Raw genomic sequence first — 111710 nt, forward strand, 5'->3', positions numbered from 1 at the left:
GCGCTCGCGCTCCGCGACGCGCCCGGCCGCATCGTTGCCACGACCACGGCGCTGACGGTGCTCTCGCGCCTCGAGCGCAAGGGGCTCGTCTCCCGCTCCCGCGACATGCGACCGCACCGCTACCGAGCCCTCCTCAGCCGCGAGGAGCACACCGCCGAGCTCATGCACGAGGTGCTCGACCGTGCGTCCGACCGCGACGCCGCGCTCGCCCGATTCGTGAGCACCGCGAGCGAGCGCGAAGCGGCCACGCTCCGGCGCCTGCTCGACGACCTCTCCAGGCGTTGAGCCTGCTCGCCGTCTCGGCGGTGCTCGGCGCCCTCGCGTTCGCGCTCGCATGGCCAGTGCCGGTGGCGCTCTCGCGCGCCTCCTGGCCGGCTCGCGCACCGGCCGCCGCGCTCGCCCTGTGGCAGGCGATCGCGTTGGCGGGCGGCCTGTCGATGATCGGATGCCTGCTCGCGTTCGGATCGGCTCCGGCGGGGTCTCTCCCGGCCGCCCTGGGCGCGCTCGCACCCCACGGATTCGCGGGGCCGATCCCGCCCGGCTTCGGCGTCGCGCAGATTGCGGCGCTCACCCTCGCGGTGGCAGTGGCGCTCCTCCTCACGCTCAACCTCGCGCTCACCGCGGTTCGCGCCGAACGCGAGCGGCGCCGGCAGCACCAGCTCGTGGACCTGCTCAGCGACCCCATGCCGGGCGAGCCGCGCACCCGCGTGCTCGCCCATCCGGTCCCCCTGGCCTACTGCGTGCCGGGCATCCGCACCGCCACGGTGCTCACACACGGGCTCATCGAGGCGCTGCAGCCCGACGAGCTCGCGGCCGTCATCACCCACGAGCGCACCCACCTCGACCAACTGCACCACCTCGTGCGGCTCGCCTTCCGCGCCTGGCACAGCGCCATCCCGTGGTTCCCCATCGCGAACCGCGCCGAGCGCGCCGTCGTCAGCCTCACCGAGATGCTCGCCGACGACGGCGCCCGCCGGGCGGTCGGCACCGACGCGCTGCGGCGCGCGCTCGAGCGGGTCGGCGACGCCGGCGAGGCGGGGGCGTATCCCGACGCCGCCGCGGGCGCGAGCCCCGACGCCGCGATGCTCGCCGCACGCCTGCATCGGATCCCTCCGGGCGAGCAGAGCGAGGGTGCTTCGCCCGAGGGCCGCAGCGCTCGTGCGGCCGTGATCGCGGCATCCTTCGCGCTCGTGGCCGTGCCGGCAGCGGGAATGGCCGTGATCCTCGGAATCCTCCCCTAGAGTGACGCGGCGGCGCCGGGCCGTCGATACGCTCGAACCGTGAACGAGCTCCTCGACTGGATCCTCGACACGGTGCAGTCCGTGGATCCGGTCGCGCGTACGCTGCTCGCCGGTCTCGGCATCATGCTCGAGACCTCAGTGCTGGTCGGCCTCGTCGTTCCGGGCGACACGATCGTGCTCGTCGCCTCGACCGCGGTGGACGGTGTCGGCCAGTACCTCGGGCTCACCTTCGCGGTGATCGCAGGCGCCCTCGCGGGCGAGAGCATCGGGTTCGCGCTGGGCCGGTGGTTCGGCCCGCACATCCATCGCTCTCGGCTCGGCCGGAGGATCGGCGAGGAGAACTGGGCGAAGGCCCAACGCTACCTCGACCGGCGCGGCGGCCCCGCCGTCTTCATCTCGCGGTTCCTCCCCGTGCTGCACTCCCTCATCCCGCTCACGGTGGGTATGAGCACCATGCGGTACCGGAGGTTCATGGCGTGGACGGTGCCCGCCTGCGCGATCTGGGCCTTCACGTACGTGACCGCGGGGTGGCTGGCGGCCGGGAGCTACCGCGAGCTGAGTCGCGAACTGCACTGGGCGGGGTACCTGTTCGTCGCGGTCATCGCCCTGTTCCTGCTCGTGGTGTGGGGCGCGAAGAAGCTGATCGTGCGCGCGGAGGCCAAGCACATGGCCGCAGCGGCGGCCCCCGACCCGGCGTCGGAGGAGGCCGATCTGCTCGACGCCGTCGGCTCCGTGCCGATCGGCATGGACTTCGACGAAGAGGGGCCGGATGCCGAAGCATCCGACCCCCCCGACCGCGACCGGAACCGCTAGTTTCCGACAGAATCGCGAGACCCGACCGGAACCGCTGCGACCAGCGACCGGAACCGCTAGAACAGCGACTTCTCGGCCAGCCAGTCGCTCGCGATCTGCTCGGCCGACTCCTGCTCGTCGACGCTCAACGCGTTGAGTGCGACGAGGTCTTCGGCGGTGAGCGCGGCGCTCACGGTGTTGATGATCTCGGCGATCTCGTCGGTGACCTTCTCACTCACCACGGGCACGACGTTCGACGCCAGGAAGAGCCCCTCGGGGTCCTCCAGCGTGACGAGATCGCTGGAGGCGATCGCCGGGTTCGCGCTGTAGATGTTCACGAGCTGCACCTGACCGTCTTCCAACGCCTTCAGGGTGAGCGGACCGCCGCTGTCTTCGATGGGCGTGAACGCCACGTCGACCCCGTACACCTCTTTCAGGCCCTCGGGACCATAGGGTCGTGTGGCCAGCTCGGAGTTTCCGCCGAGGGTGAGCGGCGTCGTCACGTTCTCGAGATCGGCGAGGCTGGTGACCCCGTTCTCCTCGGAGAACGTCTTCGTCACGTTGTACGAGTCCTGGTCGGTCGCCGGCGACTGGTCGAGCACGCGGAGCCCCTCGGGCAGCGACGTCTCGAGTTCGGCGTAGACGTCGTCGCTCGTCGTGGCCGTCGTGTCGGGCACGTAGTACTGGAGGAGATTGCCCGTGTACTCGGGGAAGACGTCGATCGCGCCGCTCTCGATGTCGGGGATGTACACCTCGCGCTGGCCGATGCGGAAGTCCCGCTCGACCGTGTAGCCGTTCTCCTCGAGTGCCTGCGCGTACAGCTCGGCGATGATCTCGTTGGAGTAGTAGTCCTGCGAGCCGACGACGATCGTCTCCGACGAGCCGCCGCCGTTCGTGGATCCGCCATTGAGCGGATCGCCCGACGAGCACCCTGCCAGGGCCACTGTCGCCCCGACCGCGACCGCTGCGAGCGCAACGAGCCGGCCCTTTCCTGCTGTGATCATTCCTGGTTCCCTTCGGTGATGGGTCGCCCCATGGCCGCTCGGGGCCGGGCCGGCCCTGAGCGGAGTTCGGTGGACTGCGTGGCCCGCACCCCGGCGGGCACGACGATGCGCTGGGTGAGCGCGAAGCCTCCGTCGACGACGAGCGCGAGGATGATCACGAGGATGGAGCCGCCGAGCATCTCGGCGTAGTCGCGGGTCTTGAGGCCCTCGAAGATGAACCGGCCGAGGCCGAAGTCGGCGACGTACGCGGCGAGCGTTGCGGTGGCGATGATCTGGAGCGTCGCCGAGCGGATGCCGCCGACCACGATCGGCATGGCGAGCGGCAGCTCCACCTTGCCGACGATCTGGTCTTCGCGCATGCCCATCGCCCGTGCCGCGTCGATCGTGCGGCGGTCGACCGACTCCAGTCCCGCGTACGCGCCGGCGAGCAGCGGGGGGATCGCGAGGATGACGAGGGCGATGATCGGCGCCTGCAGGCCGATGCCGAGCCAGAGGGCGAACAGGGTGAGCGCACCGAGCGTCGGCAGCGCCCGAAGTCCGCCCGACACCATCACGGCGGGATCCTTGCCCCGGCCGCTGTGCCCGACCAGGACGCCAATCGGGAGCGCGATGAGCGAGGCGATCACGAGCACGATCGCCGAGATCAGCAGGTGCTGGCCGATGCGCTCGGGGATGCTGCCGACACCGCTCCAATTCGCGGGGTCCAGGATCCAGGCGATGGCGTCGAGGAAGAGGTTCATGCGACATCCGCCTGCTTCACGAGCGTGGTGGACTGCGCCCGGCTGGTGGCGACGTTCGGGCGCGACCACGGCATGAGCAGGCGCCCGATGAGCACCGCCGCCCAGTCGAGCGCGAGCGCGAGGGCGATCGTCGCCACGATTCCGGTGATGATCTCGGCCTGGATGTTGCGCTGGAAGCCGTCGGTGAACAGGCTGCCGAGGCTCGGTACGCCGATCACGGCGCCGACCGTGACGAGGCTCACGGTGCTCACGATCACGACGCGGAGCCCGGCGATGAGCACAGGACCTGCGAGCGGCAGTTCGACCCCCCAGAAGCGACCCGTGACCGAGTAGCCCACTGCCGTCGCCGACTGGCGCACGTCGGGCTCGACCGAGTCGAACGCGTCGGCCGCGGTGCGGACGAGGACGGCCACGCCGTAGAGCGTGAGCGCGATGACGAGGTTGAGCGGGGACCGGAGGCTCAATCCGGTGATCGGAGGCAGCGCGATGAACAGCGCGAGCGACGGGACCGCGTACAGCAGCGCGCAGAGCGAGAGCAGGACGCCTCGCGACCACCGATACCGGTGGGCGAGCCATCCGATGGGAACCGACACCACGAAGCTCAGTATGATCGCGGGCACCGACAATGCCAGGTGCACGAGCATGAGCTCGCCGACGAGGTCGAGGTTCGACCAGAGCCAGTTCATGAGGCCAGGACCCCCGCCGGCCTCCCGTCGGCGTCGACCACGAGGCTCCTGCCGTCGACCTCGGTGACGTGCAGCGCGCGCTTGCCGCGGTCCGCCCCGACGAAGTCCGCGACGAACGCGTCAGCCGGATGCGCGAGGATCTCCGCGGGCGATGCCGCCTGCGAGATCCTGCCGCCCTGCTGCATGATGACGACCTGATCGCCGAGCAGGAACGCCTCGTCGATGTCGTGCGTCACGAACACGACCGTCTTCCCCAGCTCGCCCTGCAGCCGGAGGAGTTCCTGCTGGAGCTCCGACCGCACGATCGGGTCGACCGCGCCGAACGGCTCGTCCATCAGCAGGATGTTCGGGTCGACGGCGAGCCCGCGTGCGACGCCGACGCGCTGCTGCTGGCCGCCCGAGAGCTGGCTCGGGTACCGGTCGGCGAGCGACCGATCGAGGCCGACGGTGTCGAGCAGCTCGAGGGCACGGTCGTACGCAGCGCGCTTGCTCGTGCCGCGCAGCAACGGCACGGTGGCCACGTTGTCGATGACCTTGCGGTGCGGCAGCAGCCCCGAGTTCTGCATGACGTAGCCGATGCCGCGGCGCAGCTGCACGGGATCGCGCGTCGCGACATCCGTGCCGTCGATGAGCACCTGTCCGCCGGTCGGATCGACCATGCGGTTGATCATGCGCAGCAGGGTCGTCTTGCCGGAGCCGGACGAGCCGACGAGGACCGTCGTCTTGTGCGGCTGCATCACGATGTCGACGTCCTCGACGGCGACGGTGCCATCGGGGAACTGCTTGGTGACGCGGCGGAACTCGATCATGGGCTGCCTCAATCCCCGTCTCGGGTGGTCACCCGGAACAACGAGTTCCAGCCAAACACCATTCCCGTCGCGAGGCAACGCGGCGCGACGCTCGGCATGCCGCCGGGAACGCCGGACCTCAGGCGGCGGACGAGGCGGCGCGAGCCTCGCCGAGGTGCTCGGCGAGGTAGTCGTGCACGAGACGCTTCGCCTCGGCGAGGTACCGCTCGTCGCCCGCCGGCTCCCGCTCGAACGCACGGCTGATGAGCGCGTCGCCGAGCTCGAGGGCCACGCCGAGCCGGAAGCGCAGTTCGGCGGCGGCGTCGCCGTCGGAGTCGAGGTCGAACTCGGCCTCGATCAGCATCGCCATGCGGTGGGCGAACTCGGGCTCGCCGTCGCCGTCGGCGGTCTCGCGCCGGCCGGCGTGCACCACGGTGAAGCCGGGCTCGTCGCGGTAGAGGGCGGTGCACGCGTCGAGCGCGACATCGACGACGTCCCACCAGGTGCGGAGCTCCGTGCGCTCCATGTCGTCGGCGACGCGTTCGCGGAAGCGACGGATCGAACGCTCCCGGAGGGCGTGCAGCACCGCGACGCGGTCGGGGAAGTATCGGTACACCGTGCCGATCGACGCGCCGGCGCGCTCGGCCACCATCTGGGTCGTCAGGCGCTGGAAGCCGGTCTCGTCGACGATCTCGGCGGCAGCGTCGAGCAGCGCGTCGAGCCGCTGGGTGCTGCGCCGCTGCGTCGGCTCCGTGCGGACCGAGCGCCTCCGGCTTGGATCGGCCCCTAGGATCAGGTCGACATTCGGCACGGAACCTCCCTCACTTTGCGCGCTCCACTCTACCGGGACGTCAGCCGCCGCCCGACCACTGCAGGCGGCGCGTTTTCCGACCGGGCACAGGCCCATGCCAGACTGAGTGGATGCCGGCGAGTCCCCCCACCCCGGCCGGATCACGGGAGCGCCAGGTCCGGCATCGCGCCGCGCGCCTCGAGGACTGGATCCACGACGTGCGCGAGCGCTGGGCGCGTCGGCGCGGGCACGCGCCGACGGTCGTGCCGTACACGGGCTACGGATCCACGGAGTGGGTGCGCGTGCTCTGCCGCGTGCTCCTCAGCCGGCCGATCGCAGCCGATGAGCCGTCCAAGCGCCGTCGCAAGCGCCGGGAGCAGGGCATCCGCGGATGGCGGAGCTTCACGAGCGTGCCGGTGGGCGACGTTCCCGTGGTCATCGAAGTGGGCGGTGAGCGCATCGAGGTGCTCGCCGATCGCGGCGGCGTCGTCGATACCCGGGTCCCCGTGGCGCTCTCCCCGGGCTGGCACCGGGCGACCCTGCAGACCGAGGGCTCCGAGGCCGTGGAGGCCCCCGTCTGGATCGTGGGGCCCGACGTCGACTTCGGAATCATCTCCGACGTCGACGACACCGTGATGGTCACCGCACTCCCCCGCCCCCTCGTCGCCTTCTGGAACACGTTCGTCCTCGACGAGCACGCCCGCATCCCGACCCCGGGCATGGCGGTGCTCTTCGAGCGTCTCGTGCGCACGCATCCGGGCTCCCCGGTGATCTACCTCTCCACGGGTGCGTGGAATGTCGCCCCGACGCTCACGCGCTTCCTCTCGCGCAACCTCTACCCATCCGGCCCGCTGCTCCTGACGGACTGGGGTCCGACCCACGACCGGTTGTTCCGCAGCGGTCGTGCGCACAAGGAGGAGAACCTCCGGCGGCTCGCGGACGAGTTCCCCGGCGTACGATGGCTCCTCATCGGCGACGACGGGCAGCACGACGAGGAGCTCTACGCGCGGTTCGCGGCCGAGCATCCCGACCGTGTCGCCGCCGTCGCGATCCGCCGCCTCTCCACGGGTGAGGCCGTGCTCGCGGGCGGCCGCACGAAGGCCGAGCAGCACGGCGCCGAGGTGCCGTGGGTCTCGGCGAGCGACGGGTCCACCCTCGCCGACCAGCTTTCCGACATCGGCCTGCTGTAGGCCCATCGCCGGCCCGCGATCTGGTGGTCGGCCCGGAGGGTCAGGACGCCGCGGTCACCGCTGCGGTGCGCTCGGCGCGCGACCGCCGGATCCGGGCGAGGCCGCGGTTGACCTGCCGCGCCCACAGCGGCCCGCGGTAGATGAACGCCGTGTACCCCTGCACGAGCGTCGCGCCCGCGTCGAGGCGGTCCTGCACGTCGGCAGCCGTCTCGACACCGCCCACCGAGATCACGCACTGCTCGGCCGGGACATTCGCCCTCACCAGGCGCAGGACCTCGAGCGAGCGGGCCGCGAGCGGCGCACCCGAGAGACCGCCGGGGCCGACCCGCTCGATGACGGATGCCGGTGCGCTGAGTCCCTCGCGGGAGATCGTGGTGTTCGTGGCGATGATCCCGTCGAGTCCGAGCCGGGTGACGAGCTCGCAGATGCGCACGACCTCCTCGTCGGCGAGGTCGGGTGCGATCTTCACGAGCAGCGGCGCCCTGCCCGCTGCGGCGCGCACCGCCTCGAGGAGCGGCGCGAGGGCGTCGAGCTCCTGCAGGCCGCGCAGGCCAGGAGTGTTCGGCGAACTCACGTTCACCACGAGGTAGTCGGCGTAGGGGGCGAGCACGCGTGCGCTCCGCTCGTAGTCGGGGACGGCGTCCTCGACGGGCGTCACCCTGCTCTTGCCGATGTTCACGCCGAGCACCGGCCGGTGCGTGCGACGTGCGAGCCGTGAGAGGCGCCCGACCGCGGCATCCGCCCCGCCGTTGTTGAACCCCATGCGGTTCACGAGCGCACGGTCGCCGAGGAGGCGGAAGAGGCGCGGCCGCTCGTTGCCGGGCTGGGCGACCGACGTGATCGTACCCACCTCCACGTGACCGAACCCGAGCTGGCCCAGCCCGCGCACGGCGAGGGCGTCCTTGTCGAACCCCGCGGCCAGGCCGAAGGGCGAGGGGAACGTGCGGCCGAGTGCCTGCACCTCGAGCGACCGGTCGGGCCGCGTGAAGCGCTCCACGAGACGCCCCACGCCCAGGGTCGGCAGGGCCCGGATGACCCGGAAGGCGAGGTGATGGGCGTCCTCGGGGTCCATGCGGGACAGGACGAGGGAGAAGAGAAGTCGATACATGCCGGGACTCAGGCTATCGGAGCCGCGTCGGCCACCTCACTCGACGGGGCGTGCGGGCAGGCGGCCGTGCTCCGCGCGGAGCTGGCCGATGGCCGACTCGAAGTCGTCGAGTGATTCGAACGCCTGGTACACGCTCGCGAAGCGGAGGTACGCCACCTCGTCGAGCTCGCGGAGCGGCGGCAGGATCGCGAGTCCGATGTCGTTGGCCTCGATCTGCGAAGCGCCCGTCGAGCGGATCGTCTCCTCGACCTTCTGCGCGAGCACCGCGAGGTCGGTGTCGGTGACCGGGCGGCCCTGGCACGCCTTCTTCACGCCGGCGACGACCTTCTCGCGGCTGAAGGGCTCGATGACCCCGCTGCGCTTGATGACCGCGAGGCTCGCGGTCTCGGTGGTGGAGAACCGCCGGCCGCATTCGGGGCACTGCCGGCGGCGTCGGATGGCGAGTCCGTCATCGCTCGTGCGCGAGTCGATGACACGGGAGTCCGGGTAACGGCAGAACGGGCAGTGCATGGTGCTCCCAGCCTAGCGGGGCCGGATCGCCGCCCGGCCGCGTTCGCCGTGGGCGCGCCGGGACGTGGGCGACGGGTGCCGGGCGCGGCCTCAGTCGTCGAAGCGCGCCGACACGGCCTCGCCGTGCGCCGGGAGGTCCTCCTCGGCCGACAACGCCGCGATCACGGGTGCGACCTCTCGGAGGGCGGCCTCGCCGTAGCGCACGACCTGCTGCGGCCGCAGGAACGTCGCCGCCGAGAGGCCGGCGGCCGACCGCGCCTGGCCGCCGGTGGGCAGCACGTGGTTGGAGCCGGCCGCGTAGTCGCCGAGGCTCACGGGCGAGTACGGTCCGACGAAGATCGCCCCGGCATTCTCGATGCGCGCGAGCACCGCGTCGGTGTCGCGCACCTGGATCTCGAGGTGCTCGGGCCCGAACGCGTTCGAGAAGTCCGCCGCCTGCCACAGGTCGTCGACGAGCACCACGGCCGACTGGGCGCCCTCGACGGCCGTGCGCACGCGCGCCGAGTGCTTCGTCGCCGCGACCCGCGCCTCGAGTCGCTCCCGCACCCGGTCGGCGAGGTCGACCGAGTCGGTGACGAGCACCGCTGCCGCGAGCTCGTCGTGCTCGGCCTGGCTCACGAGGTCGGCGGCCACGAGATCGGCGTCGGCCGAGCCGTCGGCGATCACGAGGATGTCGGTGGGGCCGGCCTCGGCGTCGATTCCGGTGACGCCCTGCACGAGTCGCTTCGCCGCCGCGACGTAGACGTTGCCCGGCCCGGTCACGCGCTGCACCGGCTCGAGCCCCAGGTCGGGCACGCCGTACGCGAAGGCGCCGATCGCTCCGGCGCCGCCCATCGCGTACACCTCGGTGATGCCGAGCAGGGCCGCGGCGGCGGCGATCGTGGGATGGATGCGCCCGCCGAACGCAGCCTGGGCCGGCGACGCGAGCGCGATGGAGCGCACGCCCGCGACCTGCGCGGGCACCACGTTCATGACGACGCTCGACGGGTAGACCGCCTTGCCGCCGGGCACGTACAGGCCCACCCTGCCCACGGGCTGCCAGCGCTGCTCGACGATCGCACCGTCGCCGAGCACGGTGCGCTCGGGCGCGGGCACCTGCGCCGCGCTCGCGGCGCGGACCCGTGAGATCGTCGACTCCAGCGCTGCACGGACGTCGGGAGCGAGTGCGCCGACCGCCGCCTCGAGCTCCGCAGCGGGCACTCGCACGGTCGCCGGCCGCACGCCGTCGAAGCGCTCCGCCTGGTCGACGAGTGCCGACGCCCCATGCTCGCGCACGTCGTCGATGAGCGCCTGGGCCGCGTCGAGCGCCGCGGTGACATCCGTCGCGGCACGCGGGACGAGGGCGAGCAGCTCGCTCGCCGATGGACGGGTTCCGCGCAGGTCGATGGTTCGCAGCATGGCCCGACCAGCCTACCCAGCCGGGCGGACCCCGATCGATGCGGGCGTCACACGAGGCAGTTCGGGCCGAGCAGGCTCTTCAGCTCGCCGTAGAGGTCGGCCGTGACCTGCACCGGGTACGGCAACTCGAACACGCGAGCAGTGCGCCCCTTCACGAGCCGCAGCCGCACCTCGGTCTCGCCGCGGTGCCGGATGAGCACGTCGCCGAGTGCCGCGATCGTGTCGGTCGTGGCGCGCACGTCGGGCAGCGAGATGATCACCGGCCCTGTCTCGTCGCCCTGCCCGAGCTCCGGTGAGAAGACGCTGTAGGCGTGCAGGTTCATGCCGTCGTCGCGCATGCTCACGCGGCCGCGGACGACGACGATCGAGTCGCCCTTCAGCCCCGGCGCGAACTCCTGGTACGCCTTGCCCATGAACATCACGGTGATCTCGCCCGAGAAGTCCTCGACCTGGATCATGCCGTACTGGTTGCCGCTCTGCCGCGCCACGCGGTGCTGCACGCTCGTGACGAGGCCGGCGATGGTGACGGTCTCGCCGTCCTGCGTGGCATCCGACGATACCAGCTCGGTGATCGTGGTCGACGCGTGCTTCGCGAGCGGCACCTCGAGCCCGGCGAGCGGATGGTCGGAGACGTAGAGCCCCAGCATCTCGCGCTCGAACGCGAGCTTGTCGCGCTTGGCCCACTCGGGCCGGTCGGGCACCAGGGACGGCGCCGCAGCCTTCTCGTGCTCCTCGAAGAGGCTGTCGAAGTCGAAGCCGACGTCGCCGACCTCCTCGGCGCGCTTCTCCTTCACGGCCGACTCCACCGCGCCCTCGTGGATCTCGACGAGCGCACGCCGCGTGTGCCCGAGCGAGTCGAACGCACCCGCCTTCACGAGCGACTCGATCGTGCGCTTGTTCGCGACCTGGATCGGCGACTTCTTCAGGAAGTCGTGGAACGACTCGAACCGCCCGTGCTGCTCGCGCGCGGCGCGGATCGCGTCGACCACGTTGAAGCCCACGTTGCGCACCGCGCCGAGCCCGAAGCGGATGTCGTCGCCGACGGCCGCGAAGTACCCGATCGACTCGTTCACGTCGGGCGGCAGCACCTTGATGCCCATGCGCCGGCACTCGTTGAGGTACAGCGCGAGCTTGTCGCGCGCGTCGCCGACGCTCGTGAGGAGGGCCGCCATGTACTCAGCGGGGAAGTGCGCCTTCAGGTACGCCGTCCAGTAGCTGAGCACGCCGTAGGCCGCCGAGTGCGCCTTGTTGAACGCGTAGTCGGAGAATGGCAGCAGGATGTCCCACAGCGTCTTGATCGCGGCATCCGAGTAGCCGTTGGCCTTCATGCCCGCCGAGAAGCCCGCGTGCTGCTTGTCGAGCTCGGACTTCTTCTTCTTGCCCATCGCACGCCGCAGGATGTCGGCCTGCCCTAGCGAGAACCCGGCGACGCGCTGCGCGATCGCCATGACCTGCTCCTGGTAGATGATGAGGCCGTAGCTCGCGTCGAGGATGTCCTTCAGCGGCTCCTCGAGCTCGGGGTGGATGGGCGTGATCGGCTGCAGGCCGTTCTTGCGCAGCGCGTAGTTGATATGCGAGTTCGCGCCCATCGGCCCCGGACGGTACAGCGCGATGACGGCCGAGATGTCCTCGAAGTTGTCGGGTTTCATCTGCCGCAGCAGCGAGCGCATGGGGCCGCCGTCGAGCTGGAACACGCCGAGCGTGTCGCCCTTGCCGAGCAGCTCGTACGCGCCCGCGTCGTCGAGCGCGAGGTCTTCGAGCACCGGACGGAATCCGCGGTTCGCCTCGATGTTGTCGAGGGCGTCGTCGACGATGGTGAGGTTGCGCAGCCCCAGGAAGTCCATCTTGATGAGCCCGAGCGATTCGCACGCCGGGTAGTCGAACTGCGTGACGACCTGGCCGTCCTGCTCCCGCTTCATGATCGGGATGATGTCGATGAGCGGGTCGCTCGACATGATCACGCCCGCGGCGTGCACGCCCCATTGTCGCTTCAGGTTCTCGAGCCCGAGCGCGGTCTCGAAGACCGTCTTCGCCTCGGCATCCGTCTCGATGAGCGCGCGGATGTCGCCCGCCTCCTTGTAGCGGGGATGGTCCTTGTCGAGGATGCCCGACAGCGGGATGTCCTTGCCCATGATCGCGGGCGGCATCGCCTTCGTGAGCTTCTCGCCCATCCCGAACGGGAACCCGAGCACGCGGGACGAGTCCTTGAGGGCCTGCTTCGCCTTGATCGTGCCGTAGGTCACGATCTGCGCGACGCGCTCGTCGCCGTACTTCTCGGTGACGTACCTGATGACCTCACCGCGACGGCGCTCGTCGAAGTCCACGTCGAAGTCGGGCATGGACACGCGATCCGGGTTCAGGAAGCGCTCGAAGATGAGGCCGTGCCGCAGGGGGTCGAGGTCGGTGATGCGCATCGCGTACGCGGCCATCGAGCCCGCACCGGAGCCACGGCCGGGGCCCACGCGGATGCCGTGGTTCTTCGACCAGTTGATGAAGTCGGCAACCACCAGGAAGTAGCCGGGAAACCCCATCTGGCTGATCACGCCGACCTCGTAGTCGGCCTGCCGGCGCACGTCGTCGGGGATACCGTTGGGGTACCGCACATGCAGGCCGCGCTCGACCTCCTTGACGAACCAGCTCTCCTCGCTCTCGCCGTCTGGAACAGGGAACCGCGGCATGAAGTTCGCGCTCGTGTTGAACTGCACGTTCGCGCGCTCGGCGATGAGGAGCGTGTTGTCGCAGGCCTCGGGGTGGTCGCGGAAGACGTGCCGCATCTCCGCGGCGGACTTCAGGTAGAACTCGTCGGCGTCGAACTTGAACCGGTTGGGATCGTCGAGCGTCGAGCCCGACTGCACGCAGAGGAGCGCCGCGTGGCTCTTCGCGTCGTGCGCGTGCGTGTAGTGCAGGTCGTTGGTCGCCACGAGCGGCAGGTCGAGCTGCTTCGCGAGGCGCAGGAGGTCGTCCATGATGCGGCGCTCGATGCCGAGCCCGTGGTCCATGATCTCGGCGAAGTAGTTCTGCTTGCCGAAGATGTCCCGGTAGTCGGATGCCGCCTTCACGGCCTCGTCGTACTGGCCCAACCGCAGGCGGGTCTGCACCTCGCCCGACGCGCAGCCCGTGGTGGCGATGAGCCCGGCGGAGTACGTCCGCAGGAGCTCGCGGTCCATGCGCGGCTTGAAGTAGTAGCCCTCGATCGAGGCGAGGCTCGAGAGCCGGAACAGGTTGTGCATGCCCTCGGTCGTCTCCGACAGAAGGGTCATGTGCGTGTACGCACCCGACCCGGACACATCGTCCTCGCCGCCGCTGCCCCAGCGCACTCGGGTGCGATCGCCGCGGGGCGTTCCGGGCGTGATGTACGCCTCGGTGCCGATGATCGGCTTGATGCCCGCGTCGGTGGCCTGCTTCCAGAAGTCGTAGGCGCCGAAGACGTTGCCGTGGTCGGTGACCGCCACCGCGGGCATGCCCTCGCCCTGCGCCGCCTTGATCAGCTCGCCGATCCGGGCGGCGCCGTCGAGCATCGAGTACTCGCTGTGCACGTGCAGGTGGACGAAGGAATCGGCGGCCACGGGGCTCCTCATCGGGGGTGCTGCGAGGTGGGTTCTCGGGGGTCTTCAAAGTCTATGGCGACCCGGCGACGACCCGGCCGGTCGACGTCGCGTGTCCTGACGTCAGTCGCCGCGGAGCACGTCGAGCGCGTGCGCGAGGTCGGCCGGGTACTCCGACTCGAACGTCGTCCACCTCCCGGTGCCCGGATGCGTCAGCGAGAGTTCCTTGGCGTGCAGCCACTGACGGGTCAGGCCCAGCCGTGCCGAGAGTGTCGGGTCGGCGCCGTACATGGCGTCGCCCGCGCACGGATGCCGCTGGGCGGCCATGTGCACGCGGATCTGGTGCGTGCGCCCCGTCTCGAGGTGAACGTCGAGGAGTGAGGCGTACGGGAACGCCTCGATCGTCTCGTAGTGCGTCACCGCGTGCTTGCCGGAGGCGGTCACCGCGAACTTCCATTCCGAGCGCGGATGCCTCCCGACCGGCGCGTCGATCGTGCCGGCGAGCGGGTCGGGATGCCCCTGCACCACCGTGTGGTAGATCTTCTCGACCTCGCGGTCGTGGAACTGGCGCTTCAGCTCGGTGTAGGCGCGCTCCGACTTCGCGACGACCATGAGCCCGCTCGTGCCCGCGTCCAGACGGTGCACGACGCCCTGGCGCTCGGGCGCTCCCGACGTGGAGATGCGGAAGCCCGCCGCCGCGAGTGCGCCGACCACGGTCGGGCCGTCCCAGCCGAGCGAAGGATGTGCGGCGACACCCGCCGGCTTGTCGACGACCACGACGTCGTCGTCGTCGTGCACGATCCCGAGCCCGGGCACCGCGACCGGCACGACCTCGAGCGTGCGCGGCGGCTCCCAGCTCACCTCGAGCCAGCCGCCGGCGCGGAGCCGGTCGGACTTGTCGACGGATGCCCCGTCGAGCACGGCTCCCCCGGCCGCTGCGATCTCGGCTGCCTGGGTGCGCGAGAAGCCGAGGAGCTTCGCGAGCCCCTGGTCGACGCGCACCCCGTCGAGCCCGTCGGGCACGGGGAACGAGCGGTGCTCCATGCTCAGGACTCGGCGGCCAGCTGCGAGCCGGCCAGCGGAGTGCGTCCGTCGCCCGCGGGAGCCGCGTCGGGACCGTCGTTCGCGGCCGTCTCGGGCGCTTCGGCATCGGTGGCCGGCGGGGCGTCGGCCGCGGCATCCGTGCGCTTCGACTCGCGCGTGCCGTCGAGTCCCACGCCTCGGATCGTCAGGATCATGAAGAGCACCATGCTCGAGACGATGGCGATGTCGGCGACGTTGTAGATCGCGGGGATGAGCCACGGCGTCGAGATGAAGTCGATCACGTGGCCGAGCCCGAAGCTCGGCTCCCGGAAGAGCCGGTCGGTCAGGTTTCCGAGGACGCCGCCGAGGAGGAGTCCGAACACCAGCGCCCACGCGATCGAGCGGATGCGCCGGGCGAACCACACGATGAAGGTGATCACGCCTGCGGCGAGGATCGTGAAGATCCATGTCATGCCGCTCGCGAGGGAGAAGGCGGCGCCGGGGTTCCGCACGAACTGCCATTGCAGCACGGTGCCGAGCGCCGGGACGACCTCCCCTTCGGTGAAGTTCGTGATGACGAGGTACTTGCTCAGCTGGTCGATGCCGTACACCACGAGGGCGGCGGCGACCAGGATGAGGAGTGCTGCAGCGGTGCCGACCTTCGCGGCGCGCTCAGCCGCCAAAGCCCTGGAAGGTCGGGGCGGGCGCCTGCTCGCCCGGGGCGCCGGCGCTCACGGGCGAGAAGCCCTGGTTGCCCGAGACCTGCACGGGCGTGGCCGTGTCGAGCTCGCGGAGCTGGCCCTCGATGTAGCTCTTCAGCTTGAGGCGGTAGTCGCGCTCGAACACGCGGAGCTCGTCGACGCGCTTCTCGAGTGCGAGGCGCTCCTGGTCGAGCACGCTCATCTGGGCGCGCTGCTTCGCCTCGGCCTCGGCGACGACGCGCGCGGCCGTGGCGTGACCCTCGGCGATCAGCGCGTCGCGCTTCTCGATGCCTTCGCGCACGTGCTCCTCGTGGAGGCGACGCGCGAGCTGCAGGAGGTTCGTCGTGGAGGTCTGCTCGTCGAGGTCGGACTGCGGGGCGGCGGGCGCCTGCATCGGCACGGCCACGGTGGGCGGCGGCGAGGCGGGCTCCGCGTAGACCGCGGCAGGGGCCGGCGCAGCGGCCGCGCCCTTCGCGGCGCCCGCGGCACGGGCCTCGGCCGCGGCCAGGCGCTGGCGCAGCTCGTCGTTCTCCTGGTTCAGCCGGCGCAGTTCGACGACGACCTCGTCGAGGAAGTCGTCGACCTCGTCCTGGTCGTAGCCCTCCCGGAACTTCGTCGCTTGGAAGCGCTTGTTGACCACATCTTCCGGAGTTAGCGCCATGGCTTCCCACCCTCAAATCTGTCGAACTGTTCGAACACGTTCTGCTAACGGTAGCAAAGACCTCCACGGGGGCGCAGTGCCGAACGTCACGGCATGCCACCCTCGCAGGAGATCGTCAGCCGGAAGCCGCGGCTGCGGCCGCCAGCCAGGACACCACGGTCATCAGGATGATGACGAGCAGCATCGCCAGGCTCCACCCCAGGTCGAGTGCGACTTGGCCGATGCGTATCGGCGGCACGAGCCGCCGGAAGAAGCGCACGGGCGGATCCGTCACGCTGTAGACCGTCTCCACGACCACGAGCCACCCGCCGCGGGGACGCCAGGTGCGGTTGAACGTGCGTACCAGGTCGAGCACGAACCGCCCCCACATCACGAAGAAGTAGATGAGGAGCAGCGTGTACAGGATGTTCCAGATGACGGACAGCGCGCCCACGGCGGCTACGCGTGCGTGAAGAACGACGCGTCGACGTCGCCCTCGGCCTCGCCGGCCTCACCCGAGACCACGACGTGCGCGGGCGAGAGCAGGAAGACCTTGCTCGTGACACGCTCGATCTTGCCGTAGAGGCCCTGCGAGAGGCCGCTCGCGAAGTCGATGAGGCGGCGGGCGTCGCCGTCGGACATCTGGGAGAGGTTGATGATGACGGGAACTCCCTCGCGGAAGGACTCGGCGATCACCTGGGCGTCACGGTACTGACGCGGGTGCACAGTGAGGATCTCGTTCATCTCCGCCTGCGGGGGGGTCGGTTGGACATGGTGCCTGCGCAGCGGCGTGACGGCCGCTCCGGTCTTGGGGGCGGGTGCCGCCGCGTGCACGATGGGTGCAACGGGCGCCGGTGCCTGGGGTGCCTCGTGCTCGAACTCCTCATCGGCGAGTCCGAGGTACACCATGGTCTTCTTGAGCGGGTTCGACATCGCTGCCTCCGTCTTCGTTCCGTCTCCTCGAGGCTAACCGGCCTCCGGCCGATTCCCGGTGATTGCGGTGCCGATCCGGAGGTGTGTCGCGCCCTCCAGAATAGCCTCCCGAAAATCGTGCGACATCCCCATGGACAACGCCGTCGCATCGGGTGCGATGCGCTGCACGCGCTCGGACAGCAGCCGCACGCGGGCGAACGCCGGCCGGGCGGGTTCGTCGAGCGGCGCGACCGCCATGAGCCCGCGAAGTTGCAGCCCGGGCGTGGCGAGCACGTGCTCCACGAGCGGTTCGAGGCCGTCGGGGGCGACGCCGCCCCGTGCCGGGTGATCGGTGAGGTTCACCTGCACGAAGCAGTCGACGGATGCCTCGTCGGAGCGCAGCGCCTCGACGAGCGACCCTCGGTCGACCGAGTGGATCGCCGCTGCGTAGGCGCGCACCTGCCGGGCCTTCCTGCTCTGCAGCTGCCCGACGAAGTGCCACCGCAGGCCGAGCCCCGCGAGCGCCGCGGCCTTCGCCTGCGCCTCCTGGTGCCGGTTCTCGCCGACGTCCCGCACGCCGAGGGCGGCGAGCTCAGCCACGAGCGCGGTCGGCTGGAACTTGGTCACGACGATCGTCGTGATCTCGCGCGGGTGCCGGCCGGCGTCGCGCGCGGCATCCGCGATGCTGCCCTGCACCGAGGCGAGCCGGTCGGCGAGGGTGCTCATGCGTGCCCCCCATCGACCGGCGTGCTCGGCATCACTTCAGGAAGTCGGGGATGTCGAGGTCGTCGCCCTCGTCGTCGAACGCAGGGTCGGACACGATCTGGTCGGCAGCCGCGCTCGGCGCCTCACCCCAGTTCGCGGTCTCCACGAGCTCGTCGATGTCGATCTCTCCGACGACGTCGGCGGTCCGGCCGCCGATCGCCGCGCCCCCGATCGCCGCTCCCCCGACCGCGGCGCCCACGGCCGCGGGCGCGAAGTTCGTGCGCCGCGCCTCCACCGGCCTCGAGTTCGGCTCTCCGCCGTCGAATCCTGCCGCGATGACGGTGACGCGCACCTCGTCGCCGAGCGTGTCGTCGATGACGGCACCGAAGATGATGTTCGCCTCGGGATGCACGGCCTCCTGCACGAGGCGGGCGGCGTCGTTGATCTCGAAGATCCCGAGGTTCGACCCGCCCTGGATCGAGAGGAGCACCCCATGGGCGCCGTCGATCGACGCCTCGAGCAGCGGACTCGCCACGGCGAGCTCCGCCGCCTTGATCGCGCGGTCGGCGCCCCGAGAGGAGCCGATTCCCATGAGGGCGGAACCGGCGCCCTGCATGACCGACTTCACGTCCGCGAAGTCGAGGTTGATGAGGCCGGGCGTCGTGATGAGGTCGGTGATGCCCTGCACACCGGCGAGCAGCACCTGGTCGGCCGTCGCGAACGCCTCCAGCATCGAGATGCCCCGATCGCTGATCTCCAGGAGCCGGTCGTTCGGCACGACGATGAGGGTGTCGACCTCCTCCTTGAGTCGTGCCACGCCCTGTTCGGCCTGCGTCTGGCGTCGCTTGCCCTCGAAGCCGAAGGGCTTCGTGACGACGCCGATCGTCAGCGCGCCGATCGACTTCGCGATGCGGGCGACGACGGGGGCTCCGCCGGTGCCCGTGCCGCCGCCCTCGCCCGCGGTGACGAACACCATGTCGGCGCCCGCGAGCGCCTCCTCGATCTCCTCGGCGTGGTCCTCGGACGCACGCCGTCCGACCTCTGGGTCGGCTCCGGCGCCGAGGCCCCGCGTGAGATCGCGGCCGACGTCGAGCTTGACGTCGGCGTCGCTCATGAGCAGGGCCTGCGCGTCGGTGTTGATCGCGATGAATTCGACTCCGCGCAGGCCGAGCTCGATCATGCGGTTGACGGCGTTGACACCGCCGCCGCCGATGCCGACGACCTTGATGACGGCGAGGTAGTTCTGGTTAGTCGACATGTCCGGCCCTCCGTGCGAACTCTGAACCCTGAACCTCTAGTCGAAGGTTAAAGTTTTGCTGAGTATGCAATTCCTGTCTCGAAGGTAGGTGCCTCCCGCCCGCCCCGCCGAAAGGCGCGCCCGCGTGTCGCGAACCGCCCGGAACTCGGGACCGGTGCTGCCCGATCGGTCGGGACGTCACTGCGTCACGGGGCTCGTCGGAGCCGAGACGTCGTACAGCGCCACCGTGTCCGGCGGCGCCGCGCGCATGAGCGCCGCGAGCACGGTGGCCTTCAGCGCCGAGTCCTCGCCGCTGCCCCACACCACGCTCGCGCCGCCCTCGAGCTCTAGCCGCACGTCGTCGGCGGTCGCCGCCGTCGCCCTCGTGAGCTGCGCACGCACGTCCGCCGGAAGGCTGCGCACGACCGCGGCAACCGCTCGGAAGCCCTCTCCGGCCACGCCCCCGTCGACCTCGATGAGCGGCTGCCCCGCCGGTCGCTCGCCCGGCCGCTCGATCACGACGCCCGCCGCGTCCACGAGCTCGAGTCCGGACACCCTGTCGATCACGCCGACCGGCGTCCGCTCCACGATGCGGATGACCAGGGTGCCCGGCGGGATCGTCTCGGTCGCGTAGGTCTCGATCAGGGGGAACCGCGCGAGCGCCGCATGCACGTCGCCCGCGTCGATGAGCGGCAGCGGCGTGCCGATCACGTCGGCGAACGCCGCCTGCACGTCGGCGGCGGGGATGCGCTGGGTGCCTTCGACCCGCACCTCGCGCAACGCCATGAGGGGCGAGTAGGCGCCGATCCCGATCACCGCGACGAGCGCGACGAGCGTTCCGACGACCACCGCCCACGTGATCCGCCGACGGCGTGAACGCCTCGTGAACCGGCGCACCTCCTGGCGTTCGTAGCGACGTCGCTCCCGGGCCGCCACCGCCAGGGCGCGCCTCGCGGCGCGCTCGTCGCCAGGCGGCCCCGGCAGTTCTCCGTCGCCGGCTTCGACGGATGCCGGCCCGGGCAGCGCGTCGGTCGGGTCGGTCCTGGCCGCCCCAGCCGTTGCCGCGCGGGCACCTTCCGCCTGCGCTCGCGGCTCGCGGGCCGTGAGGACGGGGATCGGCTCAGTCGAGACGCGATCGGGGTCCGTGCCGCGACGCGACGCCGCGTCCACAGCCGGCTCGCCCGCCGGTGCGCGATCGGTCGCCCGCCGCGAGGGAGGCCGATCGAAGCCCTGCGGCCGCTTCACGCCCGGCGCGCCCTCATCCGCGCTCCCGCTCGAGCGAGCCGAGCAGTTGCGGCACGATGCGGTACACGTCGCCGCAGCCGAGCGTGATCACGAAGTCGCCGTCGCGGGCGATGCGGGCCGTGTGGTCGGCGGCCTGCTGCCAGTCGGGAACGAACGCGACGCGCGACGGATCCTCGAACCGCTCGCTGACGAGCGCGCCCGTGACGCCCGGCTCGGGATCCTCGCGCGCCCCGTACACGTCGAGCACGACCGTCTCGTCGGCGTAGCGCTCTAGCACCTCGGCGAACTCCTTCGCGAACAGGCGCGTGCGACTGTACAGGTGCGGCTGGTGCACGGCGATGATGCGACCGGACCCGACCACCGTGCGCGCCGCCGACAGGGCGGCGGCGACCTCGGTGGGGTGGTGCGCGTAGTCGTCGTACACGCTCACGCCGCCGACGGTGCCGTGCAGCTCGAAGCGGCGTCCGGTGCCGGCGAATCGCGAGATGCCGGCCAGCGCGGCCGCCGGGTCGAACCCGAGGCCCACGAGCACGGCGAACGCGCCGGCGGCGTTGATCGCGTTGTGCCGGCCCGGGATCCGCAACGTGGCGGCGTACTCCGAGCCCTCGTACGAGATCGCGAACGACACGGGGCCGTCGGTCACGATGGAGTGCACCCGCACCGCGGCATCCGGCGCCTCGCCGAACGTGACCACCCGCCCGTTCGAGAGCCGGCCGGCGACTCGCGTGGCACCCGGGTCGTCGGACGAGATCACGACGAGCTCGCGCGCACGGTCGGCGAAGTCGACGAACGCCTGCTCGAAGGCATCGAGCGACCCGTAGTGGTCGAGGTGGTCGGGGTCGACATTGGTGATCAGCGCGACGGAGGTGTCGTAGAGCAGGAACGAGCCGTCGGACTCGTCGGCCTCGACGACGAAGAGCTCGCCCTCGCCGGATGCCGCGCTCACGCCGAGTTCCTCGATGACGCCGCCGTTCACGAAGCTCGGGTCCTCGCCGAGCTCGAGGAGGCCGGTGATGATCATGCCCGTCGAGGTGGTCTTGCCGTGCGCGCCGGCGACCGACACGAGGCGCTGCCCCGCGATGAGCCAGGCGAGCGCCTGCGAGCGGTGCAGCACAGGGAGGCCGCGCTCGAGCGCGAGCCGGTACTCGGGGTTGTCCTGCCAGAGCGCGCCGGTCACCACGACCGCGTCGGCGTCGGCCAGGTTCGCGGCGTCGTGGCCGATCGCGATCTCCGCGCCGAGGTCGCGCAGCGCCGTGATGTTGGCGGAGTCGCGCACGTCCGATCCCGTGACGCGGTGCCCTGCGCCGAGGAACAGGCGTGCGATGCCGCTCATGCCGGAGCCGCCGATGCCGACGAAGTGCACGGCGCCGAGCTCGGCGGGGATCTGGGCGGTCAGGTCGGGCTTGATGGTCACGTGGGGCGGTTCTTCCTCGGTGCGGTGGATGCGGTCGGGTCGGCGTGCCTCGGATGCCGCGGCATCCGCTCACTCCACGTTACGCGTCTCGGGCGGTGTCTCCGGCACCCCCGCCGAGCGCCGCGTCCACGAGGGCGATCATGCGATCGGTGCCGTCGCGGTGTCCGACGGATGCCGCGGCCCCCGCCATCCGGGCGACGCGGTCGCGGTCGCCGAGCAGCGGCACGAGTTCGCGCTCGACCCACTCGGGCACGAAGTCGGCGTCGTCGACCAGGATGCCGCCCCCCGCCGCCACGACGTCGGCGGCGTTGAATCGCTGCTCGCCGTTGCCGACGGGGTACGGCACGTAGACCGCGGGGATGCCGAGCGCCGAGAGCTCGCTCACCGTTGCGGCGCCCGCACGGGAGACGGCGGCATCGGCGACGGCCAGCGCGAGGTCCATGCGGTCCGCGTACTCGACCATGCGGTAGTCGGGCATGCCGGGGTCGACGACGTCCGATGCGGCTCCGGTGACGTGCAGCACCTGCCACCCGGCGTCCGTGATCGCCGGCGCGCTCTCGACCACCGTCCGATTGATGCGGCGGGCGCCGAGCGACCCGCCCGTGGCGAGGAGCACCGGACGGGCCGGGTCGAGCTCGAAGAAGTGCGCCGCCTCGCTGCGGAGCGCGGCACGATCGAGCGTCTCGATCTCGCGGCGGAGCGGCATGCCGACCACCTCTGCGTGCGGCAGGGGCGTGCCGCCGAACGCCACTCCGACGCCGGCTGCCCGCCGGGCACCGAGGCGATTCGCGAGGCCGGGCTTCGCGTTGGCCTCGTGGATCACGACGGGCACGCCGGCACGCCGGGCGGCGAGGTAGGCGGGCGTCGAGACGTAGCCTCCGAATCCCACCACGACGTCGACGCCGCGCTCGTCGATGATCGCCCTGACGTCGTCGATCGACTTCCGGAATCGGGAAGGGAACGTCACCGCCGCCCGGTTCGGCCTGCGCGGGAACGGCACCTTCGCGATCGTGAGGAGCTCGTAGCCGCGCGCGGGCACGAGCCGCGCCTCGAGGCCCTCCGCGGTGCCGAGCACGAGCACCTCGTCGCCGGGCCGACGTTCGCGGAGCCGATCGGCGACGGCGAGCAGGGGGTTCACGTGGCCGGCCGTCCCGCCGCCGGCCAGCAGGTAGACCGTCATCGCGCCGGCCGCCCGGCGGACCGCGCGGCGCGGGCCTCGGCGCGGGCTGCGGCGCGCGTGGCGGCCTCGGGGTCGCGCGCGACCGAGAGCACCACCCCGATCGCGAACAGGGTCGTGAGCAGGGCGGTGCCGCCCGCCGAGACGAGGGGCAACGGGACGCCGAGGACAGGGAACACTCCGAGCACGACACCGATATTGACACACGCCTGACCGACGACCCACACGAGCACCGCCGCCGTGACCGCCTTCGCGAACGGCGTGCGCGCCGCGCGCAGCACGCGGGCGAACGCGACCGCGAGCACCACGAAGAGCCCGATCACGACGACCGCGCCGATCATGCCGAGCTCCTCGCCGATGATGGCGAAGATGAAGTCGTTGTCGGCAGCGGGCAGCCACGACCACTTCGCCGTGGAATTGCCGAGGCCGACGCCGAAGACACCGCCGTTCGCCAGCGCGAAGCGGCCGTGCTGGATCTGCCAGCAGTCCTCGTTGTCGAACTGCGTGCAGTTCTCCTGGAGGAACGCGGTGATCCGCCGCATCCGGCTGTCGCTCGACACTGCGACGATGACGAAGACGGCGCTCCCGAGGAGCACGGGCGGCAGCAGCAGCCGAAACCGGACGCCGATGAGGAACAGCGCGCCGAGGAGCATCGCGCCCATGATCATGACCGTGCCGAGGTCGCCCCCGATGAGCACGAGGGCGATGGCGCCGCCGCCGACCAGGAGGATCGGCAGGATGCCGCGCGAGAAGTCGCCCAGCAGCGCCTGCTTCTTCGTGACGATGAGCCCGAGCCAGATCACGAGCGCGACCTTGATGAGCTCCGACGGCTGGAACTGCACCGACCCGATGGCGAGCCAGTTCGTGTTGCCGCCGACCGTGATGCCGAGCGGAGTCGCCACGACGAGGAGCTGGAGCACGCATGAGACGATCAGGAGCGGCCATGCGATCGTCATCCACACCCGCTCGGGCATACGGCTCGCGATGAGCATGATCGGCACGCCGAACAACGCGTACAGGCCCTGCCGCGTCGCCTGCACGAAGAAGCCGCCGTCCTCGAGGTTGGACTCCACCGACGATGACGAGAGCACCATCACGAGCCCGAAGACCACGAGGAACAGGGTCGTGCCGAGGAGCAGGAGGTAGTCCTTCGACTCGACGCGGAAGACGCGGCCGAGCCGGATGCGGGCGGCGGAGACGCCCGCCGCCTCAGCCTTCGCCGGTCGGGTCGAGCGGGGCGGAGTCGCCATCCGCCTCACCTCCCAGCCTCGCTCTGACCGCCTCGTGGAATCGCCGGCCCCGATCGGCGTAGTCGGCGAACTGGTCCATCGACGCCGCCGCCGGCGCGAGGAGCACGGTGTCCCCCGGCTCGGCCACGGTTGCAGCCAGCGCGACCGCCTCGGGCATCACCGTCTCAGTGTCCTCGGTGACGACCTCGAAGAGAGGCAGCTCAGGCGCGTGTCGCCTGAACGCCGCGACGAGCGCTGCGCGGTCGACCCCGATCACGATCGCCGCCCGCAGCCGGCCGACGTGCGCGGCGACGAGCGCGTCGGCGTCGACGCCCTTCAAGAGCCCGCCGACGATCCAGACGACCTTCCCGAACGCGCGGAGGGAGGCCTCGGCCGCGTGCGGATTCGTCGCCTTCGAGTCGTCGATCCAGCGGATGCCGCCTGACACCGCCACGGTCTCGATCCGGTGCGCGTCGAGCCGGAAGTCCCCGAGGGCGTCGTGGATGACACCCACCGGCACGCCGTACGACCGCACGAGCGCGGACGCCGCGAGGATGTTCTGCACGATGTGCGGCGCGGCGAGTCCCCGCGGCTCGAGCTCGGCCAGGGTGATGATCTCGAGGGCGGCGGTGCGGCGCTCCTCCAGGAACGCGCGATCGCAGAGGATGCCCTCGACGACGCCGAGGTCGCTCGGGCCGGGCACGTCGAGTCCGAACCCGATGGCGCGGGCCCCCTCCTCCACCTCGGCGTCCTCGACCATGTGCATGGTCGCCTCGTCGGCGCGGTTGTAGACGCACGCGACCCTGGTGTTCGCGTAGACCGTGGCCTTCGCCGCCCGGTACGCCTCGGGCGAACCGTGCCAGTCGAGGTGGTCGTCGGCGACGTTGAGCGTGACGCTCGCCCACGGGTGCAGTGCTCCTGGGCCCGTCTTCGGCAGGTGGTGCAGCTGGTAGCTCGAGAGCTCGACGACGAGCACGTCGAATCCGCCGGGGTCGCGCACGGCATCGAGCACCGGCACGCCGATGTTGCCGCATGGCGCCGCGCGCAGCCCGTTCGCCGCGAGGAACGTCGCCGCGAGTTGTACGGTCGTGGTCTTGCCGTTCGTGCCGGTCACGAGGATCCACTCGGCTGCGTTCACCTTGTCGCGCACGCGCCAGGCGAGCTCGATGTCGCCCCACACGGCGACGCCCTTGGCGCCGGCCCACTCGAGCACCGGGTGGTCGGGGTGGAAGCCTGGTGAGGCGACCACGAGCTCGGGCGCGAACCCGGCGAGCTCGTCGGGCACCGCGTCGAGCGGATGCCGCACCAGTCGTGCCCCGATCACCTCGAGGATGCGGGCGCGGTCGTCGTCGACTTCGGGCGCCAGCACCAGCACGTCGGCGCCGAGCTCGGTCAGCGTATCGGCGACGGCGAAGCCCGTGACGCCGAGGCCGAGCACTGCGACGCGGAGGCCGCGCCAGTCGGCGTGCCAGCTCGTGAGCGTCTCGAGGCGCGCGACGATGCCCGAGGCATCCGGATCGGTCAACTCTGCAGCCATTCGAAGTAGAAGCTCCCGACGCCCGCGGCGACGAACAGGCCGGCGATGATCCAGAACCGCACCACGATCGTGACCTCGGCCCAGCCCTTCAACTCGAAGTGGTGGTGGATCGGGCTCATCAGGAAGATGCGCTTGCCTCGGGTGAGCTTGAAGTACGCCCGCTGCACGATGACGGAGCCCGTCTCGATCACGAACAGGCCGCCGATGAGCAGCAGGAGCAGCTCGGTGTGGCTCACGATCGCGAGCGCGGCCAGCGCCCCGCCGAGCGCGAGCGACCCGGTGTCCCCCATGTAGATGTGCGCGGGGTTGGTGTTCCACCACAGGAACCCGATGAGGCCGCCGACGATCGCGGTCGCCACGATCGCGATGTCGAGGGGGTCGCGCACGTCATAGCACCGATACGTGTCGCTCGGGTTCAGGTTGTCGCTGAAGCACGACTGGTTGAACTGCCAGAAGCCGATGATCACGAACGAGCCGATCGCGAGGATCGAGGCGCCGCCGGCCAGGCCGTCGAGCCCGTCGGTGACGTTCACGCCGTTCGACGCGGCAGCCGTGAGCAGGCAGATCCAGATGACGTAGAGGATGACCCCGACGACCGTGCCGAACACCATGAAGTCGAGCGGGGTGTCGCGGATGAACGAGATGCTCGTGTCGGCCGGCGTCACGTTCTGCTCGTTCGGGAACTGCAGCGCGAGCAGCGCGAATGCCGCGGCGACGATGACCTGGCCCGCGACCTTGGCCCATCCTCCGAGGCCCAGGCTCTGCTTCTTTCGCGTCTTCAGGAAGTCGTCGACGAACCCGACCGCACCGAGGCCGACCATCATGAAGAGGATGAGCATCGCCGACGCGGTCGGCGGCTCGTTGCTCACGAGCAGCGTGGACGTGAAATAACCGAACACGCTGCCGAGGATGAAGATGATGCCGCCCATCGTGGGCGTGCCGCGCTTGACGTGGTGGCTCTTCGGCCCGTCGTCGCGGATGAACTGGCCCCATCCGAGGCGCGTGAACAGCCGGATGAACAGCGGCGTGAGGAACAGCGTGAAGGCGAGCGACAACGCCCCGGCGGTCAGCAGTGCTCTCACGCGAACCATTCTCCCAGTCGGTCGCCGAGGTGGCGGAGACCCGCCGAGTTCGACGATTTCACGAGCACGGTGTCCCCAGGCTGCGCCAGGGAGGTCACCAGGTCGAAGGCCTCGTCGGCGGTCTCGACGTAGGCGGACTCGCCGTCCCACGAGCCTTCGTTGATGGCCGTGATGTGCAGGCGGCGGGCGCCCTCCCCCACCACGACCAGCTGCGAGATGCCGAGCCGCACGGCGAGCAGGCCGATGCGATCGTGCTCCTCGCCCGAGAACTCGCCGAGCTCGCTCATCTCGCCGAGCACGGCGATGGTGCGCGTGCCCGGCGCCTGCACCTGCGCGAGCGTCTTGAGCGCGGCGGCCATGGAGTCGGGGCTCGCGTTGTAGGCGTCGTTGATGACCGTGATGCCATCGCGGCCGCCCATCACCTGCATGCGCCAGCGCTCGGCGAGCGTGACCGACTCGAGGGCCTCGACGATCGCGTGGAGCGGCACCCCGAGCTCGAGGGATGCCGCGACGGCCGCGAGTGCGTTCATGACGTGATGCTCGCCGAGCACGCCGAAGCGCACGGGAGCGGACTCGCCGTTCGCGAGCTGCACGGTGAAATCGGTGCCGCGGGCGTGCGCGACGACGTCCGCCGCGCGAACGTCGGCGCCGGAGCCGAGGCCGAACCACACGACGCGGGCGACGGTGAGCCCGGCCATCGGCACCACGCGGGGGTCGTCGGCGTTCAGCACCGCGACGTCCGTGGCGAGCAGGTCGGTGACCATCTCGGACTTGGCGCGCACGGTCTGCTCGATGCCGCCGAACTCCCCGGCGTGCGCCAGGCCCACCTTCAGCACGATGCCGACGTCGGGGCGGGCCATTCGCACCAGGCGCGCGATCTCGCCGACCGCGGAGGCGCCCATCTCGGCGACGAGGAAGCGGGTGTCGGCGCTGAGCTCGAGCATCGTGACCGGTGCGCCCACCTCGTTGTTGTACGAGGCGCGCGGGGCCACCGTCGGGCCGACCCGCTCGAGCACGGCGCGGAGCAGGTTCTTTGTGGTGGTCTTGCCGTTCGATCCGGTCACGCCCACGATACGGAGGTCACCGTGCTCTCGCACACGCGCCACGACGTGCGTCGCGAGGGCCCCGAGCGCGTCGACCGTGTCGGCGACCACGATCTGCGGCACGGCCAGGTCGAGCGGGTGCTCCACCACGATGAGGGCCGCGCCCTGCTCGACCGCCGCGGGAGCGAAGCGGTGCCCGTCGTCGAACTCGCCGCGCTTGGCGAAGAACACGCCGCCCGGGGCGATCTCACGCGAGTCGGTCGTGACGGTGCCGTCGACGACCGTGCCGGCCGCGGCATCCGTACCGTCGAGGTGCAGGGCGCCGCCGACCGCCGAGGCGATCTCGGCGAGCGTGAGTGCGATCATGCGCTCCAGCCCGCCTCGCGCAATGCCTGCTTCGCGTCGTCTCTTGCTGAGTACGGGATCTTCACGCCCTTCACCTCGTGGTAGTCCTCGTGGCCCGGGCCGGCGTAGAGGATCGCGTCGCCCTCGCCCGCCAGGCCGAGCGCCGCCCGGAACGCCGCCCGCGGGTCGGCGATCTCGTGGATCTCGCGGTCGGGCACCGCCTGCCGCGCCCCGGCGATGAGCGCGGCGCGGATGGCCGCGGGATCCTCCCACCGCGGGTGGAAGTCGGTGATCACGACGACATCGGCGCCGCGCGCGGCGATGGCACCCATCTCACCGCGCTTCGTGGTGTCGCGGTCGCCGTCGGCGCCGAACAGCATGATCACCCGGCCGGTCGTGAACCGGCGGATGGCGCCGAGGGTCTGCAGGAACGCGTCGGGGCTGTGCCCGTAGTCGATGTAGACGAGCGGGCCCCGCTCGCCCGAGATGCGCTCGGCGCGGCCTGGGATGTACGCGTCGATGCCGCCGTCGCGCTCGAGCACCTGGGCGATCTGCTCGAGGTCGTAGCCCGACTCCACGAGCATCACGATCGCGAGCGCCGCGTTCGCGGCCATGTACCAGCCGAGGAGCGGCACGCGGGTCTCGATGCGGCGGCCTCCGGCGCCCTCGAGCACGAACGACGTGTGCGTGGCCGTCTCATCGAGGACGATGAGGCGCCAGTCCGCGTCGACCTCGGGGTTCGTGGAGAGCGTCGTGACGGGAATTCGGGACTCCGCGACGAGGCGGAGCCCCCATTCGGAGTCGATCGTGACGACGCCGCGACGCGAGCGCTCGGGCTGGAACAGCTCGCGCTTGGCCTCGAAGTAGACGTCCATCGACGCGTAGTCGTCGAGGTGGTCGTGCGTGAGGTTCGTGAATCCGACCACGTCGAAGACGAGCCCGTCGACGCGGTGCCGCGAGAGCGCCTGAGCCGACACCTCCACCCCGACGGCGCGCACGTCCACCTCTCGCATGCGGGCGAGCAGGGCGTGCAGCTCGCTCGCCTCCGGCGTCGTGAGCGAGCTCGTGACCGCCTCGTCGCCGATGCGCCGCTCGGCGGTCGACGTCAGGCCCGCGACGACGCCGAGCTGGCGGAGGATGCCGTAGAGCAGGTACACGACGCTCGTCTTGCCGTTCGTTCCGGTCACCGCGAAGAGCGTGGCGGGGTTCTCCGCCGTGCGGTGGATCCAGGCCGCCACCTCGCCGAGGGCGGCGCGCGCGTCGGGCGTGACCAGGATCGGAAGGCCGGCATCGGCGGCGAGCTCGACGCCCGCGGCATCCGTGAGCACGGCGACCGCGCCGGCGTCGCGGGCGGCCGGGGCGAACGACGCGCCGTGCGCATTGCGGCCGGGCACGCCCACGTAGAGGTCGCCGGGGCGGACCGCCGACGAGGCGAGCACCACACCGGTCACCTCGAGGTCGTCGATGTCGCCGTGCACCTCGAACTCGAACGTCTCGGCCAGGCCGTGGAGCGATCGGGGGCTCGGATGCCGCGGCCGGAGGGCCGTGGGAGGCGATCCGGTCACGAACCCAACTTTCTCACCAGGTGGCTGGCAGCTCGGGCGCCGGGGCGCCGGATGGAACCGTCCGGTACTTCTTCAGCACCTGGCTCATCACCTGTTGGAAGACGGGAGCCGATGCGGCGGACGAGTTCATCTTAACGGGATTCATGATGCTCACCGAAACGACGAACTCGGGATCGTCGGCGGGAGCGAAGCCCGAGACCGACACGAGGTAGCCGGACAGGTAGCCGCCGTTGCCGTCGGGCACCTGTGCGGTGCCCGTCTTGGCAGCGACACGGTACCCCGGGATCTCCCACTCGTCGGCGAGCCACCCCTCGAGGTACACGCGCTCGAGCATCTGGCTGGTCTGGTCGGCCGCCGTCTCCGAGACGACGCGGGTCCCGGAGGGCAACGGCACGGTCTCGTCGCCACAGCCGTCGACGAGTCGCACCGGCATCCGCACGCCCCCGTTGGCGATGGCCTGGTACGCGCTCGCGAGCTGCACGGCCGTCGTCGTGAGGCCCTGGCCGAACATGGTCGCGTACTTCGTCTGGTTGTCCCACTCCTCGGGCCCGCCGTGCAGGTCGCCCGGCTCCTCGCCGGGGAAGCCGACCTCGGTGCGCTCGCCGAGCCCGAATGCGAGCAAGCGGTCGTAGCGCTCCTGGTCGGAGAGTCGCTCGCCGAACTGCGACATGCCGGTGTTCGACGATTCGATGAGCACGCCCGTGAGCGTCAGCCGCTCGTCTCCGTGGGAGAAGCTGTCGTTGATGTTCGCGCCGTTCGGCGGCAGGTAACGGTACGGCGCGACGATCTGGCTGAGCGCGTCGGCCTTGCCGGCGTCGATGACGGATGCCGCAGTGATCGCCTTGAACGTGGAGCCCGGCTCGAACGGCGCCGTGAACGAGCGTGAGCCGCGGTCGCCCTCTGCGGTGGCGGCCGGGTCGTTCGGGTCGACCGTCGGCACGTCGGCGACGGCGAGCAGCCGCCCCGTCTTCGCCTCCATCACGGTGACCGTGGCCCAGTCCGCGCCGACGGCCTGCACCTGCGCCTCGGCGATGCGCTGCACCATCCACTGCAGGTCGGAGTCGATCGCGAGGTGCAGGGTGCCGCCGTCGCGCGCCTGCGTGTGGATCGTCTCGGTGCCGGGGATCTGCACCCAGTCCTCGAGGCTGTGCAGGTAGCTGAGTTCGCCGTTCTCGCCCGCGAGGCACTCGTCCTCCGACAGCTCGACACCTGCGAGGGGCTCGCCGTCGTCGTCGCGGACGAACCCGAGCAGGTTGCCGGCGACGGCGCCGTTCGGATAGCTGCGGCTCGGGTGCTCCCACGGCACGACCCATGGGATGTCGAGCTCCTTGACCTTCTCGTACGTCGCGGTGTCGACGAGCTTGGCGACGTACGCGAAGTCCGACTCGGGGTTCTCCGCGAGCGCTTGCGTGATGATCGCCTGCACCTGCTCGCCCGTGAGGCCGAGCACGGCGCCGAGCTCGGCGGCCGACTGCTCGAGGGGCACGTCGACGCGCGTGGTCTCCGCGGGGTCGGCCGGGTCGGGCTCCTCGCGCACGATCGGCCCGGCGGCGGCGTTCTTCGGCGAGACGGCGATGTCATAGCGCATCACGCTGTCAGCGAGCACGATCCCGTTCGCGTCGACGACGTCGCCGCGGGCGCCGTAGACGGTGACCGTGGTGGATCGCCGACCCTGCGCCTCCTCGCTGAGCTCGGCGGCACGCACGACCTGGAGATCGACGAGCCGCACCACGAAGACCCCCACGAGCGCCACCAGCATCACGGCGGCGAGGAGGATCCGACGCATCGGGTGCCGGCTCGTGCGGTTCATTCGGGCCTTCCTCGCGGTGATCAGTGCGTGGCGGGAGTCGGCAGGCCGTCGGCGGGCGGCGCGACCTGCGGCACAGCGGGTGCGGCGGCCGACGCCTCCTCCGGAGTCCCCCCGCTCGGAGTCTGCCCCGCCTGCTGTTCGGTGACGAGCGGCACGCCGTCGAGGAGCGCATTCGGCACGAGCGGTGCGGATGCCGCGGCGCCGCCGGTCGCGGCGGTCGGCTCGCCGAGCACCACGCCGTCGGAGAGCCGGAGGTACACCGGGTTCGCGTTGGGCACCATGCCGAGCGCCTCGGCGTTCTCGGCGAGGTACTGCGGCGACTCGACCCGGTCGAGGTCCTCGGCGAGCTTCTGCTCCTCGCGCGCGAGCTCGGCCTGCTGCACCTGGTAGGCGTCGATCTCGTACGCGCCCTGCGCGACCGCGATCGACAGCAGCAGCTGGGCGACGACGATCAGCGCCACTCCCCCCAGCGCGATGATCGCGTACGCGAGGCGCGGCTTCGTGCGACGCCCGGGCTCGGGAGCCGGACGCAGCCGGCGCTCGGGCTTCGGCGACGGGCTCCTTCGCGGTGCGGGGAGGGAGCGGGCCGGCAGCGCGGTCATGACGGCCTCCGCAGTCGTTCTGCGGCACGCAGGCGCACGGGCTTCGCACGCGGGTTCTCCGCCTGCTCGGACTCGCTCGCGAGCTCCGCGCCCCGGACGAGGAGGCGGAACTGCGGTCGGTGCTCCGGCAGCTCCATCGGGAGCCCGGCCGGGGCCGTCGAGCTGGACGCCGCCTGGAGCACGCGCTTGACGATGCGGTCCTCGAGGGACTGGTACGCCAGCACGACGATCCGGCCGCCGACGGCGATCGTGTCGAGTGCGGCCGGCATCGCGCGCTGGAGCACAGACAACTCCTCGTTCACCTCGATCCGCAGCGCCTGGAAGACCCGCTTGGCCGGATGCCCCGCCCGCTGCACGGCGGCAGGCGTCGCATCCGTCAGGATGGCCACCAGCTGCCCGGAGCGCGTGATCGGCGACTCGGACCTGGCGCGCACGATCGCGCGCGCATAGCGCGCCGCGAGCTTCTCCTCCCCGTAGTCGTGGAAGATGCGGCGGAGCTCCTCCTCGCTCGACTCCGCGATCACGTCGGCGGCGGTACGGCCCCGCGTGGAGTCCATGCGCATGTCGAGCGGCGCGTCCTTCGCGTAGGCGAAGCCGCGCTCCGCGCGGTCGAGCTGCAGCGACGAGACGCCGAGGTCGAACAGGACCCCCTGCACCTCGTCGAAGCCCTCGGCGCGCACCGCCTCGCCGATCCCGTCGTACACCGTGTGCACGAAGCGCACCCGGCCTCCGAACTTCGCAAGCCGTTCGCGGGCGATCGCGAGGGCGTCGGTGTCGCGATCGAGGCCGATGACCGTGAGCTCCGGGAACCGCTCGAGGAAGGCGCTGGCGTGGCCGCCCATCCCGAGCGTGGCGTCGACGAGCACCGCGCCGTCCGCCTCGAGGGCCGGTGCGAGCAGCTCGATCGTGCGTTCGAGCATGACCGGGGTGTGGATGCGTTCGATGTCCATGATTCCGCCCTGTCTTCGGGGCCTCGGGTCCCGATCCCCATCCGTTCGTCCTGATGCGGGGAAGTGCACCAGGCGCGGCCGGCTGGGAGTCGGGGCCCGAGGACTAGAAGAGTCCGGGGATCACCTCCTCCGCCGTTTCCGCGAAGGCCGCCTCCTGCTCGGCGAGGTATGTGTGCCACGCCGTCGCATCCCAGATCTCCACCCGGCTGCCTGCACCGATGACCGTGAGGTCCCGGTCGAGCCCCGCGTAACCGCGGAGCGTGGCGGGGATGGTGACCCGATGCTGCTTGTCGGGGGTCTCCGCGGATGCCCCCGAGAGGAAGACGCGCATGTAATCGCGCGCCTGCTTGCTCGTGACCGGGGCTTGGCGGATCTTGTCGCTCATGCTCTCGAACTCCCGTGCGCTGAACACGTAGATGCAGCGCTCCTGCCCGCGCGTGAGCACGAGGCCGCTCGACAGCTCCTCCCGGAACTTCGCCGGAAGAATGACTCGGCCCTTCTCATCGAGCTTCGGCTCGTAGGTCCCGAGGAACACCGCACCACCCCCTTTCCTCCGGCCAGGATCCAGGTGGCCCCACTTTACTCCACTCCCATCCACCGATCAACGACATTCGCTCGCGATCGGGCATTCCGAGGTGGGAGATCCCTGTGAATACGGGCCGACGAGGCGATGGAGGAGAGTGGAGGGAGTTCACGCCCCGGTGCTGCCGCCTGGGCGTGACGGCGCTCGGAGCCGGGCGGATGCCGCGTGATCAGGCCGCGGGTTCCTCCGGGCCGCGCCCCCCGCCCGTCCTGGAACGACGAAGAACGGGCCGATCCGAAGATCGACCCGTCGAAGTGGTGGGAAGTGGAGGGTTAGTCGCGACCCTCCTGGCGACGATCCCACCGGTCGTTCATCCGGTCCATGAAGCCGCCGCCGGAACGTCGCGCCTTCGAGGCCGTGGAGGACTCGGACGGTGGAGCGGCGACGGCGCGCTTGCCCGGCGTGATGGCGATGAGCACGCCGGCGAACATGAGCGCGAACCCGATGATGCCGACGATGAGCAACTGGAGTGCGACACCGGCGATGAGCGCGCCGACCCCAGCGACGGCAAGCAGCACGCCGAGCACGATGGCCCGGTAGTTGGGTCGACGACCACGGACACCACCCACTGCGTGGACGAAGTCCGCGTCGTTGCGGTAGAGGTTCCGCTCCATCTCCTCGAGAAGACGTTGCTCCTGCTCTGAAAGCGGCATCTCATTCCCCTCAGGCTCGGGACCGACGCATCCGACTTCATTCTAGCGCCGCCCCGCCTCGCTAGGCTAGGCGGGTGGCTCACGGTTCCCGGCTGGTCGATCTGGTGCATGCGCGCATCGAGGAGTTCCTCGCAGAACGCACATCCATTCTCCGCTCGATCAGTCCCGACCTGGCGCCGCTCGACGCGTTCTCAAGGCGGTTTCTCAGCGGCGGCAAGCGCTTCCGGGCACTGTTCTGCTACTGGGGCTGGGAGGCCGTCGGCGGCCAGGGCTTCGACCCCTTCGAGGCGGAGGGCGGACGCGACCGCTTCCCCGTCGTCTCGGCCGCTGCGGCCCTCGAGCTCTTCCACGCCGCGGCCCTCGTGCACGACGACATCATCGACAGCTCCGACACGCGCAGGGGAGCGCCGTCGGCCCATCGCCTCTTCGAGGGCCTGCACGCCGAATCGGGCTGGGCGGGCAGCGGAGCCGACTTCGGACGCGCCTCCGCGATCCTCCTCGGAGACCTCCTCCTGGGCTGGAGCGACGAGCTGCTCGACGAGGGCCTCTCGGCGCTCGCGGACCGCCAGTCCGCTCGGGCGGCGCGCGCCGAGTTCATTCGGATGCGCACCGAGGTGACCGCCGGCCAGTACCTCGACATCCTCGAGGAGCGCGCGTGGGTCGCGCAGTCCGACGACGAGCAGCGCATCCGCGCCGAGCGCGTGATCGTCTACAAGGCGGCGAAGTACACCATCGAGTCGCCGCTCGCGATCGGCGGCGCGATCGCCGGCGCCACCGCCTCGCAGCTCGACGCCCTACGCGCATTCGGCCTCCCGCTCGGCATCGCCTACCAACTGCGCGACGACCTCCTCGGCGTCTACGGCGATCCCGACGTCACCGGGAAGCCGAGTGGCGACGACCTCCGCGAGGGCAAGCGCACCATGCTCGTCGCGATCGCACGGGAACGGCTCTCGCCCGGGCAGCGCCGGCTCCTCGACGAGCTGCTCGGCGACCCCGAGCTCGGTGCCGACCAGGTGCGGATGCTGCAGCGCACGATCGCGGAATGCGGCGCGGTGGACGAGATCGAACGGCTCATCGCCGACAACGTGGCGCGCGCGACCTCCGTGCTGGCCGACGCGCCGCTCAGCCGCGACGCCCGGGCGGAGCTCGGGTCGCTCGCGAAGACGGTCACCCGCCGCGCGAGCTGACCATGCGGCTCAGGCGAGCGCCTGGGCGACGCGCCGCACCTCGGACTTGCGGCCGGCGCGGAGCGCGGCGATGGGCGTCGTGCCGAGGCTGCCCTCCTCGCCGAGCAGCCACTCGAGCGCCTCGGCGTCGGTGAAGCCCGCGTCGGCGAGCACGATCGCCGTGCCGTGGAGTTCTGGCAGGGGCGCACCGTCGCGAAGGAACAGCGACGGGACCTTCAGCACGCCGTCGATGCGCGTCGCCAGCAGGCGACGGTCGTCGATGAGCATGCGGATGCGGCTCGGGGTCTGCCCGAGCAGCTCGACGAGGTCGGGAACGGTCAGCCAGTCGGTCTGGTCGGCGTCGGTCACGTCACCAGCCTGCCAGACGCACGTCCTGCTCGGGAAGCGGGCCGCCGCAAAGGATCCTGTCGCGCCACGCAGGATCCTTGCCTCCTGCGGAACGGGCTCGGCGGACTCGCGGCGAGGTCGTTGACTCGCCCCGGCCCCCGTGCGACGGTGGCCACGGACGAGGAGGTCCGACATCGGCACGAGGGGGGACGATGGCCAGCGACACCGGCGACGTGTGGCGCGCGCGCCAGCGGCGCACTGACGCCACCGTCGAACCACGGCGACGCGGCATCCGCGCCGCGCTCAGCGTCCCGCTCGCGATCGCGAGCACGATCGCCGTGACCCTCGGCATCGCCCAGCCCGCCGAGGCAGCCGCGCCGCACGTGAAGCGCCAGGCCAAGCCGAAGGCGCAGGGCTCGACCGTGCACCGCACCGCGCGCGTCGCGACGACCGCGCAGGCGCCCGCCGAGTACGTCGTGGCGGACGGCGACACGGTGAGCGGCATCGCGGAGCGCTTCGGTCTCGCGACCGCGGAGGTGCTCGCCGCCAACGGCCTCGGGTGGTCCAGCCTCATCTTCGCGGGTCAGCGCCTCGCGCTGCCCGGGGGCATGCCGGCCGAGGCGGTACCCGCTCCCCCGCCGGTCGCGCCTGAGATCGCCCGCCACACCGTCGTCGAGGGCGACACCATCGGCGGCATCGCCGCCGCCTACGGCCTCGACGTCGCAAGCGTCCTCAGCGCGAACGGACTCGGCCCGTCGAGCCTGATCTTCCCGGGCGAGGCGATCGTGCTGCCGCTCGCCGACCCGTCTGCTTCCGCGCCGGAGGCGGCGCCGCAGCCCGATGCGCTCGCCCACGCACCCGAGTCCCCCTCTCCTGGGACCTCCGTCGTGGCGGTCGCCTCCGTGACCGTGCCGCTCACCGACGAGATGCGCGCCAACGCCCGCATCATCATCGACGTCGGCCGTGCCGTGGGCGTGCCCGAGCAGGGCATCATCGTCGCCCTCGCGGCCGCGGCGCAGGAATCGGGCCTGAAGAACCTGCACCACGGCGACCTCGACTCCCTCGGGCTCTTCCAGCAGCGGCCGAGCGAGGGCTGGGGAACGCCGGAGGAGGTGCTCGACCCGGTGCGCTCGGCCACCGCCTTCTACGGCGGCACCGCAAACCCGAACGCCGGACGCACCCTCGGGCTGCTCGACATCGCCGGCTGGGAGTCGATGACGATCACGCAGGCCGCGCAGGCCGTGCAGCTGTCGGCGCATCCAGACCACTACGCCAAGTGGGAGGCGTCGGCGAGGGCCTGGCTGTCCGAGCTCGGCTAGCGGCTCGGTTCGGGCGCGCTGCGCCGCGGCATCCGTGATCACGAAGCCGTTGCGATCTCGCCGTTCCCCGGCGTTTAGTCCGCGTCGGGCATGCACCACTTCGTAGACTCGGAGGGTGACCACCGCGCCCGCCGATCCGATGATCGGCCGTCTCGTCGACGGCCGATATCAGGTGCGCTCGCGGATCGCCCGCGGGGGCATGGCCACCGTGTACCTCGCGACCGACCTCCGGCTCGAGCGTCGCGTCGCCATCAAGATCATGCACGGACACCTCGCCGACGACAACACCTTCAAGACCCGGTTCGTGCAGGAGGCGCGCTCTGCCGCGCGCCTCGCGCACCCGAACGTCGTGAACGTCTTCGACCAGGGCCAGGACTCCGACATGGCGTACCTGGTCATGGAGTACCTGCCCGGGATCACGCTGCGCGAGCTCTTGAAGGACTACAAGAAGCTCACGCCCGAGCAGACCGTCGACATCATGGACGCCGTGCTGTCGGGCCTCGCCGCCGCGCACAAGGCGGGCATCGTGCACCGCGACCTCAAGCCCGAGAACGTGCTGCTCGCCGACGACGGCCGCATCAAGCTCGGCGACTTCGGCCTCGCGCGCGCCGCGAGCGCGAACACCGGGACCGGGCAGGCGCTCCTCGGCACGATCGCCTACCTCTCCCCCGAGCTCGTCACCCGCGGCCTCGCCGACGCGCGCAGCGACATCTACGCGGTCGGCATCATGATGTACGAGATGCTCACCGGCGAGCAGCCCTACGTGGGCGAGGCGCCCATGCAGATCGCGTACCAGCACGCGAACGACACGGTGCCGACGCCGAGCTCGAAGAATCCCGCCGTGCCCGCGGAGCTCGACGAGCTCGTGCTGTGGGCGACCGCCCGCGACCCCGAGGAGCGTCCGAACGACGCCCGCGTCATGCTCGAGCGGCTGCGCGAGGTGGAGCCCGACATCCGCGCGTCGCGCACCCCGCTCCGCACGCAGGCGACGATGGTGGTCCCGGATGCCGCGATGCCGCTCGGCGGCGCCGCCACCGCCGAGACCGCCGTGCTCGGCACGGGCGCACCCGTCGCCGTCGCGACCGCGGTGCCCGAGGCATCCGACGACGGCGACGACACGACGGCCCTCTCGGCGAGCGCCGAACGCCGCAAGCGGCGAGGGTACTGGATCTTCGCGCTCGTACTGCTGCTCACCGGGCTCGCCGCGGGCACCGGATGGTACTTCGGCGCCGGGCCCGGCGCCCTCGCGACCGTGCCCGAGACGGCGACCCTGCTGCCCGGCGCGGCGCGCCAGGTGCTCGAGGAGGAGGGCTTCGAGGTCGTCGCCGGCGAACGCCACGACCCGAGGGTGCCGAACGGGCAGGTGTCGGGAACCGACCCCGAGGGCGGCCAGCAGGCGCGACGGGGGTCGCAGGTCACGATGTTCGTCTCCCTCGGACCGCAGATGCTGGCGCTTCCCGACGTGATCGGCCGGCCCGAGGCCGACGCGCGCGCCGCGCTCGGAGACTTCACGGTGGCCGAGCAGAGCGCCCAGCAATTCTCGGCGGAGATCGCGGCCGGCTCGGTCGTCGCGGTGCTCGGCGTCGACGGCAACGCGGTGGCCGCGGGCGCGGACTACCCCGAACTCGGCGACGTCACGCTGGTCGTATCGGTCGGCGCCGTCCCGGATGTCACGGGCCTCCCCGTCGGCGAGGCGGAGGCCGCGCTCACCGGGGCCGGACTCGCCGTCGGACACGCCGACCCCGAGTTCAGCGACGCCGTGCCGCTCGACCACGTGATCTCCGCGACACCCGCCACCGATCCGGTTCGGCCCGGCGACACGATCGTGCTCACCCTGTCGAAGGGCGAGGATCTCGTCGAGGTGCCGAACGTCATCACCGGGCAGACCGTCGCCCAGGCGCGCGAGCAACTCGAGGCGCTCGGGTTCACCGTCACATCGAACGTGCCCGCGTTCCTCGAGGGGGCGGTCGTGGCATCCGTGCAGAGCCCGGCCGCAGGCGAGAAGCTGAAGCGCGGCTCCGAGGTCACCGTCAACTTCGGCTGAGTCGCGCTGCCGACCTGCTCGTGCATGCGGGCGCCGTGCCGACGAGCACCCGAAGGAGCGGGGCATCCGTCACCGGACGCCCCGCTGCCATTCAGCGTGCGGTGAGCTCCTCGGCCACGAGGAACGCGAGCTCGAGCGACTGCATGTGGTTCAGGCGCGGGTCGCAGAGCGACTCGTAGCGCGTCGCGAGGGTCGCCTCGTCGATGTGCTCCGAACCGCCGAGGCACTCCGTGACGTCGTCGCCGGTGAGCTCCACGTGGATGCCGCCCGGGTATGTGCCGGCTGCGCGGTGCGCCTCGAAGAATCCACGAACCTCGTCGACCACGTCGTCGAAGCGACGCGTCTTGTAGCCGTTCGGCGTCGTGATGCCGTTGCCGTGCATGGGGTCGGTGACCCACAGCGGGTTCGCATCGCTGCGCTTGACGGCCTCGAGCAGCGGCGGCAGCGCGTCGCGGATCTTGCCCGCGCCCATGCGCGTGATGAACGTGAGGCGGCCCGGCTCGCGGTTCGGGTCGAGCTTCTCGACGAGCTCGAGCATCGTCTCGGGCGACGTGGTCGGTCCGAGCTTCACGCCGATCGGATTGCGCACCCGCGAAAGGAAGTCGACGTGCGCGCCGTCGAGGTCGCGCGTGCGCTCGCCGATCCAGATGAAGTGCGCCGACGTGTCGTAGGGCGTGCCGGTGCGCGAGTCGATGCGGGTCATCGGGCGCTCGTAGTCCATGAGCAGGCCCTCGTGGCCCGTGTAGAACTCGGTGTGCTTCAACGCCTCGAAGTCGGCGCCGCACGCCTCCATGAACTTGATGGCGCGATCGATCTCGCGGGCGAGCGACTCGTAGCGCGCGTTCGCCGGGTTCACCGAGAAGCCCTGGTTCCACGAGTGGACCTGGCGGAGGTCGGCAAACCCGCCCTGGGTGAAGGCGCGGATCAGGTTCAGCGTGGAGGCGGCCATGTGATAGCCGCGCACGAGGCGAGCCGGGTCGGCCGCGCGCGACTCGGGCGTGAAGTCGTAGCCGTTCACGATGTCGCCGCGGTAGGCCGGCAGCGTGACGCCTCCGCGGGTCTCGGTGTCGCTCGAGCGGGGCTTCGCGAACTGGCCCGCCATCCGGCCCATCTTCACGACGGGCATGGAGGCGCCGTACGTGAGCACCACGGCCATCTGGAGCACGGTCTTCACGCGGTTGCGGATCTGGTCGGCGGTGGCGCCCGCGAAGGTCTCGGCGCAGTCACCGCCCTGCAGCAGGAACGCCTGGCCGCGGGATGCGGCGGCGAGCCGCGTGCGCAGCATGTCCACCTCGCCGGCGAAGACGAGCGGCGGCAGCGTGGCGAGCTCGGCGGATGCCGCATGCGCGCCCTCGGGGTCGGGCCACAGCGGCTGCTGCTTGATCGGCAGCGTGCGCCAATAGTCGAGGCCGTCGATCACGGAGGGATCTGCGTTGACGACGGGCTCGACGAGCTGTACCACTGGACTGTCCTGAGGGTTCGGGCGCGAAACGCCGGGAATGGCGACGCACGTCGCGCCGCCGCTCAGACGAGCCTATCGCGATTGCGAAGCCCGCTGCTCCTTCACCGAACTCGCGTAGACGTCCACGTACTCCTGCTCGCTGAGCGTGCGGAGGTGGTGGACCAGCTCGTCGGTCACGCTCCGCAGCACGAAGCGGTCGCCCTCGAGTCCCTGGAAGCGTGAGAAGTCGAGCGGATCACCGAAGATGATCCCGATGCGGCGCACGTTCGGCAGCCGCTGTCCGATCGGCATGACCTCCTTGGTGCCGATCATCGCGACCGGAATGACCGGCGCGCCCGATTCCAGGACCATGCGGGCGACGCCGGTGCGACCCCGATACAGCTTGCCGTCGGGGCTGCGTGTGCCCTCGGGATAGATGCCGAGGATGCTGCCCTCGTTCAGCACCCGGAGGCCGGTCTCGAGCGCGGCCTCGGACGCCTTGCCGCCCGAACGATCGATGGGCAGTTGGCCCGCAGCCTGGAAGAACACCCGAGTGGCCCAGCCCTTCAGGCCCTTGCCGGTGAAGTACTCGCTCTTGGCGAGGAAGATCACCGGCCGGTCCACGACCAGCGGGAGGAAGATCGAGTCGATGAACGACAGGTGGTTGGAGGCGAGCACGACCGCGCCCTCCCTGGGCACGTGCTCGAGCCCTACCACCCACGGTCGGAAGATCGCCAGCAGGATGGGGCCGACGACGATGTGCTTCATGATCCAGTAGAACACCGCGTCTCCCTCCCCAGCGTGGGCGAACGAACGATTCAGCCTATCGCCGCGCGGCTCAGGCGTGCTCCTCGACCCACACGCGCGCGAGGTCGGCCGCACCGACCACGCCGGCGTCGTTGACGAGCTCCGCGATCACGAAGTCGGGCTCAGGGTGATAGCCGCGGGCGGGCAGGTGCTCGAGGTACGCCTCGCGGATCGGGCCGAGCAGCAGCTCCCCCGCGACCGAGACGCCGCCGCCGAACACGAATCGCTGCGGGTCGAGCACGGCCGACAGGGAGGCCGAGGCCTGGCCGAGCCAATGGCCGAGCTGGCGGAGCGCTGCGACGGCACCCGGGTCCTCCTGCTCGATGAGGGCACCGACCAGGTGCCCGTCGAGCGCCCCGTGCTCCTCGCGGGCGCCCGCGAGGGCCCGGCCGATGCCGCCGGCGTCGGCGATCTCGTTGGCCATGCGCAGCAGTGCGCGGCCCGAGCCGTACTGCTCGAGGCATCCGTGCTGGCCGCATCCGCACGCGATGCCGTTCGGCACGACGCGCAGATGGCCGAGCTCCGCACCGGCACCGAAGCCGCCGCGGAAGAGGCGGTCGCCGGCGACGATCGCCCCGCCGACACCCGTTCCGATCGTGAGCATGACCATGTCGCTCACGAGACGCCCCGCGCCGAAGCGGAACTCCGCCCAGCCGGCGGCGTTCGCGTCGTTGTCGACGACCACCGTCGACCCGACGCGGGCTTCGAGCTTCTCGCGGAACGGCTCGTTGCGCCAGTGGATGTTCGGCGCGTAGTAGACCGTCGACTGCGCGGCGTCGATGAACCCGGCGGCGGCGACGCCGACCGCAGCGGTGGGACCGCCTGCCGAGAGGGACTGGATCATCGCGACGACCGCGTCCTCGAGGAGCCGCGGATCGCCCGCCGGGGTCGGGACGCGCTCGCTCGCGACGATCGTGCCGAACTCGTCGACGACCGCTCCGGCGATCTTCGTCCCGCCGATGTCGATACCGATCGCGTGCACCGGGAAGCCGCCTTTCGAAGGGGGATGGGGTCGAGTGATCCCGGGGCCTCGAGGCCGCACGAGCAACGACTAGAGTGTAATCGACCCCAATGCCGAGGTTCGCGCGCCCCGCGCCGTCCGACCTCTTCCGGTGCCGAAGGAGCTACCGTGATCCAGTTCGATACCCCCGCAGTCGTCCCGGCCGATCCCGACGCGAACACCACCGACCTTCTGGTCGAGCGGGTCGCCGCAACCCCCGACTCGGTGCTCTTCGCGCTGCCCACCGCAGACGGCGGCTGGTCGCCGGTCACGACCCGGGAGTTCTACGACCAGGTCATCGCGCTCGCGAAGGGCCTCGTCGCGGCGGGCATCGAACCCGGCGACAAGGTCGGCCTCATGTGCAAGACGCGCTACGAGTGGACCCTCATCGACTTCGCCGCGTGGTTCGCCGGCGCCGTGCTCGTGCCGATCTACGAGACCAGCTCCCCCGCGCAGGTCAAGTGGAACCTCGGCGACTCCGGCGCGATCGCCGTCATCGTCGAGACGCCCGACCACTTCACGCGCTTCGACGAGGTGCACCCCGAGCTTCCCGCGATCCGCAACGTCTGGCAGATCGACCTCGGCGACCTCGACAAGCTCGTCGCTGCGGGCAGCGGCGTCTCCGACGAGGAGATCGAGCGCCGCCGCAACCTCGCGGTCGGCTCCGACATCGCGACCCTCATCTACACATCGGGCTCCACCGGCAAGCCCAAGGGCTGCGTGCTCACCCACTCGAACTTCGTCGAGACCTCCCGCAACGCGGCGATCGCCCTCAAGGAGGTCGTGCTCGACCCGAACGGCGCATCGACGCTGCTCTTCATCACGACGGCGCACATCTTCGCGCGGTTCATCGCCGTGCTCAGCGTGCACGCCGGCGTACGGGTCGGGCACCAGCCCGACACGAAGCAACTCCTGCCGAGCCTCGGCAGCTTCAAGCCCTCGTTCCTGCTCGCGGTCCCGCGCGTGTTCGAGAAGGTCTACAACGTCTCGGAGCAGAAGGCCGAGGCGGGCGGCAAGGGCAAGATCTTCCGCAGCGCCGCCGAGACCGCAGTCGCCTACTCGACGGCCAAGGAGGCGGGCCACGTACCGTTCGGCCTCACACTGAAGTTCCGCGTCTTCGACAGGCTCGTCTACTCGAAGCTCCGCACGGCGATGGGCGGCAACGTGAAGTACGCGGTTTCGGGTTCCGCACCGCTCGGGCCGCGCCTCGGCCACTTCTACCACGCGCTCGGCATCACCATCCTCGAGGGCTACGGCCTGACCGAGACCACCGCCCCTGCGACGGTGAACCTCGCGACGAAGTCGAAGATCGGCACGGTCGGACCCGCCCTTCCGGGCGTCTCGGTCCGCATCGCCGACGACGGCGAGATCGAGGTGAAGGGCGTCAACGTCTTCGAGGCGTACTGGAAGAACCCCGAGGCCACCGCGGAGACGTTCGACGGCGACTGGCTCAAGACGGGCGACATCGGCTCGTTCGACAGCGACGGGTTCCTCACGATCACCGGACGCAAGAAGGAGATCATCGTCACCGCGGGTGGCAAGAACGTCGCCCCCGCAGCGCTCGAAGACCCGATCCGCGCGAACCCGCTCGTCGGACAGGTCGTGGCCGTCGGCGACAAGAAGCCGTTCATCTCGGCGCTCGTCACGCTCGACCCCGAGATGCTCCCCGTCTGGCTCAACAACAACGACGAGGACGCGGGCATGAGCCTCGAGGAGGCCACCACGAACGCGGCCGTGCTCGCCGAGGTGCAGCGGGCGATCGATGCGGCGAACGAGAACGTGTCGCGTGCCGAGTCGATCCGCAAGTTCACGATCCTCCCGACCGAGCTCACCGAGGCGAGCGGCCATCTCACGCCGAAGATGAGCATCAAGCGCAACGTCATCCTCGAGGACTTCGCGGGCGAGATCGAGGCGATGTACTCGGGCGCTCCGGCAACCGAGGGTCACTCGATCGTGCACTGATCGATTCCCACGTCGAGTGGCCCCGTGGCATCCGCGGGGCCACTCGACGTGTCCGGGGCGAGGATCCGGGGGTGCGCCGTCACGCGGTCAGAACCAGTCCGACTCGCGCACCTCCCTCATCGCCGCTCGTCGCTCGTCCTTCTCGAGCCGGTCGAGGTACAGGATGCCGTCGAGGTGATCGGTCTCGTGCTGCAGCGCCTGTGCCATGAGCCCGCTGCCCGAGAGCTCGATCTCGTTGCCGTCGAGGTCGATGCCGCGAACCCGGGCGAACGGATGCCGCGGCGTCTTGTGCCACAGGCCGGGCACCGAGAGGCAGCCCTCGTCGATGAGCTCGGGATCCCCTGAGACCTCGACGATGACCGGGTTGATGATGTACCCGATCTCGCCGTCGACGTTGTAGCTGAATGCGCGCAGGTTGACGCCGATCTGCGATGCGGCGACCCCGGCGCGGCCAGGGAGCCTCACGCTGTCGATGAGGTCGGCGACGAGCGAGCGCACCCCATCGTCGATCTGTTCGACGTGGGCGGAGACGGTCTTCAGGACGGGGTCGCCGAACAGGCGAATGGGACGTTCCGGCAATTGCGCTCCGATCAGTGCCCGCGGTCCACGGGCAGGCCTTCCACGACGAGTGCCGCGAGCTCGCGCGACGCGAGCCGCGTCACGGGACGCAATTCGTCCCAATGCACGACGGATCCGGCGGCGAGCTGCGGGTCGTACGGAATCCGGACGATATCGCGCACGCGCGAGGCGAAGTGAGCCTCGATCTCGTCGACCTTGACGAGATGCGTGCCCTGCGTCGCCAGGTTGATGGCCACCACCGCGTTGCGCACGAGCTCGCCGTAGCCGTTCGCCTCGAGCCACGTGAGCGTCTCCGAGGCCAGGCGCGCCTCGTCGACGCTGCCGCCCGACACGACGACGATGGCGTCCGCGCGCTGGAGGGTTGCGCGCATCACGGAGTGGACGATGCCGGTGCCGCAGTCGGTGAGGACGAGCGAGTAGTAGCGGGCGGCGAGGCCCGCGACCACGTTGTAGTCGTCGTCGTCGAACGCTTCGGAGAGGGTCGGGTCGGTGTCGGATGCGAGGATGTCGAGCCGGGTCTCGTCGCGCGACACGAAGCCGGAGAAGTCGGTGTAGCCGCCGATCGACGGCGCCTTGGTCACCACGTCCCTCACGGTCTCGCGCGTCTGCCGGTCGACGCGCTCGGCGAGGGTGCCGCGGTCGGGATTCGCGTCGATCGCGATCACGCGGTCGTCGCGTGCGTCGGCGAGCGCCATGCCGAGGAGCGTCGTGATGGTCGTCTTGCCGACGCCGCCCTTGCGGGTCAGCACCGGGACGAACCGGGCACCGCCCTCGAATCGCTTCTGGATGCGCGCGCTCAGGGCCTTGTGGGCTTGCACCTTGGCGGAGTCGCCGAGGTTGACGAGGTGCAGCGAGGCCTCGTAAAGGAAACGGTTGAACCCGCCGTGCGGCGCAGGCCGCGTGGTGCGGTTCAGGTCGATGAGGCGGTCGGCGGTGAGGGACTCGGACGGCTCGGGCACCTCGGCCGGGGCGAGCTGGTCGTCGGGCACGTCGACCACCGCGACGTGGCTGCCGGTGTTCGTGCTGACTCGCTCGCGACGGAGCTTCGAGGCGTCGGCCGCCAGGAGCGCGCCGTACGGCGAGGCATCGCGACGGTAGGAGCTGCGGTATCCGCCGGAGAGACCCGGCGTGATGACCTCGACGGAGGTCGTGGACGAGTCCCCGCCGACGACCGAACCGGGGTTCACGGCGACGTCGTCGATCGCGACCGCGACCTCGTCTTCGGGCATCTCGGGGCGCGGTGCGGGTGGCAGGTCGACGCGGATGTTGAGGCTGTCGGGCAACGCCCCGGCAGCGTGCGCACCGGTCGACGGCTCGAGCCGCCCGCGGTCCGTCGACGACGTGCGGCTCGGCGCCGCCCGGCGTGTCGTGCTCTCGTCATCGCCATTGTCGTCAGACACCGATACCCCTCCTCATCAGTGCGAACTCATGGACAGCCTAGCGCGGGCGTACCACGACGAGCAGGTCGCCGGCTTCCACCTGCTGCGTCTTGGGGATGGCGACGCGCTCGACGATGCCGGGGATCGGCGACGTGATGGCCGCCTCCATCTTCATGGCCTCGATCGATGCGACGTTCTGGCCGGCGGCGATCTCGGCCCCCGGTTCGACCTGCAGCGTGACGACGCCCGAGAAGGGCGCGGCCACGTGGCCGGGCTGCGAGGCATCCGCCTTCTCTGCCGCGCGCGACTCGACCACGATGCTGCGGTCGCGGACGAACACCGGCCGGAGTTGGCCGTTGAGGATCGTCATGACCGTGCGCATGCCCTTGTCGTCCGCCTCGCCGATCGCCTCGAGCCCGGCGTACAGCCGCACGCCCTTGGCGATCTCGATCACGTGCTCGGAGCCCTGTCGGAGTCCGTAGAGGTAGTCGGAGGTGTCGACGACCGACAGGTCGCCGAAGAGCTCGCGGATCTGCTCGTACTGCCGGGTGGGCGCGGGGAAGAGCAGCGCGTTCAACGTCGAGCGGCGGGTGGCGCTGTCGGCCTCGAGCGCGGCACGCTGCTCGGTCGTCAGCTCCGTGACGCCGATGCGGATGTCCTTGCCGGCGAGCACCTTCGAGCGGAACGGCTCGGGCCAGCCGCCCGGAAGGTCGCCGAGCTCGCCGGCCATGAAGCCGATCACCGAGTCGGGCACGTCGTACTTCTCCGGGTGCTCGGCGAAGTCGGCGGGGTCGGCCTTCACTGCCGCGAGGTGCAGTGCGAGGTCGCCCACCACCTTCGACGACGGGGTCACCTTCGGCACCCGGCCGAGGATGCCGTTCGCGGCCGCGTACATGTCCTCGATGAGCTCGAAGTCGTCGGCGAGTCCGAGGGCGATGGCCTGCTGGCGCAGGTTCGACAGCTGACCCCCCGGGATCTCGTGGTGGTAGACGCGGCCGGTGGGCCCCGGCAGGCCGGACTCGAACGGCTTGTAGAGGCGACGCACCGCCTCCCAGTAGGGCTCGAGGTCGGCGACCGCCTGCAGCGAGATGCCCGTGTCGCGCTCGGTGTGCGCGAGCGCTGCGACGAGCGACGACGCCGAGGGCTGGCTCGTCGTGCCCGCCATCGGCGCGCTGGCGACGTCGACCGCGTCGACGCCGGCGCGACTCGCGGCGAGGAGCGTCGCGAGCTGGCCGCCGGCGGTGTCGTGCGTATGCAGGTGCACCGGCAGGTCGAAGCGCTCGCGCAGCGCGGCGACGAGCTTCTCGGCCGCAGTGGGCCGTAGCAGGCCGGCCATGTCCTTGATGGCGAGGACGTGCGCGCCGGCGGCGACGATCTTGTCGGCGAGACGCAGGTAGTAGTCGAGCGTGTACAGGTCCTCGGCGGGGTCCAGGAGGTCGCCGGTGTAGCAGACTGCGACCTCGGCGACGGCGTGGCCGGTGGCGAGCACCGAGTCGATCGCGGGCCGCATCTGGTCGACGTCGTTCAACGCGTCGAAGATGCGGAAGATGTCGACGCCGGTCGCCGCCGCCTCGCGGATGAACGCGTCGGCGACCTCGGTCGGATACGGCGTGTAGCCGACCGTGTTGCGACCACGGAGGAGCATCTGGATGTTGATATTGGGCAGGGCCCCGCGGAGCGCGGCGAGGCGCTCCCACGGGTCCTCGCCGAGGAAGCGGAGCGCGACGTCGTAGGTGGCGCCGCCCCAGGCCTCCACGGAGAGGAGCTGGGGGGTCATCCGCGCGACGTACGGTGCGACGGCGACGAGGTCCTTCGTGCGCACGCGGGTGGCCAGGAGCGACTGATGCGCGTCGCGGAAGGTGGTCTCGGTGACGGCCAGCGGGGTCTGGGCGCGAAGCGCCGCCGCGAACCCGGCCGGGCCGAGTTCGAGCAGGCGCTGCCGTGATCCGGCGGGCGCCGGCACCGACAGGTCGAGCTCGGGCAGCTTCTCGACCGGGTGCACGGCGGTGGGCGCCGGTCCGTTCGGCTGGTTCACCGTGACATCCGCGAGCCAGTTCAGGATCTTCGTGCCGCGGTCCTTCGAGACCCGGCCGCGCACCAGTTGGGGACGCTCGTCGATGAACGACGTGCTGAGGTCGCCCGCGACGAACGCCGGATCCTCGAGCACGGCCTGGAGGAAGGAGATGTTCGTGGAGACGCCGCGAATGCGGAACTCGGCGAGGGCGCGCTTGGCACGTGCGACCGCGGCCCGGTAGTCGCGTCCGCGGCAGGTCAGCTTCGCGAGCATCGAGTCGAAGTGCGGGCTGATCTGCGCGCCCGGGTTCACGGTGCCGCCGTCGAGGCGGATGCCGGCGCCGCCCGGCGACCGGTAGGTCGTGATCCTGCCCGTGTCGGGGCGGAACCCGGCGGTCGGGTCCTCGGTCGTGATGCGGCACTGGAGGGCTGCACCGCGGAGGCGGATGGCGTCCTGCTCGAGCCCGAGATCGGCGAGGGTCTCCCCCGCCGCGATGCGCATCTGCGACACCACGAGGTCGACGTCGGTGACCTCCTCGGTGACCGTGTGCTCGACCTGGATCCGGGGGTTCATCTCGATGAACACGTGCTGCCCCGCGCGCTCGCCAACGGTGTCGAGGAGGAACTCGACCGTTCCCGCGTTGACGTAGCCGATCGAGCGCGCGAACGCGATGGCGTCGCGGTAGAGCGACTCGCGGACGTCGTCGGAGAGGTTCGGTGCCGGCGCGATCTCGATGACCTTCTGGTGGCGGCGCTGCACCGAGCAGTCGCGTTCGAACAGGTGCACCGTCTCGCCCGTGGCGTCCGCGAGCACCTGCACCTCGATGTGGCGGGGGCGCAGCACCGCCTGCTCGAGGAACATCGTCGGGTCGCCGAAGGCACTGTCGGCCTCGCGCATGGCCTCCTCGAGGGCGGCGCGCAGCTCGTCCTTCGAGTTGACCCGGCGCATGCCGCGGCCGCCGCCGCCGGCCACCGCCTTGGCGAAGAGTGGGAAGCCGATCTCGTCGGCCTGCGCCACGAGCGCCTCGATGTCGCGCGACGGCGGCGTCGACTTCAGCACCGGCACGCCTGCGGCGATCGCGTGCTCCTTGGCCGTGACCTTGTTGCCCGCCATCTCGAGCACGCGCTTGGTCGGGCCGATGAACGTGATGCCCGCCTCCGTCGCGGCCTGCGCGAGCTCGGGGTTCTCGGAGAGGAATCCGTAGCCCGGGTAGATCGCGTCCGCGCCCGACTCCCTCGCGACGCGGATGATCTCGGACACATCGAGGTAGGCACGGACCGGATGCCCCGGCACGCCGATCTGGTAGGCCTCGTCCGCCTTCAGGCGGTGCAGCGAGTTGCGGTCCTCGAACGGATACACGGCCACGGTCTTCGCGCCGAGCTCGACGGCCGCACGGAACGCCCGGATGGCGATCTCCCCGCGGTTGGCTACCAGGATCTTCGTGAACATGCAGGCCTTTCGACGCGGTTTCCGCACAGCGAACATTTAGGTATCGCCCGAGGACTAAAGGTAACGTATCTGTTCGTGCACGTACTCAGCGTCAGTTCCCTCAAGGGCGGTGTCGGCAAGACGACTGTCACCCTCGGGCTGGCCTCCGCGGCCTTCGCACGCGGCGTGCGAACGCTCGTCGTCGACCTCGACCCGCAATCCGATGTATCCACCGGCATGGACATCCAGATGGGCGGTCACCTCAACGTCGCCGACGTGCTGGCTTCGCCGAAGGAGAAGATCGTCCGCTCGGCCATCGCCCCGAGCGGATGGGCGAGGTCCAACCCGAGTTCGACCATCGACGTCTTGATCGGCAGCCCGTCGGCGATCAACTACGACGGGCCGCATCCGTCGATCCGCGACATCTGGAAGCTCGAGGAGGCGCTCGCGAACGTCGAGGCCGACTACGAGCTCGTCCTCATCGACTGCGCCCCCTCGCTGAACGCGCTCACGCGCACCGCCTGGGCGGCGAGCGACCGCGTGGCGGTGGTCACCGAGCCCGGCCTCTTCTCCGTCGCCGCGGCCGACCGCGCCCTGCGTGCCATCGAGGAGATCCGCCGCGGCCTCTCTCCCCGACTCCAGCCGCTCGGCATCATCGTGAACCGCGCGCGTGTGCAGTCACTCGAGCACCAGTTCCGCATCAAGGAGCTGCGCGACATGTTCGGCCCGCTCGTGCTCTCGCCGCAGCTGCCCGAGCGCACGTCACTGCAGCAGGCGCAGGGCGCCGCGAAGCCGCTGCACATGTGGCCCGGCGAGAGCGCCGAGGAGATGTCGCGCCACTTCGACCAGCTCCTCGATCGCGTGCTGCGCACGGCGCGCATCGGCGACTACGCGGGCACACCGCTCGAGCTCGAGTCGCCCGTCATCTGACGTCACAGGGGCCGCGGGCCCCGCGGCGCGACCGTCGGGAACGGCGCCTCAGGAGATCCTGCGGGACCGAGCACCGCGGCGCGCGGCCAGTTCATCCATGGGATCGGCCGGCTGGCTGTCGATCTCGACGAGCGTGGACTCGACCTCTCGCAGCACCTTGCCGACGGCGATGCCGAAGACGCCCTGACCGCGGTTCACGAGGTCGATGACCTCGTCGTCGGACGTGCACAGGTAGACGCTCGCGCCGTCGCTCATGAGCGTGGTCTGGGCGAGGTCCTCGATGCCCGCCTCGCGGAGCTGCATGACGGCGGTGCGGATCTGCTGCAGTGAGATGCCGGTGTCGAGCAGGCGCTTCACGAGCTTCAGCACGAGGATGTCGCGGAATCCGTAGAGGCGCTGCGTGCCCGATCCGGCCGCTCCGCGGACGGTGGGCTCGACGAGCTGCGTGCGCGCCCAGTAGTCGAGCTGGCGGTAGCTGATGCCCGCCGCCCGCGCCGCCACCGCGCCGCGATAGCCGGCGGCGTCGTCGTGCTCGGGCATCCCGTCGGTGAAGAGCAGGCCGAGGTCGTAGCGAGCGCTTTCACTCCGGTCGAGCTCACTCATCCGATCGCCCCTCACTCCCGCGCCAGCACCCCGACGGCGCGTCTCCCACGCTACCCACGCCGGGGGCCTCGGCCAAACACATCGGGCCGAACGTCACGGCGTGTCGCGGATCAGCGCCCGAGCCGCGCGAGCGTCCCACGTACGACCGCCGTGTGCACCGTCTCGAGGTGATCGGCCAGTTCGAGGGCGCGCTCTGCTGCGCGCGCCTTGTCCGCGGCATCCGACCGCCTCGACGGCGCGATCGCGCGCTCGACGAGGGCGGCATCCCGCTCGGCGGCGGCGCGCAGGCCGCGCAGGTGGCGGGCCTCGATGCCGACCCCGCGGAGCGCGACGAGCGCCTGCAGCACTCCGAGGGCGTCCTCGCCGTACTGCTCCGCGGCGGGCAGCAGCGACGCCGAGATCGCTTCGTCGAGGAGCGTGCGCGTGGCGCCCGCCTCCCTGATGAGCTCCTCGCGACGGTACCGGCGGGCGCCCGCCAGGAACGTGGCCGCGCTCGCGGCGCCTGGAAGGGCCGGTGTCTCGCCCGCGTCGATCGCCTCGAGATGTGTGCGGATGACCTTGAGTGGCAGGTACTGGTCGCGTTGCATCGACAGCACGACCGTGATGCGCTCGACGTCGGCATTCGAGAACTTGCGGTACCCCGCCGCGGTGCGCGCGGGCGACACGAGTCGCTGCTCCTCGAGGAAGCGCAGCTTGGAGGGGGTCAGCTCGGGGAACTCGGGCTGAAGCTGCGCGAGGACCTGACCGATGCCGAGCAGTTGGCCGTGGCCGCTCGCGTGCGCGGAGGCGGCGGTGCCCGGCACTAGCCGCTCGCCAGCGGCGCCAGGTCGCGTCGGGAGGCGTAGAAGGTGAGCCGGTACTTGCCGATCTGCACCTCCGCGCCGTCGCTGAGAAGCGCGGTGTCGATGCGCACCCCGTCGAAGTACGTGCCGTTCAGGGAGGAGAGGTCCTTCACCTCGAAGGCCGTGCGGTGGCGGAGGAATTCCGCGTGGCGGCGCGACACGGTGACGTCGTCGAGGAAGATGTCGGCATCGGGATGACGCCCGGCGGTGGTGACGTCGGTGTCGAGGAGGAAGCGCGCACCGCTGTTCGGACCGCGCCGCACGATGAGCAGCGCGGAACCCGATGGCAGCGCGGCGATCGCCTCCTGCTCCTCGGCCGTGATGTCGCTGTCGACCGCTGAGAGCGCCGCGGCCGCCTCACGGCTGAAGCCGATCGTCGTGTCGGCCGTGCCGTCGCCGACGACACCGTTCGACCTCGTCGCCGGGGACTCGCCGTCGGCCTCGCCCGCTTCGCCAGCCTGAGTGTTGTCGGTATCCGCCACGGCTAACCTCCCGATTCCAGCGTATCCGATCGGGGCTCGTCTTCCACACGGGGAATACGGATGACGCGCGCCGTCTCGATGGCGTAGATGATGCCCGCCCACCAGTAGAGGAAGGCGCCCCAGAGCGTGATCGCCCACCCCACCGGTTCGCTGACCGGCTCGACCGCCGGGAAGGCGAGGCCGAGCATGATGACGGGCAGGCCGAAGAAGAGCGCGAAGGTCGCGACCTTCCCGAGTTGGTGCACGGGCAGGGGTCCGTAGCCGTGGTTGGCGAGCACGACTCCGAGCACGAGGAGGAACACGTCGCGCGCGACGATGACCACGACGATCCACCATGGCACGAGGTCGTTCGCAGCCAGGCCCACGAGGGCCGCGAAGATGTACAGGCGGTCGGCTGCGGGATCGAGGAGCTGCCCCAGCCGCGTGACCTGCCCGAGCCGCCGGGCGAGGTAGCCGTCGAGCAGGTCGGTGAGGCTCGCGACGACGAGCACGACGAGCGCGGAGACGTAGTCGCCCAGCACGATGAACACGAGGAACGCGGGCACCAGGGCGAGGCGCAGCATGCTCAGCACGTTCGGGATCGTCCAGATCCTCGTGCCCACCGCCCCCGCGCTGTCCCCGCCCACGTTGCGATCCTATCGACCCCTAGAATGCCGCCATGGGTCCCCTGCTCGTGTGTCTCATCATCGGCGCCGCGGTGACCGCCGCCACCTGGGTCGCCTCGCTGGTGACACGCGAGTACTCGTGGGTCGACCGCATCTGGTCGATCGTGCCGGTGGCGTACGTCTGGGTCTTCGCGGGCTGGAGCGGGCTCGACGCGCGGCTCGTGCTCATGGCCTCGCTCGTGACGCTCTGGGGCATCCGCCTCACTTTCAACTTCGCGCGGAAGGGCGGATACCGTCCGGGCGGCGAGGACCACCGCTGGGCGGTGCTCCGCGGTCGGATGTCGCCCGGGCAGTTCCAGCTGTTCAACCTGTGCTTCATCTCGATCTCCCAGAACGCCCTGATCCTGTTCTTCTGCCTCCCGGCCTACACGGCGTACGAGGCGGCGGGGACACCCCTCGGCGTATGGGACGTCACGCTCACGATCCTCTTCGTCGCGTTCCTCATCGGCGAGACGATCGCCGACCAACAGCAGTGGGCGTTCCACCGCTGGAAGGCCGCCGAGCACGCCGCCGGTCGCCCACCGCGACCCGGGTTCCTGCAGTCCGGGCTCTTCCGCGTGTCGCGGCATCCGAACTACTTCTTCGAGCAGGCGCAGTGGTGGGTGTTCTACGGGTTCGCCGTCGCGGCGACGGGCGCGTGGCTGCACTGGACGATCGCCGGCGCGGCGCTGCTCACGCTGCTGTTCATCGGCTCGACCGTGTTCACCGAATCGATCTCGCGGTCGAAGTACCCCGACTACGACGAGTACCGAGCTCGCACGTCCGCGATCGTGCCATGGTTCCCACGGTCACGGGCCGCCGCGGACGAGCGCACCGCCTGAGCCGGGAGCGGCACCCGCTCGGCCGGCGGGCGGAGATCAGAGCCGCGCCCGAAGGTCCGGCCAGGACTCGGCGAAGCGCGGATGCAACGGCAGCGCGACGACCGCGTCGACGGCCACCCATCGGAGCTCGATGCTCTCCGGGTCGCTCACCACGGGAGCGAAGCGCTCGGTGGCGTCGGCGACGACGGTCGTGTACGACCAGTAGCCGAGGTCGAGCACGGAGGTGAAGCGCACGTTGAGGGCGGCCGCCGGGACGCCGGCCTCCTCCCCCGCCTCGCGGACGGCGGCGTCGACGGCACTCTCGCCCTCGTGCCGCGCGCCACCGGGCATGCCCCAGGTTCCGCCGAAGTGGCTCCACGACGCCCGATGCTGCAGCAGCACCTCGAAGCCCGGGCTCACCACGAGCAGGCCCGCGGCGCCGAAACGCCCCCAGTACCGCGTCCCGTCGGGTCCCTCGACCCACGCATCGCCGCTCGCTCCGCTCATGAGTCCAGCATGACGCACGCCGCTGCGGAGTCGGCGTGCCGTACTCTCCTGCGGGCTTCCTCGTCGCGATGCCGGTCACCTGGCGGGCGCTCCAGCAGTCGTAGGCTGGCAGCATGTCCGACTCCCCGGTACGCATCGACGCGTGGCTGTGGGCGGTGCGCCAGTTCAAGACGCGCTCGGCCGCGACGGCCGCATGCCGTGCCGGCCATGTGCGTGTGAACGGCGAGCGCGCGAAGGCGGCCCAGCCGGTGCGCCCGGGCGACGAGGTACGGGTGCGCATCGAGGGGTTCGACCGGATGCTGGTCGTGCGCCAGACCCTCGTCAAGCGCGTGTCGGCGACGGTCGCGGCGACGGCCGTCGAGGACCGGACGCCTCCCCCGCCGCCGCGCGAGGCGCTGCCGGTCGTGCCCGTGCGCGAACGCGGCGCCGGACGGCCGACCAAGCGCGAGCGGCGCGACCTCGAGCGGCTGCGCGGACGCTGAGCGCCACGTCGACGCGCCGCCTCACGCGCTGCCGGTCGGCGCCGCACGCGGGCGTAGCCTGAAGGGGTGCAGAAGGAACTGACCCACGAGCCCGATGCCCGCCGTTACGTGTTGCGCGTCGACGGCGATATCGCGAGCGTGCTCGACTATCGGGTGCTCGGGGACTCCGTCGCGTTCACGCGCGCGTTCACGAACCCGTCGTACCGCGGGAGCGGGCTCGCGGGCGAGCTCGTCGCCTTCGCGGTCGCCGATGTCGAGGCCACCTCCGATCGCCGGATCGTGCCGAGCTGCTGGTACGTGGGCGAGTGGTTCGACCGCCACCCCGACCGCGCGGGCCTCCTCGACCCGCGCACGGCATGACCGTGGTCGCCGGATACTCCGCCGCCCAGGTGCGCGCCGCCGAGGCGCCGCATCTCGCCGCCGGCGAGCCGCTCATGCGGCGTGCGGCGGCCGCACTCGCGTCCGTGATCCGCAGCCTGCTCGACGATGCGGGCACCCGCGCAGGACCCGTGGTGCTCCTCGTGGGCGCGGGCGACAACGGCGGTGACGCGCTCTTCGCCGGGGCCGAACTGGCGCAGGAGGGCGTCGGAGTGACGGCGATTCCGACCTCCGAGCGCATGCACGCCGAGGGAGCCGCTGCGGCGCGCGCGTCGGGCGCGGAGTTCGTCGACTCGGCGAGCAGCTCCGGCGTGGAGGACGCCCTGCGCTCGTCGGCCGTGATCGTCGACGGCATCCTCGGCACCGGTACGAGCGCCGCGCCCGCCCTCCGAGGCAGGGCACGTGAGGTCGTGGCCGCGGCCATCCAGATCGCGCGGGCCGGCGGCATCCCCGTCGTCGCGGTCGACCTGCCGAGCGGGATCCATCCGGATGACGGCACGGTGCCCGATCCGACCGTGCTCGCGGCCGCCGTCACCGTGACCTTCGGCGCCGTGAAGGCGGGGCTCCTCCTCGAGCCGGGCGCGGATTACGCCGGACGGATCGAGCTCGTCGACCTCGGGCTCGGGCCCGGACTCGCGATGATGACCCCGCTCGTCACGACCGACTGAGCCGGCTCACGTGCCGTCGTCGACCTCCTGGTCGGTGATGTGGCCGGCTGACGCCTGCGCCGCGGCATCCGTTCGTCCAGTCAACCGCAGCCTGCCGCCGAACGGAACCCGGCACACGAGAAGGCGGGCCGGGGTCCACGACCCCGGCCCGCCTCGATGACCGCACCGATCAGTACCAGTTGACCGACTGCGAGTGCGACCAGGCGCTGCACGGCGTGCCGTACGCGCTCGCGATGTAGCCGAGCCCCCACTTGATCTGGGTGGCGGCGCTGGTCTCCCAATCGGCGCCGGCGGTCGCCATCTTGCTGCCGGGCAGCGACTGCGGGATGCCGGTGGCGCCGCTCGAGGCGTTGTAGGCGGTGTACGACCAACCCGACTCCTTCTGCCACAGGTTGTCGAGGCACTGGAACTGGTCGGCGCCCCAGCCGTACTGCGATGCCGCGAGGTCGCGAGCGAACGCGCGTGCGCCGTCGGGCGTGTTCGCGGCGGCGAGTGCACCCGCGGCGGCCGCGGCGGCGTCGGCCTGTGATTGGTCGTACGCGGCAGCGGCCAAGGCGGTCTTCGCCGCCTCGGCACGGGTCGCCTTGGTGAGGTCGACGACCTTCTCGACCGGAATACTGCGGTAGTCGCTGAGTGAGGCGACCGAAGCCGCGAGCCCGGATGCGTCGACCTTGCCACCGGCTGCGGCCAGCGTGGCGTTCGCGGCGGTGATGGTGTCCTCGGCGTTGTCGATGGCCTTCGCGGCGGCGATGGCGCTGTACGCGCTGAGCTGCTCGTGTCGGAGGCCGCTCGTGTCGTTGAGGATCGTGGTGGCGTCGATGCGGGCCTGGGTGGCGACCGCGTTCTGCACGGTGAAGCCGGTGCCGACGATGAGGCCTGCCGCGGCGATCGCACCGGCGACGATGAGGCGCTTGCGGCCGGTACGGCGACGGCGGAGCGCGCGGCGGGTGGTCGCTCCGGGTGAGGTGATGGTGGAGTCGTTCTGGGCGTGCGTGATGGAGGTGTCGTTTCGCATGGGTTCGTCTTCTGCTCGGTCGGGTTCGTTGGGGGGATGGGGGGAGGGCCTCCGAGCGAAGGCACAAGTCAGACACTCTGCACGGCGAATCTGGACGGTTCCTCAGTTTCTCCTGAGCAGACCATGACCACGACCGATCCGGCCTCGCGATACTGGGAGGATGCCCACCCCGCCCCCCGTCTTCTCCCAGCCGCGCCCGAACGACCGCTGTCCGTGCCTCAGCGGCGCGACGTTCGGCGAGTGCTGCGGCCCGTACCTCGACGGCGCGGCGGACGCCCCGACCGCCGTGCAGCTCATGCGATCGCGGTACACCGCATTCGTCGTCGGCGACGTCGCGTACCTGCTCTCGACGTGGCATCCGTCGACGCGGCCCGCAGCCCTGGAGCTCGATCCGGCGATGCGCTGGTACCGCCTCGACGTCCTCCGGCGGGAGCGCGGCGGCCCGCTCGATCGGGACGGCGTGGTGGAGTTCCGGGCGTTCTACCGGCGCGACGGAGCGCGCGGCGAGCAGCACGAGGTCAGCTCGTTCGCGCGCGAGGGCCGGCGCTGGCGGTACGTGTCGCCGGTGGCCTGAGCCGGCGGAGGGTCAGGACGGGAGCGGCGGGTCCGTCACCTGCCGTTCCGTCAGGATCGGCTCAGTCCGCTGAGCGCTGGTCGTCGGTCGCGAAGCCGTCGAGCACGGCGCGTTCGCCCGACTCGAGCAGCTCCTGGAAGAGCGTGATCTGCAGCCCCGCCGGAGCCTCGAGCCGGGAGTTCAGCGACTGCCAGGGCGTGACGACGGGCTCGGCGACGACCCGGCCGCCCGCGCCCTCGAGTCGGCGGGTGACGCCCGCGGTGTCGGTGACCTCGAACGCGAGGCGGATGTGCGGGCTCTCGACGCCGCCGGCCTCGATGCGGTCGATGGCGCGCTTGTGCACCGGATTCGCGATCTCGAGCGTGGCGCGTCCCGCGTCGAGGATGACGACGCGTTCGTCGCCGCCCTGGGCGAACGCGAGGTACTCGGGCAGGCCGAGCGTGTCGCGGAAGAACGCGACCGCCGCATCGTAGTCGGTCGCCTCGACGACGACGCGGAGTTGCAGGACCGGGGGCGTTGCGGCATCCGTCATGCCCGAATCCTCCCAGCGATGGCCGACATCCGCGACCGCCCCCGCCCCGTGACGTGCTCAGGCGGCGTCGCGATGCACGCTCCAGCAGCGGGTGGACACGCCGATCGCGTTCCACACGTTGATCGCGACGATGAGCGCGAGCAGTGCCGCGAGCCGTTCCTCGCCGAGCTCGGCGCGCGCCCGGTCGACGACCCCGTCGGGCACATGCGTCTCGGAGAGGCGCGTCACGGTCTCGGTGAGCTCGAGGGCGGCTCGTTCGGCGGTGGTGAAGAGCGCGGAGTCCCGCCAGATGACGACGGCGTGCAGCTTCTGGTCGGTGACGCCGGCCGTGCGGCCGTCCTTCGAGTGCTGGTCGACGCAGTAGGCGCAGCCGTTCAGCTGCGAGGCGCGCAGCCGCACCAGCTCGCGGAGTGCCGGGTCGACGCCCGCGCGATCGAGCTCGACGGTCGCCGCATGATCCAGTGAAGCGACTGCCCGCGAGAATCGCGGGACGAGCTGGTCGAAGTCGAGGCGGACGGGGATGTCGACGAGAGAGTCGGTGATGGTCATGACTCCACGCTACGGCGCGATCGGCCCAGTGCTACAGTCCATTCCGATGGATGAATCATGGGCCATTCCGGGCCTCGACCTGCACCTCGAGATCGACCTCGGGCACAAGGCCTCGTCGCTCGAGCGGGCACTGCGGGGCGCCGTTCGCGACGCACGGCTCTCCGCCGGAACCAGGCTCCCCTCGTCCCGCACGCTCGCTGCGGACCTCGGCATGGCGAGGAACAGCGTGGCCGACGTGTATGCGCAGCTCACGGCGGAGGGCTGGCTCGAGGCGCGGGTCGGGGCCGGCACCTGGGTGAGCGCGCGGGCGGGCGCTGACACCTCGGAGCGGGCGGCCGCGTCGTACGCGCCGTCCGCCCGGCTCGACCTGCGCGGCGGCATCCCCGATGCGGCCGCCTTCCCGCGGCGGGCCTGGGCGGCGGCGGCGCGGCGGGCGGTGCTCGAGGCGGCCTCGTCGGACTTCGGCTACGCCCCCGAACTCGGCACGCCGGAGCTGCGCGCGACCCTCGCCGACTACCTCGCCCGTGCCCGCGGCGTCGTGGCCTCGACCGAATCCGTCGTCGTGACGCACGGGTTCGGCGAGCTCCTCGGCCTCGCCTGCCGGACGCTCGCATCCCGAGGGGCGGCACGCGTCGCCGTCGAGGAGGTCGGACACGACGCGCATCGCGAGATCATCCGGGCCGCCGGCCTGACACCCGTGGCCCTGCCCGTCGACCGCGACGGCGCCGACACCGAACGGCTCGACGAGCGGGTCGACGCCGTGCTGCTGACGGCCGCCCACCAGTTCCCGACCGGCGTGCCGCTCGCACCCGGGCGGCGCGTCGCCGCAGTGCGGTGGGCCGAGCGCACAGGCGGACTCGTCATCGAGGACGACTACGACGGCGAGTTCCGCTACGACCGCCGCGCGATCGGCGCGCTGCAGGCGCTCGCCCCGGAGCACGTGTTGTACGCGGGTACGGCGTCGAAGAGCCTCGCACCCGCGGTCGGGCTCGCGTGGGGCGTCGTGCCCCGACCGCTCATCGCGCCGCTCTCCGCCGAGCGCCGACGGACGGGCGCTGCGGTCGACGTGCTGAACCAGCGCACGCTGCACGCGTTCATCGCCTCGCACGAGTACGACCGCAACGTGCGCCGGCTCCGCGCCGAGTACCGCGCGCGACGGCTCGCGCTCGAGTCGCTGGTCGCCGACGAGCTCCCCGGATGCCGCGTGGCCGGACTCGCGGCCGGTCTCCACTGCCTCCTCGACCTCCCCGTCGGCACGACGGAGGCCAGGGTGACGGAGGAGGCGGATCGGCTCGGGCTGAGGTTCGAGGGGCTGGCGTCCTTCCGCCTGCGCGGGACGCCGTGGCGGCATCCGCCGGCCATGGTGGTCGGGTACGGCGCTCCCCCGCCGCATCGGTTCGACGAGGCGATCGGCCTCGCGATCCGGGCCATCCGCGCTGCGGCGGCCGGCGCCGTCGGGTGACACGCCGGGCACCACGCGTGAGGCGCGGATGCCGCGCGCTCACGCGTCCTCGATGCTCCCCTCGTCGAGTGGGAGCCCGTCGAGCGCCGCATACGCCCGCTCGACCGCGCCGACGAGTCCCGCGACCGGCACAGGCCAGTGGTCGTGAGCGGCGAGAGCCTCGGCCGCGCCGAATCCGGCGTCGTGCGCCTCCGTGAGCCGCCGGGCGATCGTGTGCAGGTCGGCCGCCTGCCGAGCCACGAACTCGCGGTCGACCACGCGGCCGTTCCCGGGGACGACGAGGTCGCCCGGCCGCATCTCGGCGACCAGCGAGTCGAGCACGCGCGGCCAGTCGAGCGGGTAGCAGCCCGACCCGTAGATCGGCGGTCCCGACTCCTCCACGAGGTCGCCGACGATCCACACGCGTTCGGACGGCACGAGCACGACGAGGTCGGTGTCGGTGTGCGCCCTCGGCTGCGGGTGCAGCTCGACCACGAGCCTGCCGAGGTCGAGCTGCTTCATCCGCTCGACCGGATGCGTCGGGGGCACGAGCCGCACCTCATCCCACTGCCGGTCGGGCTCGCGCCCCCGGTCATCCCTCCATGCGGCGAGCCGCGGCCCCTCGTATCGCTCGAAGTGGCGGGCGATGCCGGCGTGGCCGTGGATCGGGGCATCCGTCGCGGAGCCGGGACCGAACACTTGGTTGCCGAAGGTGTGGTCGAAGTGCGCGTGCGTGTTCACGAGCCCGATCACGGGCTTGCCGAACCGTTCACGGAGGTCGGCGAGGATCTCCTCGCCCTCAGCGGGCTCGGCGCCCGAGTCGACGACGAGGAGGCCGTCGTCGCCCTCGACGACGACGACCGAGAGGTCGTACGGGCCGCCGCGCCGCTGGTGGATGCGGTGCGCGACGGTGGTCCAGGTTGCCATCCGCCGAGCCTAGCGATGCGCTTGCAGCGAAGTCGGGGCCATGGTCATAGGGAATCCTGAGGTTGCGGCCGTAGCGTGACATCCGTGACCCCGCTCGACGGCATCCCCACCACGCGGCGCGACGACGCCTCTCACATGCTCACGGCCCGCGCGCAGCGCACCCTCGAGGCGATCGACGGGGGGACCCTCGACGAGATGCGCGCCCTGCGCGACGAGACCGAGCGCTTCATGCTGCGCTACAAGTTCGGTATGGACGAGGTGATCACGAAGCTCTCGATCCTGCGCGAGGAGTTCAACCAGAATCACGACTACAACCCGATCGAGCACATCTCGAGCCGGCTGAAGAGCCTCGACAGCGTCGTCGCGAAGATGCAGCGCAAGGGCATCGAGCCGACCTTCGACACCATCCGCGAGACCATCACCGACATCGCCGGCGTGCGGGTGACGTGCAGCTTCGTCTCGGACGCGTACCGCCTCGCCGAGCTGCTCACGGCGCAGCGCGACATCCAGGTGCTGAAGGTGAAGGACTACATCGCCGAGCCGAAGGAGAACGGCTACCAGAGCCTGCACCTCATCCTTGAGGTGCCCGTGTTCCTCTCGACGGGGGCGCACGCAGTGGCCGTCGAGGTGCAGATCCGCACCATCGCCATGGACTTCTGGGCGAGCCTCGAGCACAAGATCTACTACAAGTACGACCGGCAGGTGCCGAAGGAGCTGCTCGACCGGCTCACGGATGCCGCGCACACGGCGGCCGAGCTGGACACGCGCATGGAGCGGTTGCACCGCGAGGTGCACGGCGCGCCGGCGCACGAGCGCGGGAGCGTCGCGGTCTGAGTCCGGGCGCCGCCCCCGCCGAGCGCTGCGAGCGCCCGGCGTCCGCACTGCGGTTCAGCCCAGCGCGGCGAGGGCCGCGCGTCCCGCGTCCGTCACGCGGAGCGAGCGGTCGCCCGGCACACGCGACACCCAGCCCTCGGTGAGGGCCACGTCGAGCAGGTGCGCGCCCAGCCGGCCGGCGATGTGGGGGCGACGCTCGGTCCAGTCGAGGCATCCGCGCACCGCGGGACGTCGGCCGTCGGCGCCGACCTCCGGCAGCCCGAGGCGTATCGCGAGGGTGCCGGCACCTGCCGAGGGCAGGATGCGTCCGGGGCGGCCCGCCTCGAGCGGCGCGATCGCGCCCTCGGCCACGAGCGCGTCGGCGAGCCGCAGGGCGACGCGCCCTGCGAGGTGGTCGTAGCACGACCGGGCCTCGGCGAGTCGCTCCGCCGTCGCCGACTGCCGATAGGAGCTCACCGCCTGGCGTGGGGCGATCCGCTGCAGGGCCTCGACGGCATCGGCCACGTCCGGTCCGGCGAGGGCGAAGTAGCGGTGCCGCCCGAGCCACCGGTCGGTGACGAGCCCGCCCTCGACCAGCTGCGCGAGGTGCGCGCTGGCGGTCGGCGGCTTCACGCCGGCGATCACGGCGAGCTCGCTCGCGGGCAACGATCGCCCGTCGAGCAGCGCGACGAGCATGGCTGCGCGCGCGGGCTCGCCCATGAGTCGAGCAGGGGTCGCGAGGTCGGCGTCTCCGGGCATGGCACCACGATACGTCGGGCACACTTCGTCCGCCGTCGAATCGTGTGCGACCTAGCGTGGAGGCATGACGGATCTCATCGAGCGCGGCGACGCCGAACGCGTGCTCACCGACTCCCGGTTCGCGGTGCCTGAGGCGGATGCCGCGGCGACACGCCCCATGGGCCGGTTCCGCGCGAGCTCGTCTCGGTTCACGAACGGGCCGGCGCACGACCGGCGACGGCGACGGCTCGAGACCCTGTTGCACACGATCGACACGTCGGCACTCGCCGCCGATGCGTCATCCCGCGCTCGATGGTCGGCGGCGTCGGGCGTCGACGCGGCTGAGATCGCGCGCCACGTTCCGGTCGCCTGCCTCGCCGGTGCGCTCGGGATCGCCGCGCCGGATGACGCGCCCCGGCTCGTGGCCGACGTCGCGGCGTCGTATGCGAGCGGTGCCGAGTCGGATCGGGCCGATGCGGCGATCGATCGACTCCTCGCCGCCGCAGCGCCCGCGACCGGCGACGGGGACGGCGAGTCCGGCGGTGCCGGCTCCGACGAGGATGCCGTGCTGCTCGTGCAACTCCTCGTGCAGGCCTACGCCGCGACGGCCGCGCTCGTCGAGGGCGCGATTCGGTCGACCGGTGCCGTGGCCGCGTCGATCACGACCGCGGAGCTGCTCGCCGACACCCTGCGCGACGATCCGCCTGTGCGGCTCACGCGCAGGGTCGCACCGGACGGCGAAATGCTCACCCTGCGGCTCGACGGCCCAGACCGCGAGTCCGGCGCAGGGCGTCCTCTACGCACGCTCGCGTTCGGCGCAGGCGCGCGCGCCTGCCCGGCACCGGACCTCGCGCTCGCCATGGCCGCCGCGATCATCGAGGAGCTCCGCGCATGATGACCCCCGACGAATTCCGCGCGATGCACCGCCCGGGCGACCCGTTCGTGCTCCCCAACGCCTGGGACCTCGCGTCCGCCCGCTGGTTGCACGCCGCGGGACATCCGGTGCTCGGCACGACGAGCCTCGGCGTCGCGGTGGCTGCCGGGCTCCCCGACGGCGCCGGCCGCACGGCGGCGGAGACCCTCGACCTCGCGACGCGGCTGGCCCGCGCCTCGATCCCCGTGACCGTCGACCTGGAAGCGGGCTTCTCCGACGACCCCGCCGAGGTCGGCGCCTTCGCCGCTCGCCTCGCACGACTCGGCGTGGTCGGCGTGAACCTCGAGGACTCCGATGCCGACGGGCACCTCGTGGATCCCGACCTCGCCGCCGCGAAGGTCGCGGCGATCGCGGCGGCGGCGCCCGCGATCTACCTCAACGCTCGCACGGACCCGTTCTGGATCGACGGCGACGTCGGCGCAGCCGACCGGCACCGGGATGCGGTGAGCCGCGCGCATCGGTACCTGGCGGCCGGTGCGAGCGGGGTGTTCGTGCCCGGCACGATCCCGCTCGACGAGATGGCCGCGCTCACGCGCGACATCCCGGCGCCCGTGAACGTGCTCGTGCAGCCGGGCGTGCCCGTGCGTCGCCTCGCCGACGCCGGCGTCGCCCGCATCAGCACCGGATCGCTCCTCTTCCGCGTCGCGCTCGGGGCGATCGAGGTCGCGGCACGCGAGGTGCAGGATGGGGCGTTCACGCCCGATCCCGCGACGCCGGCCTACGAGCGGGTCGCATCGCTCCCCTGACCCGCGCTCGGAGCCGCGCGTACCGAGACTGTGATGCGCCGGTGCCGACGCCGACCCTCAGTCCTCCGCGCTCTCCCGCCGGTCGATCACGAGGAGGCTGCTGGTGCCGGTCGCGAGCAGGGTACCTTCGGCGTCGACGAGTTCGCCCTCTGTGAAGACGATCCGCCTGCCTCCCTTCCGCACCCGTCCGGTCGCCCGCAGCCGACCGTTGCCGGGCAGGATCGCGCGCACGTACGCGACGTTCAGGTCGATCGAGGTGTAACCGACGCCCGCGGGCAGCGTGGTGTGTGCTGCGCATCCGAGCACCGTGTCGAGGAGGGTGCACGCGAGGCCGCCGTGCACGACCCCGAGCGGGTTGAAGTGCGCGGTCGTCGGTTCGCAGTCGAACACCGCCTCGCCGTGCGAGAACGAGACCGCTGTGAAGCCCATCAGCTGGGAGATCGGCGGCGGCGGCAGCTCGCCGTCGAGGATCGCCGTGAGGTAGTCGATCCCGCTGAGCTCGGCGAGCCTCGGCAGCGCGACACCCGGGTCGACCCACGAGATCGTCGCGAAGTCGGTCGGTTCGAAGGCGGAGGTCACGCGCCCACCCTAGCCCCGGGTTGCCCCGCAGTACCCGGTCGCCGGCGTCCTCTGACGGACGGCGGCACCCGCTCAGTCGGGATTGCGCGCCCGACTGGGCTGCACCCGCATGGGCTCGCCCGGCATCTTCGGGAAGTCGGGTGGGAACGGCAGCTCGCCGAGCCCGTCGTCGAGGTCGCGCTGCCACCATTCGAGGAGCGTCTCGAGGCGCCCGGCCCGCGACTCCATGCCCGCCCAGGGGTCTCCCACGTCGCGCAGCCGGTCGGGCACCGTGCGGATCGTGAACTGCGCCGGGTCGGCTGACTCGAGTTCGTCCCACTCGAGCGGGCACGACACCGGCGCGTGCGGCAGCGGCCGCGGACTGTAGGCCCCCGCCATCGTGCGGTCGCGGTTCGCCTGGTTGTAGTCGATGAAGATGCGGTCGCCGCGCTCCTCCTTCCACCATGCGGTGGTGAGCTGGTCGGGCATGCGTCGCTCCAGCTCGCGCGCCAGTGCGATCACGGCGTGCCGCACGTCGAGGAACTCGTGCTCGGGCTCGATCGGCGCGAACACGTGGATGCCGCGGTTGCCGGAGGTCTTCACGAACCCGGCCAGCCCGACCTCGTCCATGAGCCCGCGCAGCGCGAGTGCGGCGGGCACGGCCTCGGCGAACCCGGTGCCGGGCTGCGGGTCGAGGTCGATGCGCAGCTGGTCGGGGTTGTCGGTGTTGTCGGTACTCGACGCCCACGGATGGAACACGACGGTGTTCATCTGCGCCGCCCAGACCGCGGCGGCAGGTTCGTCGAGCACGAGCTGCGGATGCCGCCGCCCGCTCGGGTACGTCACGGTGACCGATCGCACCCACTCGGGCGCGCCCTTGGGCGGGTTCTTCGAGAAGAACTGCTCGCCGTCGATGCCCTCGGGGAAGCGCTGGAGCGAGACCGGCCGGTCGCCGTTCGCCTCGATGAAGGCGTCGCCGACCGCGACGAGGTACTCGGCGAGCTCGAGCTTGGTGATGCCGGGCTCGGGCCAGATCACCCGTGTCGGCGAGGAGATCCGCACGTCGCGATCGCCGTGCGGACCAGGGACAGTGAGCGTGACAGCAGCGCCGGCCATGCTGCGACGCTACTCCCTCCGTGCGACGTCGCGAACGGATGCCGCCTCCGCGGCGGGCCAGCGGCGCATCACGCCGTCGCGGTCACGTACCTGCGCGCGGAGCGTTCCCGGGCCTTCGCGGCCTCCACCTCGCGATCCTTCGGCGGCGCGGTGGTCACGAGGTCGTCCAGCAGGTGTCGCGTGATGTGCGCGATCTCGGCCACCGCCCGGTCGAACGCCTCGGCGTTCGCCTTGGACGGCTTCGTCGATCCGCTCACCTTGCGCACGAACTGCAGCGCCGCCGCGTGCACCTCGTCGTTCGTGGCCGCGGGCTCGAAGTTGTGGAGGGTGTGGATGTTCCTGCACATGCTCCGAGCCTAACCCCGTGGAGTGGAGGTGGTCTCGGTGCCGCTCGTGATGCTGAACGACGGGAGGCCGCGACGGCGGATCAGCCACTCCGCCACGACGAGGTTCGGCAGCCACGCGAGGAACGGCACCACCGCGTAGGCGTTCGCGAACGCCGCCTCGAAGTCGAACTGCCCTCCCGGCAGCGCCTGGGCGCCGATGAGCACGCCGAGCCAGAGGCGGAGGGTCACGGCGGCGTAGGTGAGCGCGAAGTTGCGCATCATCCACGCACGGTGGCTCGGGACATCCCCACGGCGGATGGCCCCATACGCCCGCCGGCCGGTGACGAGCCACAGCACCGCGAGGGTGCCGAACCCGAAGAACCCGGCGAAGCCCGCCTCACTGAACGGTGCCATCACGAGGCCGGAGACGCCGGCGATCGCGACCGCGGCGAGGTAGGTGCGTCCGATCCAGCGGTGAACCTGCCGGTGTCGATCGCGCAGGCCACGCCAGAACTGGAACGGACCGGCGACGAGGGCCAGCCCTCCCGCGACGATGTGCGCATAGAAGGCGGCCTGCACGAAGGAGGGCCGCCCGTCGTAATTGCCCGCGAGGCCCACGCCCGAGTCGGACAGCTCGGCGAGCGAGGCGGTGAGGTACGGGACGACGGCGAACCCGGCGATCGCGAGTGACGACAGGACGATCCAGGTCCATCCGACGCGGGTCACGGCACGGCTCGGGGTCCGGTCGCGGCGCGTCGCGTCGGCCGGATGGGGCGGGCGTTCGGTTCCGGTGGTCATGCGCCACACGCTATGAGCGCCGTGCGTCGACCGTTATCGGGTCAACCCCCCAATCGGATGCCTCGGCCCGCGCTGCCGCATCGGCGCCGGAGCGCGTGTCCGCCCTGCGGGACCAGCGACGCACCTGCCCCACGGCGACGCCGCCCACGAGCAGCGCGCTGCCGGCCAGCTCGAGCGTGTTCGGCACCTGCCCGAGGGCGAGCGCTGCCGCGGCGAGTCCGATCGGCGGTGTGAGCAGCGCGAACGGCGCGACGAGCGACGCCGGGTAGCGGCCGAGCAGCATGTTCCAGATGGTGTAGCCGACGAGCGACGCGAATCCAGCCGTGTACGCGACGCTCACGATCGTTTGCCAGCCGATGGTGGCGAACGCGTCGCCGACCGCGGACGGTCCGTCGAGCAGCAGGCTGAGTGCGAGCACCGGCAGCGGCACGACGAGCGCCGACCAGACCACGATGCCGAAGCCGTTCGCGCCGGCCGCCGACCGCGAGATCACGTTGCCGATCGCCCAACTGAGGCCCGCGGCGACGCAGATCAGGAACGGCACGATCGCCCCGAACCCCGCCGTGCCCTCCAGCCGCCCCACGGCGACGACGCCGAGCCCCGCCACGCCGAGCAGCGCCCCGAGCAGCTGCATCCGGGTCGGGCGCTCGCGCAGCGCGACGACGCCGATCACCAGCGTGAAGATCATCTGGCACTGCAGCACCACGGCGGCGAGGCCGGCGGGGAGCCCGAGGTGCATCGCGGTGAACAGCAGGCCGAACTGGCCGGCGCTCATGAAGAGGCCGATGCCGATGATGACCCGCCACGGGGCATCGGGCTTGGGCACGAAGAAGACGAGGGGCACGGCGACCAGCGAGAACCGCAGGGCCACGAGCACGAGCGGGAGCGTGTCGCGCAGCCCGAGGTCGATGGCCACGAAGTTCACGCCCCAGATCAGGGCGACGAGGAGGCCGAGGAGCAGGTGTCTGGGGGTCACGCCACCAGCCTCGCAGCGCGACCGATTCAGCACCAGTTCCGAATAGTACACCTCACAACGTACGATTACTTCATGATCGATCTGGTGGGCCTGCGCGCCCTCGTCGCCGTCGACCGGGCCGGCTCGGTGGTGGCCGCCGCCGAGCGGCTGGGCTACACGCCGTCGGCCGTCTCGCAGCAGGTGAAGAAGCTGGAGCGCGACCTCGACGCCACGCTCCTGGAGCGACGGGGCCGCGGCGTGCTGCTCACCGAACGGGGCCGCACGCTCGCGAGCGAGGGACGTGAGCTGCTCGACGGCCTCGAACGGCTCGAGACCCTCGCCGCCGGCGGGTCGCGACCGTCGGCGCCGCTGCGCATCGCCTCGTTCTCGACCGCGACGCGCGGGCTCGTCGGCCCGGTGCTGCGAGCACTCCGCCGATCGGATGCCGCGGTGCTCGCGACCGTGACGAGCGTCGACCCGGTCGAAGCGATGGACCTCGTCGCCACCGGCGCGGCCGATCTCGCGGTCGTGCACAACTGGAACTCGGTGCCGCTCGTGGCGCCCGCGCACGTCATGACCGAGCATGTGTGCCGCGACGAGGCCGACGTCGTGCTGTCGGTGCGGCATCCGCTCGCCGATCGCGACGAGCTCGAGCGGGCCGACCTCGTCGACGAGCTCTGGGCGAGCACGCCCAGGGGCGCGATCTGCCACGAGGCGCTCATGCGCATCTTCGCCGATCTCGGCACGGTGCCGCGCGTCGTCGCCGAGGATCCCGACTTCGCCTCGCTCGTCGAGCTCGCGAGCGAGGGGGTCGCGATCGCGCTCGTGCCGAGGCTCGGCCGCTCCGCCCTGCCCGACGGGGTCGTCGCACGTCCCCTCGCCGACCACAGCCAGGTGCGCGACGTGCGTGTCGCCTACCGCCGCTCGATGGCGGAGAGTCCTGGCCTCCGTCGCGCCGTGCAGCTGCTGGTCGAGGCGGGCGCGCGGGTCGTGCCGCCGACCGGTGCGTAGGCGCAGCGCGCGCCGCCTTGGTCACATGGGTGCGCGATGCGGGTCGGCGACGGGTTGCAGCCGGAACAGGCGCACCATGCGGCCGGAGTCGCGTTCGTAGCCGCGATAGCCGGGCCACTGCGCCTCGATGCGCGCCCAGGCAGCGTCGCGTCCTTCGTCGCCGATGAGGCTCGCGCGCACGGGCATCCGCCGGCCGCGCACCGTGATCGCGGCGTCGGGGTGCGCCAGCAGGTTGTAGGTCCAGCCGGGATGCCGCTCCTGCGCGAACGTGGTGCCGGCGACGATCGCGCGACCCTGCCCGTCGGGTGTGTACATGAGGTAGGTGTCGCGCGGCTCGCCCGACTGCGCGCCGATCGTGTGCAGCACGAGCGACGGCACGAGCAGGCCGCTGAGCTGCACCCGCCCGTCGGTCAGCCAGGCGAGCAGGCGCTCGGCGGGCGGCAACACGATCGGCCCCAGCGCGCGGAACAGGCTCGTGCGCGTCAGCGGCGCGATGACGGAGCGGACGACCTGCAGCACGGTGGCCATCTGCCCATTCTGCTCGGCGACCGCAGGTAGGCGATAGTGCCACTCACGCGACCGCGACACCGCGGCACGGCGCCGCCCGGTCGGCCAGTCACGACGAGCCCGCCGGGTGCTCGGCGCGTTCGCGCTCGACCGCCTCACGGGCGTCGGCGAGCTCGGCGGCTGCGACGCTCGCCCGGCGCTCCGCTCGTTGCATCCGGCGGATCGCCACGGTCGGGGCGCCGTACCTGGCCCGGATGCGGTCGTGCTCGTCGTCGACGCCCGTGACGATGTACGCGGCGGCGATCAGGATGACCTGGCTCGAGAGGTTGAACCACAGCAACAGCGCGATGAGGGAGCCGAACGACGCGAGCAGCGGATTGGTCGTGGCGCCGCCGACGAAGAGGCTGGAGAGCAGCTGGAGCACGGTCAGCCCGACCGCGCCGAGCACCGCGCCGCTCCACAGCGATCGCGCATTCGGCCTGAGGCCCGAGAGCAGGCGGAACATGACGGCGATCACGAGGCTGTCGATCGCGAAGATGACGAGGATCGACACGATGCGGGTGCTGGCCTCTGAGAGCGGATCGCGTGTCGAGACGCCCATCCAGCCGAGCATCGTGCCGATGGCCGTGGTGCTGAAGAAGGTCACGACTGCGGCCGCCGCGAGCAGGAGCCCGAAGCCGACGGCCAGGACGAGGTCGCGCAGCAGCACCCAGACGAAGAACGTCTGGTCATCGGGCTGGTCGCCGAGATCGCGGAACGCCAGGCGGAGCGAACCGACGGCGCCGATGGCGGCGCCGACGAGGCCGATGAGCGCCAGCACGCCGGCGATGGTGAGGGGCAGGGGTTGCACCAGGTCGTCTGGGTGGATGAGGCCGTCCTCGCCCACGAGGCCCGGAATCGCGGCATCCAGCGTCTTGACGAGGGCCTCCATCGCGTCGGGCCGGCCGGAGAGCCAGATACCCGCGACGGCGAATCCGAGGAACACCCCGGCGAACACCGAGAACAGTGTGCGATAGGTGACGCTGTCAGCGAGCATCGGGCCGTGGCGCTCGAGATAGAGCAGGAACGCCCGCACGGGCTTGCGGGCCAGCGCCCACGCAGTGATCCGCGTCGCCCAGGCGCTGAGGCGTGCGAACGGCCCACCCTTCCCCGACTGCGTCTGCTGCTCGCCCATGCCGTCAGGTTATCGAGGGGCGGATGCGTCCCGCAGTCGCTCGACACCCAGCATCGTCAGGCGGGCCTCGGAGGCAGGGCCTCACGCCCCTACATTGGAGAGCACCCGACGCAGGAGGTGACTCATGGAAGGACTGATCCTCGTGGTGGTGCTCGGCGCCACCATCCTGGGCGGCGGGATGCTCGCGAAGCGGATCCCCGTGCCGGCGCCGCTCATTCTGCTCGTCGCGGGCGCGGCCCTCAGTTTCGTGCCGGGGCTCCACGTCGAGCTCCCGCCGGAGCTCGTGTTGCTGCTGTTCCTGCCGGCGCTGCTCTACTGGGACTCGCTGAACACCTCGCTCCGCGAGATCCGCGACAACCTGCGGATCATCGTGCTGCTCGCCGTCGGCCTCGTGTTCGTCACGGCCTTCGCGATCGCGTGGCTCGCATCTGCGTTCGGCATGCCGTGGCCGATGGCGCTCGCGCTCGGGGCGATCCTGTCGCCGACGGATGCCACAGCCGTCGCCGCCGTCGTGCGCCGACTTCCCCGGCGCCAGGGGACGATCCTCCGCGCCGAGAGCCTCCTCAACGACGGCACCGCGCTCGTCCTCTACGCAGTCGCCGTCGGGGCCGCCACGGCGGGTGCCTCGATCACCTTCGTCAGCCTCTCAGCCCAGTTCGTGTACGCCTACGCGGTGGGGATCCTCATCGGCCTCGCGATCGGGTTCGCCGCGTACCACGTCCGCCGGCTGTTCCGCGGGGATCGGTTGCTCGGCGGCACCCTCAGCATGCTCACGCCGTTCGTCGCATACCTGCCCGCCGAGCTCGTCGGGGCGTCCGGGGTCGTGGCAGTGGTGGTGTGCGGCCTGGTCATCAGCCAGGTGGGTCCCCGCATCATCACCGCCGCAATGCGCGCGCAGACGTTCGGCTTCTGGCAGCTGGCGAGCTACGTGCTGAACGGCGCGCTCTTCGTGCTGATCGGGCTCGAGTTGAAGCCGGTGCTCGACGGGCTCGGATCCGCCTGGCCGAGCGCCCTGCTCTTCGGGCTCGCCTGCGCGGTCGGCGTCATGGCGGTGCGACTGTTGTGGGGCGTCACCACGCCGTACCTGATCCGTCTCGTCGACCGGCGGCCCGTGCAGCGCACGCGACGGGTGGGGTTCCGGCAGCGGTTCCCGATCAGCTGGGCGGGATTCCGCGGCGCGGTGTCGCTGGCTGCTGCGCTCGCGCTGCCGCAGCAGACGGCGAGCGGCGACCCGCTGCCCGACCGCGACCTCGTGATCGCGGTGACGTTCGTCGTCATCCTGTTCACGCTCGTCGTGCAGGGCCTCACGTTGCCGGCGATCGTGCGCTGGTCGGGGCTCACGCGGGATCCGCGCGAGTTCGACGAGGAGCTCCTCGGCGAACAGGCCATGCTGCGTGCCGCGCTCGACGCGCTCCCCCGCGCCGCCGAGGAACTCGGCACGAGCCCGCCGATCGTCGAGGGCCTGCGGACCACCTACCGGGACCGACTGCAGCTCATCCACCGCGAGGAGGGCCGGCCCGAGGCCGCGGTGCGCGATGCGAGCTCACGCGACGAGGAGGACGCGCTGCATCTCGCGATCCTGCCCTCCAAGCGCGCCGCCCTCTTCGCCCTGCGCCATGATCGCCGGATCGACGACGTCATCCTGCGGCGCCTGCAGGCGCGGATCGACCTCGAGGAGCTTCGGCTCACGGCGCCGCCCGACGACGAGTGAGACGCAGAACGCCCCCCGACGGGCTACCCGTCGGAGGGCGTTCGGATGTCGCGGCGTCGCGGCCGGGGATCAGTACCAGCCCTGGGCGTTGAATGCATCCCAGGCACCGCACGGCGTGCCGTAGCGGCTGGTGATGTAGCCGAGGCCCCACGTGATCTGCGTGGCGGCGCTGGTCTGCCAGTCGTCGCCTGCGGTGGCCATCTTGCTGCCGGGGAGGGCCTGCGGGATGCCGTAGGCGCCGCTCGCGTTGGAGGCGTACACGTTCCAGCCGGACTCGTGGTTCCACAGCTCCACGAGGCAGCCGAACTGGTCGTCGCCCCAACCGCGCGCGAGCAGCATCTCGCGGGCGATCGCCTGCGCCTCCGTCGGATTGGCGGGGGCGCCAGGGCGGGAGACCGACGATGAGGACTCCTCCGCCTCGGCGGCGGCGGCCGCCTCGGCGGCGGCCTTCGCGGCGGCCGCGGCAGCGGCGGCCTGCTCGGCGGAAACGCGGTCGGCTTCTGCGACGGCCCCGCGCACGGACTCCGCCTGCGCGGTCGTCACGTCCACGAGGGCGAACACGCGCTCGGGCGCAAGGAACTCGTAGTCGTCGAGGGCGGCGACCGAGGCGGCGAGGGCCGTGGCGTCGGCCTTGCCCTGGGCGGCGGTGATCGTGTCACCGGCGCCGGCGAGGGTGTCCTCGGCCTGCTTCACGGCGCGGGCCTCGAGGATGCCGCCGTGGGCGTCGAGCTGCTCGACGTCGCTGTTGGCGGCCTCCGTGAGCGCCCGGGTCTCGGCGATGCGGTCGTTCTGCGCGGCGACCGCGCCCTGCACGACGAATCCGGTGCCGACCATGGCACCGATCGCGGCGACGGCGCCGGCCGCGAGGAGCGGTCCTCGGCGCCGGCGCTTCCGGCTGTGCCTCGCCCGGCGGGAACCCGCGGGCCGGACCTGATCGATGGAGTTGTGGGGAGTGGGGGGAGACTGGTTCTGCATGACTTTCACGGGGCGGATCGCGAGTGGCTCGGGCCGCCTGATCCTTTTCTCGACGTTCCTCGGACGCGGGGGCGCCCGGGCGAAGTGGCCAGTCTGCCGACCTCTTCTGTACGAATCCGCACATGTTCCTGTGAATGTCATCCAAATAACGATGATCGCTCAACATATTCGGGGCGCCCTTTCAGGCGCTGAGCGGCCGGATGCCGCGGCTCAGGCCTCGTCGCGGTGCTCGCCGCGCAGCTCCATGCTGATCTGGTCGGCGTCGAGCGTCTCGAGGGCGCCGGTCAGCACCGAACCGCTGAACGTGCCGTCGTCGCGTGCAGCCAGCAGGGCCTCGCGTTGGGCCTCGATGATGTCCAGCCGCAACGCGCGGTACAGCTCCCGGTCGCCGGCCGGGTCGCGGTCGCCGTGCTGTGCGTCCTCCCCGGCGCGCGCCTCCCGGTGCTCGCGCACGACGTCGTCGGCGACGCCGCGGAGCATCTCGAGGAGCTCTGTGCGCTCCGCCTTTGCCGCCTCGTGGTCCACGCCGGCGGGCTTCGCGAGCCGCACGATCCACGGCAGCGTCCCGCCCTGGATGATCAGCGATCCCGCCGCGACGAGGAACGCGATGAAGATGACGAGCGAGCGGTCTGGCGTGTCCTGCGGCAGTGTCTGCGCGGCGGCGAGGGTGACCGCACCCCGCATGCCCGCCCAGACGATCACGGTGCCCTCGCGCCACCCGAGGGGCTTGGCCATGAAGTAGTCGATGTCGGCGACCTTGCGCCGGATCCGGGCCTCGAACCGCTGCCGCGACTCCGGGGAGAGGGCGCGTCCCGGCTTCCCCTTGCGCGGCCCGCCTCGCCGCTCGGGAGCGACAGCCTCGCCGGAACCTGCCCGGTCGAGCCGCTCCTGGTACGCCGTGAGCTGCGGCTTGATGCTCGCCCCCCGGAGTGAGATGCGGCGCTGGAGCCTGAGCATCGGAAACACGAAGAGCGCGCGAACGACGAGCACGGCGAGGAGCGTGACCGCCGCCACCCGCGCGCCGAGCTCGATGCCCCGCGTCTCGTTCGTCAGGTCGCCGAGGAGCGCCGACATCTCAAGCCCCATCACGAGGAAGACCGCGCCCTCGAGGATGAGCTCGATCGTGCGCCAGTTCTGCACGTCTGACGTGCGGTGCTGCGGCGAGAGGCTGCGGATGGCGCCGCGCCCGGTCACGAGCCCCGCGACCACGGCGGCGACGAGGCCGGACGCTCCGAGCGCCTCGCTCGGCACGGCGGCGACGAACGGCACGGCGAACGAGATGACGGTGTTCACCGTGGCATCCGTCACCCTGGACCGGACCCACAGGTTGCCCTTGCCCACGAGGTACCCGATCACGACCGCGACGGCGACGGCGAACACGAAGTCGCCGAGGACCTCCCAGAAGGTGACGGTCGCAGCGGTCGCGGCGATCGCCGAGCGCAGGAGCACCAGCGCCGTCGCATCGTTCAGCAGGCTCTCGCCCTCGAGCACCGTGACGACGCGTGGCGTCACGCCCACGCGCTTGACGATCGACGTCGCCACGGCATCGGTCGGGCTCACGATCGCGCCCAGGGCGATGCCGGCCGCGAGGCTGATGCCGGGCACCAGCCACGTGAAGAGCAGGCCGAGGGCCGCCGAGCTCACGACCACGAGCGCGATCGACAGCCCGCTGATCGCGCCGAACTCGCGGCGGAACTCCATGGACGGCATCGACACCGACGCGGAGTAGAGCAGCGGCGGGAGCACGCCCGCGATGATCCACTCGGGGTCGATCTCGATGTCGGGAACGAACGGCAGGAAGCTCACGAGGATGCCGACGATCACGAGCAGAAGCGGCGCGGACACCCCGACCCTCGGGCCGATCGCGGTGGCGGCGGCGATGCCGAGCAGGCCGAGCACGCCGACGACCAGGAGCTCCACCGACACACCTCCCCGACCGACCTGCCGCCAAGTCTGGCGCATCGCGCCACCGGGGCGCGACGCGGCATCCCGTCAGCAATCACGGCGCTCACAGCGAAGTCACAGCGGGGAGGCGTGTGATGCGGAACAGTGCGGGGCCGTCACTGGTTTTCTCTGGTGACGTCGCGCATCCGCCCCCCGGATCGTCCGCGCTGTCGAGGCGCCGCAGCCAGCGTCGCCCGAGAAGGAGGAACGAAGTGCCACAGGACTACCGCAAGACTCCCGAGGCGGTCGCCCGCCTCACCCCCCAGCAGTACCACGTCACACAGGAGGACGGGACCGAGCCCGCGTTCCGCAACCAGTACTGGAACAACCACGAGCCGGGCATCTACGTCGACATCGTCTCGGGGCAGCCGCTGTTCGCCTCGACCGACAAGTACGACAGCCGGTCGGGATGGCCGAGCTTCACGCGGCCCATCGAGCCCGGGGCCGTCACCGAGAAGGTCGACCGCTCGCTGTGGATGAAGCGCACCGAGGTGCGATCGTCAAGCGCCGACAGCCACCTCGGCCACGTCTTCGACGACGGGCCCGCGGACGCCGGCGGCCTGCGGTACTGCATGAACTCGGCCGCGATGCACTTCGTCCCCCTCGCCGAGCTCGAGAAGCAGGGCTATGGGGAGTATCGCGCACTGTTCACGACGGATGCCGCGGCATCCGAGAAGGAGGACGCATCATGACGACGCCCGGCACCGTGACGCACATCCCCGGCACCGAGACCGCCGTGCTCGCGGGCGGCTGCTTCTGGGGCATGGAGGACCTGATCCGCAAGCGCCCCGGCGTGATCGACACGCGCGTCGGCTACACCGGCGGCAACGTGCCGAACGCGACGTACCGCAACCACGGTTCGCACGCCGAGGCGATCGAGATCGTGTTCGACCCGTCGAATGAGTCGTTCCGCGACCTGCTGGAGTTCTTCTTCCAGATCCACGACCCGTCGACGAGGAATCGCCAGGGCAACGACATCGGCACGAGCTACCGTTCGGCGATCTTCCCGACGACGCCCGAGCAGGAGGTCACGGCGTACGAGACCATCGCCGACGTCGACGCGTCCGGCCTCTGGCCGGGCCCTGCGACCACCGAGGTCTCCCCCGCCGGCGACTTCTGGGAGGCGGAGCCCGAGCACCAGGACTACCTGGAGCGGTACCCCTACGGGTACACGTGCCACTACGTGCGCCCCGGTTGGAAGCTGCCGAAGCGCGACCAGGAGCCCGTGGCGTAGGAGATCGGATGCCCCGGCGGACTGCGGTCCGCCGGGGCATCCGTCTGTGCGACCCGCCTCAATGGACGCCCAACGGGGGCGACCCGGGGTCAGCGAGCGACGACGCCCCGGACCGCCCAGGCCCGCGCGACGAGCGCGATGGAGCCGTCGGGCTCGGTCGGCACGAGCTCGCGCAGCCGCTCACGCAATCGGTCGCGGGCGGTCTCGTCGAGCGACATCGCGTAGGCGGGCGCGACGCCCTGGCCCCCGAGGAACGGCGTCCAGTAGTCGTCGAAGTCCTCGAACCGGGTCGGCACCTCGATGGAGCCGGCCTCGGCGTCGACGAGGCCCGCGCTCGCGAACCGCCACGTGAGGCCCTCGGGGGTGAAGTCCTCGAACCGCGGGCCCTCGTCCAGCGCCGACGCCCGCGGATCGAGCTCGGACGCGGCCTGCCAGAACCACTGCATGAGCTCCATGCGTCCGGCGTAGTCCCACACGTACCCGCCGATCACGCCGCCGTCGACCGCGACGCGCGACATCTCGGCGAGCGCGGTGTCGAGATCGGGCAGGAAGTTCAGCACGAGGCCCGACACCACGGCATCGAAGGTCGCGTCGTCGAGCGGGAGCGCGGCGGCATCCGCTCGGTGGAACGTCACGCGGCTGCCGAGCTCGCCGACCGCCGTCTCGAGGAACCCCTCGGACTTCTCGACGCCGTCGACGGAGGTCGGCGCGCACGTGGCGAGGATCGCCGCGCTCAGCGCGCCGGTGCCGCAGCCGACGTCGAGCCAGCGCAGCCCGGTCGGTACGCGCAGCCACTGGAGGAACCGAGGAGCCACCTGCCTGCTCCACCGCCCCACGTACCGCTCGTATGCGGGGCCCTGCTCCCACGTGTCCGGCACCGGATCGTGAGCCATGCTCAACCGTACCGCGATCCGGCCGGGAACGGTCGGGCGCGGTCAGGCGTGGTCAGGCGCGGTCATGCCGGGATGCCGAGCCCGTCGAGCGCGTCCTGCACGATGGTGAGGCCGTCGAGACCGGGCATCCCGCTGATGCTGTCGTCGACCTTGCGTGCAGCCCGGCGCCCCTCCGGCCCGCTCATGAGGTGAGTCATGACGTGCCGCACGTCATCGGTCGAGTTGATGCTCGAGCCGACGGGCGCCCAGAACCGGCTGAGCGCGAACCGCGTGATCTTCTGCGCCTTCGTGCTCGCCGCCAGCCGGTCGCGCGCCTGCGAGGTGTAGAACGCGACGTGACGCGCCTCCTGCTTCGCGATGCGGCGAAGCAGTTCGGCGAGCACGGGATGCTCCTCCAGCTCCGCCATGCGCTGGTAGGCGGTGATCGCCGACCATTCGTTCGCCGCGCCCCACGTCATGTGCACCGCGACGAAGTCGGAACCGACGAGCGAGCCCAGCACGGATTGCTTGATCGGGTCGAGGCGGTCCTTCCAGCCGAGCTTCAGCCGGCTCGCCTTGAGGGCGTCGTAGTCGACCGTGATGTCATGCATGGCGAGCACCGCAGCGAGCGCCTCGCCGTGCCAGAACTCCTCGCGGTTCCACATCGTCATGAACGCGCTGACGTCGGCCTCCCGGTGCGAGGGGGTGGTCAGCAGGTCGCGCGTGTAGCAGACGGTGTGATACTCGACGTCGGCCATGTAGCGGAGCGTGCGTAGCGCGCCCGCGAGCAGCGGGTGGTCGCGGAAGTCCTCGAGGTCGAGGTCGTCCCAGTGCACGCTCACGGATGTCGCGGTGTACCTGTCGATGTCGAACGCCACGCGAGCCCCTTCCCTCCGCGGTCCATGCAATCAGGCCGCGGGTCCGCCCGCGAGGCCTCTGAGGACGGATGCCGCGGCGCGCCGGTCGAGTCCCGGCAGATCCGCGATGTCGCGCTCGAGACGAGCGGCGAGCACGTCTCCTTCGGATCCGCCGAACACGAACCGCACGAGATCGTCGCGGTCGTCCCGTCCGAGCACGGTCGATCCGAGCGGCCATACGGTGCGTGCGAGTTCGCGCCGTGCGAGCCCGGCGGCCTTCGGCGAGGCCGCCAGTCGCCGGCTCGCCTCCTCCTGGAAGAAGCGGGTGTGCCGCTCCTTCACGTCGAGGATCCGGCGCAGCACCGCGTCGAGCGCGTCGTTCGCGGATGCGCGGGCCACGCGCTCGTATGCCGCACGGAGCATCCAGTCGTCGACGAGGCCGACCGTCATGTGCACTCCGATGACCGGCCAGCCCTGCGCGAAGCCGGCGAGCGCACGGCGCACGGGCCCTCGACCGGCGGATGCCGCGCGGCGGTGAGTTCCCGCATCGGATGCCGCGCCAGACCATCCGCGTGGCGCGCCGCCGTTCGCCGCCACGATCGCCCGCAGGGCGTCGGCGATCCAGAACTTCTCGTACGCCCAGGTCACGAGGAACGCCGTGACGCGGGCGTCCTTGTGGGTCGGCGTAACCAGCACGTTCCGCAGGTGCGCCATCGTGGCGCCCTCGAGGACGGCGAGCGCGTCGAGCACGCGCACGACGTCACCACGGAGCGGCGCGGCGGCGTACCGCGTGAGGTCGAGGTCGTCGCGCAGGCTGCCCTGTGCCGTGCGGGCGAACTCCCGCACGTCGAAGGCCGCCGGCTCCATTCGCGTCCTCCTCGTCCCTCCGGCCTACGATACCCTCGTGGTCTCCGCCCGCTGTCGGCCCCGCATGGGGGACACGCGGTTGTTGAGGGCCTCACGGCGCATCACTAGGCTTCGAGCGTGTTCGAGGAAATTCCGGGGGGGATCACGTCGGAAGTCGAGCTCGATCTCCTGCTGCTCGACGCGAAGCTGTCAGTCCCGGAGCCTCCGGCCCGTGGCTCCGTCAGTCGCGCGGCGCTCATCGACTCGGCTCGTTCGAGCGAGCGGCGGGTGGTGGGCGTCACCGCGCCGGCGGGGTACGGCAAGTCGACCCTGCTGACCGAGTGGGCCCATGCCGAGGAACGTCCCGTGGGATGGGTGTCGCTGGACCGGTTCGACGACGATCCGGGGGCGTTGCTCACCCTGCTCGCCTCCGCGTTCGCCCGGATCACGCCGGGGATGGACCACCTGCCCGTCGACGTGCGCGGCCACGGATTCTCCGCGCTCGGACGTGCAGCGCCGCTGCTCGCCTCCGCATTCCGGGCCTCCCCCGCGCCATTCGTGCTGATGCTCGACGACCTCCATGAGATCCGGTCGCCCGCATGCCAAGACGTGCTGAGCATCGTGCTGGCGGGAGTTCCGCACGGCTCCCAGGTGGTGGCGGCGAGCCGTGCCGAACAGCCGCACCTGCCGCGCCTCCGGGCGTCGGGTGATGCGCTGGAGATCACGGCGTCCGAGCTGGCCCTCGACGCCGCCGGCGCCAGGCAGATCTTCGCCGAAGCGCAGGTCAGCCTCAGCGCCGACGATGCCGCCGAAGTCGTCGAACGCACGGAGGGATGGCCCGTCGGGCTCTTCCTGGCCGCCGCCATCGCCCGTGACAGCGGTGATGATCCGCTCTCGGTGTCCGGTGACGACCGGTACGTGGCCGACTACCTCTATCGCGAATCCCTGGCCAAGCTCACCGAGCAGCAGCAGCGATTCCTCCGCCGCACCGCCGTGCTCGACAGGTTCTCCGCGTCGCTGTGCGACGCCCTGCTCGGCAGCAGCGATGCGCAGGAGATGCTGCGGGAGCTGGAGGCGTCGAACGTGTTCCTCGTCCCCCTCGACCGTCACCGCGAGTGGTACCGTTACCATTCCCTGTTCCGCGAGTTCCTGCTCGGCGAGCTCCGGCGCGTCGAACCCGATGCGATCGCCGACCTGCATCTCGAGGCGGCGGACTGGTTCGAGGAGAACGGCTCACCGGCGATGGCGATCGAGCACCTGCTCGACAACTCGACGGAGCGGATCAGGGCGACCCACCTGGTCGCGACGGTTGCGCTCGCGACCTATCAGGCGGGCCAGCTGACCACGCTGCAGCGGTGGTTCTCCGCGCTCGGCGACCCCGCGATCGCGGCGTACCCGCCGCTCGCCGTCCTCGCGGGCTGGATCAGCGCCCTCACCGGGCACACCGACGACGCCGACCGGTGGGCGGCCGTGCTCGAGGCCGCGTCGTACGATGGGACGCCCGCCGACGGCTCCGCGTCGTTCGCCTCCGCGCGCGCGATGCTCCGAGCCATGATGTGCGCGGATGGACCGGAGCGTGCGCTCGCCGACGCCGGGTTCGCGGTCGCGGCCGAGCCGACGTGGAGCCCGTGGCGCGACCAGGCGTTCGCCCTCCTCGGGGAGGCGCTGCTCCTCGCGGGCGACGCCGACCAGGCGGAGGCCGCGTTCGCGGAATGCTCGGTCACGGCCGCCGCAAGGGACAGCAGCGTGCTCGTCGTCAGTGAGTCCGAGCTCGCGGTGATGGCGATGGATCACGGCCGATGGGCGGAGGCCGCAGACCACGTGCAGACGGCGCTCGCGACGATCGAGCAGCATCGGATGCACGACTACGCCACTGCGGTGCTCGCCTTCGCGGAGGCGGCGCGACTCGCCGTCCATAGAGGCGACCTCGTCGATGCGCATCGCCAGCTGACCAGGGCGATGCGGGCACGGCCGACGTGCACGTACGCGATCCCCTTCATCGCCGTGCGCGTGCGCCTGCAACTCGCGAAGGTGTACTGGACGCTTGCCGACCACGCGACGGCCCGTCACCTGCTGCGCGAGGCGGACGACATCCTGCTGTACCGGCCGGCGCTCGGCACTCTCGTCGACGACGTGTCCGACTTCCGCGAGTTCGTGTCGTCGATCGAGCACCCCGGGTCGGCCGGCGGTCCTCCGCTCACGCCCGCCGAGCTCCGGCTGCTCCCCTACCTGCAGACGCACCTGTCGATCCGCGAGATCGGCGATCGGCTCTTCGTCTCGCGCAACACCGTGAGCTCCGAGGTCGGCTCGATCTACCGCAAGCTGGGCGTGTCGGCGCGCAGCGAGGCGGTCGAGCGCGCGATGGCGCTGGGCCTGCTCGGGGCGTAGCCCCGTCAGGCGTCGCCGAATGCGGGCTGCGGGTCGTCGAGGTCGTAGCCGAGGGCCATGGCGACCTTCGGGGCCGCCGCCACCACGAGAGGAAGCCCGACCACGGGGATGATGCCGACCAGCACATCGACGATCTCGGCCGGCGTGGCCCCGGCGCTCACCGCGGCATCCGCCTGCGAACCGAACGACGGCTCGGCGCCACCTACCGCGACGAGGGCCGCAATCCGCGCGAGCGCCAGCGACCTCGCATCCAGCCCATCGGGCGCGACGCCGAGGTCGTCGAGGTCGTCCTCCGCGATCCGCTCGTCGTTGATCGCGAGTCGCCGCAGCCGGTCCCTGTAGTCCACGGCGACCTCCTTCCACGTCGAGCGAAGCTACGTCCAAGTGCACGCGCAATCGCGGAAGGGCGCATCACGCAGATGGGATGAATCGGGGCATCGGTCGTCCGGCGGCTCGGTCCCGGGGGCCGCCGACGACCGAGAACCGGGAGCGCGAGCGGTGCGGGCGATTCATCCGATCTGCGTGATGCGACGTCGATGCCGCGGGCATAGCGTGCGACCAGACGCCGGCGTCGACCGGCACCTCCTGAGCGAAAGGCCGTGTCATGAACACCTTCTGGGACTTCCTCGTGTGGCTCTTCTGGTTCTACGTCATCATCGCGTGCATCTGGATCTTCATCACGATCATCATCGACATCTTCCGCGACCACACGCTGAACGGCTGGATGAAGGCCCTGTGGGTGCTGTTCCTCGTCTTCGTGCCCTTCCTCGCCGCGTTCATCTACCTGATCGCCCGTGGACGCGGCATGGCGGAGCGAAATGCCGCAAGGGCCATGGATGCGCAGGCCGCGAACGCCGACTACATCCGCAGCGTGGCGGGCTCGTCAGCTTCCTCGGCCTCTGCGGAGATCGAGAAGGCCAAGCAGTTGCTCGACGCCGGCACTATCTCGCAGGCCGAGTTCGACGCGCTGAAGGCCAAGGCGCTGCAGGCCTCGTAGATTGCGGCCATCAGGGAAAGGCGAACCATGACCGACCTGGAATTCGGGCCCGTCGAGCTCGTCCTGGCGGCGTTCGAGGGCGATCGGCCGAAGGCGGGCGTGCTCGACGCGATCCTCGACCTCGCGGATGCCGGGACCGTGCGCCTGCTCGACCTCGTGTACGTCACCCGTTCCGATGATGGCGAGATCGACTGGGTGGAGCTCGACGAAGCCGGCATCGAGATCGGCGAGATCGACCTCGCCGCGAGCGGACTCGCCTCGCACGAGGACCTCGAGGAGCTCAGCGGCCGCCTGCCGCTCGGCACGTCGGCGCTCCTGCTCGTCGTCGAGCTCACCTGGGCGAGGGAGCTCGCCTCCCGCCTCTTCGAGGCCGACGGGTTCGTCGTGGACTCCGTAAGGATCCCGGCACCCGTGGTCAATGCGGTGGTCGAAGAGGCGCGCGCCGCCGGCGCGCTCATCGAGGACTGAGCAAGGAAGGAAACAGACCGATGCCGATGATGAGAAGGATGGGCCGACGGGGATTGATCGGCATGGCCGCCACCACGGCTGTGGTTGCGGGCACGGCGACCGCGGTGAGCGGTGCCGTCTCCTCGAAGCAGCAGGCCAAGGCGAACGAGCAGGCCGAGGCGCAGCAGTACGAGGCGCAGCAGCAGCAGGCCGCGATGCAGCAGGCGGCCGCTGACGCGGTGGCGCAGCAGCAGGCCGCAGCGCCGGCCGCGGCGCAGCCCGCATCCGGCGCGATGTCACCCGACGTCGTCGCGCAACTCCAGCAGCTCGCCGACCTCAAGGCGCAGGGCGTGCTGAGCGACGAGGAGTTCGCGAACGCGAAGGCGAAGCTGCTCGGCTAGATCGACCTTCGGTGAGGGAGGCCGGTCGCGCATCGGGGGACGCGCGACCGGCTTTCGTATGCCGCCCGAACCTGCTGCGGCGCTGGCCGGTCGGCTGGCCGCCCGCGTCGCCTGAAAGCGGTCCGCATTCGGGGCATCCGGTCGGAACGCTCAGAACTTCTCGCCGAGCGCCTTCCGCTTCAGGGCCTCGTACTCGCCGTCGGAGATCACGCCCTGGTCGCGCAGCGCCTTCGCCTTGGCTATCTCGTCGGAGGGGCTCGCGAACGAGACCGACCGCACCTCCTGCTCGGAGTACTCCACGATCTCCGGCCGACGCCTCTCGGCGCGCTCCGCCATGCCCTTTCCGCGCGCGATCAGGTAGACGAGCGCCGTCAGGAACGGCACGAACACGAGGAAGAGCAGCCAGACCGCCTTGAGCCAGCCGTTCAACGAGTGGTCGCGGAAGACGTCGATGATGATGTAGACGAGCACGAAGAGGTACGCCACATAGGCGAACGCCCAGAAGCAGAACCAGAACACGTCCCAGACGCCGGAGAAGAAGGTCATCGGAGTTCCTTTCGCGGTCGTGGAGCCAGGGCGGCCCCCACATCGGGCCGTCTATCGCACAACCTACTCGCGGAGACCCCTCTTCACCCGCGAATGCGTGCCCGCGCGCCGCGAGCTCGCCGTCGAGGATGCGGATCGGATTTCGTCGGCACGGCCAAGCCGCCGGCGGTGCGGGCGGACTATCGTGACAGGTGGGAGACATCCCCTCGTGAGACGACGAACGGCGGAGACGATGGCGACTCGACGTTGGAGCGACATGAACAGTCGACAGCGGACGTGGCTGCTCGTCGCGGCATCCGTGCAACTCTCGCTCGCAGTCACCGCGTGGGTGAACCTCGCGAAGCGCCCGGCGGCCGAGGTCAAAGGGCCGAAGGCGTTGTGGGCCGCGATCATCGCCGTGAACTTCATCGGGCCCCTGTCGTATTTCGCGTTCGGGCGGCGAAGGGCGTCCTGACCCCGACCAGGGAACCTCGTCAGGGGCGTACGCAGACCTGACGGGCGGCCCCCGCAATCCGCTCGCATGGCACGTCGCGGCCCTACGCTGGGCGCATGACGGATGCGGCGCTGATCGGACCGGTGGCCGCCCCCGACCTGCACGTGATGACCTACAACATTCGTCGGCGCGTTCCCCACCTCCGGCCGGGGAATCCCGACCAGTGGGCCACCAGGATCCAGTTGGTCCGACGCATCCTCGCCGCGGAGCAGCCGACGCTCCTCTGCGTTCAGGAGGCACTGGCCGACCAGGTCGCGTTCGTCGCAGACGCCCTCGGCCCGCGCTACCGCTGGGTGGGGCTCGGCCGCAATCCCTCCGGCCGCGGAGAGCGGTGCCCTATCTTCTACGATGCCGGGCGGTTGGAACTCACCGCCTGGCAACAGCGCGCCCTGTCCGCGACGCCGGAGGAGATCGGGTCTCGTACGTGGGGCAACCTGACGCGCCGCGTCGTCGTGTCGAGCGCCTTCACCGATACCGCGACCGGGACACGGCTGCTCACGTTCAACACGCATTTCGATCACCTCTCGCGGCGGTCGAGGCTCGAATCGGCAACGTACATCGCCACCCTCGTACGGGCCGCGGGCGCAGCGGAGCCCGACGCCGCGATCGTCGTGGGCGGCGACTTCAACGCCGACGTGGACTCCGCCGTCTACCGTCGGCTGACGGCAGAGGGCGTGCTCCGGGACGCGTGGGAGACGGCGGTCGACCGCCTGACGCCGCAATGGGGCACCTTCCCGAACTACCGGCGGCGCCGCCCTGGCGGCAAACGCATCGACCTCATCCTGGTGGGGCACGGAGTCGACGTGGTGAGCACGGGCATCAACGCGGTGCGGTTCGACGGCAGAGCGGCATCCGACCACGAACCCGTGCAGGCGGTGCTGCGGTACGGCGGCCGTTCGGCTGGCGTTCGGACCGTCTAGTCTTTCGCCATGATGCGGACGTTCCTGCGGGCTCCCGAGGGAGCCGCCGAGGTGGTCGCCGACGCGCTGCGCGTGCTCGCCACCGTCTGCATCGTCGTCGCAGCCGTCGGATGGGGCCCACTCTCGGGCGTGAGCCTGGCGATCGTGTTCGGCGCGATGCTCGTCCCGCGCGTGCTGGGCCTTCGACCGGGCTTCGACATCGCGTTCGGCGTCGTGACACTCGTCGCTGTCTGGAGCAGCGTGCTGCAGATCTACATCACGACGCGCTGGTGGGACCTCCCGATCCACTTCCTCACCAACGGACTCTACGCCGCCGTGTGCTACATCGTTCTCGTCCGGCTCGGCGTCTTGGCGGACGCTGCGAGACTCCCGCGCCCGATGCTCTCGGCCGCGGTGATGACGACCGCGCTCGGGCTGTCACTCGGCGTGCTGTGGGAGATCTTCGAGTGGTTCGGGCACACCTTCATCGACGGTGAGATCTACGTCGGCTATCAGGACTCGATCGGAGACCTGCTCGTCGGCGGTCTCGGCGCCCTGCTCGCGGGATGCAGCATGAGGTTCCTCACGGGCCGGCCCCATGCGGCCGAGGTCCGACTGCCACCGCCGACCCTCAGCTGACATGCGGTGGTCAAGACCGTCCCTCATCGGCGCCTCTTCGGCAACCTCCGCCGCCTCGAGACGCTCATAAACACGCGGCAGGGGGAAGGCGACGCGGTCTCTCCACCCCTCGGGCGGCACCGAGCCGACGATCACACGCGTGCCGTCGACTTCGACGTCCATCACCCTCCTGGAGAACCTGTACGGGTTGCGGACGTTCATCCCGACGTCACGCGCCCAGAGCTCCACGGAGAACAGGTGGCCGAACGGGTCGACCACGTCCTCGCCGTCGACGAGCGACCACAGCGATACCACCCGGCGCCAGACGAGTTCCACGGACGTCCTCGGCATGACCCATACGGGTGACCCGCCCTCGAGCGGTCGGCCCGCGTACTCGAGGATTCCCCGGTACGGGTCGACGATGTCAACCCTCGCCGGCACACGCGAGACATTCTCGAGCGTGACCACCACGCACTGTCGGAACATCACCGTGGAGTCGTCGCGCTCGAACTCGACGGGCTTGTCGATCAGGGACCACCCCCGGTAGCCGCGACGCACCTCGACGCCGAACTCACCACGGGGCCCGGTCTTCTCCGGGCGCGCCGTAGCGAGCACGTCGGGCGCGAGCGCATCGAGTCGACGCTCCTCGAGGTTCCGTTCGACGCGTGCGCTCTCAGCGCGCTGGCGCTCGGTGGCGGCTCTGGCGTCCTCCGTCTGCCCTCTCGCCAGCGCGAGCGCCTCCTCTTGCGTGGCGACTTGCCTGTCCGCCGCCTTGGCCTGCTCGCTCGTCCAGTGCGCGGCCTTCGCGGCATACCGCCCGGCGATCGACGCCGCGATGAGCGCACCGAGAGTCGAGACAGCAGCGATCCAGTTGGGGAGCACGTCGCCCCAGAAATCCGACATGCCGCAAACCTAGCGGCGCACACCCTCCAAAATCCCCCGGTGCTGCTCGCGGCGAGCACGTGCACCCTCTTTGGTGCCATCCCGGCGCTCGAGCCCGCCACGCCACCGCGAGGGAGCGGCGCGGCGTGATCGAAGCCTTCAGAGCTACGAGCGACGGTAGGAGTCGAAGGTCGGGTAGCCCTGGAACGATGCTGGACCGTGCGACCGGATGAAGGCCATGTGCACCTGCTCGCAGGCTCCGCGTAGCGTCGTGCCATAGCCGATCATCGCGTTGCGGAACTCCGCCCGATATCGAATCTCACCATCGAGCCGGACGATTGTCACACGACCGTACTCGCGGTCGTAGGCGTCGATGAGCCGCCAGTGCCCCGGCTCGGGCTCGTCCGCAGCGAGGATCGGGTGCCATCGCATGACTCGAACATACGTTCGAATGCCTTACACGCCCACCGGAACAGGACGAAGGGCCTACAGCGCCCGGTCATTCTGCTCATGAACCGCCAAACACCGGGCGTGAGCACGGCCCCTCGCGGGAGTGAGGCCTCTACTCCCGCTCGCGCATGTCTGAAACGCTCCGCCTCCTCGCGCGGTCGAAGGAATCCGGCTAGCCTGACGCGCATAGCCCAGGCAGCCTCGTCCGCACGCGCCTGGATCGGGACGATCGTCTTCCTCTTCCTCGCGCCCGGCGTCGTCGCGGGCTTCATCCCATGGCTCATCTCCGGCTGGCGGTGGTACGACTGGGGCGGCGCGGCCTGGGTCGTCGTGCCGATCGCCTGGATCGCGATCGCTGTCGGGGCGGCCTTCCTCCTGCACGCCTTCGCGCTGTTCGCCCTGCACCGCGGAACGCCCGCTCCGGTCCTTCCGACCGAGACGCTCGTCGTGACGGGGGTCTACCGCTTCGTGCGCAATCCGATGTACCTCGCGGTGCTCGCGATCATCCTCGGCCAGGCGCTGCTGTTCGGCAGCTGGTGGCTCGTGCTCTACGCCGGGATTGCCCTCGCCGCGGTCGTCGCGTTCGTGAAGGGCTACGAGGAGCCGACCCTCACCCGCACCTACGGCGAGCAGTACCTCGACTACCGGCGCAACGTCCCGGGCTGGTGGCCGCGGCTCACGCCGTGGCGGGCGTGATGGCGCGCCCGCGGGCCGCCCGACACGCGAGGGTGGTGGCTCCGAGGCAGTCGAAACGACGAACGTCTTGCTCTTGCGAGATCGCATGGCAATGGCTTGCCGCGCCGACTCCTGCGGGTTAGGAGCCTTCCAGGATCTCTTTCAGTCGCTGGAAGCTCTTCGGCGCGCCCGCTTTGGTCTGGCGCACGACGAGCGGGATGATTGCCTTGCCCAAGAGGCCAGAGTCGTACGTGATCGAAAAGGTCACGCGCGACCGGCGGCCATCATCGAGCGGCTGGAAGCTCAACGTCCCGTTCGCCTTGATCGCACCGTTGATGCCGCGCGAGGACCAGCGCAGCGGCGGGTTGGCCTCAGTGACCTCCTGGGTCATGGTCTGGCTGGCGCCGGCGAAGTGGCGGATCGTGTCGAAGGTCGAGCCTTCGCTGCCCGGCGCTCCGCTGACGACCCTTACCGCAGCTACATCCTTCTGCCACTCTGGGAAGTGCGTCGGGTCGGCGGTGTAGGTGTAGACCTCTGCCGGCGGGCGGTCGATGTCGATCTGAATCGTGATGGGTTCCATCGCCCACCAGCTTATTCCCTACTCGATGAATTTTGGTGTCGTGAGAGGTGCTTGACTCGCTTCTCGCGTTCTTCTCCACGTGAACGGGCACGAAATCACGAACGGGATGGCCATCAAAGGCCTGATGCTCCTCTGCCACGATCTTCTCGATCTCGGCACGCTCGACGCCAGGGCACTTCTGCGGCGGCGTGCTCGTCGATGACGATCATCCGCTCTCGATCACGCCGCGCCGCCTCGACTGCGGCTATTCGGCACTCGTCGTTTCGTCGGCGGGCGAAGACCCAGTGCCCGAGACCGGCTCACCGGTCTCATCCAGCGCCGAAGGCGTCGAGGAATCGATCGCGGAACGCACTCATCGGCCAGACGGGCGCGTCGGGCGTTGGCAGCACCCCGTCCTGCCACTGCCATCCCTCGATCGACTCGAAGACGGTCGAGTCTTTCGCGATGACGCTGATGGGCACGTCGTGGCTGGCACCCTGCCCGCTCACGATCGTCGCCGGCTGGTGGTCGCCGAGCACCACGAGCACGAGGTTCGGGTCGTCGGTGTTGTGCAGGAACGAGAACATCGCGCCGAGCGAATACTGAATGGACTGCGCGTACGCCTGCTGCACCCTATTCGGGTCCTGCCAGACGACGGTCGCCGACTGCCCCTGCGCGGGCTGGGGCCCGAACACGGAACCGTCGCCGACTTGGGACCAGGGCACAAGCTCCGGGAGCGGCGCCCACGGCGTGTGCGAGGAGACGAGGTCGATCTCCGCCATGACCGGCTGGTGGTTCCCGGCGAGCTCGTGGTCGGCGAAGTACTTCCAGGTGTACTGGTCCGGGATCCGCGCATACCCGAAGGACGGCCCCCGATAGCCGACGTTGTTCGCGTCGAGAAGGGTGTCGAAGTGGTAGAACGAGGTGCCGAACGACCACGGCTCCGTGTTCGACGGGACGACGCTGACGGTGCGCCATCCGGCTCTTCCGAATGCCTCGCTCAGCGTGAATCGATCGCTCCGGATCACCTTGCTGTAGAGCGGCTGCCGGTCGACCCACAGCCCGGTCTGAAAGGTCGAGTGCGCGAGCCAGCTGAGACCCCCGAACGTCGGAGAGGTGAGGAAGGCGCTCTGGGATGCGTAGCCGTCGGCGCGGAGCTGGGCCTCGCCGTCGCGCAGCACCTGGTCCACACCCCCCGAGAAGCCGGATCCCTGCACGGCCACCTTGCCGTAGCTCTCGATGAAGGCGAAGACGACGTCCTTGCCCTTCAGCGAGGTCAGCAGGTCGGAACCGGGTGTGTCACGGTAGGGGTCCGTCGCGATCTGTTGCGACAGCTCGGCCAGCGCGGCGAGCCCTGCGGCGGCGCGGGAGGCTGACGCGGTGATCGCGTGCAGAGAAGCGGCCGCCGCGGCCGGCTGACCCGCCACCAGCTGGGAGCCCGTCAGAGCGGCGATGATCCATGCCGCGGTGACCGTCGAGATCACGATCGTTCCGTGCACGCGATCGGGCCTGACGGCTGCGCCCGCGCGAAGAGCGGCCCACGAGAGCGCGACGATCAACCCTGCGGCGGTGACCCCGAGGAGCACGACCAACCCGCTCGCGGCGGCACCGCCGATGGAGCCCTGAACGACCCCGAACGCGTCGCCCAGCTGCTGCCAGTCGAGCGGATCGAATGGGATGTCGAGCACTGCCTCGTAGCCGGAGTCGATCCCGGCGAGTACGAGAGCGATGACGATGACGACACCGAAGCCGACCGCGACGACGACGCGTGCGGGACGCCAGGGAAGCATGCAGAGCAGGAGCAGCACGACGATCGACTCCGCGGGAAGCCCGATGAGCGGTGCCGGAGAGCCATCGGCGAGCGCTCCCGGCACGAGCGGCACCACGACGAGGAGAAGGATCGCGACCACCAGCGAGATCCTCCCGCGCACCCGGAGTCTCCGCCCGTTTGAACTCTTTCCTCCGCTGTCTCGTGTCACTGCTAGCGTCTCCGCCGGAGGCATTGATCGGAAGCGGGTATGAACATGACTGGAAACAACCGGGTCGTTCTGTGGGTCATGCGGATCCTCAGCGCGATCGTCCTTCTCGCGGTCGGCGGGATTCATCTCTTCCTCGTCTTCGACGGCGTCGGGGGCGTGCTCGGCGTGCTGTTCGTGCTGAACGCCATCGCGGGCCTCCTTCTCACGATCGGGATGCTCGCCTTCCGCGGACGGCTCCTGATTCTCACCACCGTCCTGAGCCTGCTGTTCGTCATCGCGACCCTCTTGGCACTCATTCTCGCCCTGACCGTCGGGCTGTTCGGCATCACCGAGACGTGGAGCTTCACCCTCGTCCCGGAGACGGTCGTCGTCGAGTCGATCGGGATCGTTGTGCTCGCCATCACCACGCTGCTCGTGGTCCGCTCCCCGCGGGCGGCATGATCGCGCGTCCTCCCCGCGCGGGCCGGCGGGGGCATCGGTCACGATGCACCCACCTCGGCTCGCCGAGAGCGGCTTCGAAGCGCCAGCCACACCACGTCCCGGCCGAAGGATTCGACGAGCAGGACCAGTGCGACTCCGACGAGCACGTCGGCGAGCTCCGGGATCAGGCCAGATGCCGCAAGTGCCAGGGCGATCCCCTGGACGGCCGTCACGACCTTTCGCCAGTAACGGGGCGGGAGCTGCGCGCGAAGCCACGGAAGCATCCATCCGGCGGCGACGAAGACGTAGCGCATCAGACCGATCGCCAGCACCCAGGGCCCGAGGATCTGTGCCACGTACGCGCTGAGCACGACGAGGAGGAACGCATCCACCTCCATGTCGAAACGAGCGCCGAGCTCCGTCGTGGTACCGGTACGACGCGCGACCCACCCGTCCACGGCGTCGAGGGCGAGCGCCGGGACGACCAGGCCGATCAGGAGCGGCGCCGAGATCGGCGCGACGAAGGAGGCGGCGACCAGTCCGGTGATGATCGCGACAAATGCCGATCTCGTCGCCGTGACGACATTCGCCGAGCCGAGACGCGGTGTACGCCGGCGTCGCAGCGCGATGAGCAGGAGAGCGTTGCTCGCCGTCAGATACGCCAGCGCGGCGAACCAGCCGATCGCCGGCAGCTCGTCGACGGCCCAGATCGCCGCCACGCCCGCCGCACCGAGTACGGCCAACCCGATCGGTGCGAGTTGAACCTCCTTGATCGCCATCACGTGTCCTTGTCAGGGAGCATCACACGGAGCATATTCATGTACACGTAGGAGATCGCCGGATGGTTCACCGAAGGAGAAGTACCGTTGCTTGAGGCCGTGGCTTTCTGGATCGACGAGCCCGGCATCGGGGCCCTGCACCGGCAGCCGATCGCTCGTGCGGGCGAGGGCGATGTTCTCGTGCGCACCAGCTTCACGGGCATCAGCCGCGGCACCGAGGCGTCGGTCTTTCTGGGTCGCGTGCCGATCAGCGAGCACGAGCGGATGCGCGCGCCGTTCCAGGAGGGCGACTTTCCGGGCCCGGTGAAGTACGGCTATCTCAACGTCGGAGTCGTCGAGCACGGGCCGGAAGCGCTCCGCGGCCGCACCGTCTTCACGCTGTTCCCCCACCAATCCGCCTTCGTCGTTCCCGCTGATGCCGTGGTCCCCGTCCCCCGCGGCGTGCCCGCCCGCCGTGCGGTGCTCGCCGGGGCGGTCGAGACCGCGGTGAACGTGCTGTGGGATGCCGCCCCCCTGATCGGAGACCGGGTCACGATCGTGGGCGCCGGCATGATCGGATGCTGCATCGCACGACTGATCCGCGGCATCCCCGAACTCGACGTGGTGCTCGTCGATGTGGACACGTCGCGTCACGAGGTCGCCGATCGACTCGGCGTCCGATTCGCCGAACCAGGCGACGCGCCGGGAAACCGCGATCTGGTCATCAACTCGAGCGGGTCGGAGGCGGGGCTGCAGCTCGCACTCGAGTCCGTCGTGACCGACGGGGAGGTGATCGAGGCCAGCTGGTACGGCGACCGGCCGGTGACGCTCGCACTGGGTGCCGATTTCCACTCGCGCCGCCTGACCATCCGGTCGAGCCAGGTGGGTGCCGTGGCGCGACGCCGGCGAGGAACGCGCACGACTCGCGACCGGCTGACGCTCGCGCTCGAGCTTCTGCAGGACGCGGCCTTCGACACGCTGCTCACGGGCCACTCCCCGTGGAGTGACCTTCCCGCGGTGATGGCGGGGCTCGCAACCGAGCGGAGCGCGGAGCTCTGCCATACGATCGATTGGAAGGACGCCTCGTGACCTTCACCCTGACAGTGCGAGACCACATGATGGTCGCCCACAGCTTCTCCGGAGAGGCCTTCGGCGCAGCGCAGCGTCTGCACGGCGCGACCTTCATCGTCGACGCATCGTTCCGTGCGAGCGAACTGGACTCCGATGGCGTGGTCATCGACATCGGACGCGCGGCCGAGGCGCTCAGCCAGATCACGGGTTCGCTGACCTATCGCAATCTGGACGACGAACCGGAGTTCGCCGGAATGAACACCACGACGGAACGACTGTGCCGGGTCATCGCCGACCGCCTCGCCGAGCGTGCCGCAGATGGACGGCTCGGATCAGCCGGCGGGCGTCTGTCGTCGATCGAGGTCACCCTCCACGAGTCCCACGTCGCGTGGGCGAGTTACGAGCGGAAGATGTGAATGGGATGACGGACGCGGCCGTGCACTTCCTCGTGCCCGAGGGCATCGAGGATGATGAGCGCGTCAGTGGTGGCAACGTCTACGACCGGCGCATCAGCGAAGGGCTGCGAGCACGGGGCCTGGACGTACGGATGGTCCTCGTTGCAGGGGACCGCGTGCAGGACGTGGCGCACGCGATGTCCGCTCTCCCTCGCGACGCTCTCGTGCTGATCGACGGATTGATCGCCGTCGCGGCATCGGAGGTGCTGGACGCGCATTCGACACGTCTTCGGATCGTCGTGCTGGCGCATATGGCCGCCAGTGCCCTGCCCGGGATCCAGGACGACGCGCGAACGGCCGAACGCGAGCGCGAGGCCCTGAATGCAGCGCGACGTGTGATCACGACCAGCGAGTGGACCCGCTCCGAACTCATCGCCCGCGCGCTCGCAGAGCCCGATCGGATCACGGTCGCTCGTCCGGGCACCGACGCGGTACCGGCGGCGACCGGATCCGCATCGGGCGGCCACCTGCTCTGCGTCGGCGCTGTCGCCCCCCACAAGGGACAGGATGTGCTCGTCGAAGCGCTGGCGGGCATGACCGATCTGCCCGATTGGACCTGCTCGATCGTGGGCTCGCTCAACGCCGACCCCGATTTCGCGATCCGGACGGCTGCCGCGATTCGGTCCGCCTCGCTCTCGGAGCGGGTCGGACTCATCGGGGTTCTCACCGATCAGCGACTCGCGGACACGTACCGCGCCGCGGACCTCGTCGTCGCGCCTTCGCGGGCGGAGAGCTACGGCATGGTCGTCGCCGAGGCGCTCGCTCGGGGCATCCCGGTCGTGGCAGCACGCGTCGGCGGAATACCGGAGGCGATCGCAGGCAGCAAGGCCGGAATCCTCACTCCATCGAATGATCCGGGGGCGCTGCGTGCAGTCCTGCGGCAATGGCGGGAGGACCCCCGTTGGCGTGCTGCGCTCAAGGCGGAGGCATTGCGCTCGCGCACCGTGACGCGAACTTGGGATGAGTCCGCGGGGATCGCCGCCGCAGTGCTGAGCGATGTCCGTCCGGCGATGGACGTCATCGGATACGAGCGGCGGGGCGCCGGATGAGCGAGATCATCGAGGTCAGCAGCGATTGGCTGGCGCTTCGCGAACAGGAGGATGCGCGCGCCCGGTCCCACGAACTCGCCTTCGCAGCAGCGCGCAGGCTGGGACCGGGTCCGATCGTGATCCATGACCTGGGAAGCGGAACGGGCTCGATGATGCGATGGCTGGCGCCGCTTCTGCCCGGTCCGCAGACATGGGTCCTGCACGACTGGAACTCGAACCTCGTCGAGCGTGCGGCGATCGGCGTCGTCCCGCTCGATCGTGGACGACGACCGGTCTCGGTCCGCACGCGCAGCGGGGAGCTCGCGCACCTCGATCCCGACGATCTCGGCGGGGCCTCTCTCGTAACCGCTTCCGCGTTGCTCGATGTGCTGACGGCGGAGGAGATACGCGCCGTCGTCCAGGCCTGCGTCGCCGTCGGGTGCCCCGTGCTGCTGAGCCTGAGCGTGACCGGCGAGGTCCGCCTCGACCCCCGGGATCCTCGCGACGACGTGTTCGAGGCCTCGTTCAACGCACACCAGCAACGCCTTGTGGGCGGGCGCCGGCTCGTCGGGCTCTCCGGCGCCGCACTCGCGCAACGCCTGTTCCTCGAGGCCGGCTGGAACATTCGACCTGCCGCCACCTTCTGGCGGCTCGGCGATCACGATCCTCGCCTCCTCGACCAGTGGTTCGACGGATGGTTCGATGCGGCTCTCGAGCAGCGCGCCGACCTCCAGGTCGAAGGTGCGGAGTACCGCGCTCTACGTTCGTCACAATTGCGCCGCGGTGCGCTCTCCGCCGTCGTCGTCCACACCGACCTCCTGGCGTGGCCGTGATGTCCGCGTCGACGAGCGCACCCCGGGTACGCACGGTCCTGTCATCGAGGTGGCTCCGCCTCACCACCCACGTGCTCGTCGGCGTCGGCGTGCTGATCGCGGTCGTCGCCCAGGTCGGCTCTGGGCCGTTCCTGCACGGCTTGTTCAGCATCGATCTCCGCGTGATCGCCGCCACGTTCGCGCTTTCCGCCACCGCCACGGCCGCGGCGGCCTGGCGCTGGAGCGTCATCGCGGGGCGACTCGGCGTCGGCGTCCCCTTCCCCGAGGCCGTCGGAATGTACTACCGGTCGCAGTTCCTCAACACGGTGCTTCCTGGCGGCGTGGTCGGTGACGTCCAGCGTGCTCTCACGCAGGGACGCAACGCGGGAAACGTCGCGCAGGCCGCTCGCGCCGTCGTCATCGAGCGCACCATGGGGCAGCTGGTGCAGATCGCGCTCGCGGTCATCGTCCTCGCGTGCTTCGGTCTGGAGTTCGAGGGATATCTGCTCTCGACGCTCGGCATCGGCCTCACGGTGCTCGTCCTCGCAGCGCTCGCAACGACCGCAGCGGGCGTCCGAGTGAGAAGCGCGATGAGACGGGAGCTCGACGAGCTCTCGGCAGGCGTGGGATCCCCCGGTGCGTTCGTGCAGGTCGTCGTCGCCTCGATCGTGGTGGTGGCATGCCACCTCGTGACCTTCGGCGTCGCGGTCGGCGCGGTCGGCGCACGCGTGCCGCCACTCCGCCTTGCCGCCATCGCGCTCGTCGTACTGCTCGCCGGATCCATCCCGCTGAACATCGGCGGGTGGGGTCCGCGCGAGGGAATCGCCGGCTGGACGTTCGCCGTGGCGGGTCTCGGCGCCTCCACGGGCGTCGCAGCATCCGCCCTCTTCGGCGTCCTCGCGATGATCGCCGTCGCCCCGGGTCTCGTCCTCGCCGTGCTGTCCACTGTCCGTCGCGTTCGAGCCCCCGCACCAGCACCTGCTGTCCTGCTCGCCGGCGCTCACCGAGAGGCGAGATCGTGATCGATAGGCCGTACGTGATCCTCAGCGCTGCGATGTCCATCGACGGGTATCTCGACACCGCTTCCCCACCGCGCCTCGCCCTCTCGAACGCGGCGGACTTCGATCGGGTCGACGAGGTACGGGCACACTGCGACGCCATCCTGGTCGGAGCACGTACCGTTCGCGCCGACAATCCGAGACTGCTGGTGCGGAGCGAGGAGCGACGGAGTCGACGCGAAGCCGAAGGCCTGTCGCCGTCGCCCTGGAAGGTGACCGTGACGGCAACCGGTGACCTCGATCCGCAGTCGAAGTTCTTCACTTCCGGAGACACGAAGAAGTTGGTCTATTGCCCGCGATCGGCGGCTCGGGGCATCCGCGACCGGCTCGGTGATCGTGCGACCGTCGTCGGGTTGGGTGAAGAGGTCACCGTGGCCGATCTCGTCAGCGACCTGAACGACCGGGGCGTGCGCACGCTCCTGGTCGAAGGCGGCGGAACCGTGTTCACGCAGTTCCTGGCGTCCGACCTGGTCGATGAACTCCAGTTGGCCATCGCCCCGTTCTTCGTCGGCGACCGGCGAGCTCCTCGGTTGATCGGCGACGGCACGTTCCCGTGGAATCCCGACCGCCACGCGCCCCTCGCCGAGAGCCGTCAAGTCGGCGACATGGTTCTCCTGAGGTATGCACTGTCCGAGCGCTGCGCCACACCCGGTCGTTCGTTTCCCGGCCGATCAACGGGACGTCCCGCTTGAGCTCGGTGCGCGTGGTGAGGATGGAGAGGGTCGCCGGTCCGACCAGCTCCGCGCCGACGAGTTCGAACAGCGCTGGTGCGGGGAAGCTGGCGCCCTGAGCCCGGCACGGTGGAGAAGGTGAGTAGTCCTAACTGGCTGCGTGCACCGGGCGTGGGAGGTTTCCGCCGTCAGGACGTGTGAGCAGTGTCCGGAGGGGGGTGCGGGTCAGGGTGCGCATGAAGATGGTGTTGAGGAGGATCTCGCCCGCGGATGCGGGGGCCCAAGCGCGCAGCGTTCGTGGGCTCGCGTCGCGTTGGCTCCAGCGAAGGAGCGGACGCATCCTGGTTTCGTAGTCCCGGCATGCGGAGTCGAGATCATGCGGGCGTCGCGCGATGGCATCCGCGAGTGCTTCGGCACCCATGATCGCCATCGCCGTTCCGCGCCCGGTCAGCGGTGAACCGGACCATGCTGCGTCGCCGAGGAGAACGGTTCGCTCTCTGTGCCACGTCGGTGCGCTTACCTTGAGCAGCGCGTCGCAGTGGAAGCCGGGATCGTGTTGGCTCGCGTCGAGTATTGAGGGCACGTGCCAGTCACCGCTGATACCGGCGCGGCCGATGTGCTCGACGACGAACTTGCGCTGGGCTGAGGTGTCCCGCTCGATCTGGGGGACGCGCGGTGCGCGGATCGCGACGATGGCGTGGCCGTGCGCGCGGCCGGGTCGGATGGCAACCATGACGCCGCCCGGCGCGGTATACACGCGCATCTCCCCGTGGAAATCAGGCGGAAAGGGCACGGGGGCGAATGCCATGTAGCCGCCGAGATAGGCCAGGCTCGACTCGGGGAACATTCGCGCTCGCAGCGCCGAATGCGTGCCCTCTGCGGCGACGAGGAGATCGGCATCGATCGTCCGTCCGCTACTCGTCTCGATCTGCACGCCTGATTGAGTCAGTGAGGACCTGATGATCTCTTCGCCGAAGCGGCTATTCGCGTCCCCGGCCTGCCTCAGTACGTCGTTCAGATCTTCGCGCCCGACCTCCAGGTCGGCGACGATTGCGCCGGAAGCCGCCGGCATGCTCCAGAGCCGCCTTCCCCCGCGGCCGATCGCCACCATGCGTTCCTCCGGTACGGCGAGGGCGTGCACGCTTTCGAGCATGCCCCACTCGCGGAGGATGTCCTGACTGCTGCCACGGAGGTCCACCGTGTGCCCGCCCGGTTGCGGCCGGTCGGCCCGTTCGATGATCGTCGGGATGATCCCGCGTCGATTCAAGGCGATGCAGAGGGCGTTGCCGGCGATGCCGGCTCCGCTGATGACGATCCGGGGCCTTTTCATGGTTCGCATAGTACAGCCGTATAAGACGAATGTTCAAGACGATCGTTCAAGTTCCCGATAGGATGCGACCATGGGCAATCGTGAAGCACTCCTCACCGCCGCCCGAGCGTGTCTCCTCGAGCGCGGCTACGCGAAGACCTCCGCCAGAGACATCGCCTCTGCCGCCGGCGTGAGCCTGGCGGCGATCGGCTATCACTTCGGCAGCAAAGAGAATCTGCTGGCACAAGCGGTCACGGAGGCAGTTGGCGATGAACTCGGGACCTGGATCGACGCAACGATCCGCCTCATCGCGCCAGGAACGTCAATGGGTGAGACGTACGCCCGCTTCTGCGGGATGCTCCCGCAGATATTCGCCGCGCAGAGGTCGGTACTTCTCGCGTCGGCAGAGAACGTGATCCGGACAGCCCGATCCCCAGACGCGAGCAACTTCGCCCCGCAAGCGATCGACCAGTCAATCAGCGCGATGGCGCAGATACTGCAAGACGTTCATAACGACCTCGATTCCGCGACAGCCCGAGCCCTCGCCAAGACCTACATGGTGGCCATCAATGGCGCCTTCCTGGTCTGGCTGGTATCCCCTGACGCCATGCTGACGGAACGTGAGGCCTCCCAGGCGTTATCGGTGCTGTAAGCGAACGCCAGCTTGACCGAGTCAACGGCGATCGCTCCCAAGCTGCGAGAACTCCCTCGGGCGTCCGGGGGCGTCAAGGACGCCGTGCCGCGCCCCTTTCGTCCATCACGACCTCTGCGCGGTGGCCGGCGTCTTCGATGCCGCCGGTACTGCTGCAGATGAACACCGAATGGCAGATGAACGAGGCGTGACGTCGACGACGGCGTGGCCAAGACGTAGCGTGGATGGAGGGAGGAAGCCACATGTCCGACGACGTTCGACGCAAGGTGTCGCAGTATCGACTCGAGCAGTTCGACCGAGCGCTCGAAGCCCGATCAGCCGGCGAGGGCGTGCCGGTCGAGGCGAACGACGCGTCCGCCGAGCCGGAGCCGGAGCCTGTGGCATCCGCAACCCCGACAGCCGCCGATCGGGCCGCCTACGTCGAGACGGCCATCCAGCAGGCGATCCGCCGCGGCGAGTTCGACAACCTGCCCGGCGCGGGCAAGCCGCTGCCCGGCTTGAACGGTCGTCACGATCCCGACTGGTGGATCCGCCGCAAGATCGAATCGGAGCAATTGACCGGGCTCGGCCCGCCGGCGCTGACCCTGCGCACCGAGGATGCAGCGCTCGACGACCGGCTCGACGGCATGCACCGCGAGCAGGACGTGCGGGCCGCAATCGACGACTTCAACCTTCGGGTGAAAGAGGCGCGTCGTCAGCTCCTCGGCGGCCCGCCGGTGGTGACGCAGCTCCGCGACCCCGATCACACGGTGCGAGCCTGGCACGAACGGCGTCTCGAACGAGCGCACCGTGCCACCGAGGAGCAGGAGCGACAGCGTGCTGAAGAGGCGGCCCCGGGTTGGCGCGAACGACGCCGTCGGCGCCGCACGTCTCGATCGCGAAGCTGACCGGCCCAACGCGCCGCCGACATGCCCGCCCCGGCCGTTTGACACTCATCGGGTTCGAGACCATCATCACCAAGCCCCGGCCCTCGGCGGCCTGACCGAAACTGTCATCAATCCGTGCAGCAGACCCCACTACGTAATGCCCGAGCTGGAGTGTTGAGCCGCTCACTCGCTGCATCGATGTCGTCCGCGATCTGAGGGCACCCAGGTGTTACCCCAAAGCATCCACCGAACGGGCGGTTTAGTCCGTGCCGTGCCGGTTGGCGTGGCTGCTCAGTCCGCGTCAGAGGTGCTGGGGCGATGGATGGGTCTGATGATGTTGGTGATCCGCACGGTGCTCAATCGCCTTTCGTGATCGTCCCTGACAACGACCTCGTGGGTGCAGAGCGTGCGCCCGAGTGTGAGGGCCGTGGCGGTCGCCGTGACAAGACCCTCGGTGCCGAAGCGGTGGTGGCTTGCCGAGAGCTCAATGCCGTAGGCGGCGTAGCCCGCACCGGCGTGCGCATTTGCGGCCATCGATCCGAGTGTTTCCGCGAGGCGCAGTGCGCGCCGCCGTGCAGCACACCGATCGGTTGGCGATTGCCGGCGACAGGCATTGTTGCGACGACCTTCTCGGAACTCAATTCGAGTACCTGGATGCCGAGCTTTGCTGCGAGTTCACCGGCGGTTCGTTTGTCGCGCCTCATCCAGCACCGGCCGCTTCATGGCCCACGGCCACGCCGTTTCGATCGCGGCTGCCGCCAACAGCACCTGCGCGTCCCTGCCGTGGCCCGCTGCGATCTGCACACCGACCGGGAGGCCTTCCGAATCCCATCCGGCGGGGACGGTGATCGCTGATACCCTGCGTGCGAGATGGCTTCGGTGAGTCGCTGGTTGTCGATCTCCGGGCGCGCTGAGCTGGACACCCCGATGTCGCCGGGATATCCGTGCTCGGCGGGGTGCGGGAACGTGGTCGTCGGGGTCGTCGGGCAGATCAGCAGGTCGTGCTGGGCGAAGATCCGAGCAAATGCCGTGTGGATGCGAGTCCGCTCGACGGTCAGAGTCCGCGCGAACTCGAGCGCGGACATCCGGGTGCATCAGTGGGGCCCCTCCGAAGAGGGGACCCACTGATGCCGACTCACGACACTGGCATCACTCCTTGGCCACCTTGTCGGTCGTCTCGCTCCGGAGCGTCACAGCGGGGAGGCTTCCGAAGGAGCCCGTGACCTCGACGTAGATCCGGCGATTCTTGTCGTCCTCGGTGAGCACGTACGTGTCCGACGGACCGGACTGGATCGGAGTCGGGGCGCCGATCCGGAACCAGTTGTACGTGAGCTCGGCGTCGGCCGGCGACCAGTCACCGGTCGCGGTCAATGTGCCGCCGAGCGCGAGGGTGCCCTCGATGACCGGGGTGTCGGCCTTGATCGACACGGCGGAGGTGAACGAGTAGTCACCGCCCTCGGTCACCTCGTAGACGTCGTAGCGGTCCTCACGGCCCTTGAGGGTCGCGCCCTCTGAACCGACGCTGGCGCTGGCCTCCGAAGCCAGCGGCACCCAAACCTCGCCGCTCGTGCCCTCGGGGACGCCGACTTCGAGCTCGATCACGTCCTCGTCGTCCTGCGACCACTTGACGTCGATGTCGCCGTTCGGGGTGGGTACACGGCCCTCGCTCCAATCGAGATCCGAGAGGTGCGGCTTGACCGTCCAGGTCTCGAACCCGGGCTCGACCGGCTTGACGCCGAGCAGGTAGGCCGACATGTTCCAGGTCGGACCGCTCGCCCAGCTGTGCGCGAGGCTCTTGTTCGCGTCGGTCAGGTCGCCGTTCTGCTGATGGTTCTCCCAGAACGCCCCCGTGTAGAACGGATCGCTCGGGTTCGCCATCCTCGCCCAGAGGTTCTTGGTCAGTGCGAGGGCGTCGTCCGTGTTTCCCGCCTCGTATCGGGCTGCGAGCTCGAATCCGGAGATGTGGGTGCTGATCAGCGTCGAGTTGTTCGCGTCGGCCGAGAACGGCTGCGGTCCCTGCTCACCCCAGAGGTTGTTCTTGAGGTATTCGAGGATGCCGTCGACCTTCTCCTCGGGAGCGACGCCCCACAGCACCGCCATCGAGTTCGCGTCCTGCGGCACGGCGTTGCCCGAGTGGTTGTTCGTGTCGACGTTCGACATCTTGTAGATGCCTCGTTCAGCATCGAACAGGGTCGAGTTGATCGAGGCGTTCACTTGCGTGGCGCGTGACTCCCAGTCGGCCTTGTCGGCTGCCCAGGCGGCCGCGTCGGGGTTCGACGAGTCGTTCTCGATCATGTGGCCCGCGAGCCAGGCGGCCTCGGTGAGGGCACGGTAGTACAGCACGTTCGTCGCCGTGACGGTTCCTGCGCGTCCACCGTCGTAGAAGTCTCAGTCACGGCCGTCGCTGCCAGAGGTCGTGACGATGAGGCCATCCGCATTGGTGAGCCCCAGGTTGTAGTTCATCTGGGCCTTCAGCCTGCCGTACTGCGAGCTCGCGAAGTCGAGATCCCCGGTGTAGCGGTAGTTGTCGACGAGTCCGACCGGGAAGTAGATCGAGTAGGCCGTCGAGTAGAACTGGGCCACCGCGGGAACCGAAGTCCAGTTCGCCGACTCCCCCGGCACCGACCCGTTCGCCGCCTGGCGCGATCCGAGGACCCCGATCGAGTTCCGGATGTAGTCCGATCCGTTTTCCCCATACCCGAAGGCGGTGTACGTCGTCCGTCCTGCGTTGAACAGGTCGCCGGCCCAGATCCGGCGGTCGCGCTTGGCGCCGTCGAGGATGACCGGGAAGGTGCTGTTGTTCTGCGCCCCCGTCGGCACCATGTTGGTGTCGACCGTGTACGCGCCCGTGTACCAGATGTCGTTCAGGACCTCATCGCTGGAGAGGAACCAGCCCGCGTAGTCCTCCGGTCCACGGTTCGGGAACTTCGAGACCACGCCCACTTCGGAGATGGAAACCGTGCCGGGCGTCGTCAGGGTCACCGCGTGGAATCGGATGCCGCCCTGCAGCGCGTTTGCCTGCGTGGTGTAGGTCGCCGCGCCGGAGACCTGCGTGACACGGTTGCGCGGCGAGCCGACTCCGGTACCGAGGTAACCGGCATTGTCGCCGACGACGTTGCCCGGCGAGCTGGTCACTGGGCTGTCCGTGGTGTGCGCCTTCGTGAGCGGGCTGACCGTCACGCCCGTGCGCGGATTCCGAAGCGTGGTGCCCGCATCGAACGCCGCGGTGACGGCCGGGGTGAACGAGAGGCCGGAACCGTTGAAGACGACCGGCGTGGTCGCGGGATGGTTCGCGGCCAGCGCGGTCACGTCGAGACCGGTACCTGCCGCGCCAGCCGTACCGACGCTCGTGACCGTGACACTCTCGCCACCGACCGTGAGGACGTCCCCGACCTGCCGGCCCGCGGTGGACGCGACCTTGATATTGGTCGAACCAGCCGCCGCATCGGCCGCCAACGTCGTCTGGCTCGAAGTCCTTCCGACCGCCGTGATGGTCACGGACTGCTGGGCGGCACCCGTGCCGATCAGCAGTTCGGCGCCGACCGGGAAGTTGTTCGTCGTCGTCACCTCGACGTTCGTCGCCCCCGCAGCGATCGGAGCGAACGACGTTGTCGTGACGGCGGGCAGGCCGATGGCGACGATCGTCGCTGTCTCCTGCTCGTCACCACTTCCGATCAAGAGCGATTGCCCGACGGTCATCTGCGTGGTGTTGGTCACGTAGACCGTCTCCGCGCCTGCTGCAGCCGGCTTCACGAGCTGCGATGCGTTCATGCGGATGACGTACTTCAGGCTCTCGCTGTAGGCAGTCCGGACGCCGACATCGCCGGACGACGAGTCGATGGTGAAGTACGGCAGGCCGCCGACGACAGGTCCGTAGTCGAGGATGACGTACGGAGCCAATCCGGCCCCATCCCAGGTAAGAGTGGCGGATCCGCTCCCCCCTGCGGTGAGCGCCTCTGCGTTCGTCACGTTCCCGAACGTTCCGGCTACTACTTCGGGCTGGAGGCTCGTCTCTCCGGTACCGAGGACTTCGTCCTGCCATGCGGGCTGCTCGTCGGCGACCGCCGGGAGGGTCGCGATGGTCGTGAATGCCATCGCGGCGGCGACCGTCGCGACGACGCCGGTTCGCGCGAAGCGCCCGAACCGATGAGGTGGCAATCCAACTGTCGGCGGTGAGGCCATGGTGTTCGAGCGCATTCTCTCTCCTTTGAGACGGACATGAACACGGGTGAATCGATTCAACCCGTTCATCCGTACTGTAGAGGAATTGCAACGATTTACCAACCCTTCACCGGCAATATGTGGGCGTTAAGGTCCAGAGGTTGCAACGTGACAAGGACCAGCGAGACAAGTCAGCCTCCGGCCTGGCATTTCGGGAAGGATATGTGTGTGGGCAAAGTCACAGTGAAGGACGTCGCTGCGGCGGCGGAGGTCTCGGCCTCATCGGTGTCGAACTACTTCAACCAGCCTGCGCGACTCTCGGAAGCGACTCGGGAGCGGATCCGAGCGGCCGTCGCCGAGCTCGAGTTCGTACCGAACGATGCCGCGCGCCGCTTGCGTGCGGGGATCAATCCTGTCATCGGCTACGTCGCCTTCGAGCTCACGAGCGCGTTCACGCCGGCGATCGCGAACACCATCGAACGCGAAGTCGCGCAACGGGGCCTGCACCTGCTCATGGCGAACGACAACGAGTCACCCGCGCGCGAGCTCAGCTACATCGACCTGTTCGAGATGCAGCGCGTGAGCGGACTCATCGTCGCTCCGTTCGGCGACGTCGAGACCGAGCTCCTCGACCTCAAGCGACGGGGCACCCCGAGCGTGCTCAGCGGTCGCCTCGCGACGAGCCCGTACCTGGCTTCGTCGTCAGCCGATAGCGTCCTCGGCGGGTACCTGGCGGTGAAGCACCTGTTGGAGATCGGCCGTCGCAGGGTCGCCTTCGTGACGACCTCCCCCGAGCTCAGACAGATGAGCGATCGCCTCCAGGGCGCGCTCAAGGCGATCGAGGAACACGGTGGAGCGACATTCGAGGTCATCCAGGTCCCGGAACGGAGCGTTCGCGCCGGGATCCGGGTCGCGATGAGCATCGCCGAGCGAACCGCGTCCACGCGACCCGACGCGGTCTTCTGTGCCAACGACCTCCTCGGGATCGGTGTGATTCAGCACCTCGCCGCGAGCTCCGACATCAGGATTCCGGCCGACATCGCCGTGATCGGGTACGACGACAACGAGTTTGCCGCGTCAACGGCAGTGCCGCTCTCATCCGTTCGTGTCTCAGCCGAATCCCTCGGCGTGGCCGCGGTGGAACTGCTGTTCGAGGAGATGGACCTGGTCGCCGGAGCGCGGCCGGGTGAACTCCCCGAGGTGCCCAGCCGGCACCTCCTCTTCGAACCCGAACTCGTACCGCGGGCATCGAGCGTCGGCGCGTGAGGTTCGCGGTGCACCCCACTTCACGTACCCGCCCTCACAACCGGTGGACGCACGCTCGGTGTGCTCCCCCGCATTGCAGCATGCCGCGATCCGCGCCACTCTGCACGCTGAGACAGGCAGCGTGCACCGGCAGCCAAGGGACGGTGCGGCTCGGCTGGGGATGCTGAAGGGGCCGCAGGGATGACGCGGCCGCTCGTTCGCGCGGAGACGCCGACAGGCGCGGTGCGCACCGAGGAGACCCGTCATGACCGACGACGCCACCCTGCTCGAGACCGGCCTCGCAGTGCGCCATGCTGTCACCGCAGCGTTGCGGCGATCTCCCCAGCTCTCCGCGCCAATGCGACCGCCCGATGATCCGCACCGCCGGGAAACTGCATCGGCACCGGGATGTAGCCGAATGCGATGCCCGACCCCGGGTCCGCGAAGGCGAGCGCGCCGCCGGCTCCGTCATGCCCGAACGCCTGGGCGCTTCCGTAGGGCATTCTCGGCTGCGGCAGCATGAAGACCATTCCGAAGCTGTTGGCGACGTCGAGGACGCGGTCGATGCCCCACGAATGCTGCTGGGACATCGCGCGAAATGCGGGCCGCCGGGCGACGGCGTTCTGTGAATCCGGCAGGGCGTCCGCGTAGAGCGAAGCGAGCCCGCATGCGGAACCGACGCCGCCGATCGCGGCGGGTCCGGCTCGTCGAACCTTCGCGTTGTTCGTGCTCAGCCCGTCTGGGCCCAGCTCGTCGGGCACGTCGACGTTGGAGAAGACCAGCTCGGCCAGCGCGTCCCTCGGCGGCCGAGCCTCGATCTCCCGGCGCTGCTCCTCATTCGGGCGCATGTCCTGGATCGGGACGTAGCGCGCGTCGAGGGCCTCCGGCAGGCCCAGGTAGAAGTCGGCGTCGCGAGGCGAACGGATCTCTCGCTCGAACACGTCCTGCAGCGAGGTCGTGGTCACGCGCCGGACCAACTCCTCCATCAGGATGCCGATGGTTAGGGCGTGGTACCCGAATGCCGATCCGGGCCTCCAGAACGGTCGTTGAGCCGCCAGCCGCTCGGCGCCCCCGGCGGACTCGAGCACCTCCTCCAGCCGGAATCGCCCGTCGATCGCCGGCACACCAGCCTGGTGCGACAACGCCTGGCGAACGGAGATCTCGCGTTTGCCTTCGGCTCCGAACTCCGGCCAGTAGTGCGCCACCGGGAGGTCCGGGTCGAGCAGGCTTGCGTCGACGAGCCTTGCGATCACCAATGCGGCGGCGCCCTTGCTCACGGAGTAGACGCCCGTGAGCGAGTCCGCCCCCACAGCTCCGCCGACGAGATCCACGACGCGCTCGTCGCCCAGGTGGATGCACAGCTGCGCCGAGTAGTCGGGATCATGTCGGAGGAAGCCGTCGAACATCTCCCTGAGGGGCTCGAATCCGGCGACGGCGTGCCCCTGGGCCGGGATGCCGAGGGTAGCGCTCATCGCGCCGCCGCCATTCCCACCGCCGACACGAAGGCCGAGCGCAGTTCGCCGATCCGACCACTGCGGGCCACTCGCGCGAAGGCGTGCGCACTCGGTTTCGGCGTTCGGCGAAACCCGTCGATCCGGTCGACGGCGATGAGGCCGAATTTGGGACCGTATCCTTCGGACCATTCGAAGTTGTCGAACGCGGACCAGTGGATGTAGCCCCTGACGTCGACCCCGTCGGCGATCGCGCGCGCGACCGCCGACAGATGGGATTCGAGGTACTCGATGCGCTCATCGTCGTCCTCGGTCGCGATGCCGTTCTCCGTGACGTACAGGGGGAGGCCGGTGCCGGCGGCTCTACGCAGCATCTCGTAGAGGCCTTCAGGATGCACGGCCCATCCCATCTGCGTGGTTCGGACACCCCTGGGCGGCGCGGCGAACAGGGTGGGAAGGGCCGGATCGACCCAGTTCTTGCGGTAGTACTGGACTCCGAGCCAGTCCCCGCCGTCGGGTGCGCGGAGCCCGTCCAGGTAGAGATCGACGATCTCACGGCGCATCGCCTCGCAGAACGCCCACGTCACCGCGTCGTCGCGCGCGGGGGCGAGCACGGGAAGCTGGACCACGAGTCCCGGCGATGCGTCGCTGTGCTGCCGGGTGGCATGGACGGCGACGTGATGTGCGTCGAGCAGCACGCGACCGACGCGTCGCCAGAGCGTCGGATTCGTGACGCCGGGCGGGTGGTACCCCTCGAGGTAGCCGTGGAGCGCGACCATCTGCGGTTCGTTGATCGTGCAGACGAAGTCGGTGAGATCGCCGAGTGCGTCGAGCACCGTCCGCGCGTAGCGCTCGAAGCGTTCGAGGGCATCCGGCGCCGTCCAACCACCGGACGCGGCGAACCAGTGCGGCAAGGTGAAGTGCTGGAGCGTGACGAAGGAGGTCATGCCCTGTCGTCGCAACTCGGTCAGCACGTCGCGATAGTGACCGAGCGCTGCGGCGCTGAACTCACCCGGCGCGGGCTCGATGCGAGCCCACTCCACGGACAGCCGATGCGCCGTGTGCCCCAACTCGGCAAGGAGCGCGAAGTCCTCGGCGTATCGGTGCCAGTGGTCGATGCCGTCGCCGGACGATTCGCGGGCCGCGGAGAGCGGCGCGTGCTCGAAGTGCCACCAGTCGCTGTTCGTGTTGCAGCCCTCGACCTGGTGGGCGGCAGTCGCTGCCCCCCAGAGGAAGCCTTCCGGGAAATTGCGGGCGCTCATCGGGAGGACTCCGTCTCGAACGGGACCTCGAAGGCGTGGGTGCCGTGGCCGACTTCCTCGCCGTCGACGCCGGGGAGATCCACGATGGCGGTCGCGCCCGGAGGGACCTCGATCTCCACGCGCAGCGTGTCGTCGCCCAGTTCCCATCGGATGCCCGCGACACCGAACGGGGTGGTGTGACGCGCGGCCGCTCTTGTCAGTGAGCCACCGGGTCGTGGTGCGAAGCGGATGCGGCGCCACGCCGGGGCGTCGGCGGCGATGCCGGCCACCACGCGGTGCAGCCAGTCAGCGACCGCTCCAAGCGCATAGTGGTTGAACGACGTCATCTCGCCGGGATAGACGGTTCCGTCCGGAAGCAGGCTGTCCCACCGTTCCCAGACGGTGGTCGCGCCGCTCACCACGGAGTAGAGCCACGACGGCGCCTCGGTGCATTCGAGCAGGCGGTACGCCTCCGCGAGGTGGCCGGTCTCGCTGAGCGCGTCCGACACGACCGGGGTACCGGCGAAGCCGGTCGAGATCCGCCCGCGGGCCTGCCCGACGAGCTCGGCGAGTCGGCGGGTTCCGGCCCGCTCGGCGTCCTCGCTCGGCCAGAGGTCGAACGTCGTCGTGAGGGCGTACGCGGTCTGCGTGTCGCCGGCGAGGCGGCCGTCCGCTCCCATGTACCGCTCCGCGAAGGCCTGCCGCACCTCTTCTGCCAGCCGGGCGTATCGGCCGGCGTCGTCGCGCTCACCGAGCTCCGCGGCTACGGCCGACAGCACGGTCGCGGAGTGCGCGAAGTATGCCGTCGCGACGAGTGCGGGGTCGGTCATGGCCTTCATCGGGTCATCAGCCGGCGCGTTCGGGTCGAGCCAGTCCCCGAGCTGCACGGTGCCCTCGCAGATCCTCGACGGGCCGGCCGCCCGTTCGACGTGTTCGAGCCAGGCGGCGGCGCTGGCGTACTGCCGCCGCAGCAATGCTCGGTCGCCCGACTGTTCGAACAGCACGGCCGGCGTAAGCACGGCGACGTCGCCCCAGACGGCCGTGGGGTCCTTCGCGAACCCGGTCCACGGCGGCAGCGGCAGGTACGGAACGAATGGAGGGACCCAGTCGTGCTCAGCTTGCTCGGCCGAGAGGTCCTGGAGCCACCCGGCGAGCAGCCCGGTGACGTCGTAGAGGAATGTCGCACTCGGTGCGAACACCTGGATGTCGCCGGTCCAGCCGAGGCGTTCATCTCGTTGCGGGCAGTCGGTCGGCAGGTCGACGAAGTTCGACCGCAGGCTCCAGACCACGTTCTCGTGCAGGCGGTTGATCAGTTCCGACGAGGTGTCGAACCACCCCGTCCTGACCATGTCGGTGTGGATGACTCGAGACACGACGTCGTCTTCACCGAGCTCACCGGGCCATCCCGACAGCTCGGCGTAGCGATAGCCATGGATCGTGAACCGCGGTTCCCATTCGACGGCGCCGCCCGGAAGCACCAACTCATCGGTGGCCCGCGCGGTGCGAAGCGTCTCGGTGTGAAGCTCGCCGTGCTGCAGGACCTCGGCGTGCCGGATCCGGACGACATGACCCGCCGGACCCTCCGCCTTGAGGCGCAGCCGTCCGGAGTGGTTCTGTCCGAAGTCCAGCAGCCAACGTCCGCTTTCCCGACGCTCGATGTGAATTGGCCGCAATTCGTCGACGACCCGCACCGCAGGTCCGGTCGGTGCGACGAGGATCGACGGGTCGAGCGGATGCACCGAGACCGGGCTCCAGTCGCCGGCCGCGCCGGGCATCGACCACGTCGCGTCGTCCAGTCGTGCGTCGAAGCGCTCCCCGTCGTACAGTCCGCTCGAGATGATGGGCCCGATCGCAGCACGCCATTCTCCGTCGGATGCGACCACCACGCGCCGTCCGTCCTGCAGCGTGATCTCGAGCTGGACCAACCCCGCGATGTCGGCGCCGTACACGTCGGTCTGACCGCCCGCGTAACCGATCCGGCCGCGCCACCATCCGTCCCCGAGCCACGCACCCACCGCATTGACGCCGTGGTGAATGAGGTCCGTCACGTCGAAGGTCGCATACCGGAGCCGATGCCGATAGCTCGTCCAGCCGGGCGTGAGTTCCTCGTCGCCGACACGAGCGCCGTTGATCTCCAATTCGATGAGGCCGTGGGCCGAGACGTAGGCGCGCGCATGGCGCACGGCACCGTCGATGGTGAACTCGTGGCGGAGACGCGGGGGACGCCGCAGGTCGGCGTCGGGCTCGACCCATCCTGGTCCGACGAACGATGCTTCCCAGTCGCTCGGCTCGAGCAGGCCGGTCTCCGCCGTCACGGCCTCACTCCAGTCGCTCCAGCGTTCGCCGTCCGTCACCTGGACTCGAACGGCGACGGCCTCGCGGGAGCCGAGGGGTTCAGCCTGCCAATCGACGAGGACCTGCGGAGCCCCGTCCACTTCATGGACGGACTCGGTGGACACACCGTCGGGCCGAGTCCGCTCCACGGCGATTCGGGCGCCACGCTGCTCGTACTCGGGCGCCGCTTCGGCGACCATCCAGGAGATGCGCGGCGCGCGCTCGCCGATTCCGAGCCTCCCGGGACGGTGGTGCTCGAGCGTGACTGATGAGACCTGCAGGGCCACGGTGCTCCTTCGACGACAACGGCGATGTCCAAGCAAGAATGCCAGTCATTGACTGGTTTTGCAAGCAGGCAGGTACCCAAGGCTGCAGTCGAGGGTCGGAGAAGGCTGGTCAGTGCACGCGACGCAGGGCGGACCAGAGCTGCTCGAGGCGTTCCCCCATGTCGTGCCCCTCGGGCTCAAGAAGCCACTGCACCTGCAGGCCGTCCGCGGCGGCGATGAGCAACGCCGCGATGGCATCCGGATCGAGATCGGCAGCGAGCTCGCCGGCATCCTGCTTCTGCCGGACGTCATTCGCGAGGTCGGTACGCAGTTTCCGGTAGCGCTCCTCGAAGAAGCCGCGGGCCGGGCTCTCCGCATCGGTCGCCTCGGCTGACATCGAGACGTAGAGCCTCACCAGTCCAGGCTCCTCGGCGTTGTGCCGCACGATCGACACCAGCCCGCCAGCGGTGACCGGGTCGCCCCGATTCACGTCGTAGACCTGCTCGTTGCGGACGTCGCGACGGCGAAGCACCTCGGTGAAGAGCTCCTCCTTCGTCGTGAAGTAGTGCAGGAGGCCGGCCTGACTGAGCCCGGTCAGACGCGCGACCTCGCGAACCGAGGTGCGGTCGTACCCGTTGCGGGAGAAGAGCTCGAGCGCGGCGTCGAGGATCTCCTCGCGCTTCGCGAGACCCTTCGCGTACTGCCGCCGCTCTGCCATAGATGCATGCTACCGGTTGCGCGGTTCGGAAATATAGGTCAATGACTGGTTTTTGCGTTACTGTGGCCGAAAGGCCAACGGAGGAGGCATACGCGTGCCAGATCCAACGACGGAGCAGCTCCGATCCCTCATCTCGAGACTGACCCTCGACGAGAAGGTCAGCCTGCTCACCGGTCGCGACTCGTGGACCATGCAGGCGATGCCGAGCATCGGACTCCGCAGCATCGTCATGTCGGACGGACCCGCCGGCGTGCGGGGCCCGCGATGGGATGAGCGATCGCCATCGTGCAACTTCCCCTCCCCGACGGCGGTTGCGGCCTCGTGGGATCGCAACCGCGTCCGGAGCGTCGGGCGGGGGCTCGGCAGCGAGGCCAGACGGAAGCAGGTCGATGTCGTGCTGGCGCCCACCATCAACATCCAGCGCTCCCCGTACGGCGGCCGCCACTTCGAGGCGTTCAGCGAGGATCCGCTCCTGACCTCCGAGCTGGCGACGGAATACGTCTCCGGAATCCAGGAGCATGGCGTCGCCGCGACGGTCAAGCATTACGTGGCCAACGACTCGGAGACCGATCGCTTCATCGTCGACGTCCGCGTCGACGAGCGAGCACTCAGGGAGGT

General features: G+C 70.3%; 111 protein-coding genes and 3 pseudogenes (2 of these 114 cut by a window edge). 40 read left to right on the forward strand and 74 right to left on the reverse strand.

What is annotated here, in order from left to right; all coding sequences use genetic code 11:
• The 3 genes in view from ASG80_RS03610 to ASG80_RS03620 are tightly spaced (at most 39 nt apart) and all read left to right on the forward strand, a layout consistent with a single transcriptional unit that may run on beyond the window.
• On the forward strand, positions 1–285 hold the 3' portion of the coding sequence (locus ASG80_RS03610; protein WP_056728624.1) for a BlaI/MecI/CopY family transcriptional regulator. The gene continues 87 nt to the left of window position 1, outside the view; the window shows 285 of its 372 coding nt (coding positions 88–372); its start codon lies off the left edge, out of view; the stop codon is at positions 283–285.
• Positions 282–1241 carry a M56 family metallopeptidase gene (locus ASG80_RS03615; protein WP_056728626.1) on the forward strand — a complete coding sequence of 320 codons (960 nt, stop codon included), beginning with the start codon at positions 282–284 and terminating at the stop codon, positions 1239–1241. The genes ASG80_RS03610 and ASG80_RS03615 overlap by 4 nt, the downstream gene beginning before the upstream one ends.
• Positions 1242–1280: 39 nt before the next feature.
• Positions 1281–2054 (forward strand): DedA family protein, encoded by a 774-nt coding sequence (locus ASG80_RS03620; RefSeq protein WP_082589725.1) that lies wholly within the window; start codon positions 1281–1283, stop codon positions 2052–2054.
• Positions 2055–2110: 56 nt separating this feature from the next.
• On the opposite strand, the gene ASG80_RS03625 is transcribed toward ASG80_RS03620, so the two are convergent.
• The 5 genes from ASG80_RS03625 to ASG80_RS03645 form a co-directional block, all read right to left on the reverse strand.
• Positions 2111–3037, reverse strand: a complete 927-nt coding sequence (locus tag ASG80_RS03625; RefSeq protein WP_056728628.1) for an ABC transporter substrate-binding protein — start codon at positions 3035–3037, stop codon at positions 2111–2113.
• Positions 3034–3777, reverse strand: a complete 744-nt coding sequence (locus ASG80_RS03630) for an ABC transporter permease (RefSeq protein WP_056728630.1) — start codon at positions 3775–3777, stop codon at positions 3034–3036. The genes ASG80_RS03625 and ASG80_RS03630 overlap by 4 nt, the downstream gene beginning before the upstream one ends.
• Entirely contained in the window at positions 3774–4463 is a 690-nt protein-coding gene (locus ASG80_RS03635) for an ABC transporter permease (RefSeq protein ID WP_056728632.1), read from the reverse strand. Before ASG80_RS03635 ends, ASG80_RS03630 begins: the two co-directional genes overlap by 4 nt.
• The gene (locus ASG80_RS03640) at positions 4460–5272 is read right to left on the reverse strand and encodes an ABC transporter ATP-binding protein (RefSeq protein ID WP_056728634.1); all 813 of its coding nucleotides are present in this window, start codon (positions 5270–5272) and stop codon (positions 4460–4462) included. The genes ASG80_RS03635 and ASG80_RS03640 overlap by 4 nt, the downstream gene beginning before the upstream one ends.
• A 118-nt stretch (positions 5273–5390) precedes the next feature.
• Complete coding sequence (locus tag ASG80_RS03645; RefSeq protein WP_056728636.1) at positions 5391–6062, reverse strand: TetR/AcrR family transcriptional regulator; 672 nt, start codon at positions 6060–6062, stop codon at positions 5391–5393.
• 110 nt (positions 6063–6172) lie between these two features.
• Here ASG80_RS03645 and ASG80_RS03650 point away from each other — a divergent pair, with 110 nt between their 5' ends.
• Complete coding sequence (locus ASG80_RS03650) at positions 6173–7231, forward strand: App1 family protein (RefSeq protein WP_056728638.1); 1059 nt, start codon at positions 6173–6175, stop codon at positions 7229–7231.
• Positions 7232–7271: 40 nt separating this feature from the next.
• Here the strand turns inward: ASG80_RS03650 and ASG80_RS03655 are convergent, their stop codons facing one another.
• The 24 genes from ASG80_RS03655 to ASG80_RS03770 all read right to left on the reverse strand — a co-directional run bounded on the left by ASG80_RS03655 (position 7272) and on the right by ASG80_RS03770 (position 34245).
• Positions 7272–8339 (reverse strand): quinone-dependent dihydroorotate dehydrogenase, encoded by a 1068-nt coding sequence (locus ASG80_RS03655; RefSeq protein ID WP_056728639.1) that lies wholly within the window; start codon positions 8337–8339, stop codon positions 7272–7274.
• A gap of 36 nt (positions 8340–8375) precedes the next feature.
• Positions 8376–8849 carry a transcriptional regulator NrdR gene (gene nrdR, locus ASG80_RS03660; protein WP_056728641.1) on the reverse strand — a complete coding sequence of 158 codons (474 nt, stop codon included), beginning with the start codon at positions 8847–8849 and terminating at the stop codon, positions 8376–8378.
• A 90-nt stretch (positions 8850–8939) separates the two neighbouring features.
• Positions 8940–10247 carry a histidinol dehydrogenase gene (gene hisD / locus ASG80_RS03665; protein ID WP_056728643.1) on the reverse strand — a complete coding sequence of 436 codons (1308 nt, stop codon included), beginning with the start codon at positions 10245–10247 and terminating at the stop codon, positions 8940–8942.
• Between the two features lie 47 nt (positions 10248–10294).
• The gene (gene dnaE / locus ASG80_RS03670; protein ID WP_056728645.1) at positions 10295–13825 is read right to left on the reverse strand and encodes a DNA polymerase III subunit alpha; all 3531 of its coding nucleotides are present in this window, start codon (positions 13823–13825) and stop codon (positions 10295–10297) included.
• A gap of 90 nt (positions 13826–13915) precedes the next feature.
• A complete protein-coding gene (locus ASG80_RS03675; protein WP_056728648.1) occupies positions 13916–14836 on the reverse strand; it encodes an RluA family pseudouridine synthase in 921 nt (306 codons plus the stop codon).
• A 2-nt stretch (positions 14837–14838) separates the two neighbouring features.
• Positions 14839–15498, reverse strand: a complete 660-nt coding sequence (gene lspA, locus ASG80_RS03680) for a signal peptidase II (RefSeq protein WP_082589726.1) — start codon at positions 15496–15498, stop codon at positions 14839–14841.
• Positions 15488–16177 (reverse strand): DivIVA domain-containing protein, encoded by a 690-nt coding sequence (locus tag ASG80_RS03685; RefSeq protein ID WP_056728650.1) that lies wholly within the window; start codon positions 16175–16177, stop codon positions 15488–15490. The genes lspA and ASG80_RS03685 overlap by 11 nt, the downstream gene beginning before the upstream one ends.
• A gap of 115 nt (positions 16178–16292) precedes the next feature.
• Complete coding sequence (locus ASG80_RS03690) at positions 16293–16610, reverse strand: YggT family protein (protein WP_056728652.1); 318 nt, start codon at positions 16608–16610, stop codon at positions 16293–16295.
• 5 nt (positions 16611–16615) lie between these two features.
• Positions 16616–17089, reverse strand: coding sequence for a cell division protein SepF (locus tag ASG80_RS03695; protein WP_056728654.1), 474 nt, complete (start codon positions 17087–17089; stop codon positions 16616–16618).
• Positions 17090–17122: 33 nt separating this feature from the next.
• Entirely contained in the window at positions 17123–17794 is a 672-nt protein-coding gene (locus ASG80_RS03700) for a YggS family pyridoxal phosphate-dependent enzyme (RefSeq protein ID WP_056728656.1), read from the reverse strand.
• A gap of 31 nt (positions 17795–17825) precedes the next feature.
• Positions 17826–19031 carry a cell division protein FtsZ gene (gene ftsZ, locus ASG80_RS03705; protein WP_056728658.1) on the reverse strand — a complete coding sequence of 402 codons (1206 nt, stop codon included), beginning with the start codon at positions 19029–19031 and terminating at the stop codon, positions 17826–17828.
• A 177-nt stretch (positions 19032–19208) separates the two neighbouring features.
• On the reverse strand, positions 19209–20255 hold the full coding sequence (locus ASG80_RS03710; protein WP_056728660.1) for an FtsQ-type POTRA domain-containing protein: 1047 nt from the start codon (positions 20253–20255) through the stop codon (positions 19209–19211).
• A 13-nt stretch (positions 20256–20268) separates the two neighbouring features.
• Positions 20269–21669: a UDP-N-acetylmuramate--L-alanine ligase gene (gene murC, locus ASG80_RS03715; RefSeq protein ID WP_056728661.1), complete on the reverse strand. Its 1401-nt coding sequence runs from the start codon at positions 21667–21669 to the stop codon at positions 20269–20271.
• 79 nt (positions 21670–21748) lie between these two features.
• Complete coding sequence (gene murG, locus ASG80_RS03720) at positions 21749–22849, reverse strand: undecaprenyldiphospho-muramoylpentapeptide beta-N-acetylglucosaminyltransferase (RefSeq protein WP_056728663.1); 1101 nt, start codon at positions 22847–22849, stop codon at positions 21749–21751.
• Positions 22846–24096: a putative lipid II flippase FtsW gene (gene ftsW, locus ASG80_RS03725; protein ID WP_056728665.1), complete on the reverse strand. Its 1251-nt coding sequence runs from the start codon at positions 24094–24096 to the stop codon at positions 22846–22848. The genes murG and ftsW overlap by 4 nt, the downstream gene beginning before the upstream one ends.
• A complete protein-coding gene (gene murD / locus ASG80_RS03730; RefSeq protein ID WP_056728667.1) occupies positions 24056–25612 on the reverse strand; it encodes a UDP-N-acetylmuramoyl-L-alanine--D-glutamate ligase in 1557 nt (518 codons plus the stop codon). The genes ftsW and murD overlap by 41 nt, the downstream gene beginning before the upstream one ends.
• Positions 25597–26694, reverse strand: coding sequence for a phospho-N-acetylmuramoyl-pentapeptide-transferase (gene mraY / locus ASG80_RS03735; protein ID WP_056728843.1), 1098 nt, complete (start codon positions 26692–26694; stop codon positions 25597–25599). The genes murD and mraY overlap by 16 nt, the downstream gene beginning before the upstream one ends.
• Positions 26691–28103, reverse strand: coding sequence for a UDP-N-acetylmuramoyl-tripeptide--D-alanyl-D-alanine ligase (murF, locus tag ASG80_RS03740; protein WP_056728669.1), 1413 nt, complete (start codon positions 28101–28103; stop codon positions 26691–26693). The genes mraY and murF overlap by 4 nt, the downstream gene beginning before the upstream one ends.
• Positions 28100–29647 carry a Mur ligase family protein gene (locus ASG80_RS03745; RefSeq protein ID WP_056728672.1) on the reverse strand — a complete coding sequence of 516 codons (1548 nt, stop codon included), beginning with the start codon at positions 29645–29647 and terminating at the stop codon, positions 28100–28102. Before ASG80_RS03745 ends, murF begins: the two co-directional genes overlap by 4 nt.
• A 13-nt stretch (positions 29648–29660) precedes the next feature.
• Entirely contained in the window at positions 29661–31457 is a 1797-nt protein-coding gene (locus tag ASG80_RS03750; RefSeq protein ID WP_082589727.1) for a penicillin-binding protein 2, read from the reverse strand.
• Positions 31458–31477: 20 nt separating this feature from the next.
• Positions 31478–32059, reverse strand: a complete 582-nt coding sequence (locus ASG80_RS23335) for a hypothetical protein (protein WP_056728674.1) — start codon at positions 32057–32059, stop codon at positions 31478–31480.
• Positions 32056–33009 (reverse strand): 16S rRNA (cytosine(1402)-N(4))-methyltransferase RsmH, encoded by a 954-nt coding sequence (gene rsmH, locus ASG80_RS03760; protein ID WP_056728676.1) that lies wholly within the window; start codon positions 33007–33009, stop codon positions 32056–32058. Before rsmH ends, ASG80_RS23335 begins: the two co-directional genes overlap by 4 nt.
• Before the next feature lie 103 nt (positions 33010–33112).
• Positions 33113–33544 (reverse strand): division/cell wall cluster transcriptional repressor MraZ, encoded by a 432-nt coding sequence (gene mraZ, locus ASG80_RS03765; protein ID WP_056728678.1) that lies wholly within the window; start codon positions 33542–33544, stop codon positions 33113–33115.
• Between the two features lie 320 nt (positions 33545–33864).
• The gene (locus ASG80_RS03770; protein WP_056728680.1) at positions 33865–34245 is read right to left on the reverse strand and encodes a DUF3040 domain-containing protein; all 381 of its coding nucleotides are present in this window, start codon (positions 34243–34245) and stop codon (positions 33865–33867) included.
• A 74-nt stretch (positions 34246–34319) separates the two neighbouring features.
• Here ASG80_RS03770 and ASG80_RS03775 point away from each other — a divergent pair, with 74 nt between their 5' ends.
• Positions 34320–35432, forward strand: a complete 1113-nt coding sequence (locus ASG80_RS03775; protein ID WP_056728682.1) for a polyprenyl synthetase family protein — start codon at positions 34320–34322, stop codon at positions 35430–35432.
• 9 nt (positions 35433–35441) lie between these two features.
• Here the strand turns inward: ASG80_RS03775 and ASG80_RS03780 are convergent, their stop codons facing one another.
• Entirely contained in the window at positions 35442–35780 is a 339-nt protein-coding gene (locus ASG80_RS03780; protein WP_056728684.1) for an Rv2175c family DNA-binding protein, read from the reverse strand.
• Positions 35781–35971: 191 nt separating this feature from the next.
• On the opposite strand from ASG80_RS03780, the gene ASG80_RS03785 reads away from it, so the two are divergent.
• Entirely contained in the window at positions 35972–37078 is a 1107-nt protein-coding gene (locus ASG80_RS03785) for a LysM peptidoglycan-binding domain-containing protein (protein ID WP_082589728.1), read from the forward strand.
• Between the two features lie 115 nt (positions 37079–37193).
• Entirely contained in the window at positions 37194–39122 is a 1929-nt protein-coding gene (gene pknB / locus ASG80_RS03790) for a Stk1 family PASTA domain-containing Ser/Thr kinase (protein ID WP_056728686.1), read from the forward strand.
• 91 nt (positions 39123–39213) lie between these two features.
• Here the strand turns inward: pknB and ASG80_RS03795 are convergent, their stop codons facing one another.
• The 3 genes from ASG80_RS03795 to ASG80_RS03805 form a co-directional block, all read right to left on the reverse strand.
• Complete coding sequence (locus ASG80_RS03795; protein WP_056728688.1) at positions 39214–40584, reverse strand: class II 3-deoxy-7-phosphoheptulonate synthase; 1371 nt, start codon at positions 40582–40584, stop codon at positions 39214–39216.
• A gap of 72 nt (positions 40585–40656) precedes the next feature.
• Complete coding sequence (locus ASG80_RS03800; protein WP_056728690.1) at positions 40657–41346, reverse strand: 1-acyl-sn-glycerol-3-phosphate acyltransferase; 690 nt, start codon at positions 41344–41346, stop codon at positions 40657–40659.
• A 55-nt stretch (positions 41347–41401) separates the two neighbouring features.
• Positions 41402–42352: an ROK family glucokinase gene (locus ASG80_RS03805; RefSeq protein ID WP_056728692.1), complete on the reverse strand. Its 951-nt coding sequence runs from the start codon at positions 42350–42352 to the stop codon at positions 41402–41404.
• Positions 42353–42499: 147 nt separating this feature from the next.
• Here ASG80_RS03805 and ASG80_RS03810 point away from each other — a divergent pair, with 147 nt between their 5' ends.
• Entirely contained in the window at positions 42500–44332 is a 1833-nt protein-coding gene (locus ASG80_RS03810) for a long-chain fatty acid--CoA ligase (protein ID WP_056728694.1), read from the forward strand.
• Between the two features lie 87 nt (positions 44333–44419).
• On the opposite strand, the gene def is transcribed toward ASG80_RS03810, so the two are convergent.
• The 3 genes from def to ASG80_RS03825 are packed head-to-tail and all read right to left on the reverse strand — an operon-like array spanning position 44420 to position 49753.
• Positions 44420–44911 (reverse strand): peptide deformylase, encoded by a 492-nt coding sequence (gene def / locus ASG80_RS03815; protein WP_056728696.1) that lies wholly within the window; start codon positions 44909–44911, stop codon positions 44420–44422.
• A gap of 11 nt (positions 44912–44922) precedes the next feature.
• Positions 44923–46311, reverse strand: coding sequence for a MinD/ParA family protein (locus tag ASG80_RS03820; RefSeq protein WP_235508150.1), 1389 nt, complete (start codon positions 46309–46311; stop codon positions 44923–44925).
• Positions 46312–46348: 37 nt separating this feature from the next.
• Positions 46349–49753 carry a pyruvate carboxylase gene (locus tag ASG80_RS03825; protein WP_056728698.1) on the reverse strand — a complete coding sequence of 1135 codons (3405 nt, stop codon included), beginning with the start codon at positions 49751–49753 and terminating at the stop codon, positions 46349–46351.
• Positions 49754–49828: 75 nt separating this feature from the next.
• On the opposite strand from ASG80_RS03825, the gene ASG80_RS03830 reads away from it, so the two are divergent.
• A complete protein-coding gene (locus ASG80_RS03830) occupies positions 49829–50662 on the forward strand; it encodes a ParA family protein (protein ID WP_056728700.1) in 834 nt (277 codons plus the stop codon).
• Positions 50663–50710: 48 nt separating this feature from the next.
• Here ASG80_RS03830 and ASG80_RS03835 read toward each other — a convergent pair whose 3' ends face one another.
• From ASG80_RS03835 to ASG80_RS03850, 4 genes are all read right to left on the reverse strand, one after another.
• Positions 50711–51265: a MerR family transcriptional regulator gene (locus ASG80_RS03835; protein WP_056728702.1), complete on the reverse strand. Its 555-nt coding sequence runs from the start codon at positions 51263–51265 to the stop codon at positions 50711–50713.
• A 110-nt stretch (positions 51266–51375) separates the two neighbouring features.
• Positions 51376–52068, reverse strand: coding sequence for a MerR family transcriptional regulator (locus tag ASG80_RS03840; protein WP_056728704.1), 693 nt, complete (start codon positions 52066–52068; stop codon positions 51376–51378).
• Positions 52068–52481 carry an FHA domain-containing protein gene (locus ASG80_RS03845; RefSeq protein WP_056728850.1) on the reverse strand — a complete coding sequence of 138 codons (414 nt, stop codon included), beginning with the start codon at positions 52479–52481 and terminating at the stop codon, positions 52068–52070. Before ASG80_RS03845 ends, ASG80_RS03840 begins: the two co-directional genes overlap by 1 nt.
• A gap of 110 nt (positions 52482–52591) precedes the next feature.
• Positions 52592–53215, reverse strand: coding sequence for a CDP-alcohol phosphatidyltransferase family protein (locus ASG80_RS03850; protein WP_082589730.1), 624 nt, complete (start codon positions 53213–53215; stop codon positions 52592–52594).
• Between the two features lie 32 nt (positions 53216–53247).
• Between ASG80_RS03850 and ASG80_RS03855 the strand changes: the two genes are divergently transcribed.
• Entirely contained in the window at positions 53248–54075 is an 828-nt protein-coding gene (locus ASG80_RS03855; RefSeq protein ID WP_056728706.1) for a DUF1295 domain-containing protein, read from the forward strand.
• Between the two features lie 39 nt (positions 54076–54114).
• Here the strand turns inward: ASG80_RS03855 and ASG80_RS03860 are convergent.
• Positions 54115–54561 (reverse strand): annotated as a pseudogene (locus tag ASG80_RS03860) (NUDIX domain-containing protein); the annotation flags it as partial.
• A gap of 113 nt (positions 54562–54674) precedes the next feature.
• Here ASG80_RS03860 and ASG80_RS03865 point away from each other — a divergent pair.
• The 3 genes from ASG80_RS03865 to ASG80_RS03875 all read left to right on the forward strand — a co-directional run bounded on the left by ASG80_RS03865 (position 54675) and on the right by ASG80_RS03875 (position 56089).
• On the forward strand, positions 54675–55043 hold the full coding sequence (locus ASG80_RS03865) for an RNA-binding S4 domain-containing protein (RefSeq protein ID WP_056728710.1): 369 nt from the start codon (positions 54675–54677) through the stop codon (positions 55041–55043).
• A 66-nt stretch (positions 55044–55109) separates the two neighbouring features.
• Positions 55110–55403 carry a GNAT family N-acetyltransferase gene (locus ASG80_RS03870; protein ID WP_056728712.1) on the forward strand — a complete coding sequence of 98 codons (294 nt, stop codon included), beginning with the start codon at positions 55110–55112 and terminating at the stop codon, positions 55401–55403.
• A complete protein-coding gene (locus ASG80_RS03875) occupies positions 55400–56089 on the forward strand; it encodes an NAD(P)H-hydrate epimerase (RefSeq protein ID WP_056728714.1) in 690 nt (229 codons plus the stop codon). The genes ASG80_RS03870 and ASG80_RS03875 overlap by 4 nt, the downstream gene beginning before the upstream one ends.
• 169 nt (positions 56090–56258) lie before the next feature.
• Here the strand turns inward: ASG80_RS03875 and ASG80_RS24330 are convergent, their stop codons facing one another.
• Positions 56259–57104, reverse strand: coding sequence for a hypothetical protein (locus tag ASG80_RS24330; RefSeq protein WP_056728716.1), 846 nt, complete (start codon positions 57102–57104; stop codon positions 56259–56261).
• Between the two features lie 160 nt (positions 57105–57264).
• Between ASG80_RS24330 and ASG80_RS03885 the strand changes: the two genes are divergently transcribed.
• Positions 57265–57678 carry a YchJ family protein gene (locus ASG80_RS03885; protein WP_056728718.1) on the forward strand — a complete coding sequence of 138 codons (414 nt, stop codon included), beginning with the start codon at positions 57265–57267 and terminating at the stop codon, positions 57676–57678.
• Positions 57679–57739: 61 nt separating this feature from the next.
• Here the strand turns inward: ASG80_RS03885 and ASG80_RS03890 are convergent, their stop codons facing one another.
• Complete coding sequence (locus ASG80_RS03890) at positions 57740–58210, reverse strand: VOC family protein (RefSeq protein WP_056728720.1); 471 nt, start codon at positions 58208–58210, stop codon at positions 57740–57742.
• 57 nt (positions 58211–58267) lie between these two features.
• Complete coding sequence (locus ASG80_RS03895; RefSeq protein ID WP_056728722.1) at positions 58268–58759, reverse strand: carboxymuconolactone decarboxylase family protein; 492 nt, start codon at positions 58757–58759, stop codon at positions 58268–58270.
• Positions 58760–58805: 46 nt separating this feature from the next.
• Between ASG80_RS03895 and ASG80_RS03900 the strand changes: the two genes are divergently transcribed.
• Positions 58806–60221 (forward strand): PLP-dependent aminotransferase family protein, encoded by a 1416-nt coding sequence (locus tag ASG80_RS03900; protein ID WP_056728854.1) that lies wholly within the window; start codon positions 58806–58808, stop codon positions 60219–60221.
• A gap of 39 nt (positions 60222–60260) precedes the next feature.
• Here the strand turns inward: ASG80_RS03900 and ASG80_RS03905 are convergent, their stop codons facing one another.
• Positions 60261–61127: an MBL fold metallo-hydrolase gene (locus tag ASG80_RS03905; protein ID WP_056728724.1), complete on the reverse strand. Its 867-nt coding sequence runs from the start codon at positions 61125–61127 to the stop codon at positions 60261–60263.
• Between the two features lie 135 nt (positions 61128–61262).
• On the opposite strand from ASG80_RS03905, the gene ASG80_RS03910 reads away from it, so the two are divergent.
• Positions 61263–61961, forward strand: a complete 699-nt coding sequence (locus ASG80_RS03910; RefSeq protein WP_056728856.1) for a GTP pyrophosphokinase family protein — start codon at positions 61263–61265, stop codon at positions 61959–61961.
• Between the two features lie 54 nt (positions 61962–62015).
• Here ASG80_RS03910 and ASG80_RS03915 read toward each other — a convergent pair whose 3' ends face one another.
• Positions 62016–62699, reverse strand: a complete 684-nt coding sequence (locus ASG80_RS03915; RefSeq protein WP_056728726.1) for a helix-turn-helix transcriptional regulator — start codon at positions 62697–62699, stop codon at positions 62016–62018.
• Positions 62700–62763: 64 nt separating this feature from the next.
• Between ASG80_RS03915 and ASG80_RS03920 the strand changes: the two genes are divergently transcribed.
• Together ASG80_RS03920 and ASG80_RS03925 are read left to right on the forward strand one after the other, a co-directional pair.
• A complete protein-coding gene (locus ASG80_RS03920) occupies positions 62764–63573 on the forward strand; it encodes a hypothetical protein (RefSeq protein WP_056728728.1) in 810 nt (269 codons plus the stop codon).
• Entirely contained in the window at positions 63570–64358 is a 789-nt protein-coding gene (locus ASG80_RS03925) for an isocitrate lyase/phosphoenolpyruvate mutase family protein (RefSeq protein WP_156401629.1), read from the forward strand. Before ASG80_RS03920 ends, ASG80_RS03925 begins: the two co-directional genes overlap by 4 nt.
• A gap of 57 nt (positions 64359–64415) precedes the next feature.
• Here ASG80_RS03925 and ASG80_RS03930 read toward each other — a convergent pair whose 3' ends face one another.
• From ASG80_RS03930 to ASG80_RS03950, 5 genes are all read right to left on the reverse strand, one after another.
• Positions 64416–64937, reverse strand: coding sequence for a PaaI family thioesterase (locus ASG80_RS03930; RefSeq protein ID WP_056728731.1), 522 nt, complete (start codon positions 64935–64937; stop codon positions 64416–64418).
• A gap of 72 nt (positions 64938–65009) precedes the next feature.
• Entirely contained in the window at positions 65010–66032 is a 1023-nt protein-coding gene (gene ligD, locus ASG80_RS03935) for a non-homologous end-joining DNA ligase (protein WP_056728733.1), read from the reverse strand.
• 68 nt (positions 66033–66100) lie between these two features.
• Entirely contained in the window at positions 66101–66379 is a 279-nt protein-coding gene (locus ASG80_RS03940; protein ID WP_056728736.1) for a DUF2277 domain-containing protein, read from the reverse strand.
• Positions 66380–66388: 9 nt separating this feature from the next.
• Positions 66389–67156: a DUF2306 domain-containing protein gene (locus ASG80_RS03945; RefSeq protein ID WP_082589749.1), complete on the reverse strand. Its 768-nt coding sequence runs from the start codon at positions 67154–67156 to the stop codon at positions 66389–66391.
• A 10-nt stretch (positions 67157–67166) separates the two neighbouring features.
• Positions 67167–68132: an EamA family transporter gene (locus ASG80_RS03950; RefSeq protein WP_082589750.1), complete on the reverse strand. Its 966-nt coding sequence runs from the start codon at positions 68130–68132 to the stop codon at positions 67167–67169.
• Positions 68133–68204: 72 nt separating this feature from the next.
• Between ASG80_RS03950 and ASG80_RS03955 the strand changes: the two genes are divergently transcribed.
• Complete coding sequence (locus ASG80_RS03955) at positions 68205–69122, forward strand: LysR family transcriptional regulator (RefSeq protein WP_056728740.1); 918 nt, start codon at positions 68205–68207, stop codon at positions 69120–69122.
• A gap of 21 nt (positions 69123–69143) precedes the next feature.
• On the opposite strand, the gene ASG80_RS03960 is transcribed toward ASG80_RS03955, so the two are convergent.
• Both ASG80_RS03960 and ASG80_RS03965 read right to left on the reverse strand, forming a co-directional pair.
• Positions 69144–69650 (reverse strand): nitroreductase family deazaflavin-dependent oxidoreductase, encoded by a 507-nt coding sequence (locus ASG80_RS03960; RefSeq protein WP_056728742.1) that lies wholly within the window; start codon positions 69648–69650, stop codon positions 69144–69146.
• Positions 69651–69738: 88 nt separating this feature from the next.
• Entirely contained in the window at positions 69739–70803 is a 1065-nt protein-coding gene (locus ASG80_RS03965; protein WP_082589731.1) for a YihY/virulence factor BrkB family protein, read from the reverse strand.
• A gap of 124 nt (positions 70804–70927) precedes the next feature.
• Between ASG80_RS03965 and ASG80_RS03970 the strand changes: the two genes are divergently transcribed.
• Positions 70928–72514 carry a Na+/H+ antiporter gene (locus ASG80_RS03970; RefSeq protein ID WP_056728744.1) on the forward strand — a complete coding sequence of 529 codons (1587 nt, stop codon included), beginning with the start codon at positions 70928–70930 and terminating at the stop codon, positions 72512–72514.
• Positions 72515–72583: 69 nt separating this feature from the next.
• Here ASG80_RS03970 and ASG80_RS22755 read toward each other — a convergent pair whose 3' ends face one another.
• Positions 72584–73348: a hypothetical protein gene (locus ASG80_RS22755; protein WP_156401630.1), complete on the reverse strand. Its 765-nt coding sequence runs from the start codon at positions 73346–73348 to the stop codon at positions 72584–72586.
• Positions 73349–73699: 351 nt separating this feature from the next.
• Entirely contained in the window at positions 73700–75409 is a 1710-nt protein-coding gene (locus ASG80_RS03980; RefSeq protein ID WP_056728862.1) for a sodium:proton antiporter, read from the reverse strand.
• Between the two features lie 236 nt (positions 75410–75645).
• Here ASG80_RS03980 and msrB point away from each other — a divergent pair, with 236 nt between their 5' ends.
• Entirely contained in the window at positions 75646–76125 is a 480-nt protein-coding gene (gene msrB / locus ASG80_RS03985) for a peptide-methionine (R)-S-oxide reductase MsrB (protein ID WP_056728746.1), read from the forward strand.
• Complete coding sequence (msrA, locus tag ASG80_RS03990; RefSeq protein ID WP_082589734.1) at positions 76122–76667, forward strand: peptide-methionine (S)-S-oxide reductase MsrA; 546 nt, start codon at positions 76122–76124, stop codon at positions 76665–76667. The genes msrB and msrA overlap by 4 nt, the downstream gene beginning before the upstream one ends.
• Positions 76668–76756: 89 nt before the next feature.
• Here msrA and ASG80_RS03995 read toward each other — a convergent pair whose 3' ends face one another.
• The 3 genes from ASG80_RS03995 to ASG80_RS04005 all read right to left on the reverse strand — a co-directional run bounded on the left by ASG80_RS03995 (position 76757) and on the right by ASG80_RS04005 (position 79263).
• Positions 76757–77560 carry a class I SAM-dependent methyltransferase gene (locus ASG80_RS03995; protein WP_056728748.1) on the reverse strand — a complete coding sequence of 268 codons (804 nt, stop codon included), beginning with the start codon at positions 77558–77560 and terminating at the stop codon, positions 76757–76759.
• A gap of 62 nt (positions 77561–77622) precedes the next feature.
• The gene (locus tag ASG80_RS04000; RefSeq protein WP_056728751.1) at positions 77623–78417 is read right to left on the reverse strand and encodes a hypothetical protein; all 795 of its coding nucleotides are present in this window, start codon (positions 78415–78417) and stop codon (positions 77623–77625) included.
• 30 nt (positions 78418–78447) lie between these two features.
• The gene (locus ASG80_RS04005; RefSeq protein WP_056728753.1) at positions 78448–79263 is read right to left on the reverse strand and encodes a hypothetical protein; all 816 of its coding nucleotides are present in this window, start codon (positions 79261–79263) and stop codon (positions 78448–78450) included.
• A gap of 117 nt (positions 79264–79380) precedes the next feature.
• Between ASG80_RS04005 and ASG80_RS04010 the strand changes: the two genes are divergently transcribed.
• Complete coding sequence (locus ASG80_RS04010; protein WP_056728756.1) at positions 79381–81630, forward strand: LuxR C-terminal-related transcriptional regulator; 2250 nt, start codon at positions 79381–79383, stop codon at positions 81628–81630.
• Positions 81631–81635: 5 nt separating this feature from the next.
• Here ASG80_RS04010 and ASG80_RS04015 read toward each other — a convergent pair whose 3' ends face one another.
• A complete protein-coding gene (locus tag ASG80_RS04015) occupies positions 81636–81977 on the reverse strand; it encodes a carboxymuconolactone decarboxylase family protein (RefSeq protein WP_056728757.1) in 342 nt (113 codons plus the stop codon).
• Positions 81978–82234: 257 nt separating this feature from the next.
• Between ASG80_RS04015 and ASG80_RS04020 the strand changes: the two genes are divergently transcribed.
• The 3 genes from ASG80_RS04020 to ASG80_RS04030 all read left to right on the forward strand — a co-directional run bounded on the left by ASG80_RS04020 (position 82235) and on the right by ASG80_RS04030 (position 83475).
• Entirely contained in the window at positions 82235–82627 is a 393-nt protein-coding gene (locus ASG80_RS04020; protein ID WP_056728759.1) for an SHOCT domain-containing protein, read from the forward strand.
• 27 nt (positions 82628–82654) lie between these two features.
• Positions 82655–83095 (forward strand): DUF6325 family protein, encoded by a 441-nt coding sequence (locus ASG80_RS04025; protein ID WP_056728762.1) that lies wholly within the window; start codon positions 82655–82657, stop codon positions 83093–83095.
• Between the two features lie 62 nt (positions 83096–83157).
• Positions 83158–83475, forward strand: a complete 318-nt coding sequence (locus tag ASG80_RS04030) for an SHOCT domain-containing protein (RefSeq protein ID WP_235508151.1) — start codon at positions 83158–83160, stop codon at positions 83473–83475.
• 150 nt (positions 83476–83625) lie between these two features.
• Here the strand turns inward: ASG80_RS04030 and ASG80_RS04035 are convergent, their stop codons facing one another.
• Positions 83626–84021, reverse strand: coding sequence for an SHOCT domain-containing protein (locus ASG80_RS04035; protein WP_056728765.1), 396 nt, complete (start codon positions 84019–84021; stop codon positions 83626–83628).
• A gap of 256 nt (positions 84022–84277) precedes the next feature.
• Between ASG80_RS04035 and ASG80_RS04040 the strand changes: the two genes are divergently transcribed.
• Together ASG80_RS04040 and ASG80_RS04045 are read left to right on the forward strand one after the other, a co-directional pair.
• On the forward strand, positions 84278–84475 hold the full coding sequence (locus tag ASG80_RS04040) for a PLDc N-terminal domain-containing protein (protein WP_235508152.1): 198 nt from the start codon (positions 84278–84280) through the stop codon (positions 84473–84475).
• A gap of 95 nt (positions 84476–84570) precedes the next feature.
• Complete coding sequence (locus tag ASG80_RS04045; RefSeq protein ID WP_056728769.1) at positions 84571–85434, forward strand: endonuclease/exonuclease/phosphatase family protein; 864 nt, start codon at positions 84571–84573, stop codon at positions 85432–85434.
• 417 nt (positions 85435–85851) lie between these two features.
• On the opposite strand, the gene ASG80_RS23345 is transcribed toward ASG80_RS04045, so the two are convergent.
• Positions 85852–86913 carry a cell envelope integrity protein TolA gene (locus ASG80_RS23345; RefSeq protein WP_235508153.1) on the reverse strand — a complete coding sequence of 354 codons (1062 nt, stop codon included), beginning with the start codon at positions 86911–86913 and terminating at the stop codon, positions 85852–85854.
• A gap of 165 nt (positions 86914–87078) precedes the next feature.
• Complete coding sequence (locus ASG80_RS04065; protein WP_056728779.1) at positions 87079–87345, reverse strand: hypothetical protein; 267 nt, start codon at positions 87343–87345, stop codon at positions 87079–87081.
• A 99-nt stretch (positions 87346–87444) separates the two neighbouring features.
• Between ASG80_RS04065 and ASG80_RS04070 the strand changes: the two genes are divergently transcribed.
• Positions 87445–88059 (forward strand): isoprenylcysteine carboxylmethyltransferase family protein, encoded by a 615-nt coding sequence (locus ASG80_RS04070; RefSeq protein ID WP_235508154.1) that lies wholly within the window; start codon positions 87445–87447, stop codon positions 88057–88059.
• A gap of 118 nt (positions 88060–88177) precedes the next feature.
• Here ASG80_RS04070 and ASG80_RS04075 read toward each other — a convergent pair whose 3' ends face one another.
• The 3 genes and pseudogenes from ASG80_RS04075 to ASG80_RS04080 all read right to left on the reverse strand — a co-directional run bounded on the left by ASG80_RS04075 (position 88178) and on the right by ASG80_RS04080 (position 90507).
• The gene (locus ASG80_RS04075; RefSeq protein ID WP_056728781.1) at positions 88178–88618 is read right to left on the reverse strand and encodes an SRPBCC family protein; all 441 of its coding nucleotides are present in this window, start codon (positions 88616–88618) and stop codon (positions 88178–88180) included.
• 67 nt (positions 88619–88685) lie between these two features.
• A pseudogene (locus ASG80_RS24840) lies at positions 88686–88778 on the reverse strand (three-helix bundle dimerization domain-containing protein); the annotation flags it as partial.
• A gap of 148 nt (positions 88779–88926) precedes the next feature.
• On the reverse strand, positions 88927–90507 hold the full coding sequence (locus ASG80_RS04080; protein WP_056728783.1) for a hypothetical protein: 1581 nt from the start codon (positions 90505–90507) through the stop codon (positions 88927–88929).
• A gap of 108 nt (positions 90508–90615) precedes the next feature.
• On the opposite strand from ASG80_RS04080, the gene ASG80_RS04085 reads away from it, so the two are divergent.
• Complete coding sequence (locus ASG80_RS04085; RefSeq protein WP_235508155.1) at positions 90616–91017, forward strand: hypothetical protein; 402 nt, start codon at positions 90616–90618, stop codon at positions 91015–91017.
• A 38-nt stretch (positions 91018–91055) separates the two neighbouring features.
• On the opposite strand, the gene ASG80_RS04090 is transcribed toward ASG80_RS04085, so the two are convergent.
• Positions 91056–91775, reverse strand: a complete 720-nt coding sequence (locus ASG80_RS04090; RefSeq protein WP_082589736.1) for a CDP-alcohol phosphatidyltransferase family protein — start codon at positions 91773–91775, stop codon at positions 91056–91058.
• Positions 91776–91874: 99 nt separating this feature from the next.
• Between ASG80_RS04090 and ASG80_RS04095 the strand changes: the two genes are divergently transcribed.
• Genes ASG80_RS04095 through ASG80_RS04120 form a run of 6 tightly spaced genes read left to right on the forward strand, consistent with a single transcriptional unit; the run spans position 91875 to position 96870 of the window.
• Positions 91875–92843 carry a zinc-binding alcohol dehydrogenase gene (locus ASG80_RS04095; RefSeq protein WP_235508156.1) on the forward strand — a complete coding sequence of 323 codons (969 nt, stop codon included), beginning with the start codon at positions 91875–91877 and terminating at the stop codon, positions 92841–92843.
• Positions 92840–93241 (forward strand): 6-carboxytetrahydropterin synthase, encoded by a 402-nt coding sequence (locus tag ASG80_RS04100; protein ID WP_200952486.1) that lies wholly within the window; start codon positions 92840–92842, stop codon positions 93239–93241. Before ASG80_RS04095 ends, ASG80_RS04100 begins: the two co-directional genes overlap by 4 nt.
• Before the next feature lie 5 nt (positions 93242–93246).
• Positions 93247–94329: a glycosyltransferase family 4 protein gene (locus ASG80_RS04105; protein WP_056728787.1), complete on the forward strand. Its 1083-nt coding sequence runs from the start codon at positions 93247–93249 to the stop codon at positions 94327–94329.
• The gene (locus ASG80_RS04110; RefSeq protein WP_056728791.1) at positions 94326–95141 is read left to right on the forward strand and encodes a class I SAM-dependent methyltransferase; all 816 of its coding nucleotides are present in this window, start codon (positions 94326–94328) and stop codon (positions 95139–95141) included. The genes ASG80_RS04105 and ASG80_RS04110 overlap by 4 nt, the downstream gene beginning before the upstream one ends.
• Positions 95141–96142, forward strand: coding sequence for a lysylphosphatidylglycerol synthase transmembrane domain-containing protein (locus tag ASG80_RS04115; RefSeq protein WP_162256591.1), 1002 nt, complete (start codon positions 95141–95143; stop codon positions 96140–96142). The genes ASG80_RS04110 and ASG80_RS04115 overlap by 1 nt, the downstream gene beginning before the upstream one ends.
• Positions 96139–96870, forward strand: coding sequence for a dihydrofolate reductase family protein (locus ASG80_RS04120; protein ID WP_082589738.1), 732 nt, complete (start codon positions 96139–96141; stop codon positions 96868–96870). The genes ASG80_RS04115 and ASG80_RS04120 overlap by 4 nt, the downstream gene beginning before the upstream one ends.
• A 127-nt stretch (positions 96871–96997) precedes the next feature.
• On the opposite strand, the gene ASG80_RS04125 is transcribed toward ASG80_RS04120, so the two are convergent.
• Positions 96998–98179, reverse strand: coding sequence for an NAD(P)/FAD-dependent oxidoreductase (locus ASG80_RS04125; protein WP_162256592.1), 1182 nt, complete (start codon positions 98177–98179; stop codon positions 96998–97000).
• 70 nt (positions 98180–98249) lie between these two features.
• Here ASG80_RS04125 and ASG80_RS24700 point away from each other — a divergent pair, with 70 nt between their 5' ends.
• Both ASG80_RS24700 and ASG80_RS04135 read left to right on the forward strand, forming a co-directional pair.
• On the forward strand, positions 98250–98810 hold the full coding sequence (locus ASG80_RS24700) for a TetR/AcrR family transcriptional regulator (protein ID WP_056728797.1): 561 nt from the start codon (positions 98250–98252) through the stop codon (positions 98808–98810).
• Between the two features lie 242 nt (positions 98811–99052).
• On the forward strand, positions 99053–99697 hold the full coding sequence (locus ASG80_RS04135) for a DUF1992 domain-containing protein (RefSeq protein WP_082589739.1): 645 nt from the start codon (positions 99053–99055) through the stop codon (positions 99695–99697).
• Between the two features lie 270 nt (positions 99698–99967).
• Here ASG80_RS04135 and ASG80_RS04140 read toward each other — a convergent pair.
• From ASG80_RS04140 to ASG80_RS04150, 3 genes and pseudogenes are all read right to left on the reverse strand, one after another.
• Positions 99968–100380: pseudogene (locus ASG80_RS04140) on the reverse strand (PaaI family thioesterase).
• A gap of 445 nt (positions 100381–100825) precedes the next feature.
• Positions 100826–102019 carry an alpha-L-rhamnosidase C-terminal domain-containing protein gene (locus ASG80_RS04145; protein ID WP_056728799.1) on the reverse strand — a complete coding sequence of 398 codons (1194 nt, stop codon included), beginning with the start codon at positions 102017–102019 and terminating at the stop codon, positions 100826–100828.
• A 45-nt stretch (positions 102020–102064) separates the two neighbouring features.
• Entirely contained in the window at positions 102065–103873 is a 1809-nt protein-coding gene (locus ASG80_RS04150; RefSeq protein WP_056728801.1) for a hypothetical protein, read from the reverse strand.
• A gap of 192 nt (positions 103874–104065) precedes the next feature.
• Here ASG80_RS04150 and ASG80_RS04155 point away from each other — a divergent pair, with 192 nt between their 5' ends.
• On the forward strand, positions 104066–105103 hold the full coding sequence (locus tag ASG80_RS04155; RefSeq protein ID WP_200952487.1) for a LacI family DNA-binding transcriptional regulator: 1038 nt from the start codon (positions 104066–104068) through the stop codon (positions 105101–105103).
• Positions 105104–105399: 296 nt separating this feature from the next.
• On the opposite strand, the gene ASG80_RS04160 is transcribed toward ASG80_RS04155, so the two are convergent.
• The 4 genes from ASG80_RS04160 to ASG80_RS04175 all read right to left on the reverse strand — a co-directional run bounded on the left by ASG80_RS04160 (position 105400) and on the right by ASG80_RS04175 (position 111092).
• Complete coding sequence (locus tag ASG80_RS04160; RefSeq protein ID WP_056728803.1) at positions 105400–106554, reverse strand: serine hydrolase domain-containing protein; 1155 nt, start codon at positions 106552–106554, stop codon at positions 105400–105402.
• Positions 106551–107795 carry a glycoside hydrolase family 1 protein gene (locus ASG80_RS04165; RefSeq protein WP_056728805.1) on the reverse strand — a complete coding sequence of 415 codons (1245 nt, stop codon included), beginning with the start codon at positions 107793–107795 and terminating at the stop codon, positions 106551–106553. The genes ASG80_RS04160 and ASG80_RS04165 overlap by 4 nt, the downstream gene beginning before the upstream one ends.
• Positions 107792–110395: an alpha-L-rhamnosidase gene (locus ASG80_RS04170; protein ID WP_056728807.1), complete on the reverse strand. Its 2604-nt coding sequence runs from the start codon at positions 110393–110395 to the stop codon at positions 107792–107794. Before ASG80_RS04170 ends, ASG80_RS04165 begins: the two co-directional genes overlap by 4 nt.
• Positions 110396–110504: 109 nt before the next feature.
• A complete protein-coding gene (locus ASG80_RS04175) occupies positions 110505–111092 on the reverse strand; it encodes a TetR/AcrR family transcriptional regulator (protein WP_056728809.1) in 588 nt (195 codons plus the stop codon).
• A 94-nt stretch (positions 111093–111186) separates the two neighbouring features.
• Between ASG80_RS04175 and ASG80_RS04180 the strand changes: the two genes are divergently transcribed.
• Positions 111187–111710, forward strand: the 5' end (the start) of a protein-coding gene (locus ASG80_RS04180) for a glycoside hydrolase family 3 protein (protein ID WP_056728811.1). The gene runs 1969 nt beyond the window's last position; only the first 524 of its 2493 coding nucleotides appear in the window; its start codon is at positions 111187–111189; its stop codon lies beyond the right edge, outside the window.

The organism is Agromyces sp. Soil535, from assembly GCF_001428255.1.
Taxonomy (GTDB): domain Bacteria; phylum Actinomycetota; class Actinomycetes; order Actinomycetales; family Microbacteriaceae; genus Agromyces.

Excerpts from the sequence above, each read along its gene's own strand:
- ASG80_RS04035 (WP_056728765.1), bottom strand. The coding sequence starts at position 84,021 with ATGACCTTCTTCTCCGGCGTCTGGGACGTGTTCTGGTTCTGCTTCTGG.
- ASG80_RS03630 (WP_056728630.1), bottom strand. The coding sequence starts at position 3,777 with ATGAACCTCTTCCTCGACGCCATCGCCTGGATCCTGGACCCCGCGAAT.
- ASG80_RS03920 (WP_056728728.1), top strand. The coding sequence starts at position 62,764 with ATGACGGATCTCATCGAGCGCGGCGACGCCGAACGCGTGCTCACCGAC.
- ASG80_RS04150 (WP_056728801.1), bottom strand. The coding sequence starts at position 103,873 with ATGCGCTCGAACACCATGGCCTCACCGCCGACAGTTGGATTGCCACCT.
- ASG80_RS22755 (WP_156401630.1), bottom strand. The coding sequence starts at position 73,348 with ATGGTCGGCACCGGATTCGTCGTGCAGGGCGCGGTCGCCGCGCAGAAC.
- dnaE (WP_056728645.1), bottom strand. The coding sequence starts at position 13,825 with ATGAGGAGCCCCGTGGCCGCCGATTCCTTCGTCCACCTGCACGTGCAC.
- ASG80_RS03900 (WP_056728854.1), top strand. The coding sequence starts at position 58,806 with ATGGATGAATCATGGGCCATTCCGGGCCTCGACCTGCACCTCGAGATC.
- ASG80_RS04020 (WP_056728759.1), top strand. The coding sequence starts at position 82,235 with ATGAACACCTTCTGGGACTTCCTCGTGTGGCTCTTCTGGTTCTACGTC.
- ASG80_RS03650 (WP_056728638.1), top strand. The coding sequence starts at position 6,173 with ATGCCGGCGAGTCCCCCCACCCCGGCCGGATCACGGGAGCGCCAGGTC.
- ASG80_RS03855 (WP_056728706.1), top strand. The coding sequence starts at position 53,248 with ATGGGTCCCCTGCTCGTGTGTCTCATCATCGGCGCCGCGGTGACCGCC.
- ASG80_RS03970 (WP_056728744.1), top strand. The coding sequence starts at position 70,928 with ATGGAAGGACTGATCCTCGTGGTGGTGCTCGGCGCCACCATCCTGGGC.
- ASG80_RS03635 (WP_056728632.1), bottom strand. The coding sequence starts at position 4,463 with ATGAACTGGCTCTGGTCGAACCTCGACCTCGTCGGCGAGCTCATGCTC.
- ASG80_RS03890 (WP_056728720.1), bottom strand. The coding sequence starts at position 58,210 with ATGACGGATGCCGCAACGCCCCCGGTCCTGCAACTCCGCGTCGTCGTC.
- ASG80_RS04085 (WP_235508155.1), top strand. The coding sequence starts at position 90,616 with ATGAACATGACTGGAAACAACCGGGTCGTTCTGTGGGTCATGCGGATC.
- ASG80_RS03875 (WP_056728714.1), top strand. The coding sequence starts at position 55,400 with ATGACCGTGGTCGCCGGATACTCCGCCGCCCAGGTGCGCGCCGCCGAG.
- murG (WP_056728663.1), bottom strand. The coding sequence starts at position 22,849 with ATGACGGTCTACCTGCTGGCCGGCGGCGGGACGGCCGGCCACGTGAAC.
- ASG80_RS03895 (WP_056728722.1), bottom strand. The coding sequence starts at position 58,759 with ATGACCATCACCGACTCTCTCGTCGACATCCCCGTCCGCCTCGACTTC.
- ASG80_RS03865 (WP_056728710.1), top strand. The coding sequence starts at position 54,675 with ATGTCCGACTCCCCGGTACGCATCGACGCGTGGCTGTGGGCGGTGCGC.
- ligD (WP_056728733.1), bottom strand. The coding sequence starts at position 66,032 with ATGGCCGGCGCTGCTGTCACGCTCACTGTCCCTGGTCCGCACGGCGAT.
- ASG80_RS04030 (WP_235508151.1), top strand. The coding sequence starts at position 83,158 with ATGGCCGCCACCACGGCTGTGGTTGCGGGCACGGCGACCGCGGTGAGC.
- ASG80_RS04175 (WP_056728809.1), bottom strand. The coding sequence starts at position 111,092 with ATGGCAGAGCGGCGGCAGTACGCGAAGGGTCTCGCGAAGCGCGAGGAG.
- ftsW (WP_056728665.1), bottom strand. The coding sequence starts at position 24,096 with ATGGCGACTCCGCCCCGCTCGACCCGACCGGCGAAGGCTGAGGCGGCG.
- ASG80_RS03905 (WP_056728724.1), bottom strand. The coding sequence starts at position 61,127 with ATGGCAACCTGGACCACCGTCGCGCACCGCATCCACCAGCGGCGCGGC.
- ASG80_RS24700 (WP_056728797.1), top strand. The coding sequence starts at position 98,250 with ATGGGCAATCGTGAAGCACTCCTCACCGCCGCCCGAGCGTGTCTCCTC.
- ASG80_RS04075 (WP_056728781.1), bottom strand. The coding sequence starts at position 88,618 with ATGGAACCCATCACGATTCAGATCGACATCGACCGCCCGCCGGCAGAG.
- ASG80_RS04040 (WP_235508152.1), top strand. The coding sequence starts at position 84,278 with ATGAACAGTCGACAGCGGACGTGGCTGCTCGTCGCGGCATCCGTGCAA.
- ASG80_RS03955 (WP_056728740.1), top strand. The coding sequence starts at position 68,205 with ATGATCGATCTGGTGGGCCTGCGCGCCCTCGTCGCCGTCGACCGGGCC.
- nrdR (WP_056728641.1), bottom strand. The coding sequence starts at position 8,849 with ATGCACTGCCCGTTCTGCCGTTACCCGGACTCCCGTGTCATCGACTCG.
- ASG80_RS04005 (WP_056728753.1), bottom strand. The coding sequence starts at position 79,263 with ATGGAGCCGGCGGCCTTCGACGTGCGGGAGTTCGCCCGCACGGCACAG.
- ASG80_RS24330 (WP_056728716.1), bottom strand. The coding sequence starts at position 57,104 with ATGCGAAACGACACCTCCATCACGCACGCCCAGAACGACTCCACCATC.
- ASG80_RS04165 (WP_056728805.1), bottom strand. The coding sequence starts at position 107,795 with ATGAGCGCCCGCAATTTCCCGGAAGGCTTCCTCTGGGGGGCAGCGACT.
- rsmH (WP_056728676.1), bottom strand. The coding sequence starts at position 33,009 with ATGGACATCGAACGCATCCACACCCCGGTCATGCTCGAACGCACGATC.
- ASG80_RS03640 (WP_056728634.1), bottom strand. The coding sequence starts at position 5,272 with ATGATCGAGTTCCGCCGCGTCACCAAGCAGTTCCCCGATGGCACCGTC.
- ASG80_RS04090 (WP_082589736.1), bottom strand. The coding sequence starts at position 91,775 with ATGGCGATCAAGGAGGTTCAACTCGCACCGATCGGGTTGGCCGTACTC.
- ASG80_RS03770 (WP_056728680.1), bottom strand. The coding sequence starts at position 34,245 with ATGCCGCTTTCAGAGCAGGAGCAACGTCTTCTCGAGGAGATGGAGCGG.
- ASG80_RS03835 (WP_056728702.1), bottom strand. The coding sequence starts at position 51,265 with ATGAGTGAGCTCGACCGGAGTGAAAGCGCTCGCTACGACCTCGGCCTG.
- ASG80_RS03655 (WP_056728639.1), bottom strand. The coding sequence starts at position 8,339 with ATGTATCGACTTCTCTTCTCCCTCGTCCTGTCCCGCATGGACCCCGAG.
- ASG80_RS04115 (WP_162256591.1), top strand. The coding sequence starts at position 95,141 with ATGTCCGCGTCGACGAGCGCACCCCGGGTACGCACGGTCCTGTCATCG.
- ASG80_RS03675 (WP_056728648.1), bottom strand. The coding sequence starts at position 14,836 with ATGGAGCACCGCTCGTTCCCCGTGCCCGACGGGCTCGACGGGGTGCGC.
- ASG80_RS03695 (WP_056728654.1), bottom strand. The coding sequence starts at position 17,089 with ATGTCGAACCCGCTCAAGAAGACCATGGTGTACCTCGGACTCGCCGAT.
- ASG80_RS03700 (WP_056728656.1), bottom strand. The coding sequence starts at position 17,794 with ATGAGCACCCTCGCCGACCGGCTCGCCTCGGTGCAGGGCAGCATCGCG.
- ASG80_RS04160 (WP_056728803.1), bottom strand. The coding sequence starts at position 106,554 with ATGAGCGCTACCCTCGGCATCCCGGCCCAGGGGCACGCCGTCGCCGGA.
- ftsZ (WP_056728658.1), bottom strand. The coding sequence starts at position 19,031 with ATGTCGACTAACCAGAACTACCTCGCCGTCATCAAGGTCGTCGGCATC.
- ASG80_RS03625 (WP_056728628.1), bottom strand. The coding sequence starts at position 3,037 with ATGATCACAGCAGGAAAGGGCCGGCTCGTTGCGCTCGCAGCGGTCGCG.
- murF (WP_056728669.1), bottom strand. The coding sequence starts at position 28,103 with ATGATCGCACTCACGCTCGCCGAGATCGCCTCGGCGGTCGGCGGCGCC.
- ASG80_RS03960 (WP_056728742.1), bottom strand. The coding sequence starts at position 69,650 with ATGGCCACCGTGCTGCAGGTCGTCCGCTCCGTCATCGCGCCGCTGACG.
- ASG80_RS04110 (WP_056728791.1), top strand. The coding sequence starts at position 94,326 with ATGAGCGAGATCATCGAGGTCAGCAGCGATTGGCTGGCGCTTCGCGAA.
- ASG80_RS03750 (WP_082589727.1), bottom strand. The coding sequence starts at position 31,457 with ATGAACCGCACGAGCCGGCACCCGATGCGTCGGATCCTCCTCGCCGCC.
- ASG80_RS04025 (WP_056728762.1), top strand. The coding sequence starts at position 82,655 with ATGACCGACCTGGAATTCGGGCCCGTCGAGCTCGTCCTGGCGGCGTTC.
- ASG80_RS03965 (WP_082589731.1), bottom strand. The coding sequence starts at position 70,803 with ATGGGCGAGCAGCAGACGCAGTCGGGGAAGGGTGGGCCGTTCGCACGC.
- ASG80_RS23335 (WP_056728674.1), bottom strand. The coding sequence starts at position 32,059 with ATGACCGCGCTGCCGGCCCGCTCCCTCCCCGCACCGCGAAGGAGCCCG.
- ASG80_RS04065 (WP_056728779.1), bottom strand. The coding sequence starts at position 87,345 with ATGCGATGGCACCCGATCCTCGCTGCGGACGAGCCCGAGCCGGGGCAC.
- ASG80_RS03885 (WP_056728718.1), top strand. The coding sequence starts at position 57,265 with ATGCCCACCCCGCCCCCCGTCTTCTCCCAGCCGCGCCCGAACGACCGC.
- ASG80_RS04135 (WP_082589739.1), top strand. The coding sequence starts at position 99,053 with ATGTCCGACGACGTTCGACGCAAGGTGTCGCAGTATCGACTCGAGCAG.
- ASG80_RS04105 (WP_056728787.1), top strand. The coding sequence starts at position 93,247 with ATGACGGACGCGGCCGTGCACTTCCTCGTGCCCGAGGGCATCGAGGAT.
- ASG80_RS03940 (WP_056728736.1), bottom strand. The coding sequence starts at position 66,379 with ATGTGCAGGAACATCCACACCCTCCACAACTTCGAGCCCGCGGCCACG.
- msrA (WP_082589734.1), top strand. The coding sequence starts at position 76,122 with ATGACGACGCCCGGCACCGTGACGCACATCCCCGGCACCGAGACCGCC.
- ASG80_RS03925 (WP_156401629.1), top strand. The coding sequence starts at position 63,570 with ATGATGACCCCCGACGAATTCCGCGCGATGCACCGCCCGGGCGACCCG.
- ASG80_RS03785 (WP_082589728.1), top strand. The coding sequence starts at position 35,972 with ATGGCCAGCGACACCGGCGACGTGTGGCGCGCGCGCCAGCGGCGCACT.
- hisD (WP_056728643.1), bottom strand. The coding sequence starts at position 10,247 with ATGCTGCGAACCATCGACCTGCGCGGAACCCGTCCATCGGCGAGCGAG.
- ASG80_RS04045 (WP_056728769.1), top strand. The coding sequence starts at position 84,571 with ATGACGGATGCGGCGCTGATCGGACCGGTGGCCGCCCCCGACCTGCAC.
- ASG80_RS03945 (WP_082589749.1), bottom strand. The coding sequence starts at position 67,156 with ATGACCACCGGAACCGAACGCCCGCCCCATCCGGCCGACGCGACGCGC.
- ASG80_RS03685 (WP_056728650.1), bottom strand. The coding sequence starts at position 16,177 with ATGGCGCTAACTCCGGAAGATGTGGTCAACAAGCGCTTCCAAGCGACG.
- ASG80_RS03825 (WP_056728698.1), bottom strand. The coding sequence starts at position 49,753 with ATGTTCACGAAGATCCTGGTAGCCAACCGCGGGGAGATCGCCATCCGG.
- ASG80_RS04125 (WP_162256592.1), bottom strand. The coding sequence starts at position 98,179 with ATGAAAAGGCCCCGGATCGTCATCAGCGGAGCCGGCATCGCCGGCAAC.
- ASG80_RS03995 (WP_056728748.1), bottom strand. The coding sequence starts at position 77,560 with ATGGCTCACGATCCGGTGCCGGACACGTGGGAGCAGGGCCCCGCATAC.
- ASG80_RS03915 (WP_056728726.1), bottom strand. The coding sequence starts at position 62,699 with ATGCCCGGAGACGCCGACCTCGCGACCCCTGCTCGACTCATGGGCGAG.
- murD (WP_056728667.1), bottom strand. The coding sequence starts at position 25,612 with ATGGCTGCAGAGTTGACCGATCCGGATGCCTCGGGCATCGTCGCGCGC.
- ASG80_RS03910 (WP_056728856.1), top strand. The coding sequence starts at position 61,263 with ATGCTCACGGCCCGCGCGCAGCGCACCCTCGAGGCGATCGACGGGGGG.